This window comes from Caballeronia eucalypticola, assembly GCF_047608185.1.
Lineage (GTDB): Bacteria > Pseudomonadota > Gammaproteobacteria > Burkholderiales > Burkholderiaceae > Caballeronia.
Genome location: NZ_JBLKRU010000032.1, coordinates 1 through 92,212 on the forward strand (window position 1 = coordinate 1; position 92,212 = coordinate 92,212).

Below are 92,212 nucleotides of genomic sequence, written 5' to 3' on the forward strand. Positions count from 1 at the left end.
GGCGGTCTCAAGTCGAAGTGCAACAACTGGTCTAATGTTTAGATGACGTTGCGAGATCCGCTGCTTTTAGTGTCGCGGCAAATACCTCGAAGGGTGAATGAAACGCATGCGTAGCACGAGGGCGGTTGTTCAAGCTGTCTGCAATGACGTCGAGGTCGGCCTGACTATGGACGGAAAGGTCGGTGCCTTTGGGCAAGTACTCGCGCAACAGGCCGTTGGTATTTTCACAAGTTCCTCGCTGCCACGGGCTGTGTGGATCGCAAAAATAGACATTCACGCCTGTTTGAGCGGCAAGTTCTTGATGCCGTGAGAGTTCACGCCCCTGGTCGTAAGTGAAGCTGTGACGCAAGTGCTCGGGGATCGAGTTGAGCTTGGCGGAGAAGCCAGCCAGTGCAGATTCGGCTGTGGCATCGTCCATCTTAGCCAGCAGCACTAGACGGCTGGTTCTCTCCACCAACACGCCCACTGAAGAGCGATTGCCTTCGCCTTTAATGAAGTCGCCCTCCCAGTGCCCGGGCATCACGCGATCCTCTATTTCAGGTGGGCGCACGTGAATGCTGACCATATTTGGAATTTGCCAGCGGCGATCACTACCCCGTGTCCGCGACATACGGGCGCGATGAGCACGACGCAAACAAGCAATGAGTTGACGCCGTAGTTCGCCGCCTGGGTGGGCGTAGATAGTGGTGTAAATCGTTTCGTGCGAGACCTGCAAAGTCGGATCGTTTGGGAACATACGCTTGAGGACTCCAGAGATTTGCTGAGGCGACCAACGCCACTCCAGCAGCGTGAGGACGACCCTCCAGCAAGCGCTGTGAGGCCCGAGTTTGGGCGCGACCGCACTGTTGGATCGTCGGGCCGAACTGAGTGCGTGCGCCGCTGCTGGGACATAACCAAGCACAGAACTATTGCGCCTGAGTTCGCGGCTAAGGGTAGAGGCCGAGCGCCCGAGTATTCGGGCCATGGCCCGAATACTAGAACCCCGTTGACGTAGGCTCGCAATCTCCAAACGTTCCTCAGCTTGCAACTGCTCGTACTGATTTGCTTTATGCATTACAACACCTTATACGCTTTGGTGTTGCGCTTCAATTTTGAGCCCGCCCAGTATGAGGAAGTTGAGCAAATGGCGTTATGCCTTGCTGCCGGTCGCGTTGGCTTGTCAGCAAGCGCATGCGCAATCGAGCGTCACGTTGTATGGCGTCGTCGATGAAAGCGTGCGCTACATGACGAACGCTAACAAAGCCGGTGATTCAAGCGTAGCGCTGGGCAATGGCGGCATGACACAAAGCCGTTGGGGCCTGAAGGGCGTCGAGGATCTGGGCGGCGGTTGGTCGACCTTCTTCAAGCTCGAAAATCGGTTCGACATCAATAACGGCCAAAGTGATCCCACGTTGCCCTATTTCAACGAAGCACAGGTCGGAATACGCTCGAGTACCTATGGCCAGGTCATTATCGGTCGTCAGTACAACGTGATGATTGAAGGGATCACCATTGGCGGGTACGGCAGCAATCCCTGGATTCCGTACGACTTCAGCTTCCAGCCCGAGGTGACAATGACCGGCGGGATCTGGACCAGCAATCAGGTTCAGTATCAGTTTCATGCTCACGATCTCATGGTCTCGGCAGGCTATGCGTTCGGCGGTGTCGCCGGTCACACCTCGTATGGCAGCGAGATGGGTTTGGCCGCCGCCTACGCGCCGGCGGGCGGTCCGGTCTCGCTGGGTGGCGCGTATAAGGAATCAAAGGATTCAGTGAATGGCGCCGATTCAAAGTCGTGGACCTTTGGGGGATCGTACACATGGGACAAGACGCGATTTGCGCTGGGGTATATCGTTGATCAGAACGACGCCGGGTTCTCCAACTTTGCTAACGGACCCTTTACGGCGGCAGCGCTGACGGCGCTCAAGTACACCGACTTTTCAAAACGCCGCATGATCATGGGCGGCGTCACGCAGCAGGTGGGCAACGCGTGGCACTTTGCAGCGAACGTGTGGCGCACGCTTCAGGATGGCAAGACTCAGTCGAAGAACGGGTCAGCGTGGCAGTATCAGCTAGTGGGTGACTACAACTTGTCCAAGCGTACGGACGTTTATCTGGAAACAGATTACTCGCAATATCGGGGAGACCTGATCGGCGCGCAATTGCAGGGTGTCAATGGTATCGGGCTGGCTCAGAAGGGCACACAATTGGGCGTTATGGCCGGCTTGCGTCACCAGTTCTAACTTCACTGCCCGCTCGATAAAAAACTGCGGCTCCCGAATTTAACCGGGCGCCGCAGTTTTTTTTAGTCCTTGCATTTCGGAAGCCGGGTCCCCGGAATTGAACCGCTCTCAAACGGAAGGTTGTTGCAGCCGCCGATGCGAGCGTTGCGGATCGAGCAACAAGAATCCTGCTGCGCCCACCAGGATCAATAGCACGCCCGTGGCGCTAAAGCCCAACTCGTACCCTCGATTGTTCGCCACTGCGCCCAGCACCTTGCCCATCGCCGCAGGCGCAATCAAACCCGCCAACGTCGCAATAGAATTCGTGATTGCCAGCATCGCGCCGCGCCGTGAGTCAGGCGTGACCTCGGCCACCAGCAGAGGGCCGAACGTGAAGGCCTGGAGGGCCAGCGCGCTTGCCAGTGCCATCACTGCCACTTTCACGAACGGCGGAGCATCCAGGTAAAGCATGCAGTAAGCCATTCCACTCGCGACGCATGCGCTGCTAATCAGTGCGCCACGCGCGAGCCGCGACGGCACCCCGCGTGCGAGCATTCGATGGGACACCATGGCCAGCGCGAGCCCGATGGGAATTTGCGCCGCCACTTGCAGAGCGAAAAGCCAGCCGGCCTCCGTGGCGCTGAACCCGAGCGCTACCCTAAAATAGCTGGGTACCCAGGTCACGCCTATCGCTATCACCGAATAGCCGACAAGTCCCTGCAACAGCACGCCGATCACGGTCCGGTCAGTGAGGAGCCGCCAATAACTCACACTGGGGCGGACTGGAGCCCAGCCAGCGCGCAGCGCATTGTTGAGCGGCTGACGGCGATGCTTAACGCCCCACGTATCGCCGCACTTATCGCCGCTCTTTCCCACCCCCAGCCAGAGGAGTGTCCACATGACGCCGACCACGCCCAGCGATAGAAACGCTGCGTGCCAGTACCAGCGCTGAGCGATGAAAGTAAGCACCGGCCCGGCCAGGATGATGCCGGTTGTGGCGCCTTGCTGGACGATGGTGGTTGGCAGCGCGCGTTCATGATCCTCGAACCAGGTGTACACAACGTGCAGCGCGAGCGGTGACGCCGGCCCTTCTCCCGCGCCGAGCAGGATCCGGCACGCCAGCAGCACGGCGAAGCTGGTGGGCCACGCTAGCGGCAACTGCGCGACGGCCCACACGAGCGCCAGGCCCGCCATCAGCCACTTCACGTTGAGCCGGTCGGCAACCAGCCCGACGCTGATCCCCGATAACGCGAATAGCAGGAAAAACGCACTTCCGATGATTCCAAATTGCGTATGCGTCAACTGCATGTCGTGCATGAGCGGCAGCGCGACGAGACCCAACACGGCTTTGTCGGCGAAATTGATCGCCATGAAGAGAAAGAGCGTCGCCACGATCACCCAGCGTCGATGGCTTGTTGTTGCCGTGGGCGCAGAGCCGTCCAGCACGAATCTGGATTCTTTTACTTCAAACATCTCATGCTCCTGAAAATGTCCTGGCAGTGGGGGCAGCGAGCTTCGTACCCCGACGCGTTACCGATAGCAGAAAATGGAAACGATGGCGGACAAGGCGGGTTTTGGAGCGGTGCGCGATGATGGGGTTTTCAATAACGTCTCCTATGCAGCTCTAATGGTGGCCTGATTCAAGGGGGTCCTGGCCGCTGGTTTGCCGCCCATTTGAGGTGGTATAACGCAATAGTTCAAGTGCAATATCTTTATCGGAACGTTGCAGAAAATGCATGAAATCAATTCGCGTCGACTCGCTCACGTTGTTGCGCTGGCTGAGGAAGGAAGTTTCGCCCGCGCGGCTGGCCGGGTCCACTTGAGCCAGCCGGCGCTGAGCCGCAGCATTCAGGCGCTTGAGGACGAACTGGGCATGAAGCTGTTCGATCGGGCCGCGCGAGGGGTCGCGCTGACGGCTGCCGGCCGCCTCCTGGTCGAGCGCGCGAGGCGGGTTTTGTTCGAAACCCGGTGCATGTTTCGTGATGTCGAGTTGCTTAAGGCGCACGAACTCGGCGAGGTGAAAATTGGCCTCGGACCCTATGCGGCTGTTGTGCTGTTGCCGGACCTGCTGGTCGAGTTTTCACAGCGTTTTCCGAAGATCAAGGTATTGATCGAACTGAGCGAGGGCGAAGAATTGGTGCAAAAACTTCGCGCGGAACGGGTCGATTTCGTGGTGACTGACCGGCGCGTTCCGCCCGTCGCGCCGGATCTGGCGTTGCACCGGTTGCCGCGTCATGAAGGCGGCTGGTTTGCGCGGCCGGATCATCCACTGCTCGCGCGCGGCCCGGTGCCGCTCTCCGCGTTGCGGGAGTTTCCTCTCGTTTCCGTGTCGCTGCCCGGGTTCATGAAAGATGCGCTGCATCGCCTGCTCAAGTACCGCGCGCACGAGGAAATTCCGTTGCAAGTCGAGTGCAATGACGTCGCGGTGCTCAAGGAGGTAGTGGCCAGAACGGACGCGGTTTTGTTCGCAACCGCCTCGGCGGTCCGGCGCGACCTGGAGCTTCGGCGTCTCGCGCGCATCCCGCTTACGCATCCGCCGAAACTGAGCCTTGAGTTCGCACTGGTGTCGCTGGCTGAGCGAACGCATTCTCCAGCCGCCAGCGCGGCGCTGGCGTTGACCGAGGAAGTCATGAACGTTACCAATACGGCCGCGCGAGGCATGATGTAAATCGTGAAGTCGCCGGGCGGCAGGCATAGGGCTTTCCCTTGGCCGGGTTGACAAAGCCCGGGTGTTCGCCGAGGATCCGGAATCCCGATTCCGTTTTTATGCAGCATCGCTTACAAAACCCCATGTCCAGACCCGAACCACGAAGCCGCGCAGCAGTTGAATCGTCTCTCGCCGTACCACGGCAGGCGCGCAGTCAGATCGGGCTGGAAAAGATGCTTCAGGCCGGCCGCGAGTTGATCGAGGCGAGTGGCAATCTGGACGATCTGTCCATCACGGATATCGTTGAACGCTCGGGTACGTCTATTGGCGCGTTTTATCGGCGCTTCGATAGCAAAGACATGTTTTTCGACGTCGTGCTCGACCGCGCCATGACCGAAGGTCGCGACCGTATTCGCGACTTGGTCGCGAGCGGGTCCGAATGGCGCTCGGGTGACGCACTAGCAGTCGCGAATGCGATCATCGAAATGTACGTGCAGTCGTTTCGCCGCAACCGCGGGCTGTTCCATGCGTCCCTCTTACGCGTGGCGCGGCCGAGAGCGACGTGGGACGTCGTCAAGGAAGCGAACCGCGACGTGCTTGCGTTGATCGTGCCGCCGCTTGTCGCCGCGATCATTAAGGAACGTGGCGCGAAAAAAGTGGATGCAGGGCCGATTGAGTTCGAGGTGCAGGCAGCGCTTCAACTGATCCTGGGGATGCTCGTCAACATCGTCCTGAACAACCCGGGTCCGTTGACGCTGACGAGCCGCCGCCTCGCGCCTTGGCTCAAGACACAATTTTGCCGTTGCCTGATTTTGGCTACTCCATGATTTTTCGCAAAAAACGGAATAAGAATTCCGATTCCGATTTGATTAACAATCACCGCAAGGAGACATCCATGACCCCATGTTGCGCCGGCACATTGCGCCAGCCCGCTTTTGACGCGCCACACATTGGCGAGCCGCTTGATGTCGCGTTCGATGCCGGCGTGAACCTCGCCTTCGCGATTGCCGCGCCCACCGTCCCGCCGCGTTTGACGGAACATTCGAAGCGCATGGCGCAGCGCATCTACCGTGTGGCGGAGCGCGTGTACTGCGCGGTCGGTTATGCGATTGCGAACATCATCTTCGTGGTTGGCGACGACGGCATCGTGGTGATCGACACAACCGAGGCGGTATCGGCGGCAAAACGTATCTATGAGGACTTCTGCGCAATCGATCCGCGCCATGCGCAGTTGCCAGTGAAAGCGGTGGTGTACACCCACAACCACACGGACCACACGGGCGGCGTGCGTGCGTTTGCCAATGAGGCGCAACTGGCCGAGGGAAGTGTCGAGATCATCGCGCATAGTTCGTTGATGGAAACAGTCATCAACAACGCAAATCTTGTCGCGCCTATTCTCGCGGCGCGCTCGGCCTACAGCTTCGGCACCTTGCTGCCCGCTGGCGCGACCGGCAAGGTCAATGCAGGAATCGGGCCGGTGTTGATTGCCGAAGCGGCCAGTTTTCTCGCGCCGACGCATGTCTTCGACGATACGCTGGACATCGTGCTCGCAGGGGTGCGGTTCGAGTTCCGCTATGCGCCATCGGAAGCCGATGACGAGATCGTAATGTGGCTGCCTGAGCTTGGCGTCCTGCTGTCGGCGGAAGTGATCCAGGGCGAGTGTCTCGCGAACGTGCATACGCTGCGCGGCACGCGCTATCGCGATCCGGTGCGCTGGTATCGAACGATTGACATGATGCGTGGCTTCCATGCAATGCACATGGTGCCGGCGCACGGCCGGCCGGTGTCGGGCGAAGCGGCGGTGGCGGAGGTATTGTCCGTGTATCGCGACGCAATCCAGTTCATCCACGACCAGGCGATCCGCCATATGAATCTGGGCCTTACGCAGGACGAACTCGCCGACGCCATTCCGTCGCTGCCCCCACATCTGGCAGGGCACGCGTGGCTGGGCGAGTACTACGGCACGGTCAAGCATTCTGTGCGGCAGGTCTACACCGGACAACTCGGTTGGTTCGACGGCGACCCCGCTTCGCTCGATCCGTTGCCGCGTGGAGAGCGGGCCCGTCGCACGGTCGACATGATGAACGGTGCCGAAGCCGTGCGCGCGGCCGCCCGGGTGGCGCTCGGGGACGCGGACTGGCGCTGGGCCGCCGAGTTGGCCACCTTGCTCGTGCGACTCGATACAACGGATACCGACGCCCGCACGATCAAGGCGGAGGCGTTGCGAGGGTTGGGGTACCAAACCGAGAACACGAACTGGCGCAACTGGTACTTGAGCGCGGCGCGCGAGCTGGAACATGCCTATGACGAACTGCCGTTCGCGGGCGGCGGCGGATTGGCCTCCATGGACGTGATGCGCGCGCAACCGCTTGGCAACGTGTTGCAGCGCCTTTGCGTTGGCGTTGATCCCGTTCTGTCTGCCGATGTACACATGGTCCTCGCGCTGCGGCTGACAGACCGGGACGCCACGTTCGCGCTCGAATTGCGTAAGGGCGTGCTTCAGGTTCACGAGCGGCCCTGGCCAGACGCTCACCTCCAGCTTTCACTCAATACCGCTGCTTTGTACACGATGCTGCGCGACATCGCGGGCCAGGTGCCGGATCTGCTTCAGGACGGGACCGTTGTTCTGGAGCGCGGAACCAGTGATCAACTGCGTATGTATATAGCCTGTTTTGATCGGCCGTCGCGACGCTTGCCCGCGCTAGCGGCACGTTAGACATCGAGGAGCAAAAGAATGAAAAGCACAACGGCAAGAATCTGGTTGGAAGCTTATCCGCCCGGGGTTCCCGCTGATATCGACCCGGCCCGATACCGTTCCCTGCCGGACCTGCTCGACGAGAGCTTTGAGGCGTTTGCGTCACGGCAGGCGTTTGCCTGCATGGGCAGGACGCTGACGTATGCGGAACTCGATGTGCAATCGCGCAATCTAGGCGCGTGGCTGCAATCGAAGGCGCTCGCCCGCGGTGCGCGCGTCGCGATCATGATGCCGAATGTGCTGCAGTATCCGGTGGCAATGGCGGCTATCCTGCGCGCTGGTTATGTGATCGTGAACGTCAATCCGCTCTATACGCCACGCGAACTCGAACATCAACTGGTCGATAGCGGGGCCGAGGCAATTATCCTGCTCGACGCATTCGATCCCGTCCTCCAGGCTGTTCAACACAATACGCGGGTGGCGCATGTCGTGGTGACGTCGATGGGCGAGATGATGGGGGCGTCAGACTCGCTTACGTTGGACGCGCAGGCGCGTACTCCGCGTACCGGTTTCTGGGACGCGTTGGCGCAAGGTGCCCGCAGCCCGTTTGTGCGGGCCGACCTCAAGCCGGATGACCTGGCGGTGCTGCAATACACCGGTGGTACAACGGGCGTTTCCAAAGGGGCGATGCTGCTGCATCGGAACCTGATCGCCAACGTGCTTCAGAGCGAAGTGTGGCGCGAGCCGGTGACCCGGAACCGCCCCGATGCCCGTCCGATTGTCACTGTGGCCGCGTTGCCGCTGTATCACATCTTCGGACTGACGGTGTGCGCGTTCCTGACCATGCGCGCCGGCGGACTCGGTATCCTCATTCCGAACCCGCGCGACATTCCCGGCATGATAAAGGCGCTGCAGGGCTACGCGATCAACTCGTTCCCCGCCGTCAACACGCTATATAACGCGCTGTTGAACGACCCCGGTTTTGCGACGCTCGATCTGTCCGGCCTGATGCTTGCGAATGGCGGCGGCATGGCGATCCAGCAAGCAGTGGCCGCGCGCTGGTATGAGCGAACGGGCAAGCCGATCCTCGAGGGCTACGGGCTGTCGGAGACTTCGCCATGTGCGACAACCAACCCGTCCAACGGCACTGCGTTTAACGGAACGGTCGGGGTGCCGTTGCCGTCGACGTTCGTTTCAATTCGCGATGACGACGGCCGCGAGGTTCCGCATGGCGAGCCCGGCGAGATCTGCATTTTTGGTCCGCAGGTGATGGCGGGCTATTGGAACCGGCCCGATGACACCGCCAGCGCCATGACGCCGGATGGTTATTTTAAATCCGGCGACATCGGTATCATGGATGTCGCGGCTTCGTGAAAATTGTCGATCGTAAGAAGGACATGGTCATTGTGTCCGGCTTCAACGTTTACCCGAACGAAATCGAGGACGTGGTCGCCTCGCATCCTGGCGTGTTGGAGGTCGCGGCAATTGGCGTGCGCGATGAACATGCGGGTGAGGCGGTGAAGTTGTTTATCGTGCGTCGTGATCCGGAACTTACGGAAGGCGACATCCTGGCGTTTTGCCGGGAGCAACTGACTGGGTACAAGAGACCGAAGACCGTCGAGTTTTGCGACGAACTGCCCAAGAGCAATGTAGGGAAGATCCTGCGGCGTAAGCTTCGCGAGCGGGAAAGTTAGCAAGCGGGTGTTATCGGCTGAGTTTGAATCGGATCAGACTCAGCCGGAAGCGGCCTTCAGAGCCGCGCTCATTAAAGTGTTTGATCCCTTCCAGAATGTGCTCGCTAAGCGAACTCCCTAAGCGCGCTCCCTTCCTGTTTTATTTCACCGGGCAGCGCCATCCGTCCATCAAGCGAATTGGCCGCAATTCATCGCCCTCCCATTGAAGCGCTCGCATTCGCGTGACTTAAGGCACGTATAGAATAGCCGCTTATTCGGCTAAAGCGCTCGGGGGAGCGCTGGCCGTGACGAGCAATATGACACGGCAGTCGCGCATAAAATGAATCGATCCATGGATACGAAAATAGCGCCATTTAGCTTGCCTCGCTGGAGATTCACGACCTGGTTATGTTATTCCGGGTCCGATGTACCCGACGATATCCGGGTCGCGCTGATCGGAAGTCTGTTCGGCACGCTGCCTATTTTTGCGGGCGGCGTGCTTAACACCATCGCCGTCTCCGTGGCTATCGCGCTTCGCGAACCCTCGGCGGCATTCATTGCATGGGTGGTGATAGAAGTCGTTCTGTGCAGCGCGCGGCTGATCTTGCTCGTCGCGGCGCATCGGGCAGCGAGGCGCGGACAACCGACCTACACCGATATCTATCTGCTCCTGGGTGTGCTTTGGGGCGCCAGCGTGGGTTACGGTGCATTTATCAGCATCCTGAGCGCCGACTGGATTGCTGCCACGCTCTCGTGCTTGTCCGCTGCCGCGATGGTAGGGGGCATCTGCTTCCGGAATTTCGGCGCGCCCCGGCTGGTCGGGATCATGATTCTTCTGTCCCTTGGCCCGTGCTGTATTGCAGCGGCAATGTCCAAAGAGCTCATCCTGAGCCTGACGCTGATTCAGATTCCGTTCTACCTCGTCGCAATGAGCATTGCCGCGTTCCGCCTGAATGGACTGCTCGTCTCGACCATGAAAGCCGAACGGGAAAACGATCACCGTGCGCGCCATGACGCGCTGACCAGCCTGCCGAATCGCGCCGGGTTGATCCATGCGTCGCAGACCCGATACAAAACGGTGTCGGACGGCGCGGCGAAAACGGCTGTTCTTTATATCGACCTGGACGGCTTCAAACCCGTCAACGACCAGTACGGCCACGAAGCAGGGGACCTTTTGCTGGTGATGATCGGTGGCCGCCTCAACGCATTGAAAGGGCCGGAGGACATGGTGTTTCGCATTGGCGGCGACGAATTTGTCGTCACGGTTGGCGCGCAAAACTATGAGGAAGCGGCGGCGTTCGCGGATCGCCTGATCAGCGAAATGTCCGCATCGTTTCCATTGACCGCGCATGTCACGGTGAATGTCGGCGCGAGTATTGGCGTGGCGCTGATTCCCGATCACGGCAGCGACGTGCTGACGGCGCTCAATGCCGCCGACAAGGCGCTCAACGTCGCGAAAGCGATGGGCAAATCGCGCTGGAGTTTCGCCTCGTAGAGAGGGCGCTCAATCTTCGCATCTGGAATGTTCGAAGTAAGCTGATTAATACTTAGGCATCCTTGTTTAAGTATGTCCTGGTGCTGCTGCAGTCGATCCATGCTTGACACCCTGGATTTATATCCGGGCGCGACCTATAACACCGTTCAACGCGCTGGTTAAGACATTGCACTTAAGGTCGGCCACAACTGGAAGACGCCGAATCCTGCCCGTTCTTATGACGATTCCCCCTTTGTTATGACCTGTGAATCCTGACACAGGGGAAACTCTCGGCCATCCAAACAGAACCGCTTTAATGGACCGGTATGCGTGGTTATCAACGCTGCCGCTGCGTTAAGGCATTTGCGAAGCTGACCGTCTCACGTGGGACGGCGTGTCGAGCGCAGGCGAGGTCCCGCTTGGCAACGGCGCAGCCTTGATGAAAGTGCTCCGCCGGCCAGCATCGACTTCGCGATAACTCGATTCGTCCGGTCGACCGTCCCGCGCCACTTTTTTATCGCTGGGAGGATTTCATGGACACGCCCATGGAAGTTGTGAAGCGGGCTTATCAAGCGTTCGGGCGCAAGGACATCGAGGCAGTCCTCGAGTGCATCGCGCCGACGGTCGATTGGCGGGTCGTAGGTCCCGCCTCGTTGCCTTTTCCAACGCAGTGCCATACCCGGCAGGAGGTTGGCCAGTTCTTCAAGGAGCTGGATGCGGACGGCGAGATCACGGCGTTCGAACCCCGGGAGTTTATCGACGCGAAGGAGCATATTGTCGTTCTCGGGTTTGTCCGGGTGACGCTCAGCGAAACCGGCAAGCCATTCGAGTCGGAGTGGGTTCACATCTGCACCGTCAAGGACGGCTTGTTGACGCGCTGGATTGAGTTCTTCGATACGGCCGCGCGTTTGACCGCGTAGCGACCGCAAATGCCGCATGGCGCATGGCCCGATCTGGGTCGTGCGCGCTACTTGCTTCTTCGTGGCGGATTCCGCCGGACAATTGTCCGGCGCGTGATAAAAGGCAGCGAGTCGTCGATAAATCGCGCCGCCGCTAAACGATTGCATTCGCCCTATCGGACCTGCGTTCGCTTTCGCCAACCGGCTTCGACCCGCCGTTCAGCCACGCCATCTCCACATGCAGGAGTTCCGACAAGCGGCGGCAGTCCGCGGCTCGCGGCAGAGTGATACCCGCGCGCCACAGCGCCACATCCCCTTCGGTAACACCCAGCGATTTCGCTACGCGTCCGGACGAAAGCCCCGAGCGTTTGATGGTCATGTCGAGCCTGGCCGCGAATGCGCGGCCTAACCGTGTGCTATCGGGGGCGTCGCTGACGTGGTGGTCGGAAAGAGAAGGTGCGTTCATGGATGTCGCAAGACCTGATAAGCGGTGACGGTGGTCGAACGGTGCACTGTACGCGACGAAAGAGTCGTGACGGTGACATTACATACCGCTCACAAATGCTCATGTGTCTGCGACCGTACATAACGCGAAAGGCGCTGCGAGTGATCGCTCCCGGTACGCCTTTTTAATGACGTTTTGATGGCAACCGAACATTGAACGGATGTTTTTCGACACTCCTCTATTCGATGGCACTTCTTCGCAGACAGCCTGTCGAACCGCCCGGCGATGAACGCAATACTGAACGCAACGCGCATCTCGCCTCGCACACATCGATCGATTGCTGCAAGGAGGATGAATGCCGACGAAAGCAAAGACGAACACGAAGGGTGGCCGCGAGAAAGCAAGCCGCAAGTTGTCGGCCACACGCCGCGTAACTGCGCAAGGAAAGCACGGCGACAAAGCTCATTCGCCGGGTGTGGCCAGCAAGAAAAACCCGCTCGGCTCCCGGGTCCTCGCACAGCCGGTTTTTGCGCAGCCCCAGGCGACCGCCGACCCGACCGTGTTCCGCGTGCCCCATCCCTCCGATGACGCGGCCTACAAAGAAATCGACAAACTCAATGCCGAACACAAGCTGTTCCCGTTGCCGTTCCCTGCGCCACGAGGCGGAGTAGAGCCCACGCTGACGCTGGCCGATGTGATGGGCGGCAACGTGAACGCGGCCCATCGAATCAATGCGGGCGGCCAACTCGTTTTTCATGCAACGGGAGATTGCGGCAACACGAGCGGTCCGGCTTCGCAGAACCAGGTGGCGGATAAGATGACCGCCGACTTCGTGGAGACGGCCGCGAACGAAGTGCCGCAGTTCGCGTTGCTGCTCGGTGACGTGGTCTACGACTTCGGCGAGGGGAAGTACTACTACGACCAGTTCTACGAACCCTATCGGGACTATCCTGCGCCTATCCTCGCTTGCGCGGGCAATCACGACGGCATGGTTTCGCCGGAAGCTCACGCCAAGAGTCTGGCCGCATTCTTGCGCAATTTCTGCGCCGAAAAAATCGTGGTCACGCCGGAAGCGGGCGGTTTGTCGCGTACCGCGCAGATCCAGCCGGGCGTCTTTTTTACGTTCGAAGCACCGTTCGTTCGCGTGCTGGTCCTGTACAGCAATACGCTGGAAGATCCGGGCGTGATCGCGGATTCGCATGTAGGTAAAAGCCAGCTTCAGTTCCTCGATGCCGCGCTCAAGCGGGTCAGGTCGGAGAACTATCAGGGCGCGCTAATCGTTGCCGATCACCATCCGCCCTATACCGTCGCGGCGCACGGCTGGAGTGTCGAGTTGCTGGCCCAGATCGACAAGGTGTGCGCGGCGAACGGGATCTGGCCGCATGCCTTCTTGTCGGGGCACGCGCATAACTATCAGCGCTTCACCCGTACGCGCAGTGCCGACGGTACGCATATTCCGTATCTCGTCTGCGGCAACGGCGGCCACGCTCTCGCGAAGCTTGCGAAACACGGCGACACCCCGATGCGCGCGCCGCAGGTCATCCAGGCGGCAAGCAGTTCGACGGACCAGGTCGTGCTGGAAAGTTACGACGACACCCACTACGGTTATTTGCGTATTGTCGTAACGCAGGCGCAGCTTCGCATTGAGTATCACGCGACAACATCGGATGGGAGTTCCAGGAAATCGCCGAGCGATTACGTCACGGTCGATCTCGCGACTCGTCAGATCGCGCATTTTGAAGCACCCGACCTCGGGCGCCCGGCGGCCGCGGCAACGGCGCGTGCAATGTTCGAGCGAGGGCGCGCGCAGGAGTAAGGTGCAAGAAGGTGCAAGAAGGTGCAAGAAGCGGGAGGCAGCAGTTGCTGCCGGTCTTAACACGAGGAGGATGCATGGCAGTGAACTACGGGGTGCTCAAGGGCACCGTGACCGGTCATCTTCGCAATGCCGATGACGACCACTATCAAATCCTGGTCCACGCGGGAACAACGGTTTTCCGGATTGCATCGAACGTCAAGTCGTCGGCGCCGCACGCGCCGTCAACGGTATTGTTCGAAGAGCGGGATACGTTGCCCGATTCATTAACGAGCGGCCTGGGCGCGTTGACGCCCGGTTTCACCAAGCTGCCATCCACGCCCGGCGGTCTCGCCATCGACTACGTGCGCAGCGGTCTGGTCAATACCAAGGCGATGACGCCGGTTCCCGCCGACGCGCCCGGTTCGACCAATGACCTGAAAGACAAACTGGAAAGCGCGGTCGTTGCAGCGATGGCCATGGAAGGGTCGATCATTTACGCATTTGGATCGCGATGGGGTCCTGAAGAAAACAAGCCGGACCAGTATTTCAAGTTCGTCCCCGGCAATGGTGTTCACGACATCCATATGAACCAGGGGAACGCCGCCCCGTATGAGCAGGATAACGGCGTGTACCAGGACGGGGCGCTGATGATCGCGTATGCCGACAAGACGTGGCGCGCGTTTTTCTTTGCGTTCCAGTCGCAGACCTTCGATACCGACGACCACGGCAATCCGATATCGGGCGGCTAAGTGTGTTGGTGAAGTCTACGAAAAGTCATCCATGACGGATGGCTTTTCGTACTCCCGCCAGAGGTTAAACCTTCTTCAAATAGCAGGCTTTCAGCATGAAACTGCCGGCGTCCATCTTGCAATCGACTTCATGATCGCCGCCGACCAGCCGGATGCTTTTCACTTTCGAGCCGACCTTCAGGGTGATCGACGAGCCCTTCACTTTAAGGTCCTTGATCAACACCACGGAGTCGCCGTTGACCAGCACGTTGCCATTGGCATCTTTCACGACGGCATTTGCGTCGTCGTCAGCTGGAGCAGTTTCCGAAGTTGACCATTCATGACCGCAGTCTGCGCAAACGATTCGATCGGCGTCCGCGTAGGTATTTTCCATCGCGCATAGTGGGCAGGCTGGGAGTGTAGGCATGGTTTCTTCAAATAATCGTAACAGTCGGGGAGGCGTGACGCGCTCCGGCGGCCGGGATTATAAGGCAGCCTAATCGTCGTGTATAAACCGGGTCAGTTGCACGCGAACCATCGCGCCCGACACACGCCGGACCGGGATCACCGTTTCCCGAGGCTGGAATTCCATCGGCGCGAACGTGCTTCCCAACTGCCGTTCTTCCGGTTATGGACAAGGCCGGTGAAGCGCGCGCATGGTCTCTCGCCAAGTTGCAATCCGAAAAAATTACCTCACCAAGGCAAGGTGGACGAAAATCGTCAATCAATGAGCAAACGCATTAATCGGGGCCGGAATAGCGTGGCGTTTTTAAGCTCGATTAGCGGACTTCATCAGGCTCGCGCGGCCTTGATTCGGGCTAAATCGTCCGCAAATGAATGCTTGCCGGAGCTAAATGTTGTAGTTTTTCTGCATCCGGCTACTAAATACGCCCGATATTGGCGTTTACCGCACTGGCAGCAAGCAAATTGCTATAAACTGTACGACCCGCGCGAATACTGCGCTCCTTAGCGCGCCCGCCTCCAAACTGATTCAGTTTTGCTCGAATCAACGCATCGAATGGCTGAATAGCTGAATAGCTGAACCCGAGGTGATGATCCCGTCGGTCGTCACGGTAGTGCTCGTGTCTAACCGCTTGTGCACTGGTTTGTTATTACAGAGCAAAGCTGTCGAGGAAATGTATGACAAGTTTTGATCCAACCGAATCTACCGCCGGAAACGGCGTTCCTGCAAAAAAATCGAAAGCCCGCCGTGGGTCTGCCGACAAGTTGTCGCGGCCCATGGACGAAAGCGTTTGCTCGCCCGAGCAAGCCGATGAACGTCAACGCCAGATGCGGGCGTTGATTCAACTGGGCAAACAGCAAGGTTTCCTGACCCACGCAGAGATCAACGATCACCTGCCGGGTAACTTTGCTCAGACATCGGCTATCGAAACCATTGTCAGCACCTTCCGCGACATGGGCGTGGCCGTCTATGAAGAAGCGCCTGACTCGGAAACGCTGCTGCTGAACGATTCCGCCCCCACGGCGGTGTCGGACGAGCAGTCGGACGAAGAAGCGGAAGTCACGCTGGCGACCGTCGACTCGGAATTCGGCCGGACGACCGATCCCGTGCGTATGTATATGCGCGAAATGGGCAGCACTGAACTGCTGACCCGTGCGGGCGAAATCGAAATCGCGAAGCGCATTGAAGATGGCCTTGGCGAGATGATCAAGGCGGCATTTACGTGCCCGTCGACCGTGATCACGCTGCTCACGACGGTGGACAAGATTGTCGCGGGCGAGTTGCGCATCGACGAACTGGTCGATGGCTTCAAGGACACCACGCTCGACGAAGACGCGGTGGCGGCTGATGCCGATACCGACGCCGAACTCGACGAAGCTGAACTCGCGTCGGAAAGCGACGACGAAGACGGCGAGACCGAAGACGAGCAGGCAACGCGTGCAAACGCAACGCGCCTCAAGCATTTGCTGCGCGACTGCCTGCCTATCTTCTCGAACGTGCGCGACCATTTCGACGAGTTCCATAAGGCTTATATCGCCGACGATTCGCGTACCGGTGACTGGCCCAGCGTGCAGGAACACATCCAGCGCGAACTGGCGACGATCCGCTTTACCGCTCGTACCATCGACCGCTTGTGCGCCGAGGTTCATGAGCAGGTCGAACAGGTCCGCACCATCGAGCGCCGGATCCTGAAGATTGCTGTCGACCTGGCGGGCATGCCGCGTGAGAAGTTCGTGGAAGTATTCCCGGGCCACGAAACGGATCTCGAGTGGACAACGCGTCACGCGACGGCATCGAGCGCCTACGGCAAGGCACTTGAACGCAGTCTGCCGGCCATTCAGGCAGAGCAACAGAAGCTGATCCAGATCGAGTCGAACCTGATGTTGCCGCTGTTGCAGCTGAAGGCGCTGAACAAGCAGATGACGTCCGCCGAGCACAAGATGCGTCAGGCGAAGCGCGAAATGACGGAAGCGAATCTGCGTCTGGTGATCTCGATCGCGAAGAAGTACGTCAACCGCGGCATGCATTTCCTGGATCTGATCCAGGAAGGCAACATCGGCTTGATGAAGGCCGTGGACAAGTTCGAATACCGCCGTGGCTGGAAGTTTTCGACGTACGCCACGTGGTGGGTCCGTCAGGCTGTGACGCGTTCGCTCGCCGACCAAGGCCGGACGATCCGCGTGCCGGTGCACATGATCGAGACGATCAACAAGCTGAACCGCGTATCGCGCGAAATCCTGCAGCAAACGGGACAGGAAGCGCATCCGTCGGTGCTGGCGGTTCGCCTCGATTTGTCGGAAGAAAAGGTTCGCAGCATTCTGAAGATTGCACGTCAGCCGGTTTCGCTCGAAACGCCTTTGGGCGAAGACGGCGACACGACGCTGGGCGACATGGTGGAAGATTCGAATACCGAATCGCCTGCCGACGCCGCCATGCACGCCGACATGCGTCTGGCGATCAAGGACGCGCTGGATTCATTGTCGCCGCGTGAAGCGAAGGTGCTTCGCATGCGCTTTGGTATCGACACCGTGTCCGACCATACGCTGGAAGAAGTCGGCAAGCAGTTCGATGTGACGCGTGAGCGGATTCGCCAGATTGAAAGCAAGGCGATGCGCAAGCTCGTGCATCCGAGCCGGTCAGAGAAGCTGCGTTCGTTCCTGGCACATTAAGGTTTCGACGCAAGGCTTGTTGAAAAGTAGGTTGGCGCCGTTGGACTCGCAAAGGGTCCAGCGGCGTTTTTCTTTGGTGCGCCAGTTGTTCATCAAGGGGAAATCTGCAGCCGTGTTCCCAGCGCAAATCACGCTTAACTTCAAGGGCGCGAGCTTGCTCCGCTACCAACCTTGCTCTTATAGAACCCCGGTAACACTAACGCATCCGGGCTCTTGGCAAGATGCACCCCCTGCTGCACGGCGGCGCTGAATTGAAACGATGTACTCCACAAGCGGATGCGAGTCCTGAAGAAGTCCGCCCACTGGAATTCGGCAAACGGTTCAGGCGTCTTGATGTAACCCCCTGCATTGCGCACAAACGCTGCGAGGCTTCGGTACGGATCGTCTATCAGCCCCGAGACATTCGAGGGAATCGCGGCAACGCCATGCAGGATGCCGTGCTCGTCATAGGGATGCACCCAGTGCCGGTTCGCCATTTCCAGCCAGAAGGCATCGCCTTTCAGCTTCGACAGGTCGGCCATAACCTCAACGTAAGCATAATTAATCTGGGCATCGAATAAAGCCCGTGCAAGGTGATGATGATCAGTCACGAAGTGAGTACCATCGCGGCCCAACACGGCAGGAATAGGCACGGCCTTGAGCGCGCGCTTTAATTCTTCGGCAGGCAAGGAGGCGAAGTGTTTGCGTTTCTCATCGACTTCCAGCATGCCGGCGGTTATCTGCGTTGGATGGATCTGCTGCAATTCCAGCCTGACTAATTTTTTCATAGTGGGTACGCAGCGCCTTTAGTAAGTGGCAAGCGTACCCGACGCCATGCGCGCCAACAAGTCAGCGCAAGCAGCAGGCATGGCGCGTGCCGCTCCTCCTCTTGCTAGTACATGTGCGCGCTTTGCATTTTCTTTACATGAGTCTTCGTCATTTTTCGCGGTTATTGTATGGAATGTTATGAGATGTTCTGGGAATGTTTAAACGCGCTTGGTGTAAATGCTGAAGACCATGCCGATGAAACCGGTTAGCCTGTGGGCCATCCCGGTTAGCGGTGGTGATTAACAAATCGAGCGAAAGGCATATGTCAGCATCCGTCGCAAATTCTTCGACCAAAGTTGTACAAGCTGCGCCCGTTCTCATGCTTGGTGCTGTCGGTGTCGTATTTGGAGATATCGGGACAAGTCCGCTTTACACGCTGAGGGAATGCCTCAAGGCCGCGGGCGGAGTCAGTCAGGCCAACGTGTTCGGCATCGTCTCGCTGATCCTGTGGTCCATCCTGATCGTTGTCACGCTGAAGTACGTCAGCTTTGTCATGCGTGCCGGCAATGACGGCGAAGGCGGCATTCTTGCGCTGACCGCGCTGGCGTCGGGTGTGGCTCCCGAGCGCCTGCGTAATGTCTTGCTAACGCTGGGCGTATTTGGTGCGGCCATGTTCTATGGCGACTCCATGATTACACCAGCTATTTCCGTCATATCGGCGGTGGAGGGCGTGACGCTAATCGATGCTCAACTCACTGCCTGGATCGTGCCAATTTCATTGGTTATCCTGACGGGTTTGTTCGCGATCCAAAAGCATGGCACCAGCGCGGTAGGGAAAGTCTTCGGGCCGATCATGGTGGTGTGGTTCGTTACCTTGGCCGCGCTGGGCTTGTCGCATATCGTCCAGCATCCGGTCATTCTTGAAGCGGCTTCGCCAACCTTCGCGATATCGTTCCTGACGCATAGCCCGGGCACTGCGTTCATCGTGCTGGGCTCGGTTTTCCTGGCGCTCACTGGCGGCGAAGCTTTATATGCGGACATGGGACACTTCGGTAAGAAGCCGATTCGCCTCGCGTGGATGTTCCTCGTCTGGCCGAGCCTCGTCATGAACTATTTCGGTCAGGGCGCGCTTGTGATGATGCATCCCGAAACCCTCAAGCAACCGTTCTTCGAGTCGGCTCCCTCCTGGGGACTGGTGCCGCTCGTCATCCTGGCGACGGCCGCGACCATTATCGCGTCGCAAGCGGTGATCTCGGGTGCGTTTTCCATGACGAAGCAAGCCGTGCAGCTTGGATTCCTGCCACGCATTCCGATCGTCCATACGTCGACGCATGAGATTGGGCAGGTGTACGTACCGTTTATCAATCTCTCGTTGTTCGCGGCGGTCGTGTTCCTGGTGGTGTTCTTCAAATCATCCGATAACCTCGCGTCCGCCTACGGTATCGCTGTGGCTTCCACCATGCTGCTCACGACCCTGCTGATGTATTTCATCACGCATTGTCTCTGGCACTGGAAACCACTGGCGACGGCACTTGTCATAGGGCCTTTTGCGGTTGTCGATGCAGTGTTCGTATCGAGTAACGTCAGCAAGGTGCTCGACGGCGGCTGGTTTCCGCTGCTCGCGGGCGCTACGTTGTTCACGGTCATGACGACGTGGCACAAGGGGCGCGAAACGCTTATCGACCGGATGAAATCAGATAACCTGCCGCTCAAGGAAATCATTCATTCGCTATGCCGGGGCAGTCATCCGCCATCGCGCGTGGATGGGACTGCCGTATTCCCGGGCGGCGTGGCCGGCATGACCCCGACGGCGTTCATGCACAACCTCAAGCACAACCGCGTGCTGCACAAGACCAACATCTTTCTTGCGGGCACGACGGACAACGTTCCCCACGTTCGGGACGCCGATAAGGCCGTAGTGGAGGACCTTGGCGACGGTTGCTATGCGGTCAGGGTACGTCACGGTTTCATGGAGATTCCGGACGTGCCGGTGCTTCTGACGTTGATCCAGAAGCAGATTCCGGGCTGGACCTACGACGCCGCCGATACCTCGTTCTTCCTCGCCCGCGACACGATTCGTGCGACGGGTGAAAGCAAGGCGATGGCGCTTTGGCGCGAGAAGCTGTTCGCATTCCTCGGCCGCAATGCGGCGCAAGCGGCGGAGTACTACAGCTTGCCGCCCAATCGCGTGGTCGAATTGGGCGGCCAGATCAATATGTAAAGGGCTGTGCTGGCTACGAACGAAAAAAGCGCGATGGGGTTATTAACCCCATCGCGCTTTAATACATCACAGCTAGCAAGCGCTCAATTTCAGAACTGCAGCGCCGCCGTCAAATCGCCCATCGGCTTGCCGCCTGCAGCGACCATTGCTGCGTCGCGTGCCGTCAGACCCGGCAGCTTCGGCAATGAGTATCGCGTGGTGATCAAACGCAGGATCGACGTCGTATCGTATTGCGTGTGATCGACGAAACCCTTCTTGGCGTACGGCGAAATCACGAGCGCCGGAATGCGCGTACCCGGACCCCAGCGGTCGCCCTTCGGCGGCGAAACATGATCCCAGAACCCGCCGTTTTCGTCGTACGTCACGACCACGACCATGTTCTTCCACTGCGGGCTAGCCTGCAAATGCGCAATCACATTAGCGATGTGCGCATCGCCCGAAGCCACGTCCGTATAACCCGCGTGCTCGTTCAAGTTGCCCTGCGGTTTATAGAACGAAACAGACGGCAAGGTGCCTGCATCGATTGCCGCGATGAACCCCGCGCCGTCCGTGCCGCCATCCAGCAAGTGCTCCGTGCGGTTCGTCGTGCCCGGCGCCAGGTCGGCGAAATAGTTGAACGGCTGGTGATGCGTCTGGAAGTTCGGCACTGAATTTGTCGAGCCGCTGATCTTCGTGCGATCCGCTAACGCCGCGCCCCACGAGCCGCCGTACCAGGCCCACGAAACATTCGCGGTATTCAACAAGTCGCCTATATGCGTCTGCGTTTGCGGCGGCAGCGTGGTCGCGACAGCCGGATCGGCGAGTGCCGGATCGCCACCTGTCGGCGGCGTGTTGCCGCTCGGCTGATACGGGGGTTGCATTGTATTGATGGCAAAGAAGTCCGGCGTCAGGTTGCCTGAGTTGACGAACTTTGGAATGCCCGTAATGGCGGAAGTGGGCGATGCTGCGGTCAGTTTCAACGATACCCCGTCAGCATTCACCGATGAAATCGATCCCGATGCCACGCTCTTGTCCGCGTTCGGATAGATCGGCGTGCACGCGCAAACAAGCCACTGGTGGTTCAGGAACGAGCCGCCGAACGCACCCATGAAGAAGTTGTCGGCGAGCGTGAATTGCTGGGCGATCTTGTACAGCGGCAGTTTGTCGGCGTTGGTGTTGTAGTGACCCATGACGAAGCCGCCAGAGTCAGCCCACGCGGCGAACTTGTCGTTCTTGCCGCCATCAATCTGCATCTGGTTTTCATAGAAACGGTGATACAGGTCGCGCGTCGTCAAGGACAAAGGCGTGTTGAAACCTGCCGGGTCGTCGATAGCGAAAGGCGAGTTTGGCAAGTTTGCCGTCATTGCCTGGGTGACCACAGGCGTCACGCCTGTGCCAGTGAGACCACCCCAGATAGGCGGTAGCGTGGCCAGCACGCTGCCGTCGCGGTCAAGTTGCTGCGCGCTCGCGGCTGTTACGTTCTGCAAGCCGTTGGCGCCCGGGAAGTTGCCGTAGAGGTTGTCGAAGCTGCGGTTTTCCGCATAGATCACGACAATGTTCTTAACCGAGTTGAGGTCGGCGTGGTTGTCGTCATTGCCGCCGCACGCGTATAAGCCGAGTGCGATCGACGCCGTGAGTGGCACGGCGAGGACGAGTTTCTTATTCATCGATAGGTCTCTGTCGTTGGGGAACCGGCTAACGAATCGCTAAGTACCGCCTAAGCTTTGCTAAGGCCGTTAGCGATTCTTGCCGGTGCCGCAGTGTCCCAACGGTATTTGACAGGAACATTTAATATCGCTTTCATTAAGTAAGAATATGTCAGGTTTCATCAGATAAACGAAGGGCTTTTGTCATGTCATTGATGTGACACACAAACGTCATAGGCTTCGGCTTCCGTCCAATGCCTTACGCACATGCCATCCATCGTCTCCCTGTTGCTGCCGCTTGCCGCACTTTGTGTTTCATCCATCGTGCTGACCGGTTGCGATTCCCATGCTGCTTCAACGGCGCCGCAAGCCGGGTCTTACAACGCAGGCGAAGCGAAGACTCGCGCGCAGGTTTTCGCGCAGGTTAAGCAGATGACGTCGGTGGGAGAAAAGATGTTCCTTGACCCGTCGTTATCCGGGTCCGGCAAACTGGCTTGCGCGTCGTGCCATAGTCCGAATCATGCGTTCGGGCCGCCTAACGCGTTGTCGGTGCAGCTGGGTGGCAGCGACTTGCGGCGGCCGGGATTTCGCGCGGTGCCGTCATTGCGCTATTTGCAATCGGTGCCGCAATTCACGCAGCATTTCCACGATTCAGACGATGAAGGCGACGAAAGTGTCGACGCGGGTCCGACCGGTGGTTTGACCTGGGACGGCCGCGTCGATCATGGTGCGGATCAGGCGCGGATTCCCCTGACGTCGTCGTTTGAAATGGGCAGTACACCGGCTCAAGTGGTCGCGGCGGTGAAGGCCGCGCCGTATGCGGGAGAGTTGCGCGATGCGTTCGGCCCCGCGATTTTCGATAACGACGAAAAAGCCTTCGACGCCATCCTCCGTTCGCTTGAAGCGTTCGAGCAGACGCCGCAAAAGTTCTATCCGTACACCAGCAAGTTCGATGCATTTCTTGCAGGCAAGGCTAAGCTGAACGAAGCGGAAATGCGCGGGCTGGAACTATTCAACGATGAGAAGAAGGGCAATTGCGCGGCATGTCATATCAGCCAGCGCGCAAAGGATGGCTCGCCGCCGCAGTTCAGCGACTTTGGATTGATCGCGTTGGGCGTGCCGCGCAATCGGGCGCTGCCTATTAACAAGAACCCGAAGTATTTCGACCTTGGCGCGTGCGGTCCGGAGCGTCAAGACCTGAAGGGCGAGTCGGAGTATTGCGGCATCTTCAGGACGCCGTCATTACGCAATGTGGCTACACGTAAGGTGTTTTTCCATAATGGTATCTATCACTCGCTGGACGAAGCCGTGCGCTTCTATGTTCAACGCGATACGAACCCCGAGAAGTTTTATCCCACCGTTCACGGCAAGGTCCAGAAGTTCGACGACTTGCCGAAACGCTATTGGGCTAATGTGAATACCGAACCGCCATTTGATCTTAAGCCCGGTGAAAAGCCGGCTTTGGACGAGGCTGAAATCAAGGACGTGGTCGCGTTCTTGAATACGCTGACGGATGGGTATCAGGTGGCTAAATAAACTTGACGATGCCTAACCTTTAGCCCTTAGCCTTTGCTTTAGCTGAGCGCGCCGGCTTTAGCGCATCGATAAATGCCCTAAGCTTTGCTTGCGATTGCGTGCGGACCGGGAAATACAAATAGAGGCCGTCGCTAGGCGGAGTGAAGGGCAGCAACACTTGTTCGAGGTCGCCCGCGGCCAGCTCGCGCTTCGCTTCGAAATCCGCGACGTATGCGAGCCCAAGACCCATGCGGGCAAAGTTAAGCAAAGCGCCGCGATCGTTGACCGTCAAACGGCTGCCCATATCGATCATCACCTTGCGGCCCTCGACTTGAAAGTCCCATCGGTGAATGACGCCCGATTTGACGAAGCGATACTGAATGCCTTCGTGATTCATCAGGTCCTGCGGTGTTTGAGGACGTCCCGCCTTAGCGAAATACGCGGGGCTGCCGACGACCGACCACACGGCATCCGGCGTAAGCCGCAAAGCCACCATGTCTTTCGCAAGCGCTTCGCCCAAGCGAACGCCGGCATCGAAACCACTTTCCACTAAGTCCACGGCGCCCTCATCGAGTGTCAGGTCCAGATGCACGTCGGGATGAGCCACGCGAAACTGTTCGATCATCGGTTCGATCAGCACTGCGCAGGCAGAACGGGTCATCGTGATGCGTAGCGTGCCGGACGCGTTGTGGCGAAAGCTGTTGAGCGCTTCAAACGCACTGTCGATGTCTTCAACGGCCGGACGCAGGCGCTCGAACAGCGATACCCCTGCCTCGGTCAACGCGACTCTCCGGGTGGTGCGCTGAAACAGCGACACGCCATGACGCCGTTCCAGCAGCCGGATCGATTTACTGACCGCCGTGGGCGAAACCTGCAAACGAGCGGCCGCGGTCGTAAAGCTCTTATGCTCGGCCACCGCCAGGAACATGGCCACGCCGTCGAGAAGATCCTTGTCCATGCGCGGCTCCATTATGAACTTCCGGTTCATAGGGAATGTACCTCGATACGCTTTTTCAAGCTGAATCGAATGCGTAGGATTTGCGTCATGGCAACCGGATTTCCGGTGGCCGTTCCGACCAGAGAGGTTCGACATGACCCAGCAAACAGGCTTCAGGCGCGTATGGATGATCACCGGTGCATCGCGCGGAATGGGCGGCGAGATCACTGCGGCAGCGCTCGCTCAAGGTGACGCCGTGGTTGCCACCGCGCGCAAATCGAGCGCGATAATCGATGCACTCGGCTCGCAGCCCGGCCTGCTGGCAGTCGACCTCGATGTCACCAGCGAGTCGGCGGCGCTTCAAGCCGTCAAGCTGGCGATGGCGCATTTCGGCCGCATCGACGTGCTTGTCAACAACGCCGGTTACGGCTTGGCGGGCGCGGTTGAAGAGAGCAGCGCCGAAGAGGTCCGCAATATTTTCGATACCAACGTGATGGGTTTGCTCAACGTCACGCGCGCCGTGCTGCCGCACATGCGCAGCCAGCGTTCGGGGCATGTGATCAACATGTCGTCACTTGGCGGTTATTGGGTCGGTGCGGGTTTCGGTGTGTACGGAGCGACCAAGTTTTCAGTGGAAGGGCTGTCGGAAGCGCTTCACGCGGAACTTACGCCGCTCGGTATTCATGTCACGGTCGTCGAGCCAGGTTATTTCCGAACGGACTTTCTCGATTCATCGTCTGCGATGGAAGCGAAGAATGTGATCGCGGACTATGCGAAAACCGCCGGCAAGGTTCGCGTGTCGGCGAAAGCGTATAACCATCAACAACCAGGCGACCCTAAGCGGCTTGCACAAGCGCTGCTGACATTGGTGTCAGCCGAGAATCCGCCGCTGCGGCTTCAGTTGGGTACGGACGCCTTGACGCGGATTCGCGAGAAGCATGCGTTTGTCGAACAGGAACTTCAGACGTGGGAAGCGCTGTCTCGGTCGACCGACTTTCCGGTGTGAGGGAGTGTGGTCGCGCATAGGGTGCCGGGTGGCTTTATCATTGCTAAAACCCTCTCCTGTGCAGATGGAATGCGGCATGGGATGCAGGGCCGACTGCTTGCCTATGCGCGTCTCACAGCGCCGGAGAGAACGGAACATGACTGCATCGAATGAAGTTGGACATGCCGCTACAAGAGAAGTCATCGAGCGCTTTTATCGCGCCATCGAGAATGCGGATATAGAGCTCCTGCGCACCGCCGTGACGTCCGACTGGCAATACGTCCCGGGCACATCGGCGCCATCGATCGGCGTGGAGCAGATTGCACCCATGCTCGCAGATTTCGTGCGTGCGCTGCCCGATATGAAAATCATCCTGCTCGATGTCCTGATCCACGACGCCATGGTCGGCGTGCGTGCCAAGGTCACGGGCACGCAGTCGGGACCGCTCATGGGTATTCCGGCTACGTCCAAGGTGGTTGATTTCGCGATTCATACGTTCCATGAACTCCGCGATGACCGCATTGCCAAGACGTGGCACCTTGAGGATTGGCTGGGCTTGTTCCGGCAAATCGGCGAGTTGCCGCCGGGCTTGGCCAACCGTCCTGCTTAGGACGGTGTGCGTCGTTATTAATTAGATAATATCAACGCGTTAGGTATTTCTAGTCGCAGAACGCCAAGACTTAGCGGAATGCACTAACATTCTTATCCTCCATGGAGGATAAGAATGGAACATACGCAGCTCGACAAAATAGACACCTCAATCCTGATAGCGATCCAGGCCGATGGCCGCGCGACTAACGCGAGCCTCGCCGAAGCGGTCGGCCTTAGCGAAACGCCGTGCGCTCGACGCCTTAAACGGCTGGAAGCGGAAGGGTATATCGAGGGATATCGGGCGATCTTGTCCAGATCCGCATTAAAGCTGGGTCTGCTTGCATTTACGCTGGTGCGCTTTGGCGTGCACGATCGGCAACTGGCCGACCGGTTCGAGCGCGAAATCCAAGCCATACCGCGTATTGTTTCGTGCCACAACATTTCTGGCAGGGCTGACTATCTGCTGCAGGTTGTCGCGCGAGACCTGGAGGACTATGGCACGTTCCTCCGTGACGTATTGCGTACATTGCCCGGCGTTACGGCCGTCGAGTCCACGCTTTCGTTACGCGAGGTCAAGCGTGATGCGGGGTTGCCGTTGCTTTGAGCGGATCGGTCAGAAATTCATCAGGAATACGAACAAGCTTTTACTACCGATTCATTGCGAGCCAGCCTTGGGCATTTCCGCCGTGCCGGCACCATAGAAACGCACGAGGTCCCTCTTGAGCGAATGCAGGGCTGCATCGTCGAGATAGATCATGTGGCCCGTCGGATAATACGTGCGCTGTACGTTTGCTCGCAGCGACGGGTCCAGCTCCATATGGGCCAGATCGTATTCGGTCTGAAAGAAAGGCGTCGCCAGATCGAAGTAACCGTTAACCGACAGCACGCGAAGCTGGGGATTTTGCCGTATTGCTTCAGCGAGGTCGCCGGCCGCATAGGGCAACTGGAGTTGCTCTCCCCACCACGCGCGATGTTTCCAGTTCCACTGTCTCAACGCTTCATCGTTGAATACGCGATACGCGTCCTTCGCTTCGAAGTGAAGGTCTTGCGCAAGATGTTCGTGGAACGCGGCAACGAAGGCGCTCGACACGCTGGTGACCGAGGGATCATAGTCGGGGCGTCCGTCGGCGTCGTCGAGGTCGATGCCTTCGAATCGCGCGTCGTAGCGGCCCACCGTGCGCGATTCGCTTCGCAGCAGTTGCTTGCGAAACCGTGATGGCCAGATTTGCAGCCGCGTCTGTTTGACGTAGTTCACATCGAGCCCCGTGTAATGCGCCACACGTGCGGCAATTGCGTCGCGATCCGAATCAGAGAGCGAATCACCCGCTGCCAGCGCTTGCGCGTAGGGGCCGGAAGCGAACGCGCGGGCCTCGTCGAGGAACGCCGGCAAGCTTGGCGGCTTGGGGACAATCTTGTCGTGGTACCAGGCAATGGCCGCGTAGGTCGGCAAGTAGCTCTCGCTTTCCAGATCGGTCCCTTCCATATGCGCGCCCGAGTTAAGGATCGATGACATCAACACGACGCCGTTCAACGCAATGTTGTTCTGGCTCAAACGGTACGCAAGCATGGCGGCGCGCGCTGTTCCGTACGATTCACCGAGCAAGTACTTCGGTGAATTCCAGCGCTGGTTGATGCTCAGGTAGCGTTCGATGAAGTGTTGGAACGCGTCCAGATCTTCATCGACGCCCCAAAAGCGCTTGCCGGTTGCGTGGCCTACGATCCTTGAGAAGCCTGCGCCGGGTGCATCGATAAAGACCAGGTCGGTGGTATCGAGCAGGCTGTCCGGATTGTCCGCGAGCACATAAGGTGCCGGTGCCGTGATAGCGGGACTCGATGTATGTGCGCGCTTGGGTCCGAACGATCCCATCAGCAAGAAGACGCTGCCCGCACCCGGGCCGCCGTTAAAGAGAAACGTGATGGGACGCGCGGCCGTGCTTTTCGTATCCGCGATGTAGGCGACATAAAAGACGCTGGCTTCCGCCTGCCCCGCGTTGTTGCGCAGAAGCAGATTGCCGGCCGTTGCCGTGTAGTCGATCTTGCGGCCGTCAAGCCTGACTGAATGCTGCGTGACCGACGTGGTTTCCGGCGGGACCGGTATCACGGTGTCCGCTTTCGATTCGCTGGCGGTGTCGGTGGTGGCAGCTGTTCGCGCAGCGCTTGGGCGGTTGCGGTGAGCGGGGTTGATGTTTGCATCCGATGCGGCGCGGTCGTTGACTTGAGCGGAGGGCTTCGCCATGTCCGGGTGCGATAGCGTCCCGGCAGGCGACGAAGCGGCAGCGCTCGGCGGCGCTTGCGTATCTGCGGGGGCGGCCGATGGGTCGGCCGGTGCTGCGCCGCCTTCCTGAGCCATGGCAGAGGGCAAACCGCCGGCAAGGCTGAGCATGAACAGGCCGCTTATCAGACTGCTCATCAGGCCACTTACCGCTGAGTAGAAACTTGCGCGCATCTTGGTCCCGGCCATTTTTGTTTCTCTGGGTGCAGGCTGGATTCTCGATAAGCCTACCTGTTGCGTCAATAGCGTTGTTGTCATCGGAGGCAAGACGCAAGATCCGTAAGCGCACATGTAAGTATTTCGAAGTCGTAGTGTCAGCCAAGGCGCTTTCCGGTCACAAATACGACTCGAAGCAAGAGACAAGCTAATGATGTTTGAGTTAACCCTTAGCACTTTCCCCCGTTCACTCACTCGATGCCATCGACCACGAGATCGGTTCGCCTATCCGCTTACGCTTTCCTATACTTGGAACAACCAGAGATAACAAACTGTTTCTCGCCTGACAATTAAGCCAGCTTCGGATCGAACCAGAACAAACGATGGACGATCCGTACCCGAGGGTCAAAGGCTCCCGGAAGCGGCCATCTGGAGGAGACATGGGACGACATGCACTCGCTGCAACCGGCGCTGAGAACGTCGGTGAGCCCCAGCCACATCGGCCGGCCGTAGTGGGTCTCGCGCTGGCTGCCCTTGGCGTGGTTTATGGCGATATCGGCACCAGTCCGTTGTACACGCTGCAAACCGTCTTCGATCCCGCCAACGGCTTGAAGCTGGAAGCCGCGAATGTGATCGGCATTGTCTCGCTGATCTTCTGGTCGCTGACGGTGGTCGTCTCGCTTAAGTACGTGACGCTCATCCTGCGTGCGAACAACCACGGCGAGGGCGGGATCATGGCGCTGCTGGCGCTTGCCGCGTCTTCGGTGGCGGATCGTCCGCGGCTTCGGCGCGTGCTGCTGGGTGTCGGTGTGATGGGCGCAGCCCTGTTCTATGGCGATGGCGTCATTACGCCCGCTATCTCGGTGCTGAGCGCGGTTGAAGGACTACAGGTCGCGACACCGCTCCTCAAGCCCTATGTCATCCCCATCACGCTTGCCGCGCTGATCGCGTTGTTCATGATGCAAAAGCACGGGACGTCCGGCATTGGCGCGGTGTTCGGGCCGATCATGGTGGTGTGGTTCATCGTGCTGGCCGGCGCCGGGCTCGTCCAGATCATGAACGCGCCGCATATCCTGGTCGCGCTCAACCCGCTTGCGGGGCTGGCATTTTGCCTGCATCACCAGTGGCTGGCGTTCGTCGCATTGGGGGCCGTGGTGCTCTCGCTGACGGGCGCAGAGGCGCTCTATGCCGACATGGGGCACTTCGGCGCGCATCCGATCCGGCTTACATGGTTCGGCATGGTGTTCCCGGCACTTGCGTTGAATTACCTCGGGCAGGGCGCGTTGCTGCTGTCTGATCCGTCCGCTGTGCAAAACCCGTTCTATCGATTGTTCCCGGTATGGTCGCTTTACCCCATGGTCGTGTTGTCGACGATAGCCACGGTCATCGCCTCGCAAGCCGTGATCTCAGGCACCTATTCGATGACCAAGCAAGCGATGCAGCTCGGCTTCCTGCCGCGCATGAATGTGGTGTACACATCGGCGAAGGAGATAGGGCAGATCTATGTTCCGGGGATCAACTGGACCTTGCTGGTTGCCGTGGTGGCGGCTGTGATCGGGTTCGGTTCATCGACTGCGCTGGGGTCGGCTTACGGCATTGCCGTGACCGGCACCATGCTCATCACGACCGTGCTTACGTTCTTCGTGATTCGTTATGCGTGGCATTACAACTGGCTGCTTTGCCTGGGCGCGACGGCGTTTTTCTTTGTGATTGATGCTACGTTCTTCTCCGCCAACCTGCTCAAGATCACGCAAGGCGGGTGGTTCCCGCTTGCTATCGGGCTGCTCATGTTCGCCGTCATGACGACGTGGGGACGTGGATGGGAAATCATGCTGGGAGAAGCCAAGGTACGGGCGGGGACCACGCCGCTAAAGCCGTTCCTTGAGTCGTTGCTGGCTCGTTCGCCGGTGCGGGTTAACGGAACGGCGATTTTCCTTTCGCCAGATCCTCATGGCGTACCGCACGCACTGCTTAACAATCTGATGCATAACCAGGTATTGCATCGGAGAGTGGTTTTCCTGACGGTCTCGAACAAGGAGGTTCCGTGGATTGAGGAGCGCGAGCGCGTCACGGTGAAATTGCTGTGTGGCGATTGCTATCACATCACGATCGCTTATGGCTTCAAGGACGAGGTCAACTTGCCGCGGGCCCTCGAAGCATGCAAGGCGTATGGGCTTGCGTTCGAGCAATCGGAGACATCGTACTTCCTGAGCCGCGCTACGGTGATACCCAAGAAGGATAGGGAAAGGTGTATGGCATTGTGGCGCGAGCGATTGTTCGGCGTCATGTTGCACAACGTCGGCAATGTGTCCGCCTATCTCAAGTTGCCGACTAATCGTGTGGTTGAATTTGGATCGAAGGTGGAGATTTGAGGGCCGGGCTGGGGAGGGCAGTGCCGGGATGCTAGGTTCTGGCGTTAGCGGTCGGAGTTGGTGCCGGGGTGCTGCTTTCCAGGTCTTCGCGGGTTTTATTCTGATTGTTCTCTTTATCACTATTAGCCACTGTGCGTGGCGGCACGTCATTTCTTTGTCCAAAGCGACAAAGAAACGAAGCAAAGAAAACGCTTTCACCTCTCTAAAAATTAAGTGTCCACAGCGTGCAGTTTTATTTCATTGGTACCCCAAAAGCACGGTGCTCGCAAGAGCGAAGGATGTGTGAACCCCTCTTTCTCGCGAATCCTGACAGTAAAACGCTTCGCCCCGTACGCTCTCGGGCAAGCACCAGTGTTCCACGGTCCGCACGGCCTCACGCACTTGTATGGGTGAGGTTCTTCGCCCGTTAGCTGCTCGGTTTGCGCTGTCATTTTGGGGGTTAGGCCCTACGCATTCTGCAGCCTCGTTTCTTGGTGGGTTGGCGAAATGGTTCGGTATGCGTACAAATTCGGTGATTGGTTCTAGGCGGATAGCGCGGGGTGCTGTTCGGGCAGGTTCACTCACTGGTGGCGAAGCGTGGGGTATCCGTGTTCGGAGAAAGAGGGGTTCACACATCCGTGGCTCTTGCGAGCACCGTTCTTTTGGGGCACCCATGAAATGGAACTGCACGCTGTGGACACTTAGGGTAGAGCGGTGAAAGCGTTTTCTTTGCTTCGTTTCTTTGTCGCTTTGGACAAAGAAATGACGCGCCGCCACGCGCAGTGGCTAATAGTGATAAAGAGAACAATCAGAATAAAACCCGCGAAGGCCTGGAAAACAGCAACCCGGCAATGAACCCGACCGCTAACCTCGGAACCTGGCAACCCGGCACAAACCCCGACCATTAACACCAAACCCTAGCAACCCCCAACGTGCAAAAGCCCCCCATTCAAGCCATCACGCCGCTATGCTCCGACACCAGCGTCTCGATCAACGCGCTCAGATCGCGAGTCGCCTCATTCCGCATGGTCGGCGCGACATGAAGCTCCAACTCCGCGGGTGGTAGCCCCGGCAGACCATCCGATTCCCCAAACGTGCGCCAACACGCCGGCAGCGTCCGACGATCAATTATGGTCACCGCCGCACCATGATTCACGGCAATCCGAATGCCAGTCGGACTCTGGCTCGTGTACACAAGCTGATAATCCCGGCCGATAGCAGTCAGCGCCTGCAACCCGCGTTGCCGATACGTACAACTTTCATCGAAGAGAGCGAGCGGTACCGGCGCATCGGCGCATAACTCGAAGTCGCGATGCGCTGCCCACACCAGTTCCTGACGCGCTAGGGGTTTTCCCCCGGCGCGCTCGCCATGCCGCACAACTAGCGCCAGATCGAGTTCACCCGCACCTAGCCGCTCGAGCAATTCAAGCGATGTACGGCAATGAATATGCGGCCGCGCGCCGGGCCGTAACGCATAAAACGCCCGCAGCAATTCCGGCAGCCATAGCTCCGCATAATCTTCCGGCAGCCCAAAACGAATCACGTTGCCGCGGCTACCGCGCGTCAGTGATGCAATCGCTTCGTTCTGCACCTGCAATATCCGCCGCGCGTGGATCAGGAAATTCTCGCCATCGCTTGAGAGCGCGAAATGACGGCTATTGCGCAGGAACAGGTGCGCGCCGAGCCGCTCCTCCAGCGTGCGGATACGCAGGCTGATGGTCGATTGCGTGCGATGAAGCTGGCGCGCCGCCGCCGTAAAACCGCCGCTTTCGGCCACTACGACAAACGCACGCACGAGTTCCGCATCGAGTGAAGCGATCTTCGACCAATCGGGTTCGCTAATGGAATCCATCGGAAATACTCGCTTTCCAAAAGAAATTGGCCGCCAAAAGATCGGGCAGTCGTTTGCAGATTCTGTTCGCAGATTGTTGTTGAAGTCGCCCCGTAAATCCACTCGCCAAAATATCGATTTGGAGCCTGCCGTGGTTCTCTCCGCTTTACTTGCCGATGCCGAATGCCTTGATCTCGGCGATATCGTCAACACCGACCGCTATCCCCTGCATGACCCGGACAGCCCGCGCCTGAACGAACTGGTGGCGAATTGCCGTGCGGAGCTGGCCGCGAGCGGCAGCGCCGTGCTGCACGATTTCCTGCGCCCGGAGGCGCTGGAACGGGCACGCAACGAAGGCCGCGCGCTGGCCGCAAAAACCTACTTTTCAACCCGTAAGGTGAACGCCTATTTCACTGCCGATGACCCCACGTTGTCCGATGCCGATCCGCGCCGCATCTTCATGGACCGCACCAGCGGCTTCGTGACACGCGACCTGATTCCGGCAGACGCAATCGTGCATCGCATCTATGTCGCCCAGGCGATGAAACGTTTCGTGGCCGATTGCCTGGGAGAAACCCGGGTCTGGGAATACGCCGATCCGTATGCGGGTCTGGTGCAAAACGTGATGCCGCCCGGCACCGAGCAGCCGTGGCATTACGACACGAACGAATTCATTGTTTCGATGATGACGCAGCAACCCACCGTCGGCGGTGACTTCGAATACTGCCCGAATATTCGCACGCCGCAAGGTGAGAACTATGAAGCCGTCGGCCGCGTAGTACGAGGGGAAACCCGCGACGCCATCAACGTCATCACCTTGCGTCCGGGCGACCTGCAATTGTTCAAGGGCCGCTTTTCGCTGCACCGCGTCACGCAGGTGGCGGGCGATGTCGAGCGTCACACCGCCATTTTTGCGTACTCGCAAAAGCCTGGCGTGATCGGACGGCTTGAACGAACCCGCCAGTTGTATGGCCGCGTTTCGGAAGCGCATCTGGAAGCCGAGCAACGGCTCGTTCGCGCTGATAGCCTGGTTGATTAACCCCTACAAAAAGCCCACATGTCGATTATTCGCCCCACTCATCTTCCTGAAGATTGCGAACCCACGGCTGCCGAAATTGCGCAGATTCAACGTGACCGGCTGGCCGCCGTGCGCCGTGAATTGAAGAAGCGCGATCTCACCGCCGCAGTGCTGTTCGACCCGACTCACATGCGCTACGCCACCGGCTCGCGCAACATGCAGGTCTATTCAATGCGCAACCCGGCGCGCTATGTGTTCGTGCCGGCAGAAGGCAAGGTCGTGCTGTTCGAGTACGCAGGTTGCGACTTTCTGGCTGACGGTCTGGACACTGTCGATGAAGTCCGTCCCGCGACCGCGATCTCCTATTACTTCTGCGATGACATGCTCGGCCAGGTGACCGAGCGCTGGGCAGCAGAGATCGATGAGTTGATGAAACAAAGCGGCGGCGGCAAGCGCATCGCGATTGAAAGCGCGACATCTGCAGCAGCGTTCGCGTTGCAGGCCCGCGGTTATCAGGTCTTCGACGCACAGGAGCCGCTCGAACGCGCCCGCGCGATCAAGGTGTCCAACGAAATCAAGATGATCCGCGCTTCGCTGCGTGCCGCAGAAGATGGCGTGCGCAAACTGGAAGCGGCGCTCGTGCCGGGCATTAGCGAGAACGAGCTGTGGTCGCATCTGCATCAGCACATCATTGCAACCGATGGCGACTACATTGAAACGCGCCTGATCAGTTCGGGACCGCGCACCAATCCGTGGTTCCAGGAAAGCAGCCCGCGCAAGATCCAGTCGGGCGAACTCGTCGGACTTGATACCGACGTGGTCGGCCGTTTTGGCTACTACGCGGATTTTTCGCGCACGTTTCTTTGCGGCGATGTGCAAGCGACGGCTGCGCAAAAGAATCTCTACCAGCTTGCGTACGAGCAGATTCATTCGAACATGGAGAACGTGCGCGCCGGCACGACTTTCCAGGAGTTCATCGCGCGCGCGTGGAAGATTCCCGAGCCTTATCGCGCACGCCGATATTTCGCGCTTGCTCATGGCGTTGGCATGACGGGCGAGTATCCGTACATCGTGCATAGGGAAGACAACGAGGCCAAGGGTTATGACGGCGTGATCGAACCGGGCATGACTCTGTGTATCGAGAGTTATATCGGACACGAGGCGGGCGGCGAGGGTGTGAAGCTGGAAGAGCAACTCTACATTCGCGACGACGGCCGCGTGGAACTGCTCTCGGACTATCCGTTCGAGGCGCGACTGCTGGCCTGATCCTCGCAGCGCTATTGACCCCATTCATCTTTTGATCGACCGCCCGCGCTGCGCGCGGGCGTCATCCGTATCTGGAATCCGCCATGCAGAAGCTGTTTAGAAAAGTATTCGTGTACGCATGCCTGTTGTGCAGTTCGGCCGTGTGGGCCGCCTCAAGCCCGCAGGACAAACCGATCACGATCGGCGTGAATAACTGGGCAGAGAATATTGCGGTTGCCAACCTGTGGAAGGTGTTGCTGACGCAAAAGGGCTATACGGTCAGGTTGCAACCCGGCGACAAGGCGATCATCTATAGCGGCGTGGCACAGGGCAAGCTCGATCTCACGTTTGAAGTGTGGTTGCCGTCTGCCGACGGGGCGCCTTACGACAACGTCAAGGCGCATGTTGAAAAGATCGGCCCGTGGTTCGACAAGGCGCAACTCGGATTGGCGGTGCCGGACTACGTGCCGGTCCAGAGCGTCGACCAGTTGAACGCACAGGGCGCTCAATTTATCCACGATGGCAAACCGACCATCTTCGGCATTGAATCGGGCAGCGGCCTGATGAAGCTCACAGCGAAGGCCAAGGGCGACTATGCGCTGGACTACAGCGTGCTGCCGTCGTCGGAAGCGGCCATGCTGATCTCATTGCAACGCGCCGAGCAACGCAAGGAGCCCATTGTGGTGACCTTGTGGAATCCGCATTGGGTGTGGGCGAAATACAAGCTGCACTATCTCAAGGACCCGAAGGGCACCTTTGGGTCCCCCGACGCAATCTATGCAATAGCGGCATCGGACTTCACCGCCAGCCAGCCTGATGCGTCGCGCTGGCTGCATCAATGGAAGATGGATGACGAGACGCTTGGCGCGCTGATGAATGACATTCGCAGCGAAGGCGACACGCAGCCGGAGAAAGGCGTTTCGTTGTGGATCAGCAAGAACCCGGCGCTAGTGGCGCAGTGGCTGAAGTAGCCGGCTTTATCAGGTCATCCGACGCGTCATACCCATCGATAAAAAACCACTCCCCCGAACTCCCCATAGGTGCAAGACGATGCTCAAACGATTCTTCAAAGCAAGCATTTCAGCGCTGGTCGTGGTTGCCGCCAGCGCCGGTACTGCGCATGCCGCAGGGACTTTCTGCAGCTCGGGCAAGACCGTGCACTTCGCGGGCATTACGTGGGAAAGCGGCGCGTTTGCGACTGAAGTGTTGCGGCAAATCCTTGAAAAAGGCTACGGCTGCGCCACGGATGTCGTACCCGGCAGCACGGCCGCTACCGAGACTGCGTTGGCAAGCAACGACGTGCAGGTCTGGGCCGAGCAATGGACCGGCCGCAGTGAGATCACATCGAAAGCAGTCGCCGCCGGGAAGGTCAAGCTTATTGGCGACACGCTGCCGGGCGGCACGAAAGAGGGCTGGTTCGTGCCCGAATACGTGATCAAGGGCGACGCGTCCCGCAACATCAAAGCGAGCGCGCCTGGCCTGGTTGCCGTGACCGACCTGCCGAAATACAAGGAGCTGTTTGCCGATGATGAAGAACCGGAGAAGGGCCGTTTCCTGAACTGCCCGACGGGCTGGGATTGCGAACGGGTGAACACCCGTTTGCTCAAGGTGCTGGGACTCGATGCAACCTACACCAACTTCCACCCCGGCACGGGCGCGGCGCTGGATGCATCGATCGAATCGGCATATCAGCGCGGTAAGCCGATGGTGTTTTATTACTGGGGACCGGCTGCGTTGATGGCGAAATACAAGTTCGCCGAACTCAAGATGCCGCCGTATAACGACGCCTGCTGGAAGACGTTACGCGATGAAAGCAGTACGAAGCAATGTGCTTCGTCATACATGGTGTCGCATGTGACGGTAGGGGTTTCGACGCCTTTCAGCGAAGCCGAACCGCAAGCTATCGAGATGTTCTCGAAGGTCCATTTTCCGATGGACTTCCTGAACAGTACGATCCTTGAAATGACATCGAAGAAGATCGACGGCTCGGCTATGGCGACCACGTTCCTGCGCACGCATCCGGAGATGTGGAAGACCTGGGTGCCGGCCGATGTAGCGGCCAAGGTGCAGGCCAAGCTGGGCACTTGAACACGGGCCTTTCCACGCGACCCTTCTCTAAGCGAGAGAAATCATGACGTCCATCTTTCCGCATCTATCGCTTGCCGACCCGATTAACGACAAGGTTGCATTGCTGGTCCAGAACTATGGCGATGCCTTCCACTCGTTCAGTCTGGTCGTGCTGAAATACCTGCTGGTGCCGCTTGAAAGCGGCTTGCGCATCACACCGCCGTGGCTGCTTCTTATACTCGCGGGCCTGCTCGCCTGGCACGCCACACGCAAGCTCTCGCTGGCCGCGTTGTTCGTGTTGCTGCTCTATGCAATCGGCGCGTTCGGTCTGTGGGACAAGCTGATGCAGACGCTCGCGCTGATGCTGGTCGCAACCGTGCTGTCGATCGTGCTGGGGATTCCGCTTGGCATCCTGTGCTCGCAGAATCGATGGGTGCGCCGCGGATTGTTGCCCGTGCTCGATGTGATGCAGACGTTGCCCAGCTTCGTGTACCTGATCCCGGTGCTGATGCTCTTCGGGCTTGGCAAGGTGCCCGCCATCTTCGCCACGGTGATCTATTCGCTGCCGCCGCTGATCCGGCTGACGGACCTGGGCATCCGGCAAGTCGATGGTGACGTCGTGGAAGCGGCTCGCTCTTTTGGCACCACACGCGTCCAGATGCTGATAGGCGTGCAGTTGCCGCTGGCACGGCCGAGCATCATGGCGGGGATCAACCAGACCACCATGATGTCACTGTCCATGGTCGTGATTGCATCGATGATCGGCTCGCGCGGCCTGGGTGAAGACGTGCTCGCCGGCATCCAGACACTCGATGTCGGCAAGGGCATGCAGGCGGGCATCGCCATTGTGATTTTGGCGATAGTCATCGACCGGATCTCGCAGGGGTACGGGCAGGAACGGCGTGCACGCATGGCGCTTAGCGCGAACAGAAGGGCGCGCGTGCAGGCTCGCCAGAGCGCGCGCAGCGCCGGTCTAGGCGAGCCTGAAGCGGCGGGTGATGCCGCATCGCGTCACGTCTGACCCTCATCTATTCCTCTAGCGGAGCGCGAACATGACAGCTATCCGAGTCAGTAACGTCTACAAGATCTTCGGCCCGACGATGACCCACGCACGCGTGATCGACATGCTCAGGCACGGCGCGTCGAAGGCGGATGTCCTCGCCGACAACGGTTGCAACGTCGGCCTCAACAACATCAACCTGAATATCGAGGCCGGTCAGGTCTTCGTCATCATGGGCCTGTCCGGGTCCGGAAAGTCGACGCTCGTGCGCCATTTCAACCGGCTGATCGATCCCAGTGCGGGCGAGATCGTGATCGACGGCGAGAACATCCTGTCGCTCAACGCAGCGGGGCTGCGCGAGTTCCGGCGGCATCGCGTGAGCATGGTGTTCCAGAACTTCGGCCTGTTGCCTCATGCAACGGTGCTGGAGAACGCGGCCTACGCATTGCGTGTAAGAGGCGAACGCCACGATGTAGCGAACCAGAAGGCCCGTACGTGGCTCGGCAAGGTAGGCCTGGATACTTACGGCGATAAATTCCCCGACGAGCTCTCGGGCGGGATGCGTCAGCGCGTCGGGCTTGCCCGTGCGTTAGCGGCGGACACGGAAGTGCTGCTGATGGACGAAGCATTTTCGGCACTTGATCCGTTGATCCGGACCGAGATGCAGGATCAGTTGCTCGAACTGCAGAGGACGTTGAACAAGACCATCGTCTTCATCACGCACGACCTCGACGAAGCATTGCGCCTTGGCACACAGATCGCGATTCTCCGCGATGGCGAACTCGTGCAACAAGGCACGCCTGAAGACATTCTGCGTTTCCCGGCGAACGACTACGTCCGCCGGTTCGTCGAGCGACGGGCGGACCGCGTCGCTGGCTGACTGAGCGCCTATACCAGCCGTTCACATCCTGATGACATCCATCACGGTTTTCTTCTTGTCCTTGAACTGATAGATCGTGATGGCCGCATCCTTCAGATCGCCATGCGGATCGAACGCAATGCGGCCGATCACGCCGTCATATTGTGTCGATGGCATCGCCGCAAGCACCTTCGTGCGTTGCGTCGAGTCCGCGCGTTTTATCGCGTTGTAGATCACGTAGACGGCGTCATAGGTGAACGGCGCGTAAGCATCGATCGGCGTATTGAAACGGGCCGCATAGCGCTTTTCGAAGTCCTGTCCCTTGGGCATCTTCGAGAGCGCGAGACCCGCCTCTGAACAGGTCACGTTGCCGATCGCATCGCCGGCCAGATCGATCATCTTCTCCGTGCACGCGCCGTCGCCGCCCAGCACCTTCGCCGTGATCCCGAGATTGCCCGCCTGCTTGGCCAACGGCCCGGCGGTCGCATCCGAGCCGCCGTACATGATGACGTCGGGACGCAAGCCTTTTATCTTCGTCAGGATCGCGCGGAAGTCGGTCGCCTTGTCGTTGGTCGCTTCGCGCGTGACGATCATGCTGCCGTTCGCTTTTGCGGCCTTTTCGAATTCATCGGCGAGGCCCTGGCCGTAGGCAGTGGAGTCGTCGATGATCGCAATCCGCTTCGCATGCAGCGAGTCGAGCGCGTAGTGGGCGAGTGCAGGGCCCTGAAGCGCGTCGGTAGCGACTACGCGAAACGTGGTCTTGTATCCCTGCAGCGTGTAAGTGGGATTGGTCGACCCTTGCGAAATCTGCACGATGGCCGCTTCGCTATAGATCTTCGATGCAGGGATCGAGACGCCCGAATTAATGTCGCCCACAACCGCCACCACGCCGTCGTCCACCAGCTTCTGCGCGACCTGCGTGCCGGTACGCGGATCGGCGGCATCGTCCTGGGAATCGAGTTGGAACCTGACCGGCTTGCCGCCAATCGTCGGATGCTGGCCGTTGATTTCGTCGATCGCCAGCCGCGCAGCATTCTCGCTGTCCTTGCCCATATGGGAAAGCTGCCCGGTCAATGGGGCAGCGTGGCCGATCAGGACGACCCTCGGGTCGGCGGCATAGCTTTGTCCGCTAATGGTCAGGAGAACCGCGGCGGCGAGGGTGGAGCAAGCGGGACGCGCGAAACAAAGCGGGGCGGAAGAGGAAGTCACGGGCGGATCCTTGAGGCTTGGAGAGTGAGCGGGCTGGCCGCGTTCATCGAACACGGCCGGCGACACGGGAAGCGAATGAGGCTCAGTATTCAAAGGCCAATTTGCCACGTCCAGCGACTAATTCTGCTGGCCGGCAATAAACAAATCTAATGCCTCGCGAAAGTCGCGCGGTTTCATTCAACATGAGCGAGTGAGTCGACCGTGTAACGGTGCCGCAGGCTGCGTCCCAGTACCGGATCGTGTAGCTCAAGCTCATAGCCCGATCCTGCGCTTAGTTCGCCGAGCACGGCTTGCGTGCCGCAGAACATCGCCGATCCGGGCGGCATGGCGGCCGCGCCGAAACTTCGTTCGATCAGGTCTTGCGGATGCAGCAAGCGCGCGAGCGTGCCTTCCTGGTACAGCGCGGGATAGGCGTCATCGTCGATTCGCCAGCTCCGCGCGATCAGCGAATCCCAATGCGGGGCGACATCGGCATAACGCCAGAGCACCGTGCTTAACGGCTTCGCGCACATCTGCTTGGAGACCGCGACGTCGTAACTTTCCACACGGCGATCCGTGTGATCGGACCCTATGCCGACGAGCAAGCCGTCGGCGGCGGTCTGGATCAGCACGACTTCGACCTCGCCGGACGAGTGAACGCCAACCACATCGATGGCGTCCTCGGTCGTCAGCAAGGCGGGCGAGACCAGGTAAAACGTCGGCACTGACGCCGGACGTTTGACGCCGAGCGCTTCCAGTTCGCGGATATGGTGCTCGACATCGCGCGCGTCCCGCCCTGCCCAGCCGGCGATGACGAGGCGGTTCACCGTCACCTCTATACCCGCGCCGTCGTCTATCCTGCATTCAAGTGTCTTCATCAAAACCTTTCACCCGGTGGATTCAATGAATGACAGTCTTGAAGAAGGGCGCGGCGATGTCCAACAAGTAAATGTGGGCCCACGTGGTCACTTTTTCTTGTCACGCCGGAATTCTTCCAGCTATAAACTGAGAGGGAATGATTTGGTCGATGCTCGCCGCTTCGCCACTCAACGCATCAGCCGGAGTGCGCCATGAATGTCCGTTTTCTCGAAACGTTTGTATGGCTCGCCAAACTGCGCAACTTCCGGATGACGGCCGAGCATTTGCACGCGACCCAGGCCGCCATCTCCAGCCGGATATCGGCTCTGGAGCAGGAGTTTGGCGTGCGTCTGTTCGATCGCGGTCCACGCGATGTGACGCTCACGCAGGAAGGCACCAAGGCCCTCGCGTTCGCCGAGCAAATCCTGAAGCTGAACCGGGACATGCTCGCGAGCGTCAGCGACCGCTCCAAGGTATCGGGGCTGCTGCGGCTCGGCGTGATCGAGTCGGTCGTGCATACATGGTTGCCGAACTTGCTGAAGCGGGTGCGGGAGGAGTATCCGAACCTGACCATTGAACTGACGTCGGACACCACGGCCAATCTTTCCGGGCATCTGATCAATGGCAACGTTGACGTGGCGCTGCTGACCACGAACGTGACGGGCAGCGACGCCGTCAACATTCCGCTGGGGACGCTTCCCATGCGATGGGTGGCGAGCCCTTCGCTCAATCTATCGGCTGAAGCGCTTTCGGAGGCCGAGCTGGCTGCGTTTCCTATCGTTAGTTTTGCGCGGCACTCGGCGCCGCATGGTTTCCTCACTGACTTGTTCGGAGCCAGCGGAGAGACCACCGTCCAGATCAATTGTGTGTCGTCGGTGGCCGCGATCATCCGTCTTGTTATCGATGGCTTCGGCATAGCCGTGCTGCCGACTGCCTTCGTCATGCACGAGTTGCAATCGGGAGGGCTGCAATTGCTGCAGGTGACGCACCGCGTTCCGGCTCTCCCGCTCGTTGCCACGTTCAGGCGCAGCCCGGACAGCTTGTTGTGCGAATCCATTACGCGGCTTGCACTACAAGTGGTGCGCGATTTCAGTCTCGCCAACGGCCCCGATTTCGCGTTGCTTCCCAGCACGAACGACACGCCGGTTCCATCATCAGCTCTCCACGTCCCATCGAAAAATGCCGACTGATTTTTATCCTTCTTTAGCGATTCAACCGCTCAGCGCCGAGGCTTTCAGTGCCTATGGCTGGATGCTGGGCAAACCGCTTAAAACCGATGGTCACGTTCCCGCTTACACAAGTCCGGCATCGGATTTCTGGCGCGAACATCTCTTCGATACAGGCGTGGCCGGCGAGACCGAAGTGCTATGGGTGAAGTATCGGAACGCCGATGAAACAGTCGCAAGTCTCGAAGCCCATTGGCTCACGCAGCAAGCCATCGTGCCGCTGACCGCGCCTGTTATCCAGATCGTTGCAACGAGCATGGAGGGCGGCCAACCCGATATGGAATCACTGCGCGCGTTTTGGGTGCCACAAGGCGAGGGCATCTGCATGCGGCCGCATTGCTGGCATGCAACGCGCGTATCGCAAGGCGAGTCGACATGCTTGATGCTCACGCGGCGCTCGACGACCTACGACCTGGTGGTTCATCTGGAGACCGGAGCGCCCGCATGCGAGAGCGCGATCAAGTCGATTCCGGCACACAGGCTCGCGGGTCTGTAGTTGCCACAACCACGTCCCTTCAAGCCCGTTTCAACCGCCCAAGCTTATCCGCTGCCGCCATCCGATCGTCGTGTGTTTCTCGCAGTATGTCGACGAATTCCATGGTCAGGCGAGTCCGTGGCTGATGCGGGGGAAACAGCAAATAGATGGGAAACAGGACCGCTGGCATGAACGGACGGATCTCGATCCCAGGCCCTGCAAAATCTTGTGCAACGATAGGATGCGACAACGTCACGCCCATGCCGCTGCGAACCATCTCGCAGCAGATGGCCGAGTATTGAGCCTCGATTGCCATGACCCGTTCAACGCCTGCATGCGCGAAGACCTCGTCCATCTGCGCGCGTGTGCCGTCGCCATGACACAGCGATATATAGGGTTCTCCCTGAAAATCTTTCGGCTTGAGCGACGCTTTTTTTGCCAGCCGATGACCCGCGGGCAGCACGCCTACCGCCGCCACTTTCGACAGCAACTCGACCTCGCAATTGGACGCTTCACTTGGATAGATCGCGACCCCAAGGTCGCAGAACTGCGAACTCGTCCAGTGATTGACGGTGCCTGAAGTGTTCACATGCAGCGAGACGGTGACTTCCGGATGCAATGCCTGGAAGCGCTGGATCGCGTGCGGCACGAGCGTCATTCCCGCCGACGGCATTGCTGCAATGCGCAATCGACCGGTTCCCAGATTCTTGATCTGAGCCGCCGCATTCGTCAGCCCCTGAAGGCCCACATACGCCCGTTCCACCTCACGAAAAAACGCATTTCCTTCGCTAGTCGGAATCAGGCGGACGCCGCTACGCTGGAACAGCAGCAGTCCGGTTTCGCGTTCGAGTTGCGATATCAGGCGGCTGATATTGGGCTGCGACGTGAACAATTCCTTGGCCGCAGCAGTCATTGAACCCGCCAACATGACTGCCCGAAACGCCTCTATGTGCTTAAGATTCATTGAACGAAACCCATATCATCCTCGTATGGATAGTTATTTTATTCTTATTGGACGATATGCCTCGCGACGAACAAAATAAATTTGCCTGATCACATTCCGCAACCGTTCGCGCCGCATAGTCTGGAGAACCGCACATGAAACAACTGCAACAAATCCGTTGCCTGTCGTCTACTCATTTGTCTTCTCGTTCGTATCTGCGGCCGCTGCTGGCCGCGCTCGGCTGCGCCGGGGCATTGTCGGGATCGCTGCTGGCACACGCTGAAACCACGCTGTATGTGGCGAACGTCGGCGGCTCGAATGAGACCATGTATCGCGACAAGATCATCCCGCCGTTCGAGAAAGCGCACGACGTCAAGATCGTCTACGTCGCCGGTAACTCCAGCGACACGCTCGCGAAATTGCAGGCGCAAAAAGGGCATCAGCAGATCAACGTCGCGGTCATGGATGACGGTCCGATGTACCAGGCGATGCAGATGGGTTTGTGCGCGAAGGTCGAGGAAGCGCCGGTGATGAAGGACCTGTATCCGCTTGCGCGTCTTGGCCCGACCTCGGTGGGTGTCGGCATGGTCGCGACCGGCATTGGCTATAACGCGGACGCCTTCAAGAAGATGGGCCTGCCCGCGCCGAATTCCTGGAACGTGCTGTACGACAAGCGCCTGAAGGGCAAGCTCGGCATGCCGCCCATCACCAATACATACGGCCTGCATACGCTGGTGATGCTCGCGCGTTTGAACGGCGGCGGCGAGAAGAATATAGACCCGGGGTTCACCGCGATGACCAAGCAGGTCGCACCGGATGTCCTCTCGTGGGCGCCGACGCCCGGCGAGATGGACGGCCTCATGCAAAGCGGCGACGTGATCATCGCGCCGTATGGCAGCGGCCGCGCCGTTGCGCTGCAGAACACCGGTTTCCCGCTGAAGTTCTTCTATCCGAAAGAGGGCGGCGTTGCGCTGCAGGTTGGCGCTTGCGCCATGGCGGAGAACGCGCAGCCCGCGTTGTCGCAGCAGTTCATCCAGTACCTGTTGAGTCCGCAAGTGCAGACGATCCAGGCACAGGCAATTGGCCTCGGACCGGTCAACAAGACCGTGCAACTGACGCCGGACGTGGCGGCGCGCGTGCCGTATGGTCCTGAGCAGATATCGAAGCTGGTCGCAGTGGACTGGACGACGATCAATCAACATAGAACCGAGTGGACCGAACGCTGGAATCGCAGCGTGGAGCGGTGAGCTTTACCTTCGCCCGCGCACCACGACCGCCGACTTTAACTCACGGACGCACATGAGCTTTCTGACCCTCAAAGGCATCTCGAAGCACTACGGCGACTTCACCGCGATCGAGCATATTGACCTCGATGTCGAGCGTGGTGAGTTCCTGTCGCTGCTCGGTCCATCCGGTTGCGGCAAGACCACGACCTTGCAGATGATCGCGGGATTCGTCACGCCAAGCACCGGCAACATCCTGCTCGATGGCCGCGACATTACGCATGAGCGACCGGAGAAACGCGGCATGGGCGTGGTGTTCCAGAGCTATGCGTTGTTTCCGCATATGACGGTGAACGGTAACGTCGGTTTCGGCCTGGAAATGCGCAACATGAAACGCGCGGCGCGCGCCGAACGTGTGGCAGAAGCGCTCGACCTCGTGCGTCTGAACGGACTGGGCGGGCGATATCCGAAAGAGTTGTCGGGTGGTCAGCGACAACGTGTGGCCATCGCCCGTGCACTTGCGATGCGCCCCGAACTACTCCTGCTCGACGAACCGATGTCCAACCTCGACGCCAAGTTGCGCGAGGAAATGCACATCGAATTGCGATCGATTCAAAAGCGCCTTGGCATAACCACCATTCTTGTCACGCACGATCAGGTCGAAGCCATGACCATGAGCGATCGCATTGCGGTGATGCATCGTGGAAAGATTGCCCAATTGAGCACGCCGTTCGAAGCGTACGAGCGGCCGGAGACGCCGTTTGCATCGGCATTTCTGGGCAAGACTAATTTGCTGCCCGGCGCGGTATTGCGCCTCAACGCGCGTTGCGCTGAAGTCGATGTGGCGGGCACCACGCTCAAGGTTCCGCACGAAGGCCGAGATGTGCAAGGCGAGGTGAACGTCTATATCCGCCCGGAGAAGGTTCATCTCACGACGATGGGTACGCAAGGTGTGCGTGCCACCGGCCGCATCACCACGCGGGTGTTCACCGGCAACCAGTGGCTTCTCCTGATCGATACCGGTCTTGGGCAACTGAGCGTGGCGCAGTCGAACAACGGCGCTCCGCCGCCCGATGAAGGCGCGCAAGTCGGCGTGGCCTGGTCGGACGACGACCTGCGTGTGCTCCAGAAGGAGGGACACCATGGCCACGCTTGACAACGATCGCGCGGGCGCCGCGCCGTGGCTCCTCTCCGCACCCGCGTTGCTGTTATTCGGCAGCCTGCTGCTGGTGCCGCTGTTGTTGACGCTGGTACTGTCCTTCCACGTTTTCAGCGATAGCCAGGGCACGCTCCCGACCTACACGTTGCGCAACTACCTCGAAGTGGTCACCGATCCGTACTACGGTGCAATCTTCGCGCGCACTGCGGGCATGGCGTTCGCGGTGACCTTCCTCTGCGTAGTGCTGGGCGTACCGGAGACCATCGTGCTCGCACGGATGAAGCGGCCGTGGCAATCCATCTGTCTGCTTGTCGTGCTGGGTCCGCTGTTGATATCGGTAGTGGTGCGCACGCTCGGCTGGCAGATCCTGCTGGGTAACAACGGTGTACTGAACAATGCGCTGCAGGCGCTTCACATCACGGATGAACCTATTCGCTTGGTCTTCACCATGACAGGCGTTGTGATCGCGCTGACGCACGTGCTGGTGCCCTTCATGGTGATGTCGGTATGGGCGACGTTGCAGAAGCTGGACCCGCAAGTGGAATGGGCCGGCCGGTCGATGGGCGCGTCGCCTTTTCGCGTGTTCCGGCGTGTGGTGCTACCGCAAATCCTGCCGGGCATCTTGTCTGGATCGATCATTGTGTTCGCGCTGTCGGCATCGGCGTTTGCGACGCCCGCGCTGATCGGCGGCCGACGTCTAAAGGTGGTTGCAACCGCTGCGTACGACGAGTTTCTCGGCACACTGAACTGGCCTTTGGGCGCGACCATCGCGGTCCTGCTGCTGATCGCCAACGTGGCAATCGTGCTGGGTTGCAGTCGTCTTGCCGAACGCCGCTTCAAGCACATCTTCGATTGAACCGGGAGACGTCATGAAACAAAACGGATTCCTGGGGCTGCTGTTCAACGCGCTGTTTCTCGCGTTCATCGCCGCGCCGCTCGTTGTCGTGATCGCGGTCTCGTTCACCGACAAGGGCTTTATTTCTCTCCCATTCGATGGCGCGTCGCTGCGCTGGTTCAGGGCGCTCCTGCACAACGACCAGATCGTCGATGCCTTCTGGCTCTCGGTGCGCCTCGCGCTGGTGGCCGCGACAATAGGCGTAGCGCTCGCGTTGCCGGCGGCGCTTGCTATCGCCCGATATCGCTTTCCTGGGCGCGGCGCGCTGACCGGTTTTTTCCTGTCACCCATGATGATTCCCGCCGTGGTGCTCGGCATTGCGTTCCTGCGATTTCTTAGCTTGCTCGGACTCGGCGGGTCGTTCTGGGCGCTCTGCGCGACGCACGTGATCATCGTGTTGCCGTACGCGTTGCGGCTGGCGTTGTCATCGGCTATTGGCCTTGATCGCGATGCCGAACGGGCCGCGTTGTCATGTGGCGCGAGCCGCTTCACCGCCTTTCGCCGCGTCGTGCTGCCGATGATCCGCACGGGCGTGGCCGGCGGCTGGGTGCTGTCGTTCATCCAGAGCTTCGACGAACTCACCATGACCATTTTTGTCGCGACACCGGGCACGACTACGCTGCCCGTCGCGATGTACAACCAGATCGCGCAGACGATCGATCCGCTGGTGGCCTCCGTGTCGACCGTGTTGATCGTCGGCACGATAGTTCTGATGCTGGTGCTCGACCGGATGGTCGGTCTGGACCGCGTCCTGATTGGAGAAACACGATGAGAGGTCATTCAGTCGACAGTCCCGACGTGCTGGTGGTCGGGGGCGGGCTGGTAGGAACGGCAGTAGCCTATGGGCTCGCGCGCGAAGGGGCCAAGGTAACGGTGCTGGATCAGGGCGATGGCGGTTTTCGCGCGTCGCGCGGCAATTTCGGGCTGGTCTGGGTGCAGGGTAAGGGATACGGATTGACACCCTACGCACGCTGGTCGCGCAGTTCGTCAAGACTGTGGCCGGGGCTCGCAGCGGCGTTGCTGGAAGAGACCGGCATTGATGTATCGCTCAAGCAGCCCGGCGGTTTCCATCTATGTTTCTCTGATGAAGAACTGGCCGAGCGCGAAAAGCGGCTGTCTACGCTACAGACAGAACTTGGTGATGAGTATCCCTATCAATTGCTCGATGCGCGCGAGTTGCGTGAACGTATTCCGACCGTCGGACCTGAGGTGATCGGCGCAAGTTATACGCCGATGGACGGTCATGTGAATCCGCTCAAACTGCTGCGGGCGTTGCACGAAGCCATGCAGCAGCGCGGCGTGACGCTGGTCAATGGCGAAGATATCGGGCGCATTGTTCCCGAGACGAACGGCTTCGCCGTGCACGGCAAGAAAGCTGTGTGGCGCGCGCCGAAGGTTGTGCTGTCAGCAGGTCTCGGCAACCGCGCGCTCAGCGCCCAGGTAGGTCTGCATGCGCCGGTTGCACCGAATCGCGGACAGGTGCTGGTCAGTGAACGTGTCGCTCCGTTCCTGCATTACCCGACCATCAATGTGCGCCAGACGGATGAAGGCTCAGTGCAGTTCGGCGACTCAATGGAAGAGGTCGGCTACAACGACTTCACGACCGCCGACGTGCTCTCGACCATTGCGCGGCGCGGCGTGCGTGCGTTCCCCTTGTTGAAGAACGTGCGGCTGGTACGCACGTGGGCGGCGCTGCGTGTCTATAGCCCCGATGGCTTCCCGATCTACGAACAGTCGCTGCAGTATCCGGGCGCGTTCGTCGTGACCTGCCACAGCGGCGTGACGCTTGCGGCAGCACATGCCATGCGCATCGCTCCATGGATCAAGGGTGGTCCGATCCCCGATGAACTCGCCGCGTTTCGAGGTGGCCGCTTTCTCGCCGCCGAGCACGCGACCAGCCATGCTCACTAACCGCTTCAACGTCTCGCTTGCATCGGCCCTGAAGACGATGCACCCGGAACGCCGACATTCCGCTTTGCCTCGAGCTGTCCGACTATGACTTCAAAACCGCTATTCAAAGTGCTCACGCCGGCTACCGATGCTCAGGCCACAATTCATATCTGGTTCAACGACCAGCCGCTCAGCGTACCGGGCGGACGCTCGGTTGCTGCCGCACTGCTTGCTGCCGGAGTCCAGCGGTTTCGCGCGACGCCGGTGTCGCGCGCGCCACGTGCGCCCTATTGCATGATGGGCGCGTGCTTCGAATGCCTGGTGGAGATCGACGGCATGCCGAGCCGGCAGAGTTGTCTCGTGACGGTAAAGGACGGCATGCGTATCCACTCGCAAGAGGGCGCGCGCGACTTGCCGCCGTCTTCGGACATGAACCCGCTGGAGAACGCACATGGCCGCTGATACCGTCGATGTCGCCGTGATCGGCGCCGGGCCTGCCGGGCTCGCGGCCGCGACGCAGGCCGCGAGAGCCGGCCTGTCCGTGGTCCTGCTCGATGAACAGGAAGCGGTTGGCGGCCAGATCTATCGGGCGATTGAACGTAGCGACGCGCAGCGCCGCGAAATCCTCGGTCCGGACTATGCGGCGGGTGCGGCGCTGGCGAGCGAGTTTGCGCGTTCAGGTGCGCGTTATGTGCCGAACGCGTCGGTCTGGCAAGTCACGCGCGAGCGCTCGGTGCACTACCTCAAAGACGGCAAGGTGAGCAGCTTCGAGGCCCGGCGCGTAGTGCTCGCGACCGGCGCGCTTGAACGGCCCTTCCCGATTCCGGGCTGGACGCTGCCCGGCGTGATGACAGCCGGCGCTGCACAGATCCTGTTGAAAAGCGCGGGCGAAGTGCCGGCCGAACCGCCCATACTCGTGGGCTGCGGACCGCTGCTGTACTTGCTCGGATGGCAGTACGTTCGCGCGGGCGTGCCCATTCGCGCGCTGGTGGATACCACGCGTCACGAGGACCGCTGGCGCGCCAAGCGCCACATGTTGTCGGCTTTGCGTGCGTGGCCGTATCTGAGCAAGGGCCTGCAACTCATGAGGACCTTGCGCGACGCAGGCGTGGCAATGCACGAAGCCGCCGACGAACTTCGGGTGGAAAGCGGTATCGATGAAGACGGTTCCGAACGCGCACGCGCGCTGAATTTTTCGGTGCGGGGCGTCTCGCATCGGATTGAGGCGAACGTCATCCTGCTGCATCAGGGCGTGGTGCCCAATACGCAGTTCACGCATTCGCTCAGGGCGTCGCATAAGTGGGACGAAGCGCAATTATGCTTCGCACCCTTAACCGATCAATGGGGCGAGCTCGATGTCCCCGGCATCTTCGTCGCGGGCGATGGCGGCGGGATAGGCGGCGCGCAGGCGGCCGAGACGCAGGGAGAAGTGACCGCGCTGGCGATCGCTGCGCAGCTCGGCGCGATTGATACCGCCGCGCGTAACCGCAGCGCCGCGCCGCTGCTTCGACGCCTCGCTGAAGTCATGCGCATTCGTCCTTTTCTCGACAGTCTTTATCGTCCACGCGATGAAAACCGTATGCCCAAGGACGAGGTTATCGTGTGCCGATGTGAGGAAGTCACCGCCGGCGAACTGCGAAGCTTCGTGAAGCTCGGCTGTCTCGGACCGAACCAGGCGAAGTCCTTCGGCCGATGCGGCATGGGCCCATGTCAAGGCCGGCTGTGCGGATTGACCGTGACCGAAGTGATCGCCGATGCACGCAGCGTGCCTCCCGAGACTGTTGGCTACTATCGCATCCGTCCGCCGATCAAGCCGCTCACGCTCGGAGAACTGGCTGGTGAATAATCCCGTCGCCAAAGAGTCGGACGTGCTGGTAATCGGCGGTGGACTGCATGGATCGAGCAGTGCATTCCATCTCGCGCGCCGTGGTGTGAGCGTGACCGTGCTGGAAGCCGATTACGTCGGCCGCCACGCATCGGGTGTCAATGCAGGCGGCGTGCGCACGCTTGGCCGGCCAGTGCCCGAGATTCCTCTGGCGCTGATGTCGCGTGAGATCTGGCATGACATCGCTGATACCGTGGGCGACGACTGCGGTTTCGTGGCATCGGGTCAATTGAAGATTGCGGAGACCGGCGCCGAACTCGATGAATGCCGAGAACGTGTCGCGTTGCTCGAGTCGCATGGCTTCATGCATGAGAAAATCATCGATCGCGAGACCGTGCTTGAACTGGAGCCGGCACTCACGCCGCAGGTGACTGGCGGTATCTGGGTTGAACGCGATGGTTACGCGTTGCCGTTCCGGACAACGACCGCGTTCAGGCTGGCAGCGGAGCGTCATGGCGCTGTGTTTCATGAAGGCACGCCGGTCACGCGCATTGAACAGAAGGGCGAACGCTGGTTCGCGCATACACCGTCGGGCGTGTTTTCGGCCGCGAAACTGGTGGTCACGGCCGGGGCGTGGTCGGGCGAGCTTGCGGAGCAAGTGGGCGAGCCGGTGCCGGTTCATCCCGAAGGGCTGATGTTGATGGTCACGCATCGCGCCGCACCGTTTTGCCGAGCGACGCTGGGTGCAACGGGACGGCCGTTATCGTTCAAGCAATTCGATAACGGCACGGTTGTGATTGGCGGCAAGCTGATCGGAATAGCGGACCTGGCCGGACGTCACGGCGAAGTCGATTTCGCGCGGTTGGTCAAGAGCGCGAATACGGTCGTTGATCTGTTTCCGCACTTGCGCAATCTCGGCATCAATCGCGCATGGGCCGGCGTGGAAGCCTTCACCGACGACTCGTTGCCCGTGATCTCGCCTAGCCGGCGTGCGTCTAACCTGACCTATTCGTTCGGGTATTGCGGCAGCGGGTTTCAGCTGGGGCCGGCATGTGGGAAGCTGGTTTCAGAGCTGGTGCTGGACGGCGTGGCGTCCTTGCCGCTGGATGCGTTTGCCATCGACCGTTTCAAGGAAGTTGCGCCGGCATAGAGATGATTGATGGTTACTTTAATTAAACAAGGAATACTTATGAATGACATCGTCAGGATTGAAACCAATCAGCGGATGAGCCGTGTCGTGAAGGCTGCAGGGCTGGTGTTCGTCGGCGGGCAAACGTCGAATGATCGTACGCTCGATGTAAAAGGTCAGACGCAGCAGGTTCTTGCAAAGATTGATGGGTACCTCGCGCAAGCCGGTATCGATAAAACGCGGCTGGTGTCGGCGCAAGTCTGGCTGGCGGATATTGGCCGCGACTTCGCGAGCATGAACGAAGTGTGGGACGCATGGGTCGCGCCGGGTTGTGCGCCGACACGCGCGACGGTGGAGTCGAAGCTGGCCGCGCCGGATCTGCTGGTTGAGATTACGGTGACTGCGCTAGCGTGATTGTTGTGCCATCACGGAAGCGCCGGTGGTGGCATTACGCAAGTACTAAAAGCCGTTACTGGTCCCATGGCGGTTCGTCGCGATACGCATCGGTGAGGTAATCGATGAACCGGCGAACCTTCGATGGCACGTAGCGCGCAGTCGGATACACCGCGTTAATAGTCAGCTCGGTAGTCCTGTAGTCAGGCAGCAGCTTGATCAGGTTCCCTGCCTTGATATCCTGCCCAAAAACGAAGGTGGGGCCGTACGCAATGCCGACGCCCGCGAGCGCTGACGAGAGCAGCATCTGCATGTTGTTGGCCTGCATTCGAAGCGGCCCGTCGATCACATGCTCGCGATTCTGCTTGTCCGTCAGTGTCCACTCGGGAGCCGATACCGCCTCGCTGAACGCAAGACGAGGCGCGCGTCGCAAGTCATCTGGATTCTGAGGCGTGCCCTCCCGGCGCAGGTACGCCGGCGCCGCGCAGATCGTCATGCGGCAGGGCGCGAGACGCCGCGCAACGAGATCAGAGTCGGGCAGCTTGCCAATCCGGATAGCGACGTCAATGCCCGCGCTTTGCAGGTCGACATAACGATCATCGAGCGAAACTTCAATGCTGACGTGCGGGTGGTCGTCAAGGTATCGCGCGACCACCTCGCCCATATGCATCGACCCGAAGGTGACGGGCGCGGCGACCCGCAATGTGCCGCGCACCGTGCTGTGCGCGTCGCTGGCCTCCCGATTGGCATCGTCGAACTCTTCCAGGATGCGCTGGCACCGGACGTAATAAGTGCGCCCGGCGTCCGTCAGGCTCAGGCTGCGAGTGCTGCGATGGAGCAGGCGCACATTCAGCTCGGCTTCGAGCGCGCTGACATATTTGCCGGCCATGGATGCAGACAGGCCAAAACGTTTGCCGGCAGCCACGAGACTCCCCTCGTCGATAGCGGCAACAAACACGGCGATGCTTGCGAAGCGATCCATTTTATTCGATAGCTAGATGATGGAGTGATGATACTAAAGAGGGGATTATCGCTTAACACGCGTTAATCTAACATCGCCTTGTGAGTTTGGCCGACCGTGGTCAAGCCGTCGATATCAAGGAGCAACGCGATGAAAGTAGCAGCCAACGGAATAAACATTCACGTGGAAGACCAGGGCAACGGCGCGCTGCCAGTCGTTTTTCTACATTACTGGGGAGGATCGTCGCGCACGTGGGACGGCGTGATAGCGGCGCTCCCGACGGGATACAGGACCATCGCGCCGGACCTTCGGGGCTGGGGCGACTCGGACGCGCCGCCCGCGGGATACGCGCTCGCCGATTTCGCCGACGACGCGCAGCACATGATTGCTGCAATGGACCTGAAGCGCTTTGTATTGGTTGGTCACTCGATGGGCGGCAAGATCGCGCAGTTACTCGCGTCGCGCCGCCCGCAGGGATTGGCGGGGCTCGTGCTCGTTGCGCCGTCTCCGCCGGGTCCGCTGGCTTTGCCCGCTGAAGTGCGTGCGGCAATGGAAGGGGCTTACCTCACGCGGGAGTCGGTCGGCATGTCGATCGACCAGATGCTGACCGCCAAGCCGCTGAGCGCGAAGCATCGGGAACAGGTGATTGAAGACAGCCTGCGTGGCGCGTCACAGGCGAAGCTGGCATGGCCGCGATCGACGAGCCAGGAAGACATTACGCTCGATGCCGCCGCGATCGATGTACCGGTCATGGTCATTGCCGGCGAGCTTGATCGCATCGATGGCCCCGCGATCCTCGAAGCGCAATTGCTCACGCGCGTGCCCCATGCGGTCATGCATGTTCTGCCCGGTACCGGCCACTTGTCACCACTTGAATCGCCGGTGGAAGTGGCCGGGATCCTTCGCGGGTTTGTCGATGGGCTTGAGAGTGCCGTTTGAGATTGCCACGTATTCTCGGGCAAGGGCAGGGCGGATATCATAGTGCTCTTCACAAGGCTGGTTAAGCGCCTATAGAGGTCTATCGCCCGGCTCAACGCCCGGTCCGAATACACGTATCTGCACTCAGCGACGCCAAGCATGAACTCCACTCCCGATGCTCCCTCACGCCCACCCATGCGCACTTTGACGCCGCTCGAGGCGCGCGTGCTGGCCGTACTTGTCGAAAAGCAGCACACGGTCCCCGATGCATATCCGCTGTCGGTCAATGCGTTGACATCGGGCTGCAACCAGAAGACTGCGCGTTCCCCGGTGATGAACGTCACCGACGCCGATGTCCTCACCGCCGTCGATGACCTGAAACGCCTGAGCCTTGTGTTCGAAGGCAGCAGCAGCCGCGTGCCGCGCTTCGAGCACAACATGAACCGCGTGCTGGGCATCCCGAGCCAGGCCGCGGCGTTGCTTACCACGCTTATGCTGCGCGGACCACAGACCGCCGCCGAACTACGCTTGAACGCCGCGCGTCTGCATGGTTTCGCCGATGTATCGTCGGTCGAGGCGTTCCTCGATGAACTCGCCTCCAGCGAGCCGCCGCGTGTCGTGAAGCTGCCGCGTACGCCGGGCGAGCGCGAGAGCCGCTGGGCGCATTTGTTATGCGGCGAAGTGAGCGTGAGTGTGAGCGAAGCGTCGGCTAGCGGAGCGGTCGACGACTTCGTTTCATATACGGAGTTCGAGATTCTCAAAGCCGATCACAAGCGCCTCGGCGACGAGTTGGTCCGCCTTCGGACGATGGTCGAACAGATGGCTGCCGAGCTGGGCATCAACCTCGACAAAACGAGCGGCTAGCCTCAGGTTCTAGCATTTCGGCTCGCGCCTCAGTCACCGTCGATAAGACGCAGCGCCAGTTCCGGGCTGAATGCGCCGGCGGGTGACGTGGGAGCCGACCCACAGGGTCCATCGGAACTGCCTGGAATCTTGATCCATATCGGCAGCATGGCGCCCGAGGCGCCAGTCGTGCGCGCGCCGATCATCCTGCCGGGCGGATTGCACCACTGGCCATCCGAGCCTTTGCCGTTACGGCTTGTATCGACAACGAACGGTTTGCTATAGCCGAATTGCGCCGCTAAAGCGGCATTCACCGCGTATGCGTAAGCCGCCGATTCCTGCGTCGTGTAGAAATTGGATACGTTCAGTGCGAAGCCTTTCGCTTCGCTCAAACCGGCCGCATTGAGGCGAGCCGCCATGGCGGCTGCGGGAATCCAGCGTGCGTTGCCGCCGTCGAGATAGACATCCGCGGCCGGCGCGTTGAGATGAAAACGCGAGACCGCATCACGCAGCAAGCCAAGCCGCTCCTCGCGCTCGCCATCGGTCTTGAAGCAGTCCAGTTGCGCGGTCGAATCCGGCTCAATAATAACTATCGCTCGATGACTGCCCAAGCCGCGCGAGAACGCGTCTATCCAGGCTTCGTAAGCGGAGGCGTCGCCCACGCCGCCCGCCGATGCCCCTCCGCAATCGCGATGAGGAATGTTGTAGGCAACGAGGATAGGTTCGCGATGGTTGGCATCCGCCTTGTCGACGAAGCGCTTGACTGCCTTGTGCACGTCGCCACTCCAGTTACCGAACCAGCGGGCCATGGGTACGTTGGCGATCGCCTCGGCAATGCGTGGCGCGCGCGGGTCCGCTTGATGTGCTCGCACCCATAACGCAGGACTCGAATCGGGATCGACATAAAACCCACTGTCCGCATGCGCTTGCGTAACGCCCAGAAAAAGCATCGCCGCGATAACAAGAGAATATTTGATAAGCATGTCCGGTTCACTTCGAGGGCGGATGTTGCTGAGGATTTTTCGAGTCGTTGCGCTGAACTTGTCTATCGCGTTACGTAAAAAAGGCCGGTTCAAAATCGTTCGATCATGCCGACTTGCACACCGCGTACCGGCGCGCCCGGGTAGGCGACCGGCAAGCCCGTGACGTTGACGCCGCGCAGGGTGAACGTAGCGGCGCCGCGATTTTCCAGGTCGGCGGCGGTGAAATAGAGCAGGAGCGTGGGTGACATTGTGTATTCGAACGCCACGCTGAACTGATCTGCGTTGTTGCCTTGGCCGCTGCGATCGCGTGCGTGCGCGTAGCCTAGTGACGCGCGCGCGAGCGGGGAGATGGCCCAGGAAGCAGACAACGAAATGCCGTCGTCGTGATAGCGGGGGCTGCCGCCGTCGCCGTTGAACAGCGCGACGTAAGCGCGCACGGGACCGAACAGATAAGACGCGCCGGCCAAGTTCGCGCGCAATCCCGTGTCGCCGTGGGTTTGTTGCCGTGCATACGATAACTGGAGGGCATCGTGCGTGTAATTGGCTGTTGTGTAATACCCGCCGAACCCGTTGCCATCGCCTGGGTCGCGGAGCGCGGCCATGCCGGTGACGGTGAAGCCGCCGATTGTCGGCGAGATCCAGGTCAGCGCGTTGTCCGTGTAGGGCGTGATCTTCGACAAGTTGTTCAGCCCCGATCCAATGGTACCTGCGCCGAAAGCATCGAGTCCGCCCTTGAACGGGATGTAGAGCGGCGAATATTGCCGGCCGAAGCGGGTCTCGCCCCACGGTGCGTCGAGGCCGATCCATGCCTGCCGGTTGAAGAGCGTGCCGGGTGTATCGAGGGTGCCGTTTGCGGAGCCAAAGCCGTTCTCCAGGTCGAAGATCACGCTGGTGTCGCTGCTGAGGGCTTCACGGCCGCGCAAGCCGACGCGTGAGCCACGATACGCGCCGGAATCCATTCGCGTGGTCCAGCCATTGCCGGGGTTCGTTACTTCGATGCTGGTGTCTAGCGTGCCGTATAGCGTGACTGAGCCTTGCGCACGGACTGTGCCTGCAGTGGTAAGGAGCGGTAGCGCGCAGAGCAGGGCGTGTTTGCAAGTGCGACGGAGGAGCTTGGCATGGCGTCGGACTGGGGAATTCATCGCGATGGGTCTTGGCAAGGAGTTCCACGACTGTAGCAAGTTGAACTGTCGTTGCAATGAAATTTATATTCGTTCGCACGAGAAGGGGCGCTGGCGCTTGGTTTTCGGGGGGCGGGGCGGTAGTGGCGGTGTTGGGTTGCACGGGTTCTGCGTTAGCGGTCGGAGTCAATGCCGGGTTGCTGCTTTTTAGGTTTTTGCGCGTTTTATGTTGGCTGATTTATTTATCACTATTAGCCACTGCGCGTGGCGGCGCGTCATTTCTTTGTCCAAAGCGACAAAGAAACGAAGCAAAGAAAACGCTTTCACCGCTCTACCCTAAGTGTCCACAGCGTGCAGTTTTGATTCATGGGTGCCCCAAAAGAACGGTGCTCGCAAGAGCCACGGATGTGTGAACCCCTCTTTCTCCGAACACAGATACCCCACGCTTCGCCACCAGTGACTGAACCCGCCCGAAGAGCACCCCGCGCTATCCGCGGAAAACCATCCACCAAATTTGTACGCATACCGAACCACTTTGCAACCCGTCAATAAATGAGGGAGCAGATTGAGTGAGGCTTAACCCCGAAAATAGCGGCGCAACCTGAGCAGCTAACCCGCGAAGAACTATAGCGGAAGATACGTGTGAGGCCGTGCGGGTCCGTGGGGCAAGGGTGCTTGCCCGAGAGCGTACGGGGCGAAGCGTTTTACTGTCAGGATTCGCGAGAAGGAGGGTTTCAACCATCCGTGGCTCTGGCGAGCACCGTGCTTTTGGGGCACCCATGAATAGAAACTGCACGCTGTGGACACTTAGGGTAGAGCGGTGAAAGCGTTTTCTTTGCTTCGTTTCTTTTTCGCTTTGGAAAAAGAAATGACGCGCCGCCACGCGCAGTGGCTAATAGTGATAAAGAGAAAAGCCGACTCTCGCAGACCACTAACCTTGAAAGCAGCAACCCGGCAATGACGTAGACCACTAACACCACCCGCAAGGACTAGCCACGAACTGGCTCCTCAAAGCGCTAACCGCGCCCGGCACGACGGCCAAGTCGAAGTAAGCGCAGCTGAATCCACTCAAGCACCACTACCGTTCAATCGCTCGATCATAGCCATGCCCGCCGCCGGGTTGTGTGCCTTGAACCCGCTGATCACATACAAATAGACGTCTCGCGCCGCTGCCGCCGCGGCAGGTTTGCCCAGCGTTTCAAGCCCCTTCGGCCCACCCCCCGATGCCCATTCACGCGCTCGCTTAGTCCACAGATCCAGCATCTTTTTGTCATAACCCTGAGCGAACTGCTCAGTTGTCCCCATGATCCGCGCATAGACAAACTTTGCCGTGACGTCCGCGATCTGCGGATATTTCGAATCCCCCGCCATGACGATGGCAACACCATGTTTGCGCGCAAGGGCAACGAATGCCTCGTCGCGAAAACTCTCATGCCGCACTTCGAGCGCATGGCGGATCTCACGGCCATCGACTTTATGCGGCAGCAGATTCAAGAAAGCCTCGAAGTCGTCCGGATCGAACTGTTTGGTCGGGGCGAATTGCCAGTTGATCGGGCCAAGCTTGTTCTTCAATTCGAGCACGCCGCTCGCAAGGAAACGGTCAACGGAATCGCCGGCTTCCGCGAGCACTCGCCTGTTCGTCGCAAAACGCGGAGCCTTTAGCGAAAAGACAAAATCATCCGGGGTCTCGTCGTGCCACTTCACGAACGTGGCGGGTTTCTGCGAGCCGTAGAACGTGCCGTTGACCTCGATGGTGGTCAGCTTGCGGCTCGCGTACTCCAGTTCGCGTTTTTGCACGAGATCTTCCGGATAAAACGTGCCGCGCCACGGCTCGAAGGTCCAGCCGCCAATGCCGATCCTGATCTGCCCAGCTTTGCCCGCTTCACCAGCTTTGCTCGCCGTCTTCCGGGTTGCTGCCATGAATGAGACCCCTCCCAGTGCACTCGATGCGCTCAAGTGTAGCGAAATACCGTCGGGCGTGTGGTCAGCCATCGGACGATTGAAGGTCCGATGCGGGCCCATGCTGCGCCGCGGGAAAAAGCTTCCTGTCAGCGCGGTCGCTAGCCAAAGCCATTTGTCCGGTGCGCGTGAACGACACGAGTGCAAGCGAAATCAGCGCGGCAAAGACGACATAAAACGCCGGGACATAGTGGCTGCCCGTGAATTGAGTCAGCGTCGAAACGGTCAGCGGCGCAAGGCCGCCGAACACAGTGACTGCGAGGTTGTACGACAGCGCCACGCCAGTTGAACGCGCCTTCGCCGGGAAGATTGCCGCCAGCATGCCGGGATGTGGACCGGCGATGGCAGCCTGGAAGAGCGACGCAATAATTTGCGCGATCAAGAGGCGCGTGAGCGATGGCGCGGAGACAATGAACCAGAACAACGGGAACGTGCATAACAACCAACTGATCACCAGTGGATAAAAAAGGCGGTACGCACCGAATTTATCGGCGAGTTTGCCCGAGACCGGGAACAGCAGGAAGTTGATAACCCCGCCAATAAACGTCCCAAGCAAAGCCGACTTGAGCGGCAGATGCAATTGGCGTTCCACATACACGGGCAAATACGCGTTCCACAAATAATTCGAGGCCGTGCCAATGATCATCACGCCCATTGCACATAACGCCGCATCGCCTTGTTCGCGCACAAAGTCGCACAGCCGGAAAGCTCGTGTTGCGCCCGCGAACTTGCTTGCGCAGCGCCTCAAACTCCGGCGACTCGGCAATGTTATGGCGGATGTAAAAGCCCAGTGGTCCGATGAGTGCGCCAATCAGGAACGGCACGCGCCAGCCCCACGCCGACAGCGAATGTGCAGAGAGATTGTTGATCAGCAAATAGCTGCATCCTGAGGCCAGCAAGATGGCTAGCGCCTGCGAGGACATGTTGAAGCTGCCGTAGAACATCTTTTTGCCGGGCGGCGCACTTTCCACCACCACGACCGACGAAAGGCTGAACTGGCCGCCAATCGCCAGTCCCTGGACCAGCCGCGCCAGCAGAACGAGCAGGGGAGCGGCGACGCCCAGCGTCGTGTAGCCAGGCGCCAAGGCCAATATCAGCGTGCCGGCGCACATCATCAGCATAACCAACGAAAGGGCGCGAGCACGGCCAACGCGATCCGCATAGATGCCTAAGAGGACTCCGCCAAGCGGCCGGACGAGAAAGCCGAGAGCGAACGTGGCGAGCGCAAGCGACATCGACACCACGCTGCTTCCCACCGAGAAGAACACCTCGGCAATGGTCTTCGAGAAATAGACGTACGCCGTGAAGTCGAACCACTCGAAGCCGCTGCCGATCACCGACGCAATTAACGCGCGGCGGACTTGGCGCAGGTCGGGCGCAGCGGGCACTGATCCGCGTTCGTGTTCTGCTGGATTCATAAGCCGTCTCCTCCTGCACGTCGCCAGTAAAGCGAGTTTGTTTGGGGTATCGCTTGAATCAGCTGGACCGGCGCTCGCGCAGTACGGCTGCAAGGAAGTCCTGAACCGCGCTCACGGCCATCATGCCGTTGTGTGGCACGTTATCCAGTTCGTCCAGCACGACATGGACCCCTGCAACTTCAAACGACGCTTTGAGCGTCCTGATGCGCTCTGGACGCGTCTTACCGGCGTCGTTTGCTCCGGGCATGTTGTGACGGCCGCCTTCGCGGTGCGTAATCTCCCATGTTTCCAGATCCGCCTTGCCGACCACCATATGAACCGGCACGCGCTTCAAGGCGTCAAGGTTGAATGCCTTGCCGAACTGCTGTTCGAAACCACGCAAGCCGACCCACCAGTCGCGATCGATATCGAGCAATGTCACCGACCCCGGTGCACCGATCGACACGGCCCACAACTTTTCTGGATGCAGATAGGCAAACCGATTTGCAAACTGACCGCCGCCGGAGAAGCCGAATAACGCGAACTGGTCAAAGCGTTTGCCATAGCGGTCGCTGATTTCATCGACCATGTCGAGCAGCGCGCGGTCATAGCGGATGTCGCCTTCAACCAGATGTTTGAAGCCGTCCCGGTTGCCGTCACCGCGCACGCCGACTGGAAAGAGCGGACATAAGACGACGCAGTTGTTCCAGCGGCCGAACTCCGCAAACGCATCGCGGTAGTGCGCGAACTGGCGCCCCGTGCCGTGCATGACCACGACGAGCTCAACGTCATTGCCCGGTTCGAGGATCGTTTCCGGCACATACAACGTGTAAGCGAAACGTGGGTCGTGACGCGATGCAAACACGGTCGTCGATCCTAGTTCGTAATACGCTTGTCCACGTTCGACGGGTTCGTCTACGGGCGGAAATTCAGTTCCATGCATCATGTCTGCAGCCTTGTAAAGGAATGATTCACCGTACAATTGTGCAGTCGCTTATTCAAAAAAACTAACTGATTTATATTTACACAAACTAAACTAAATCTTTAGTCTCGCAATGTTGGAATGCCATTCCCATGAGCACCATCAGGTTTTTGCGCACCTTCCTTGCCGTCGAAAAATACGGCTCCTTCGCAGCGGCCGCAGGCCGTGTTGCGTTGACCCAGGCAGCGGTCGGACAGCAGATGCGTGCGCTTGAGGAAGAGTTCCGGAGACCGCTGTTCCTCCGGTCAGGGCGGGTCATTACGCTAACTCCCGCCGCACGTGCGTTGATTCCGCAAGCGCGCAAATTGGTCGCGGCGTATGAGGCAATGCTCGCTGACGCGGACACGGGTCACGAGATTGCCGGCAGCATTACCGTGGGTGCAATTGTTTCAGCGATGGGCTTTCTGTCGGAGAACCTGGTTGGCCTGAAGGCGCAGTATCCGGCGCTCGATGTCCGGCTCGTTCTTGGGCACACCGGAGAGCTCGCAGAGCAGGTCACGGCGTCCCAGATAGACGCCGCGCTTATCGTGCAAATACCTTACGAGACGCCCGCCAATCTCCAATGGACACCGCTTTACGAAGAGCCCTTGATGTTGATTGCAAGCACGCGGGTGGCAACGGCACAGGCCGATGTCGCGTCCTTGCTAAAGACTCAGCCATTCCTTCGCTTCGACCGGACTTCGCCAACGGGCGCCAAAGTCGAACAGACCTTGCGGCGCATGCGGATAAAACCCAAGGAGATTCTTGAGGTCAATTCGGTGGCAGCCATCATCGACCTGGTGCGGCAAAACGTAGGAGTTTCCATCGTGCCTTTGCTTAAGCATGTCGCCTGGACGCGCGACCATTCGCTGATTGCATTGCAACTTCCATACGGCCCGCTCAAGCGCGTAATCGGCATGCTTGAAAATGATCGACAGCTTGAGATTACGGGAATTGTGCGGCAGAAGTTGCTGCAGACATTGGCTTAAGCCGCCTCGCATTTCGTCAATGCAGTGCGCTGACCTTACCCATCCCTACCAACACTAAAGATCCGCCCGCTTGCGTCGATAAGCTGGAGAGGCCGACAAAGATGAGGGATTCGCTATGCAGATAGGCAATGTCGCGTCGTCGCCAATTTCAGAGCAGACGATATCGACTTCGAGTGCCGCGACTGACCAACGTTCTGTATCGGACGACAACGTCGACCCGACGCAAGCGGCGCAGAGCACCACGCCGGCCGATGCCGCGACACAGGATTCGGCCGTCACAATCTCGCCCGAAGGCGCTGCATTGGCTAATCAGGACGCAAGCAGTGACGACGGTGCAGCGTCGAACGTTTCGGCAATCAAGTCGCTTGCTTACGGCACGCTCGGACTCGAACGTCCCGACCAGCCGCAACAAAATCACAACGAGTTCTATACGGCCGGAAGATGGATCGCTGCGGGCCTCACCATTGGAGGAATTATTTCGATGCTGGTTTGACGTTCCCGTGCAAGCCGAGATGACCGGAGCACCTGTCGCGCACGCTCGCCGCGGTGATACTATCCGGACACTCACTTTGCGATTTCCGTCATGAAGCCAGCATACGAACATGTCGAGTTCGGCGGCAGCTGCTCCGTCCGGGTCTATCACCGGCGGCTTCCCCGCATTCCGTTCGAGTGGCATCATCACCCGGAATACGAACTGACGCTGACAATGAATAGCCACGGCAAGCGCTACATTGGCGATTCAGTGACCAGCTACGGGTCTGACGACCTCGTGCTGGTTCCACCGGACCTTCCCCATACCTGGGCGTCGAATCGCTCTATTGAACCATCGTTGCCGCAAGTGGCAATCGTGATCTGGTTCGATGGCGAGTGGGCCCGGCGGCTGGCGGATTGCTGCCCGGAATATGAACCGCTGCGCAAGTTGTTGCGCCGGGCGGCTTGTGGACTGGCGTTCGAACCCGAGGCGGGCACCATGATGCGCGAGCGTCTCGACGAACTGCTATCGAGCGCGACGCGCGAACGCCTCGCCGGTACGCTGGACATCTTGTGCGCGCTCGCCGATTCACCGGGCGAACCGCTTGCGTCACCCAGTGCGTTCAACGAGCGTGACGGCGGACCTTCCGGTCACGAGCCCGAACGCATCAACCGGGTGCTGTCGCTGATCGAAGCGCGTTTTGCCGAACCTTTGCGTCTGTCGGAATTGTGTGCGGCTGCGAGCCTGTCGGAGCGTTCACTCGCGCGCTACTTTGCACAACACATGGGCGAGAGCGTAGGCCAGTACATGACCCGCGTGAGGATTGGCCATGCTTGCCGGATGCTGAGCAATACATCGCTGCCGGTTTCCGTCATTGCGGCACGGTCAGGTTTTGCGAATGTGTCCAACTTCAACCGGCAGTTCAAGTCGGTGAGAGACACCACGCCCGCGGCATATCGCCGGGAGTTTGCTGAAGCCGGTGTTCCTGATGACGACAATGTCGTGCGGCTCACTGAGCGCTCGCCATCGCTTCAAGGAAAACGAGGGCGGGTTGCTTCGGAGGACGAAGAGACTGGATAAATGTGCGCTTAAGGTAGCGTGACGCGTCGCCCGGTCAGAGAGCGACGACGGAGCCTTACCAGGAATTCATCCTGAGTTTGCGTGCGGTACAGCGATTGCGTGTGCGGTTACCCGATCGCCAAACGGAGAGAACTCTGCATGCGAACTTCAGCCCGAAGCCGCCGTAGCATTGCGTCGATTCTTGTGGTCCGGTTCCTTGTCTTTCCGCTCGCCGTCACAACCTCGGCATCGGCGATTGCTCAGTCCAGCCGGGACTTCATCGGCGCCGCGCGTCTCGGTTCAGGGTATTCGCAGATTCTCAACTTGACCACAACCCCGGACATCAGCTCCGCACACCTCGACATCTCGGATGGTGCGGTTCCGCAATCCCTCACCGTCACCCGGATTCCCTACGAGGGTAGTTTGCTCACGTTTTCGGATCGAAACAGTATTGGCTGGCGGGTGTCAGGCGGCTATTTTCGCGAAAAGGACGAATTCACGATCAACGATCCTAACGGCGCGGCAGGCAGTATTGCAAGCAAGTGGTCGGCCTTCAGCGCGAGCGGTGGCCTGTTCCTGAAAAGCAAACTGGGTTATGGATTCACGTTCGAGCCTGGCCTGGACCTCAGCGTGGCTCGGTTGCTCAATGACGCTTCGTATTCGGGCGCGGCTACCAGCCTTAAACCTGCCACTGACGGGCCGCTATTCAACTGGCACGAAAATGCATGGCTCGTCACGCCGAACGCCGCGCTCGAATGGACGACGAGCATGGCGCCAGAACAGACGCTGACTATTCGTGGGCATATTGCGTGGTCCTGGGTCTCCAGTTTTGACGAATCGGATCCGTTACTGCGGTTCAGGGAAACAGCCGGTTCGTGGTCGATCCAGTCGGCGTACTCGGCGCCGACAGGTGCTCAGCTATTTGCGCGTCCGTTGAATTACGTTGTCAATGCGGGATACGGCGGGTTTTTCGGACCTAATCGCAACGCTCTCGGGTTTTCAACCTTGGCCAACATCGGCGGCGGGTTCGAACTTCCTCTTTCAAGAGACAACGCTCAATCGAAACGCCTTCAGGTAGGAGCAGCCTATCTATTTGGTCCCCACCTCAAGGGATGGACAGTGAGCCTTGGCCTGACTTATTGATAAGTCGGAAAGATTCTCACTAGTCTATTTCACGCGCTTTGGCTTTGCCTTAGCTTTTACATTCGACGTGTTAAGGGCAATAGCAGCACCGATCAGCGCCTTGAACGCCTTCGACTCGATCTCTTCACCCTCGTGGATGTCAATCGCGCGCCTTGTATTCCCGTCGAGGCTCGAGTTGAACAGCTTGGCCGGGTCTGCCAACGAAGCGCCCTTGGCGAAGGTCAATTTCACGACCGACTTGTACGACTCGCCGGTGCAGATGATTCCGTCATGCGACCACACGGGCGTGCCCATCCACTTCCACTCCTCCACGACGTCCGGGTCTGCGTCTTTGATGAGTTCGCGCATCCTGCTCAAAGTCTCACCGCGCCAGTCCCCAAGCTCAGTGATTTTTCTGTCGATCAACTCGGATGCCGACAGCCCTTCGGCTAAATCAGTTTTTTTCATTTTTGTGATCCTAAAGATTCAGATATCAAATTGCTTTCCGTACTCGATGTTCAAGCGCGGCCAACCAAATTTCATTGCTTCGCCACCCACAATACGGCCAATGGGGTCGCCGGCCACAAGCCGATCGAGTACATCGAGGCAAATGTGCCAGCCGGCGGCGCCCATCGATATAAACCCGCGATCGATGTTGTGCCACAGCGTAAGCCGCGTGCCGCCGTCGACCGGCTCAAGCTGCCATCGCATGTCATTTTCGCCCCAGCGATACTCAAGCAGCTTCGGCTCCTCGGCGCGCGTCACCTGCGACGCCGAGATCTGCGGCGTCGGTGTTCCGACAGTCGAAAGCTTGACGGGACCAACAGACGCGAGGTTCCGGTCGGCATCGAACGGCGCCCATTCACGCAGACTGGCCGGGTCGGTCAGCGCCTTCCACACTTTCTCCGGCGGATGGCGCAACTCGCGCACGAGAATAAGAGTCCACTTCTCACCATCCTTCCGGACTTCGGCGCCGGCGGCCGGCCCCGGCATGTATTGGTCGCGGTTGCTCATCGTTTCTTTCCCTTTTTTCGCGGTACAGGATCCATCTGATCGAGATGATGTTCCAGCGCGTCGACATGAACCGACCAGAACTGGCGGAACGGTGCGAGCCAGGCGTCGATCTCCATCAACGGCTCTGGTTTGATCCGATATAAACGCCGCTGCGCGTCAACGCGCGATTCCACGAACCCGGCCTCTCGAAGCACCCGTAGATGCTTGGAGACCGAGGGTTGCGAGAGGTTTAAATTTTCCTCGATGTCACCCACGGACCGCTCAGCTGTTGCTAGCAGACTCAGGATGGCGCGGCGGCTCGGCTCGGCGATGATTGCGAATGTTGATTCCATACCCAATATATACTCTGTTAGGTATATACGTGTCAAGCCATGCTTATGAAAACCGCGCGATTTAACTGAGCAATCGGGCGTCCTGTCTTTTGCGGCTGGATCGTGGAGAATGACTGCACGCCTTCAGAGGAGATGCCATGCATATCGAGCCATTTCAGATTTCCGTATCCGACGTCGAGATCGACGACTTACGCCGCCGCTTGCGCAATACCCGGTGGGCATCCATGACGCCGTCCGAGCCGTGGCAACAGGGCACAGAGCACGCATGGCTGCGCGAATGGGTGACGCACTGGGCCGAGAGTTTTGATTGGCGTGCTGCAGAACACGGTCTGAACCAGCAACCTCAATTCATGGCCGACGTGAACGGTCAGCGCGTGCATTTCGTTCATCGGCGGGGCGTTGGACCCAAGCCGTATCCGCTAATCATCACGCACGGCTGGCCGGGATCGTTCTTCGAATTTCACGCGTTGGCTGAGCGGTTGTGCAACCCTGCCGCATACGGCGGAGATCCAAAGGATGCCTTCGATGTCGTTATTCCTTCACTGCCGGGCTTTGCTTTTTCGCCGGCGCCAGCCGCACCCGGAACTTCGGCGTTCCAAGTGGCCGATTTGTGGGCATCGCTAATGAAAGGTTTGGGCTACGAACGATTTGGTGCTCAGGGTGGCGACTTGGGATCGGGGGTGTCGATCGCGCTCGCCTTGCAGCACCCCGAAGTAGTCGATGGCATTCATCTTAACTTTCTGCCGAGCTCGTACGAACCCACAATCGATGCCGCGAATTCGCCGCTTACCGTCGCCGAACAAACCTACGTTCAAGAGAAAGCTGAATGGGCCGCGCTCGAGGGTGGTTATGCGCATATGCACGGCACGAGGCCGCAGACGCTGGCTGCGTCGCTAAACGACTCGCCTGCCGGGTTGGCTGCGTGGATTGGGGAGAAATTTCGCGCATGGAGCGACTGCGATGGGGATATCGAACGTAAATTCTCGAAAGATGAACTGCTCACCAATTTGTCGCTCTACTGGTACACGCAAAGCATTGGTTCAGCAATTCAAATGTACTGGGAAAATCGGTTGCAGCCCATGCGTTTCGCTGCTGGGCAACGGGTAACGCCGCCAGTGGGATTTGCACACTTTCCGAAAGAGATTAACCATCCGCCGCGGGCATGGATGGAACGAGTTTTCGATGTCGCGCAGTGGACGGACATGCCACGTGGCGGCCATTTCGCGGCAATGGAAGAACCTGAACTCCTGGCGGCCGATATTCGTGACTTCTTCAGGCGCTTCCGGTAGCCGGTTCGTTGAAGAGAGGGCAGGTTTCCCGGCGCTTTGAGAGTTAAAATTGAAGGTACGCCGGGTTCCTTTGCGTGAAACCGATTGTCCTGGCTGACTCTATCAATGGCAGGCAACCATGAACGCTCGTTATGCGTGTTTCGTTCGCCCGGCGCTAGCCGCAGCTTGCATCGCTTCGCTTGTAACGCTCGTGGCGTGCGGCGGAAACTCTTGCATCGGCCTCGGCGAGTGTGGCGGCGGAAATGCGGTGCCAAACATCACCCTATCCGGCACGTCCGCGACCGGCAGCGCGCTCGCCAGCGCGACGGTCAACTTCAGTTGCGCGCAAGGTTCGGGCTCGGCTTTGTCGGACGGTGGTGGACACTACGCGATCACGCTCAACGCCATGCTTCCCTGCGTCATCACAGCGAACTCCGGTGCCGTAAGTTTGCATTCCCCGGCATTTGGCGGCGGCACCTTTAATACGACACCCGAGACCGAGTTGATGCTGGTCTATCTCGCCTCCCAACTTGGCACCGACGAAGCCGGTCTGATTGCGGGGTTTCCGAATAACCCGCAGTTTCAGCAAGCTCTGGCAAACCAGGCCGACGTGCTAGCCGCACAATCGGCGGTGGTTACGAATCTGCAAGCGCACTACGCTCTCACGTTGGCAACGCCGGCATTTCTGACGACGCCGTTTAATGTTGGGCAAGCGGGCGTTGACGGTGATCTCGATGCGCTGGCACGAGCAGGCGCTATCGATACCAACGGCATGCCCGATCAGACCGCTGTCTCGCTACTCTCATCGGCCGGTCTTGCCCATCCGCTAGCTACAACACCCGCTTCGTCGTCATCGGGCGCCGGCACCGGCAGCAAAAGCGGCGCCACCGGCGGAATGATGTGATGTTTGGCGAGGGCCACAATCGCTTGTTATCGCCAGCAAAAATAAACTTGACATCGAACGTTGTATCTACAACAATGGGTTCATCAACAAACCTGGTTCGATTCATGACAACACGTAGCTCCACTCGCGAAATCATTAATAACTGCCTGGCCATGCGTGTTCGTGTCGTCGCGCGGTCGGTTTCGGCCATCTACGAGCAAGCGATGGCAAGCCACGACGTGACCATTGCCCAAGTGAATATGCTTACCGCATTGGGCGAAATTGGTGTTTGCCCGCCGGGGAAGGTTGGAGAGGTTCTTCAACTGGAACGGTCAACCGTCTCGCGCAACCTGGATCTATTGATACAGAAGGGATTGGTCGAAGCGGTGTCATCGGACGCAAAGGGAATTCGTGAAGTCGCGCTAACAGCAGCGGGCGAAGAAAAGATTGAAGCCGTGCTCCCTGATTGGCGTGCCGCACAAAGACAGGCCGGCAAGTTGCTGGGGCCGGAGGGAGTTGGGGCAGTCCATAAGGCATCGGCATCGGTCTGGACTTCGCCTGTCTGATTTGTCATCCGCCTGCGATTGTCGCCGTCGTTTCGATGGCATTTTTTTTACCGTCTATGTTGTATATACATCAAAAACTTACCTTTAAGGAGATGTCATGACATTCGAGAAAAGCATCGACGAAACTACGGAGGGTTCTGTTTCGATCCTTCCCAAGCGGTTAGTGACCGCCGCGCTGGCGGTCACGCTGGCGCTTGCCGCACCCGCGTTCAGCTTCGCACAGGCGCCATTGGAGCCCGCGCAAGCGTCCGTTGCGCTCGGATTACCTAACGTACCCACCACCCGAATACTCGCGATCGGCCGGTTGACGTCCAAGTCAACTCCTGATGCGGTCGGCGCGGTGCTTCCACAGGAAGTACGCGACACCGTCAAACTTTACCTGGAGGGAAAGATTGACCAGTGGTATGTGCGCAAGGACCAGGCGAGCGTGGTCTTTATTCTCAATATGACCGATGTAAATGAGGCGCGCAACACACTGGCACAGCTGCCGCTCGGCAGGGCGGATCTCATGGAATTCGACCTTATTCCACTGGGCCCGTTATCTCCGCTGGCGGCTTTGGGCGGTTCGGCAAGCCGGTAGAAAAGAGAACTAAGTCAGGAGCGCAGGGAACGAAGGATGCCGGGATGGTGTTCCATTCCATATATGTAGGATTACAAATCGTATTTAAACTATCTGGAGAATGAGATGAGTGATGAACTGTATCTGGTAACTGGCGCCACCGGCGCCACCGGTCGGAGCGCTATCGACCATCTGTTGTCGAAGGGAGCAAAGGTTCGGGCTTTCGTGCATAACGAGGACGACCGTGCCGCGGCATTGCGCGCCAAAGGAGTCGAGATTGTCCCAGGCGATCTTCTCGATAACGGGGCCGTTCAAAAAGCAGTGCAGGGCGTGACCGGCGCGTACTTTGTGTATCCCGTCACGCAGCCGCAACTTGTCGATGCAAGCGCCTATTTCGCACATGCCGCAATAGACGCAGGGGTGCGATCCATTGTGAACATGTCGCAGATCTCCGCAAAGATGGACGCCGTGAGCCAAGCCGCACGTTCGCATTGGTACGGAGAGCGCGTATTCGACTGGGCCGGCGTTCCCGTTACGCATCTTCGTCCCACCTTTTTTATGGAATGGCTGACGTACGGGTTTCAATTGCCGCTCATTGCTAACCACGATCTCATCAAGGTGCCGGCAGGAGAGGGGCGTCACGCGCCCATCTCAGCGGAGGACCAGGGACGCGCGATCGCCAATATCCTCCTCGACCCAACGCCGCACGCCGGCAAGATCTACCCGCTCTATGGCGCGGTGGAGATGAATCACGAAGAGCTCGCGAGCGCCGTTGGCGAGGCATTGGGCCGAAAGATTCGCTATGAACCGGAAAGCTTCGACGCATTTCGCGCACGGCTGAATGCAATCGGAATGCCGGAGCATTTCATCCAGCATATTGTCGCGGTGTATCACGACTATCAAAACGGGGTTTTCGCCGGAAGCAACGATGTGATTGAGACTTTAACGGGCAAAAAGCCCATGACGGTCGGCGAATACGTCAAAGCCAACATCAAGCTTTTTCAGCCTAAATAAAAGTAGTCCGAATTGTAGTGATGCCGGTATCTCCCACCGTTTTATGAACTGGAGTTTGATCATGTCCCAAGCAAAAAATCCGCGTGTCCATGCGGACATTCTGCCTGCGCTAGCCGCCGTCGTCGCGCCAACGAACAAGATCCTTGCGATAGGTTCGGTGACGACGAAGGGAACACCCGACGCGATAGCACCTATCCTGCCATTCGAAGTGCGAGCCACCGTTCGTAACTATCTAGCCGGCAAAATAGATCACTGGTACTTCCAGGCCGAAGGGTACGGGGTCGTCTTCATCATGAACGCGTCGAGTACCGCCGAAGCTTACGAGATTCTGGAAAAGCTGCCGCTGGGCGTGGCGGGCATGATGGAGTTTGAGCTCATCGCCCTTTCACCGTTAAAGCCGCTTGCGTTGCTGATCGGTGATCCTTCTGCAGCTTGAGGAACGTTTCGCTCAAACCCAGCATGTAAAACGGACCATGATTCATCCGCGCTAATCCTCCCTCCGGGAATTCTTCGAATGTTGCCGCAAGAAACGGGGAGTATCCGGCCGCTTACGTCGATATTGTTCCGGCAGAGAGAGGCGATCGTGCCGCTCTTCTACAACCTGTCAATGAGGAATTCACCATGTCCAGAGAAGACGACAACAAGGCGATCGTAGGCCGCTGGTTCACCGATTTCTGGGGCAAGACCTGCAACCTCGGCATTGTCGACGAACTCGCTGCACCCGACATGCTTCTACGTTACTCGCTGCATGAACCGCGCCGTGGCCGCGAGGATATCAAGGCATTCATGAACGGCTTTCGCGAAGCGTTTCCCGACCTTAACTTCTGGGGCGCTGCTGATCTTATCGCCGAGGGGGACTATGTAGTCGGACGTTGGGAGGGTGGCGGCACGCACACGGGCCCGGCATTCAGCGATTTTCTGGTTGGATCGTTGCCGGCTGCGACGGGCAGAAAAATGCGCTTCACCGGCACGACCGTGCTTCGTCTCAAAGATGGGAGGATTGTTGAGGAAATTGGCCTGGACGATGGCGTGACCGCTCTGCAACAACTCGGGCTCCTTAAGGCAGCGTGACCGAGGGCGCGGCGTTGCCGGAAACGTTTGGCGACGCCGCGTACTTCTAACCTTCTTCACTTGAACGAGCGGTCATGCTGCCTGTAGCGCAATAAGGGAAGCCTGATTATTCAGGAAAGCAAACTATTGGCTGAATCGGTTTCTACTCCTTGCATCGCCGTCGTATCCTTGCTTAGTACCTCGGTAAGTGCGAATCGCAACAGGTCGATAGCCCGCATCAGCCTCGCGGGGACGGAGCCGTGGATGAACCACACATCGACTCCCGTTCGAAAATCTGTCGTCTCTATGACCTGGAGCGCCGGGCGGTGCGCCGTGCGTTCCAGCATGTCCGGGGTGACAAGCCCAATGCCGAGTCCACGCGCGACCAGCGACAATTGCAGCTCGGAACCAAATGCTTCAACGGCGACATTGAATGGCATTCCCGCTGCTTCCAACGCGCGTCTTAACACCGAGCGCATCCCGCAGCCATCCTGATTCAGCACCCATTCGTAACGCGCGAGATCCGCCAGTGTCACCGGCGTATCAGGCAGACCCAGGGTGCGCGCCGCGACGATCACAGTCGGCAGGAAAGCGAGGCGCGTCCCATTCAACGTCTCGGGTGGGGCGAAGCCGGACGGCATCAATACGATCGATGCATCGAGCATCGCCCGTTCCACACTCTGTATCAAAGCCGGCGACCACCCCGCTGTTACGCGCAGCGTAAGCCGGGGAAAGGCGCCGCGCAGAAGATCGACTGGCTTTTCGAGCCCGACTTCCGCCAGAAACGGCGGCATGCCGATTCTCAACTCACCGGACGGCTCGCTTTCGGGAGAGGCCACTACGAGCAGATCGTCCACTGCGCGTAACACGGTGCGCGCGAGCGCGTACACCTCGTTGCCGGCAGCGGTCGGCTTGAGCGGCTTGCTCTGGCGATCGAGTAATTCCACACCCAGCATGGTTTCAAGGTTTTGCACGCGCCGCGTCAGTCCCGGCTGCGTGAGATGGAGTTTTTCGGCCGCACGCACCATCGACCCGCTGTCGACGACTGCCACGAACGCCTGTAGATCGCGTGTATTCAAGCAAGTGCTCCGACTGGGTCGAGTTCTAACGTGCGAAATTTATTCCGCATAATCATTATCAACATATTTCAATTGTCGCATATTAGATGCATCACTAGGATGGCTTCTCAGCCCTATCTTGAGAATCCGTTCGATGATCCCATCCGCAGAAAGTCCCGCCCGTGCTATCGCCACGCAGGACGCCGACAGTCCGCGCAGACTCACTGGGCCGCTGACGGTGTTCTTCGCGACGGCAGTCGGTGTGATTGTGATGAACCTGTTTGCCGCGCAAACGCTGACCGGTGCGATCAGCCGCAGCTTGCATCTCGCCCCCGAGTTCGCCGGCCTCGCCGCGATGCTGCCGCAGCTCGGCTATGCGGTCGGCCTGGTGCTGCTCGTGCCGTTGTGTGACCTGCTGGAGAACCGTCGGCTAATCGTGCGCACACTGGTACTCGGCGCAGGTTTTCTCGCGATAGCGATGCTCACCGAGTCGCGCGTTTTGTTTTTGATCGCTGTATTCCTGGCCGGTGCGGCATCGAGCGTGATCCAGATGCTCGTGCCCATGGCCGCTTCGATGGCGCCCGAAAGTCATCGTGGACGTGCAGTCGGCAACGTGATGAGCGGATTGATGCTCGGCATTTTGTTGTCGCGTCCGGCGGCGAGCCTGATTGCCGGGTCGGTGGGCTGGCGTGCCTTCTACGGTCTTGCCGCGGTGATTAATGCGCTGCTTGCGATCGTCCTGTACGTGAAGTTGCCTGTGCGCATGCCGCTGAACCCGACGCGTTATCCGGCGCTTTTGTACTCGCTCTGGACGCTGTTGCGCACCGAGCCTGTGTTGCAACGCAATGCTGCATCGGCGGCGTTGGTGATGGGCGGGTTCAGCGCGTTCTGGACTGCGATCAGCCTGCGTCTCGTGCAGCCGCCGTTCAGCTTCGATATGAAGGGCATCGCGCTCTTCGCGCTCGCCGGCGCCGCCGGTGCAGTCGTGACGCCGCTTGCCGGCCGCGCGGGCGACCGCGGATGGGATCGCAAGAGTTTGCTTGCCGGCCACCTGACGATGCTTATTGCGCTCGTAGCAATCGGTGTGGCAGGCGCGGGCTGGGGAGGCTTTTCAGCGAGCGCCCATCCTGTCCTGGCGGTTGCGATGCTCGTCGCGGGGGCGGCTGCGCTCGACGCAGGTGTCGTCACTGACCAGACCTTGGGGCGAAGGGCGATCAACCTGATGGACGCCGCCGCGCGCGGGAGGCTGAACGGTTTGTTCGTCGGCGTGTTTTTTGTCGGCGGCGCATTGGGTGCCGCAATGTCCGGCGCTGCATGGGCGATCGCGGGGTGGTCTGGTGTCTGCGTGGTGGGATTCGTTTTCACCGCCCTCGCTTTTGTTCTCCGGTTGATTAGGTAAGCTGAGCATGGTCCAAACGAGGGCGCTTGACAGGCCAATGAACGTTGGTTGAAATGGGATGTGCGGTCCAAACCTCGTTGAGTCCGCTAAATAATAAAAGACGTCCCAAGATGACGAAGCTTTCAATCCTGCAAAGCAGGACCGCAATGCTGTCGCTCGTGCTGGCGTTCAGCGCCGCCCTATCAGCTTCCGTATTCGCGCAAGTCCAAACCTCACTGCAAGCCGACGCATCCTTAGTGAAAGTATTCGCGCCGAGCGGTACGCTGCGCGCATCGATCAACCTAGGGAATCCGGTGCTGGCGAGCATCGATCCAGCGAGCGGCAAGGCGGTCGGTGTATCGGTCGATCTCGCCACCGAACTCGCCCGGCGTCTCGATGTGCCAATACAACTGGTGGTGGTTAAATCGGCCGGTGCATCCGTGGATAACGTCAATCAGGACAAGGCCGACGTCGGTTTCTTTGCTGTCGATCCCAAGCGCGGACAAGAAATCAGTTTCACGAAACCGTATGTGCTGATCGAAGGCTTTTACCTGGTGCGCGACACGTCGCCGATCACCACCAACGATCAAGTCGATCAACCGGGCGTGACGGTCGCCGTCGGCAAGGACAGTGCATACGATCTGTTCCTCACACGCGCATTGCATCGCGCGAAGATCGTGCGAATCCCGACGTCCCCCGCCGTGGTGCAAGATTTTCTGGGTCAGCATCTTGACGTTGCCGCAGGCGTCAAGCAACAGCTTGAAAGAGATGCCGCGAAGGCCGGCGGGTTGCGGATTCTCGATCAACGTTTCATGGTGATCCGACAAGCGATGGGAGTGCCCAAAGCGAAGGGCGATGAAGCGGCTGCGTATCTGTCTGCGTTTGTCGAGAACATGAAAGCATCGGGCTTTGTCGCAGCATCCCTGGCGCGCCATCGAATTTCGGGCGCGATCGTTGCGAAAGACAACGACTAGCCGGTGGCGTATGCGCACTTATAGCGTTGCCGGGTGCGGTGAAACAGTCATGTGGACTGGAGGCCGAATTCCATCCCATGCATGCAAGGAATTCAAAGAATCATTCACCGATAGAACCATCACGCCTTAAGGCTGGGCAACACGAAATGGCGCAGCACTTCGTCGGGCGCTTGCCAGTCTTTCGGATCGTTGTAATTTCCGGCTGTGACAACCACCACGAGTTCGCGCGCCGGAATGATGGCCAGCAACTGGCCGCCGTTGCCGAAAGCCATCACATAGTGCTCGCCCCGAATTCCGCCCTTGCTCGGATACGCGATCTGACCGACCCGCCACAGGTAACCATATGACTGTCCGTCACGCACGGTAGCAGCGGGCGTGAAGCTCGCATCCAGCCAAGCCGCGGGCACGATCGTCCTGCTTTCCCATTGGCCGCGTGAAAGCACCAGTTGTCCGATACGTGCAAGTTCACGCGGCGTCAGACGTAACCCGGACGCGGCAATCGCTTCGCCATGCGTACCTTTCGCCCATGAGAATTTGTCGATGCCAAGTGGCTCGAACAGCGCCGAGCGCGCGTAGTCCGCGAGCGCTTGCCCAGTGCCCTTCTCGATCAGGCGGCCGATCAGCGCGACAGCTCCGCCGCTATAGGTCCAGACTTCGCCCGGTGCGGCGACAATCGGCCGTTCGAGCACGTAGCGGTAACGATCGGGCGCCGCGTCCATCGCCGACTCACTGTTAGCCGGATCTTTATACGAAAGTTGTTCGTTCCATTGCATGCCGAGCGTCATGGTCAGCGCGTTGGCGATCGTGAGATTTGCCCGTTGCGGATCGCGTGCGAGATCCGGGTATTCCGGGAACTGCGCGAGAAGCGGTGCATCGATTGGCGGAACGCGCTTGTCAGCCAGCGCGATGCCGTAGAGCAACGACACAAGGCTCTTGGTGACCGATCGCAGATCGTGCTGTGTGTCGGGTCCGAAAACGATCTCCCCGGCCGCTTCTCCGCGGGTTTCATCGAGACCAGAGAAATAGCGTTCGAAGGCTATGTGCCCTTGATAAAGCACCAGGACGCTGTGCAGGTTGGGCAGCGAAGCCGTGGCGCGAAATGCATCGAAGCGGGCGTCGAGATCGGGTGCGAAACCGGAAGTCATGGGAGTTGGGGTTCCCGTTGCCAACGAAGCGGCTTGGGCGAATAGCGGCATCTGGCTCGCTATGAATGCAGCGCCGGCGAGTTTGAAGATATCGCGCCGGCTGAAAGAGTTGATCATGAACATCTCCTTGAAGGCCCTGGCGTGCGATGCCGCTAAGGCGTGTTCTCGATACGGCCACTACCCGATATGTTCGAATGCAACTGCGCTGGACGGCCGTGCAACTTCACGACACCGCTGCCGCGCATCTCGATGTCAGCGTTGTCCTGCGCCGTGACCTGCACTTCACCGCTGCCATGAACCACGATCTTCGCTGACCTGGCTGTGAGGCCTTGCAGTTCCGCTTCGCCCGAACCTGCAACATTGAGCGCAACAACCTGCACGGCACCGCTCGCGACAACATGGCCGCTCCCCATGATGCGCAGTTGCAGCTTCTGCTGGTCGATACCCGACAGAGCAAGGTCGCTACTCCCTATGATTCCCCACGTTTCGATGGGCGGTCCCTTCAGCCGAACCGAGAGTGGCGTGACTTGCGAGCCTTGGGAACAACCGAGTTCGTTGTCGAAACCGAGCTTGCCATCGGCAATGTGAACGTGGCTGACGACGGCGGGATCGCCCGTCACGGTCGCCTCTGCTTTGGGGCCGGGCTGATAGCTGACGGAGGCCGGCAGATCGATATCGATACGGTTGTTTGCCTCGAACGGGAACGTAACGGAGGCCGGCGAAGTGCCCGCCGCGTTCGCCGCGTTGACGCTGCTTGCTCCGCGTCCGCTTGCGGACGACCCGTCGAACCGGTTCATCCATGTTGGACCACAACGCCATCCGCCATTGCTCCACCAGGACGCACTGCCGGCCCGATGCGATCCTGCGAGCGAACTGCCGAGCGTGAGGACAGCACCGAGAGCAATGACGACGATCAATCCCGTGACTACAAGCACGGCCGATTTTTTAGCCGGCTTCCGCTCCTGCGCTGCACCGTCTTCGCCTGGAACTCGCGTGCGGTCCTGTTCGGGCTCGAGCAAGTGGTAATGCATCCGCATGTAGCGTCCGAGCATTCGCACGCCGGCGCCAAGTCCCATCAACAGCAGTGAGCCGCCGACGACAAGGCAGGCAATCAGCCCGATGCCGACCACGAAGCGCACCACTCCGCCAACGAACGAGCCGCCGTGAGCCAGGAATACGACCGTGAAGATCATGTGCGCGCCGACAGCGCCGAGCGCCACGAGGCCGATGCCAATGCCGAGGGCGACGGCTGCCACGATGAGCAGCAGCGGCATCAGGAAAAAGATATCGACCGCCGCGAGGCCCGCGAGCGCAAGCATGGCCGTGATGAGATTGGCAACGCTGCGATGGGCCTCGTATCGACGCAAGCCGGTTTCGGCGCGAAGCTCGCGGGCTAGCCGAGACGGATCGCCGAGCGCTTCGGCGACTTCTGCCTCACTGCGACCCGACGCGCGCGCCTCGGCGAAATGCGCTTCGTAGTCGGCGATGATCTCGTCGACCTCTTCCTTTGACAGGCCGGCGAGCCCGGCGCGCAGCGTGCGCAAGAATGCTTCACTGTTCACGGCTGAGCTCCAAGAAGTTGATCGACTGCCGCCACGAAAGACCGCCAGTCACGCCGATGCGCCTCGAGCGCGTCCTGACCCAATGGCGTGAGCCGATAATATTTGCGCGAAGGTCCGCTACTCGATTCGACCAGACGCGTGGCGACCAGCCCGTCGTTCTGCATGCGGCGCATCAGCGGATAGATCGTGCCTTCGCCCATGCCGACGGCGCTGGCGAGCGTGCTGGCGATCTCGTAGCCATAGCTCTCTCCCCGCGCCAGCAACGCCAGCACGCAGAGATCGAGCGCGCCTTTCTTCAGTTGAACCTGGATCGATTCGGTCATGTGCGAACTCAGTGATTAGGATAAACATATAACACGCTACCTGTTTATGCAAGGTAGATGGGTCCATATTTTTCGGAGAGGGGATCACGTGTTTCGGTAAGCGTAAACTGGCGTGGAAGGTAGCCGTAATGAAGTCGCGAAGTCGCGAAGTCGCGAACTCGCGAGGCCGCGCGCTATGTCCGGAGTGGATTTATCCGTGCGCGAGCACGGTTCGATGGGTCCGCGAAATCTAAGGTCGCGCTAATGCAACGCTAACGTGCATTGCATCACGACGGCCGTTCAACGCACCTTGCCGAACCGGCGAGATTGTCGGAGCGCGGTCCGGAAGTAGGCGGCGTCGCCACGAGTTGCCGATGGCACGGCAATCTCGCGCGCGAGCGTAGGAAGGGCCGTCCACGGCAACGTGGGGTGCCGATGATGCAACTGATGCAGATGGTGATTCATCAGCACTGCGTGCCAGATCCGGGGCGCGCGGAAGTTGCGTGCGCGCTCAGGCTCGTCGAGCGCAACATCGTAATGCGGCAGGTTGTCCGCTATCGATAGCCACACGCCGCGCAGATGCATCGTCATGGCAAGAGTTGGCCACCATGCGCCGTATAGATAAAACGCGCCCACGTGCAGCGCGAGCGACAGCAGCCAGTCGCGCCGGATGCGGCTACGCCGTGCCGGATCGCCGGCAAATCCGACGAACAGGCGCTGGACATTAGCGCGGCTATCGATAGCGGAATGCCTGGGTGTTCGCTGAGTTCGCGCTGCCGCGAATGCTTTCGTTTCTGTCTTGGCGGATACCTCTGGGTCCATCTTTTCTCCGTCGACACACCATGTCGCCGCAGAACTTAACAACACCTCGTGACAGTCTGAAGAATCGTTCGTGCGCCGGTAATCTCCGGTAAGCAATGCAGACAAAGACATCGCAAGATCGGCTAATCGCCTCCTACCGCCGCGCTGCATCCTTCCGCAACTCTTCACTGCTGCCCGGTAATTCATTTGCTAAACTGGATCGAGACCCGGACCTGTTTGGCGTTTGGTTTAACAGCTTCACTTCCCCGCATTCAACACCGGTCCGTGCTTGAGAAAGAACGGCTTTCCGGGCACTGTTCTGCAAGCACGCGTTGTCGCCAAAACGCCAAGTCACGCCTGCTAATGAAGCGGTACTTTAGATTTCCTTAATGACTTTGCTTTTCGCGACTTAACGGGCCGCAGTGTAAGCAGTTCATGAAACAGCGGGGGCATTCCGCCATCAAATCTGCTCACCGATTTAACGACTCGAGTACGTCGATGCTTTTTCTGTTCATGGACCTCGCTCACGACTGCACGCGTGAGGCGCGGGTCCCCCATCGCAGGGCTTGAAATTGCGGAGGTGTGACCATGCTTGAGTCTTCCGGTTTCCGGAGCAAAAAGATTGCACTTAGTCACGGACGCGGCCATATGCCCGCGCTCGGATTCGGCACGCTGATTCCCGATCCGGCGACAACCATCAGTGCGACCAAGGACGCGCTGGAAGCGGGTTATCGACACTTTGATTGCGCCGAGCGATACCGCAACGAGCGCGAGGTGGGTGAAGCGCTGCGGATAGGGCTTGCTGCGGGCGGGATCGCGCGCGAAGACATCTTCGTGACCACGAAATTATGGAACTCCAATCATCGGCCGGAACGTGTTGGACCGGCGTTCGATGCAAGTCTTGAAAGGCTCAGGCTCGACTATCTTGATCTCTATCTGATACACACTCCGTTTGCATTTCAACCCGGCGATGAGCAGGACCCGCGCGATGAAAACGGCGATGTCATCTACGACAAAGGCGTGACATTGCAAGACACGTGGCGGGCGATGGAAGATCTCGTCGACCAGGGAAGATGCGGGGCGATTGGCCTGTCCGATATTGGCCTGGACGAATTGCGGCCTCTCTATGAATCGGCACGCATCAAGCCGGCGGCGGTGCAAGTAGAAGCCCATCCGTATCTTCCAGAAACGGAACTTCTGGAATTCTGCAAAGAGCACGAAATAGTGTTCCTGGCCTTTGCGCCATTGGGTCACGGAATCAGGCCGGGACCGCTTGAGGAACCGGTCGTCACGCGTGTCGCTGCGCGACTTGGTAAGACGCCAGCACAGGTATTGCTTGCCTGGGCAATTCAGCGGGGCGGGGCTTTGCTCACAACGCCTAAAACCGCAGCCCGCGCACGGGAGAATTTCGATACCTCCGCGCTTCCGGCAGACGCGTTCGACGAGGTCAACCGGATTGAGACACGGCAGCGTTACAACGAAGTGGTCAAGACGGGCAGCCCCGGTTTTATTCCGCAACCTGCTCAATAGAGGTACCTCGAGATAGACCTGAACGGTATCCGGAGACGCTCATGCAGGAAGAGAAAATACGTGAAGCGCTGAATGCGCATTGGCAAGCGTCGGCGGACGGCGATCTCGACGCGGAACATGATATCTACGATGACGACGCCATCTGTGACTATCCCCAATCTGGTGAGCGAATCATTGGGCGAAAAAATTTGCAGGCACTGCGCGGTCATCATCCTGACAAGCCTTCAGGTTTCAACGTCAGGCGAATCCAAGGCGAAGGCCGCCTCTGGATCACGGAATACACGATCACCTATGCGGGGCAAGCAACTTTCACGGTAAGCATCATGGAGTTCTGCAACGGCAAGGTCATTCACGAGACTCAGTATTTTTCGGATCCTTTTGAAGCACCGGGCTGGCGGAGTCAATGGGTTGAGCAGATCGCCTGACGTGACTCGACATTGCTTTAGATAACCAATGCTCGACAGCAGTCATTGGTCATAGTCTGCTGAATAATAAGGATCACGAACTGATGCGTTTGAGAACGCGACAAAGCCACTTTCGTCGCGAGTATCGACTGCTATTCGCCGTTGCATCCGTACTGACGTATTCGGGCGCGGCTTCGGCAGAAGGTCCTGGCGCGAATCTGCCCAACACCGATACGAGCGGCTTTGCGATCCTGAGCAACGCCACGAACGTTACACACTGGGGACTTGGCGGCGGGGCGGCTTTTGAGCAGTCACCTTACAAAGGTTATGGCACGCACATAACGCCGGTTCCGTTTTTCTTCTTCGACGATAAATGGATACATGCAATTGGTACAACGCTTGATCTGAAGGTCGGAAATTGGGGCGGTGTGGCGTTCACACTGCGTGGAAATTACGCGATCGCAGATGGCTACAAGGGCTCTGACGCACCCATACTCAACGGGATGCAGACCCGGCGCGCCGCATTCTGGCTAGGCCCCGCGTTCAAATGGACGACGCCATACGGCGACCTGTCGGGTGACTACCTGACAGGCGGAAACAAAGGACAGAAGGCGGATATCGCGTTCGGCAAGACCTTGAATTATGGTAACTTCTCCATAGAACCGCACGTTGGCACCACTTGGCTCAACGGCAATTATGTTGACTATTACTATGGCGTAAGGACGTCCGAGGCGCGAGCCGGACGACCTGCCTACACCGGCACATCCGCCTACACAGAAACAGTCGGCGCCAAGTTCGACTATCGCGTAACGCGCAACCAGCTCTTAAGCTTTGATCTGGGCGTCGCCTACCTGAGCAGCGGAATTACTGACAGCCCTATCGTTGGCAGGCGATTCATTCCTGAAGCCAAGGTGGCTTATCTCTATCAATTCAAATAAACCGGCCATATGTCGCGAATTGCCCTGATCGAGGATCATGCCCGACTGGCGGACATGATCCGGCAATCGTTGTTGGCTGCCGGAATCGAAACCGATATCTTCAGCAATCTTTCTGAAGCAGCCTATGGCTTAAGCCATGGCGACTATTCGGTAATGATCTTTGACCGCGGGCTGCCTGATGGCGACGGGTTGCATTTTCTGCGCACCCTGCGTGCTGCCGGAACCATGACTCCGTGCTTGATGTTGACCGCGCGCGATGCGTTGCACGACCGGATAGAAGGGCTCGAGACCGGCGCGGACGACTACGTCACGAAGCCATTTGAAATGAGTGAGCTGGTAGCACGCGTTCGAACGCTGATGCGCAGGCCGGCCGAAATGACAACGCTGATTCTGAGCTTTGCAGATATCGCCATTGATCCGCAGCAACATGCCATGCGATGCGGCGAGGAGTCCATCCCGCTTGCGCCCGCTGAATTGCAGATCATGTCTGTTTTATTGAAAGCCGGCGGCCGGACAGTGCGCCATGCGTCGCTTGAGCATGCGGGATGGGGTATGGGCGACGCAGTCACCCCCAACGCGCTTGAAGTGACTATTCACCGGCTGCGAAAGAAGCTGCTTGCGGTGGGCGCGACTGCACGGCTCGGGAACATCAGGGGCGCAGGTTTCGCCGTCCAGCCGCTTGAGTGTCCGCCTTTGCAGACTGACGAAGGGCAACGCGATGAAGGGCAGCAATGAAGCGGCTTATCCTCGTCGTAGACAATGACCCTGGATGTCGCGATGTTTTGCGCAACGCCTTGCAGGCCGATGGTTACGAAGCCGCGGTTCTATATGACGCAAGCAAGGTGGCTCGCCGGATCAAAGAGGAGCGGCCCGCGCTGATCCTGATGGCCAGCGGTTCGTCCGGACGCGGCGGTTTGCCTGCGCTTCGAGCACTTCAGGCGTTGAGAATCGATCAGGATGACATGCCAATTATCATGCTTGGTGAACGCGACGACGCGATCGAACGTATTGTCGCGCTCGAGTGTGGTGCTGACGATTTTATTTCCAAGCCGTTCAACGTGCACGAAGTGTTACTGAGAATTCGTACCGTGCTGCGACGAGTTGGGGAGCATCATTTTCAGGACCCTACGTACCGGACGCCTTTTTCGTTTGGCGGGTTCAAGCTGGATTACGGGCTGCGATCGCTCACTTATCTTGATGATCCAGTTTCGCTGACCCAGCATGAATACGCCATACTCGCGCTGTTTTCAACAGCGCCGGGCAGGATATTCTCGAAAGCCGCCATTGCTCAAAGCATGCATTCCGACTCGGCGAGCGCTTGCACCAACGTCGGCGTCTGGGTGCATCGGCTGCGTGAGCGGATCAGGCAGATAGTGGGTGCATGTGAGTTCATAGAAACCTTTCGCGGTCATGGGTACGTCTTTCGTCCCGAGCTTCATACTGCGTCGCAACGCCCGCGAATAGAGGCTGATCTGTTAGCCGCAAGCGGTCACGGCGCGGGATGACTTACGAAGACCGGTAGCGTCACACGGACGGAGCGCGAAGGGTGCATCCCCTGGTGGGCGCTCATATCGCGCAACTCTATCCTTGATCGCGGTCGATCAAGTTACACGGATAGCATCATCATGTTCAGCTATTGGATCAGAAGCCTCTCGGCGCGTTTATGGATCACCAGCGTAGCGGCGTTGGCGATGTGTCTTGCCGTCATCGCTGCAATCGTGCTCTATGCATTTAATCACTTGCCACCCGACAGGTTCCGGATGGGCGAGAGCGTAAGAAGCGCCCACATGTTAGCTTCCAAGTTGCGCTTTGACGAGTCGGGGCGACCGGTCTCGGTAGTCCTTGATGAGCGGGCGACGTGGCTCTTCGACTTCGCACCGACGGAGTTGTGGTACCGGGCGCTCGATGCTTCGGGACACGTGCTTTTTGCATCCGGCGGCGCGCTGAACGTTCCGTCCCCGGATGCTGGTGATTTGACACGATCTCTCGGTGTCATGAAACGCGTGACTATCAAGGACAAGCCCTTTGACGTTGTGACTCTGGAGATTACGCGCGGCCAGACACCCTATTTCTTGCAGAGCGCGGCGAGCGTGGCGTTCAATAAAGCTGTGCTTGGCGAACGGATCGAGCCGATTCCGGAGGTCGTGAGCTATACCTTGCTGATCACCACCATCATCTTCGGCCTGACCTTGACGTTCACGGTTCGGCGTGTGCTGCGGCCTTTGCGCGTGGCATCGGATTCCGCCGCTTCAATCACGCCGCAGAACCTTCGCATGCGGCTTTCCATCAAGGGCGTTCCCAGTGAAATTAAGCCCATTCTTATCGCGTTCAATGACGCCTTGGCGCGCCTCGAAAATGGGTTCGCTGTACAACAACAATTTCTTGCCTCGGCCGCTCATGAACTTCAAACGCCGCTCACGTTGATAAGAGGACAGATCGAGTTGCAACCCGAGGTTGAGAACAAGGAGTTGTTATTTCGAGAAATCGATTTGATGGCGCGGCAGGTCCGGCAACTTCTGCACCTTGCTGAAGTAAGCGAATCTCAGAACTTTGAGTTTGGTGAGGTCGACAAGGTCGATGTTGCCGAGGATGTTGTGGAATATCTGGCGCGCAAGGCAGACAAGAAGCAGGTGAAGTTGCATGTTGACGCGCCTGTCATTCCCCCGACAATCCGGGCTGACAGGAGTGCGCTTTTCATCTTGCTGAAAAACATAGTTGAAAACGCAATCAATGCTACGCCTTCGAATGGTTCCGTCATTGTTTCAGTCGATGAAACGACCATCTGCGTTCAGGATGAGGGGGCTGGCGTTAGTCCTGAACATCTGCCGTTTTTGTTTGAGCGCTTTTGGCGCGCGCCCGATGCGCAACACGACGGCGCCGGGTTGGGTCTTTCGATCTGCAAAGAGATTGCGCTGGCGCATAATTGGCAGTTGTCTGTCAGGACGTTGGCGTCGGGCACGCAGTTTATTGTTTCTTTTTAAGGTTGTTTCTGTTTGGTGTGCGGGTTTTGGGTGGGGGTTGGGTTGGGGCTAGGTTCTGGCGTTAGCGGTCTGGTTCTTTGCTGGGTTGCATGGGTTCTGCGTTAGCGGTCGGATTCATTGCCGGGTTGCTGCTCTTTAGGTCTTCGCGGGTTTTATGTTGGCTGATTTCTTTATCACTATTAGCCACTGTGCGTGGCGGCACGTCATTTCTTTGTCCAAAGCGACAAAGAAACGAAGCAAAGAAAACGCTTTCACCGCTCTACCCTAAGTGTCCACAGCGTGCGGTTTCTATTCATGGGTGCCCCAAAAGCACGGTGCTCGCCAGAGCCACGGATGGTTGAAACCCTCTTTCTCGCGAATCCTGACAGTAAAACGCTTCGCCCCGTACGCTCTCGGGCTAGCACCAGTGCCAAGGAAACCCGCACGGCCTCACGCGTATTTGCCGCCGTGCTGCTTCGTGGGTTAGCTATGAGTTTGCATTGTTATTTGCCGGGTTAGGCTTTATGCATTCTGCAAATCCATTTCTTGGTGGCTTAAAGGATGGTTCGGTATGCGTACAAATTCGGTGACAGGTTTTCCGCGGATAACGCGGGGCGCTCCTTTGGGCAGGTTCAGTCGCTAGTGCTTGCCCGAGAGCGTACGGGGCGAAGCGTTTTACTGTCAGGATTCGCGAGAAGGAGGGGTTCACACATCCGTGGCTCTGGCGAGCACCGTGCTTTTGGGGTACCAATGAATAGAAACTGCACGCTGTGGACACTTAATTTTTAGAGAGGTGAAAGCGTTTTCTTTGCTTCGTTTCTTTGTCGCTTTGGACAAAGAAATGACGTGCCGCCACGCACAGTGGCTAATAGTGATAAAGAAAATAGCCAACATAAAACCCGCGAAGACCTAAAAAGCAGCAACCCGGCATTGACCCAAAACCACTAATCCCAGAACCCGTGCAACCCAGCACGGCCCCCGACCACTGACCCAAAACCCTCCCCCCAAGTGCGAACGAAAACCAACCGCCCATACAAAAAAGCCGCGCTCGTTTCCGAGGGCGGCTTTTCCAACATGGGCTTAACTGAACAACAAATCCAAACTTAGCGCTTACCAGCTATATCGATACCCAACCTGACCAAACACCCCCTGGCGATAATCGCCGCCAATATTACGCGAGTACTTTACGTTAGCGTACATCTCCGACGACTTGCTCATGCTCGTCGTGACACCCACGCCGACTTCATACCAGGTCTTCGACAGACCGCTGTTGAACGCGGCGCCATCCACTGCCGTATTCCCCGGGTTCAGGAAATCATGCAGCACGTCGGCGGTGAAGTAGGGCGTTGCTGCTCCCGTCTTCGTATCGTTCGACAAATTCGCCTTGAAGATCCGGAAGCCGGCCCGGCCACGCAACGCATTGCTCGACGTACCCGACACCGGCGAGATGCCATCGTCGAAACCGTTCAGATGCAAATACTGGTACATCAACTGAGCTTGCGGCTCAATGGCAATCGTCGTCGACCCGATCAGGAACGGCTTGCCCACTTCACCGGACAGACCCGTGCCAACGCCATTCTGCGAAGCGCCACCACCGTACACATCGCCGAACTTGTTGCGATAGTGGGTGAGTTGCGCCACGGCGTCGAAGTAGCTGCCGTCCTTCAGATACTTGGTCCAGTAACCACCAAGCGATTGCGCCTGCGTTTCGACTGAGCCGGTAGCATTCGTCAGCGTCGGATTAAGGCTACGCGCACTGTCTTCGAAGGTTGCCGACGACGAGCCGATAGTGACCGTGACACCTGCATGCGTGCTGCCGCCGGCCGGGTTCGTCGAGAGCGTCCAGTCCTTGCCGAACTGCGCGAAGAACGTGCGTTCATCGGCGGAGAAACGATCACCCGAGTCGGCGTTCAAGCTCTGTCCGCCGATACGTCCCCACACGCCGTTGCCATGTGTTCCCTGTGCATTCTCGAGGCTCGCGACATCGCCGACACGCTCATGCAGCCGGCTCATGATCGAGAAACCATAGTCCAGGTTGAGCGATGGCGTCATCGTGTAGCCGACCACGCCGGGACGGTATGCAATGACCGACGGCTGGGAAGCGGGCGTTGAACCCGGCGAACCCGCGGATACGATCGGCGTCACCGGCGTAATGACCGCGCCGGGGTCACTCGGCGTGGTGGCCGGAGGTGTTGTAGCCGGCGGCGTTGTAACCGGCGGCGTTGTAACAGGCGGTGTAGTAACCGGCGGTGTTGTGACAGGAGGCACGGTCTCAAGCGATGAACGCAAGTAGAAGTCCTCGGGACGGTTTGAGCCGCCTTGATACAACAGATACTGGTACGCCCCGGCCTGAACCGGCGCAGCCGTATGGAAGGCCGTGGCGGCAGCAGTGCCGTTCACCTGGACGATCTTGATGCCGTCACCTACGGTCAGCGCGCCCAGGCCGCTAGGACGCACCGTCACAAGCGTGCTGCCGGTCGCGTTGCCGCCAATGACGAGTTGATCGGTGAACTGGTTGGACGCTGGGCCGCCCGCGTTCATCACAGTGTTCACAATCAACTGCGCGTTGGTCCCACCCGCGTAGTTGCCGCTCACATTCAATATGTTGCCCGTCACGCCGGATGCAGCCGCCAAGTTGATCGTGGCAGTGTTGGTGAGGTCGCCGTGGATCGCGAACGTGCCGGTCGACGATGCCGAGAAAGCCGGCAATGCGTTGGCCGCGACGATCGTTCCCGAGTTGACGACGGAGCCCATTACGGTGCCGTAACCGCCGAGCGTGGCGCCTTGCGCAACGGTCGTTGTGCCCGTACCGATGCTGGCCAGGTTGTGTTGTGCATCGCCGACCGCAAGGGTGCCCGCCAGCACGTTCGTGTCGCCGTAGGTGCTGACGCCGTTCATCGTGAGGAAGCCGCTACCGAGCTTTGTCAACGAGCCGGTTCCCGTTACCCCTTGTGAGAGCGTCGATGAATACTGCTGCGTGTCGATCGTGCCGCCGTTGTCGCCGATCGAGATCGCACGCGTTGCGGCGAGGTCGAGGCTGTTGTTCAGTTGCAGCGTGCCGCCGTTGAACGTGAGACCACCCGTGGCCGCGCCCAATGCGTTATCGGCTGCAATGTTCAGCGTGCCTTGCGTGATCAGCGTGCCGCCCGAATACGTGTTGCCGCCGGTCGAAGCGGGTGCAAGGAACAATGTGCCCGCACCTGTTTTCTCGATCGCGCCCGTGCCGCTCAACAAGCCCGTGTAGGTGCCGTCGTCGGTCTGTGCAAAGCGGACCAGCCCGTTGTCGGTGATCGCGTTGGGCAGGCTCTGCGCGCGGCCTTGGAGCGTGCCGGCGGCATCGACGAGCATCTGGCCCGTGTAGGTGCTGTTATCGCCCGTCAGGATCAACGTACCGCCTGCCACTTCAGCACTTTGCACATCGACCGGGATGCCGTTGACGGTCCATGTACCCGCGTCGGTCTTCGTGAGCGTCTGGAAGTTGGCGATGTTGCCAGTCAGCGTGTCGACGCCGAGGCCGCTCAGGAACAACTTGTTATTGCCTGCGCCGCCGTCGATCGCACCCGACACCGACGAGCCGGTGTAGATGCGCATGACGTCGTCGCCGCCCGCGAAGTCGATATCGCCGAGAACTGTGCCCTTGTTGGTGAAATGGACCGGCGCGTCGGCGGTCGAACCGATCACGCTGCCGGGTGACTCGATCACACCGGTTTTGTTATTGATGACCGTGTTTGTGCCGGTAACGTTTTGGAACCAGATGGCGCGGGCATTGAGCGCCTGGATCAAACCGCTGTTGGTGATGACGTTGCCATGGCCTTGCAAGTTGACGGCCTCGGCGGTGTTCTCCGTGCCAGTGGACAGCACCTTGCCGCCGGCTTGAACGGTCAGCGAACCGTTGTCACGGAATTCGATGGTGTTCACGCCGGTGCGATAGTTGCCCCACTCTCCAACGGCGAAAGTGCTGACCGTGCCGCCCGAGCGAACCGTGATTTTGGCGTGGTCAGCGAGGCTGATCGCCGAGATTTCTTGCGTGTCAATCGTCGCGCCGTTCAGGACAGTGACTGTTCGATTGTTATTGCCCCGCGCAGGGCCTGTACCGATGGTCGTCGTCCATGGGTTCGGCGATTTTGAATTGCAAACCGTATCGAGGCCGTTCACGGCGCATGCTGCTGCCGCCGCAATGGGACTCAGGAGAAAGGGAATCAGCAGCAGTGATGGAGCAAGCGAGATCGCTCGCGAACGAACTGGATTAGACATGGACCGCCCCGTGTTTGTTTTTGTAAGCGGGCGGAATTTAACAAGCAGGCTATCTGGTGAATGTGGCTGGCCGAACAAACGAACCCGGAAACCTTACCGAGTGCTACCTGCTTTGTGCAGCATCGCGCTTTCAATAGCAGAAAGGATCTGGGTATATGTCAATTGTTGTTAAGTCGACGAAGGGCAACTGGTGAGGCAGCACGGGTTCGTCAAGGGAGAGCGCCAGCGGTTTAGTGTCGCTAACTAGCTGGCTCGCGTGCTTGTGGGCGTGCGGGACATAGCAAAAACCGCTCTTGAGTTATGAGCGCTGGCGAACACGCAGCGCGGAAACGAACGGGCAGAATCGCTTGCGCGTGCTTAAGCCGCGCGTTGAATCTTACTTGCCTGTCTGCATTTGCTTGAGGAAATCGTGCTGAAAAATGCACATGCGATACGCATTGTGATAGCGTCCGTTGCCGAAAAACTCTTCGATCAGTTCCGCTTCCTGTTTGAAGCCGCACTTCTCGTAGACGTGAATGGCTGACTGATTCGACACATCGACGATCAGATAAAGCTTGCGCAGATTGAGCACGGAAAACGCGTAGTCCGTTGCGAGCAAGGTTGCGTTGGTTGCGTACCCTTGGCCTTGAGCGCCGGGCGCAATGATGATCTGGAACTCGCCGCGCCTATGGATGTAATCAAGCTCGATCAATTCTGCGAGCCCCACCGTTTCGCCCGCCTTGTCGACAGCGACGAAGCGGCGCTCGCGCAAATCGTGGACGTGGCGATCGTATAGCTGAGACAACTCAGAGAACGTTTCGTAGGGTTCTTCGAACCAGTAACGCATGATCTTTGCGTTGTTGTTCAGGCTGTGGACGAAGTGGAGATCGGTACGTTCGAGTGGCCGCAGCATCAGCTGATTATTCTCTTCGATGATCATGGGTAACACTCCGTGAATGATGAAATCGACCTGCAATATAACTTAAGGGTCGCGCGTCGCTCGTGACGTGTCGGCCTCAAGCAGTCCCTTAACCAATGACATCTTGCCGTGCGCCATACACTTCGAGTGCGGCGTCGTGCAGTGCTCGAAGCACGACGGTTGCCGCGGGCGACAATAGTTGCGTTTGCCGCGTGATGATGCCAAATGCGTCCATGCGGCACGGCAATTCAATCGCCAGCCGCTTGAGCGTACCGAATTCCTCGTATTGCCGCGCGACCTCTTCAGGCATGACCGCGAGCATGTCGCTTTGCAGCAAGATGCCTGAGATGGCGACAATGTTATTGGTGTTCACCACATTCTGCGGCGAACTAAGGCCGATCTGCGAAAACACCATGTCGAACCTGTGGCGCAGCACGCTGCCAGGGGGATGCAGAACCCAGCCGGCATTGACAATGTCGTGCATGGTCAGCCCGGCCGCGTGTTCGAGCGGATGCCCGGGGCGCACGACCACGCATAGCGGCTCCTCTGCAATGGGCTCGTAACGCACGGCATCCTTGAACTGGCCTTGCCGCTCGAGTACGCGGCCGATCATGATGTCGAGATGGCCTTCGGCAACCAGCGGCAGCATGACGTCTGAAGTCTCCACTTGCAGCCAGATCTGCAATTGCGGATACAACGCTTTCACGCGTGCGATAGCAAGCGGCACCATGGTCGCGGCGGCTGCGGCAATGGCGCCAATCTGTACTTGGCCCACGAGCCCGGCGCGCAACGCGGAGATTTCGTCGTGCGCCTGGTTCAGATTCGACAGCACCATGCGCGCATGCCGGATCATCACTTCACCGTACAGCGTGGCGTGCATTCCATGCGGTGTGCGGTCAAAGAGCCGCACTTCCAGCACGTCCTCCAGTTCCTTCAACAGACGCGATGCCGCGGGCTGGGTCATGCCGAGGACATCGGCGGCGCGACGGACATTGCCTTCTTCTTCCATGGCCGCGAGCAGCATCAATTGCCGCGTTTTGAGGCGCGCACGCACGAACCAGTTCGAGTAGCTTTGAGCCATCGGGTGGGCCTATGCGTGAATTGAAACGACAGTGAAAGGTTCTTTGCGTACTAGATATGCCGGCGAGTTTTTCATTGTCGGTTTGGTTTGGTGGCGAAGAAGGTTGTTGTTCTTGGGGGCGCGTGGATTCGCTATTGGAATCGGGTGAAACCCTCGCGGAGGGGGCGGCTCTGTGCGCCATGCAAGTCACATTATCGCCGCTTAGGGATAGTCGCGGGATTGGTTTCGTTCGCACTCGGGTTTGGGTGGGTTGGTTTCGGCGTTAGCGGTCAGGGTTAATGCCGGGTTGCACGGGTTTTAGGGTTAGCGGTCGGGTTCATTGCCGGGTCGCTGCTTTTCAGGTCTTCGCGGGTTTTATGTTGGCTATTTTCTTTATCACTATTAGCCACTGTGCGTGGCGGCACGTCATTTCTTTGTCCAAAGCGACAAAGAAACGAAGCAAAGAAAACGCTTTCACCTCTCTAAAAATTAAGTGTCCACAGCGTGCAGTTTCTATTCATTGGTACCCGAAAAGCACGGTGCTCGCAAGAGCCACGGATGTGTGAAACCCTCTTTCTCGCGAATCCTGACAGTAAAACGCTTCGCCCCGTACGCTCTCGGGCAAGCACCCTCGCCATAGAAACCCGCACCGCCCCACCCTTATTTGCCGCTGTGGTGCTTCGCGGGTTAGCTATCGGTTTGCAATGTTATTTGCCGGGTTATGCTTTATGCATTCTGCAGATCCATTTTTCGGTGGTTTAAAAGATGATTCGGCATGCATATAAGTTTGGAGGTTGGTTTTCCGCGGATAGCGCGGGGTGCTTCTTGGGCAGGTTCAGTCGCTAGTGCTTGCCCGAGAGCGTACGGGGCGCAGCGTTTTACTGTCAGGATTCGCGAGAAGGAGGGGTTCACACATCCGTGGCTCTGGCGAGCACCGTGCTTTTGGGGCACCCATGAATAGAAACTGCACGCTGTGGACACTTAGGGTAGAGCGGTGAAAGCGTTTTCTTTGCTTCGTTTCTTTGTCGCTTTGGACAAAGTCAGTATGACTTCCGTGGAAGTAAGGGCTGGCCCCACAGGAAGAGTTGAACCGCGCGGGTTAGCATAAAGCCAGAGCCGTAAAAGTGAGGGCGAACCGCTCACTCGAAGTGTTCATTTACAACC

General features: G+C 59.0%; 83 protein-coding genes and 1 pseudogene. 54 read left to right on the top strand and 30 right to left on the bottom strand.

Translation table 11 applies throughout. From position 1 onward, the window contains the following. Positions 1 to 31 precede the first annotated feature (31 nt). Entirely contained in the window at positions 32 to 1,054 is a 1,023-nt protein-coding gene (locus ACMX25_RS28430; protein WP_414948293.1) for an IS30 family transposase, read from the bottom strand. 52 nt (positions 1,055 to 1,106) lie between these two features. Here ACMX25_RS28430 and ACMX25_RS28435 point away from each other — a divergent pair, with 52 nt between their 5' ends. Further along, complete coding sequence (locus ACMX25_RS28435) at positions 1,107 to 2,222, top strand: porin (protein WP_414953328.1); 1,116 nt, start codon at positions 1,107 to 1,109, stop codon at positions 2,220 to 2,222. Positions 2,223 to 2,330: 108 nt separating this feature from the next. Here ACMX25_RS28435 and ACMX25_RS28440 read toward each other — a convergent pair whose 3' ends face one another. After that, complete coding sequence (locus ACMX25_RS28440) at positions 2,331 to 3,674, bottom strand: MFS transporter (protein ID WP_414953329.1); 1,344 nt, start codon at positions 3,672 to 3,674, stop codon at positions 2,331 to 2,333. Positions 3,675 to 3,933: 259 nt separating this feature from the next. Between ACMX25_RS28440 and ACMX25_RS28445 the strand changes: the two genes are divergently transcribed. The 6 genes and pseudogenes from ACMX25_RS28445 (at position 3,934) to ACMX25_RS28470 (ending at position 11,610) form a co-directional block, all read left to right on the top strand. Further along, positions 3,934 to 4,869 (top strand): LysR family transcriptional regulator, encoded by a 936-nt coding sequence (locus ACMX25_RS28445; RefSeq protein WP_414953330.1) that lies wholly within the window; start codon positions 3,934 to 3,936, stop codon positions 4,867 to 4,869. A 122-nt stretch (positions 4,870 to 4,991) separates the two neighbouring features. After that, the gene (locus ACMX25_RS28450) at positions 4,992 to 5,675 is read left to right on the top strand and encodes a TetR/AcrR family transcriptional regulator (protein WP_414953331.1); all 684 of its coding nucleotides are present in this window, start codon (positions 4,992 to 4,994) and stop codon (positions 5,673 to 5,675) included. A 68-nt stretch (positions 5,676 to 5,743) separates the two neighbouring features. Then, on the top strand, positions 5,744 to 7,564 hold the full coding sequence (locus ACMX25_RS28455) for an alkyl sulfatase dimerization domain-containing protein (RefSeq protein WP_414953332.1): 1,821 nt from the start codon (positions 5,744 to 5,746) through the stop codon (positions 7,562 to 7,564). Between the two features lie 18 nt (positions 7,565 to 7,582). Continuing rightward, positions 7,583 to 9,237 (top strand): annotated as a pseudogene (locus tag ACMX25_RS28460) (long-chain-fatty-acid--CoA ligase). A gap of 331 nt (positions 9,238 to 9,568) precedes the next feature. Further along, complete coding sequence (locus tag ACMX25_RS28465; protein ID WP_414953333.1) at positions 9,569 to 10,711, top strand: diguanylate cyclase; 1,143 nt, start codon at positions 9,569 to 9,571, stop codon at positions 10,709 to 10,711. 512 nt (positions 10,712 to 11,223) lie between these two features. Then, complete coding sequence (locus ACMX25_RS28470; protein ID WP_414953334.1) at positions 11,224 to 11,610, top strand: nuclear transport factor 2 family protein; 387 nt, start codon at positions 11,224 to 11,226, stop codon at positions 11,608 to 11,610. A gap of 133 nt (positions 11,611 to 11,743) precedes the next feature. Here the strand turns inward: ACMX25_RS28470 and ACMX25_RS28475 are convergent, their stop codons facing one another. Then, positions 11,744 to 12,055 carry a hypothetical protein gene (locus ACMX25_RS28475; RefSeq protein ID WP_414953335.1) on the bottom strand — a complete coding sequence of 104 codons (312 nt, stop codon included), beginning with the start codon at positions 12,053 to 12,055 and terminating at the stop codon, positions 11,744 to 11,746. A gap of 334 nt (positions 12,056 to 12,389) precedes the next feature. Here ACMX25_RS28475 and ACMX25_RS28480 point away from each other — a divergent pair, with 334 nt between their 5' ends. Then, entirely contained in the window at positions 12,390 to 13,850 is a 1,461-nt protein-coding gene (locus ACMX25_RS28480; protein ID WP_414953336.1) for a metallophosphoesterase family protein, read from the top strand. Positions 13,851 to 13,924: 74 nt separating this feature from the next. Continuing rightward, the gene (locus ACMX25_RS28485) at positions 13,925 to 14,578 is read left to right on the top strand and encodes a DUF2278 family protein (protein ID WP_414953337.1); all 654 of its coding nucleotides are present in this window, start codon (positions 13,925 to 13,927) and stop codon (positions 14,576 to 14,578) included. 64 nt (positions 14,579 to 14,642) lie between these two features. Here the strand turns inward: ACMX25_RS28485 and ACMX25_RS28490 are convergent, their stop codons facing one another. Then, entirely contained in the window at positions 14,643 to 14,984 is a 342-nt protein-coding gene (locus tag ACMX25_RS28490) for a zinc ribbon domain-containing protein YjdM (RefSeq protein WP_414953338.1), read from the bottom strand. Between the two features lie 812 nt (positions 14,985 to 15,796). Between ACMX25_RS28490 and rpoD the strand changes: the two genes are divergently transcribed. Then, on the top strand, positions 15,797 to 17,689 hold the full coding sequence (gene rpoD, locus ACMX25_RS28495) for an RNA polymerase sigma factor RpoD (protein WP_414953403.1): 1,893 nt from the start codon (positions 15,797 to 15,799) through the stop codon (positions 17,687 to 17,689). Positions 17,690 to 17,829: 140 nt separating this feature from the next. Here rpoD and ACMX25_RS28500 read toward each other — a convergent pair whose 3' ends face one another. Beyond that, positions 17,830 to 18,432 (bottom strand): ParB-like protein, encoded by a 603-nt coding sequence (locus ACMX25_RS28500; protein ID WP_414953339.1) that lies wholly within the window; start codon positions 18,430 to 18,432, stop codon positions 17,830 to 17,832. A gap of 326 nt (positions 18,433 to 18,758) precedes the next feature. Between ACMX25_RS28500 and ACMX25_RS28505 the strand changes: the two genes are divergently transcribed. Next, on the top strand, positions 18,759 to 20,657 hold the full coding sequence (locus ACMX25_RS28505; protein WP_414953340.1) for a potassium transporter Kup: 1,899 nt from the start codon (positions 18,759 to 18,761) through the stop codon (positions 20,655 to 20,657). Positions 20,658 to 20,746: 89 nt separating this feature from the next. Here ACMX25_RS28505 and ACMX25_RS28510 read toward each other — a convergent pair whose 3' ends face one another. Next, positions 20,747 to 22,303 carry an acid phosphatase gene (locus ACMX25_RS28510; RefSeq protein ID WP_414953341.1) on the bottom strand — a complete coding sequence of 519 codons (1,557 nt, stop codon included), beginning with the start codon at positions 22,301 to 22,303 and terminating at the stop codon, positions 20,747 to 20,749. A gap of 246 nt (positions 22,304 to 22,549) precedes the next feature. On the opposite strand from ACMX25_RS28510, the gene ACMX25_RS28515 reads away from it, so the two are divergent. Next, entirely contained in the window at positions 22,550 to 23,818 is a 1,269-nt protein-coding gene (locus ACMX25_RS28515) for a cytochrome-c peroxidase (RefSeq protein WP_414953342.1), read from the top strand. A 19-nt stretch (positions 23,819 to 23,837) separates the two neighbouring features. Here the strand turns inward: ACMX25_RS28515 and ACMX25_RS28520 are convergent, their stop codons facing one another. Next, complete coding sequence (locus ACMX25_RS28520) at positions 23,838 to 24,755, bottom strand: LysR family transcriptional regulator (RefSeq protein ID WP_414953343.1); 918 nt, start codon at positions 24,753 to 24,755, stop codon at positions 23,838 to 23,840. 133 nt (positions 24,756 to 24,888) lie between these two features. On the opposite strand from ACMX25_RS28520, the gene ACMX25_RS28525 reads away from it, so the two are divergent. The 3 genes from ACMX25_RS28525 to ACMX25_RS28535 all read left to right on the top strand — a co-directional run bounded on the left by ACMX25_RS28525 (position 24,889) and on the right by ACMX25_RS28535 (position 26,914). Continuing rightward, positions 24,889 to 25,740, top strand: a complete 852-nt coding sequence (locus ACMX25_RS28525; protein WP_414953344.1) for an oxidoreductase — start codon at positions 24,889 to 24,891, stop codon at positions 25,738 to 25,740. Between the two features lie 136 nt (positions 25,741 to 25,876). Next, positions 25,877 to 26,329: an ester cyclase gene (locus ACMX25_RS28530; RefSeq protein WP_414953345.1), complete on the top strand. Its 453-nt coding sequence runs from the start codon at positions 25,877 to 25,879 to the stop codon at positions 26,327 to 26,329. Positions 26,330 to 26,443: 114 nt separating this feature from the next. Next, the gene (locus tag ACMX25_RS28535) at positions 26,444 to 26,914 is read left to right on the top strand and encodes an Lrp/AsnC family transcriptional regulator (protein ID WP_414953346.1); all 471 of its coding nucleotides are present in this window, start codon (positions 26,444 to 26,446) and stop codon (positions 26,912 to 26,914) included. 51 nt (positions 26,915 to 26,965) lie between these two features. Here the strand turns inward: ACMX25_RS28535 and ACMX25_RS28540 are convergent, their stop codons facing one another. Beyond that, entirely contained in the window at positions 26,966 to 28,720 is a 1,755-nt protein-coding gene (locus ACMX25_RS28540) for a S10 family peptidase (protein WP_414953347.1), read from the bottom strand. Positions 28,721 to 29,178: 458 nt separating this feature from the next. On the opposite strand from ACMX25_RS28540, the gene ACMX25_RS28545 reads away from it, so the two are divergent. Beyond that, on the top strand, positions 29,179 to 31,110 hold the full coding sequence (locus ACMX25_RS28545; protein ID WP_414953348.1) for a potassium transporter Kup: 1,932 nt from the start codon (positions 29,179 to 29,181) through the stop codon (positions 31,108 to 31,110). Positions 31,111 to 32,038: 928 nt separating this feature from the next. Here ACMX25_RS28545 and ACMX25_RS28550 read toward each other — a convergent pair. After that, the gene (locus ACMX25_RS28550; protein ID WP_414953349.1) at positions 32,039 to 32,941 is read right to left on the bottom strand and encodes a LysR substrate-binding domain-containing protein; all 903 of its coding nucleotides are present in this window, start codon (positions 32,939 to 32,941) and stop codon (positions 32,039 to 32,041) included. Positions 32,942 to 33,071: 130 nt separating this feature from the next. Here ACMX25_RS28550 and ACMX25_RS28555 point away from each other — a divergent pair, with 130 nt between their 5' ends. The 6 genes from ACMX25_RS28555 to ACMX25_RS28580 all read left to right on the top strand — a co-directional run bounded on the left by ACMX25_RS28555 (position 33,072) and on the right by ACMX25_RS28580 (position 39,130). Next, a complete protein-coding gene (locus ACMX25_RS28555; RefSeq protein WP_414953350.1) occupies positions 33,072 to 33,959 on the top strand; it encodes a HalD/BesD family halogenase in 888 nt (295 codons plus the stop codon). Positions 33,960 to 33,977: 18 nt separating this feature from the next. Next, on the top strand, positions 33,978 to 35,204 hold the full coding sequence (locus ACMX25_RS28560; protein WP_414953351.1) for a M24 family metallopeptidase: 1,227 nt from the start codon (positions 33,978 to 33,980) through the stop codon (positions 35,202 to 35,204). 83 nt (positions 35,205 to 35,287) lie between these two features. Continuing rightward, a complete protein-coding gene (locus ACMX25_RS28565) occupies positions 35,288 to 36,154 on the top strand; it encodes a glycine betaine ABC transporter substrate-binding protein (RefSeq protein ID WP_414953352.1) in 867 nt (288 codons plus the stop codon). Positions 36,155 to 36,233: 79 nt separating this feature from the next. After that, a complete protein-coding gene (locus ACMX25_RS28570) occupies positions 36,234 to 37,271 on the top strand; it encodes an ABC transporter substrate-binding protein (protein ID WP_414953353.1) in 1,038 nt (345 codons plus the stop codon). 43 nt (positions 37,272 to 37,314) lie between these two features. After that, complete coding sequence (locus tag ACMX25_RS28575; RefSeq protein ID WP_462686301.1) at positions 37,315 to 38,271, top strand: ABC transporter permease; 957 nt, start codon at positions 37,315 to 37,317, stop codon at positions 38,269 to 38,271. Between the two features lie 31 nt (positions 38,272 to 38,302). Beyond that, positions 38,303 to 39,130, top strand: a complete 828-nt coding sequence (locus tag ACMX25_RS28580; protein WP_414953354.1) for a quaternary amine ABC transporter ATP-binding protein — start codon at positions 38,303 to 38,305, stop codon at positions 39,128 to 39,130. 21 nt (positions 39,131 to 39,151) lie between these two features. Here ACMX25_RS28580 and ACMX25_RS28585 read toward each other — a convergent pair whose 3' ends face one another. Both ACMX25_RS28585 and ACMX25_RS28590 read right to left on the bottom strand, forming a co-directional pair. Further along, the gene (locus tag ACMX25_RS28585) at positions 39,152 to 40,249 is read right to left on the bottom strand and encodes a branched-chain amino acid ABC transporter substrate-binding protein (protein WP_414953405.1); all 1,098 of its coding nucleotides are present in this window, start codon (positions 40,247 to 40,249) and stop codon (positions 39,152 to 39,154) included. A 242-nt stretch (positions 40,250 to 40,491) separates the two neighbouring features. Continuing rightward, positions 40,492 to 41,175: a DUF2848 domain-containing protein gene (locus ACMX25_RS28590; RefSeq protein ID WP_414953355.1), complete on the bottom strand. Its 684-nt coding sequence runs from the start codon at positions 41,173 to 41,175 to the stop codon at positions 40,492 to 40,494. Positions 41,176 to 41,367: 192 nt separating this feature from the next. Here ACMX25_RS28590 and ACMX25_RS28595 point away from each other — a divergent pair, with 192 nt between their 5' ends. Beyond that, on the top strand, positions 41,368 to 42,345 hold the full coding sequence (locus ACMX25_RS28595) for a LysR family transcriptional regulator (RefSeq protein WP_414953356.1): 978 nt from the start codon (positions 41,368 to 41,370) through the stop codon (positions 42,343 to 42,345). After that, entirely contained in the window at positions 42,335 to 42,877 is a 543-nt protein-coding gene (locus ACMX25_RS28600) for an ureidoglycolate lyase (RefSeq protein ID WP_414953357.1), read from the top strand. Before ACMX25_RS28595 ends, ACMX25_RS28600 begins: the two co-directional genes overlap by 11 nt. A 19-nt stretch (positions 42,878 to 42,896) precedes the next feature. Here the strand turns inward: ACMX25_RS28600 and ACMX25_RS28605 are convergent, their stop codons facing one another. Next, positions 42,897 to 43,820 (bottom strand): LysR substrate-binding domain-containing protein, encoded by a 924-nt coding sequence (locus ACMX25_RS28605; RefSeq protein WP_414953358.1) that lies wholly within the window; start codon positions 43,818 to 43,820, stop codon positions 42,897 to 42,899. Positions 43,821 to 43,954: 134 nt separating this feature from the next. Between ACMX25_RS28605 and ACMX25_RS28610 the strand changes: the two genes are divergently transcribed. The 9 genes from ACMX25_RS28610 (at position 43,955) to ACMX25_RS28650 (ending at position 52,334) form a co-directional block, all read left to right on the top strand. Beyond that, positions 43,955 to 45,046, top strand: coding sequence for an ABC transporter substrate-binding protein (locus tag ACMX25_RS28610; protein ID WP_414953359.1), 1,092 nt, complete (start codon positions 43,955 to 43,957; stop codon positions 45,044 to 45,046). A 52-nt stretch (positions 45,047 to 45,098) separates the two neighbouring features. Further along, positions 45,099 to 46,178, top strand: a complete 1,080-nt coding sequence (locus ACMX25_RS28615; protein ID WP_414953360.1) for an ABC transporter ATP-binding protein — start codon at positions 45,099 to 45,101, stop codon at positions 46,176 to 46,178. Continuing rightward, positions 46,165 to 47,037: an ABC transporter permease gene (locus ACMX25_RS28620; protein ID WP_414953361.1), complete on the top strand. Its 873-nt coding sequence runs from the start codon at positions 46,165 to 46,167 to the stop codon at positions 47,035 to 47,037. The genes ACMX25_RS28615 and ACMX25_RS28620 overlap by 14 nt, the downstream gene beginning before the upstream one ends. 13 nt (positions 47,038 to 47,050) lie before the next feature. Next, positions 47,051 to 47,848: an ABC transporter permease gene (locus ACMX25_RS28625; protein ID WP_299701158.1), complete on the top strand. Its 798-nt coding sequence runs from the start codon at positions 47,051 to 47,053 to the stop codon at positions 47,846 to 47,848. Then, the gene (locus tag ACMX25_RS28630) at positions 47,845 to 48,987 is read left to right on the top strand and encodes an NAD(P)/FAD-dependent oxidoreductase (protein ID WP_414953362.1); all 1,143 of its coding nucleotides are present in this window, start codon (positions 47,845 to 47,847) and stop codon (positions 48,985 to 48,987) included. Before ACMX25_RS28625 ends, ACMX25_RS28630 begins: the two co-directional genes overlap by 4 nt. Positions 48,988 to 49,071: 84 nt before the next feature. Beyond that, entirely contained in the window at positions 49,072 to 49,428 is a 357-nt protein-coding gene (locus tag ACMX25_RS28635; RefSeq protein ID WP_414953363.1) for a (2Fe-2S)-binding protein, read from the top strand. Next, entirely contained in the window at positions 49,418 to 50,812 is a 1,395-nt protein-coding gene (locus tag ACMX25_RS28640; RefSeq protein WP_414953364.1) for an FAD/NAD(P)-dependent oxidoreductase, read from the top strand. Before ACMX25_RS28635 ends, ACMX25_RS28640 begins: the two co-directional genes overlap by 11 nt. Beyond that, positions 50,805 to 51,941 (top strand): NAD(P)/FAD-dependent oxidoreductase, encoded by a 1,137-nt coding sequence (locus ACMX25_RS28645; protein ID WP_414953365.1) that lies wholly within the window; start codon positions 50,805 to 50,807, stop codon positions 51,939 to 51,941. Before ACMX25_RS28640 ends, ACMX25_RS28645 begins: the two co-directional genes overlap by 8 nt. Positions 51,942 to 51,980: 39 nt before the next feature. After that, a complete protein-coding gene (locus ACMX25_RS28650) occupies positions 51,981 to 52,334 on the top strand; it encodes a RidA family protein (RefSeq protein WP_414953366.1) in 354 nt (117 codons plus the stop codon). 55 nt (positions 52,335 to 52,389) lie between these two features. Here ACMX25_RS28650 and ACMX25_RS28655 read toward each other — a convergent pair whose 3' ends face one another. Further along, on the bottom strand, positions 52,390 to 53,295 hold the full coding sequence (locus ACMX25_RS28655) for a LysR family transcriptional regulator (protein WP_414953367.1): 906 nt from the start codon (positions 53,293 to 53,295) through the stop codon (positions 52,390 to 52,392). A gap of 129 nt (positions 53,296 to 53,424) precedes the next feature. Here ACMX25_RS28655 and ACMX25_RS28660 point away from each other — a divergent pair, with 129 nt between their 5' ends. Further along, complete coding sequence (locus ACMX25_RS28660) at positions 53,425 to 54,213, top strand: alpha/beta fold hydrolase (RefSeq protein ID WP_414953368.1); 789 nt, start codon at positions 53,425 to 53,427, stop codon at positions 54,211 to 54,213. Positions 54,214 to 54,351: 138 nt separating this feature from the next. Continuing rightward, entirely contained in the window at positions 54,352 to 55,056 is a 705-nt protein-coding gene (locus ACMX25_RS28665) for a YceH family protein (protein ID WP_414953369.1), read from the top strand. 29 nt (positions 55,057 to 55,085) lie between these two features. Here the strand turns inward: ACMX25_RS28665 and ACMX25_RS28670 are convergent, their stop codons facing one another. From ACMX25_RS28670 to ACMX25_RS28695, 6 genes are all read right to left on the bottom strand, one after another. Continuing rightward, a complete protein-coding gene (locus tag ACMX25_RS28670; RefSeq protein WP_414953370.1) occupies positions 55,086 to 56,018 on the bottom strand; it encodes a glycoside hydrolase family 6 protein in 933 nt (310 codons plus the stop codon). Positions 56,019 to 56,107: 89 nt separating this feature from the next. Next, positions 56,108 to 57,160, bottom strand: a complete 1,053-nt coding sequence (locus ACMX25_RS28675; RefSeq protein ID WP_414953371.1) for a porin — start codon at positions 57,158 to 57,160, stop codon at positions 56,108 to 56,110. A gap of 1,047 nt (positions 57,161 to 58,207) precedes the next feature. Then, positions 58,208 to 59,059 carry a DUF72 domain-containing protein gene (locus tag ACMX25_RS28680; RefSeq protein WP_414953372.1) on the bottom strand — a complete coding sequence of 284 codons (852 nt, stop codon included), beginning with the start codon at positions 59,057 to 59,059 and terminating at the stop codon, positions 58,208 to 58,210. Between the two features lie 64 nt (positions 59,060 to 59,123). Further along, positions 59,124 to 59,696 carry an MFS transporter gene (locus ACMX25_RS28685; protein WP_414953373.1) on the bottom strand — a complete coding sequence of 191 codons (573 nt, stop codon included), beginning with the start codon at positions 59,694 to 59,696 and terminating at the stop codon, positions 59,124 to 59,126. Continuing rightward, positions 59,584 to 60,516 (bottom strand): MFS transporter, encoded by a 933-nt coding sequence (locus ACMX25_RS28690; protein WP_414953374.1) that lies wholly within the window; start codon positions 60,514 to 60,516, stop codon positions 59,584 to 59,586. Before ACMX25_RS28690 ends, ACMX25_RS28685 begins: the two co-directional genes overlap by 113 nt. Positions 60,517 to 60,574: 58 nt before the next feature. Further along, the gene (locus ACMX25_RS28695) at positions 60,575 to 61,438 is read right to left on the bottom strand and encodes an alpha/beta hydrolase family protein (RefSeq protein WP_414953406.1); all 864 of its coding nucleotides are present in this window, start codon (positions 61,436 to 61,438) and stop codon (positions 60,575 to 60,577) included. A gap of 131 nt (positions 61,439 to 61,569) precedes the next feature. On the opposite strand from ACMX25_RS28695, the gene ACMX25_RS28700 reads away from it, so the two are divergent. The 4 genes from ACMX25_RS28700 to ACMX25_RS28715 all read left to right on the top strand — a co-directional run bounded on the left by ACMX25_RS28700 (position 61,570) and on the right by ACMX25_RS28715 (position 65,119). Continuing rightward, complete coding sequence (locus tag ACMX25_RS28700) at positions 61,570 to 62,445, top strand: LysR family transcriptional regulator (protein WP_414953375.1); 876 nt, start codon at positions 61,570 to 61,572, stop codon at positions 62,443 to 62,445. A gap of 115 nt (positions 62,446 to 62,560) precedes the next feature. Next, positions 62,561 to 62,938: a hypothetical protein gene (locus ACMX25_RS28705; protein ID WP_414953376.1), complete on the top strand. Its 378-nt coding sequence runs from the start codon at positions 62,561 to 62,563 to the stop codon at positions 62,936 to 62,938. Positions 62,939 to 63,028: 90 nt separating this feature from the next. Next, the gene (locus ACMX25_RS28710; protein WP_414953377.1) at positions 63,029 to 63,997 is read left to right on the top strand and encodes a helix-turn-helix domain-containing protein; all 969 of its coding nucleotides are present in this window, start codon (positions 63,029 to 63,031) and stop codon (positions 63,995 to 63,997) included. Between the two features lie 138 nt (positions 63,998 to 64,135). Next, positions 64,136 to 65,119, top strand: coding sequence for a hypothetical protein (locus ACMX25_RS28715; protein ID WP_414953378.1), 984 nt, complete (start codon positions 64,136 to 64,138; stop codon positions 65,117 to 65,119). Between the two features lie 24 nt (positions 65,120 to 65,143). Here the strand turns inward: ACMX25_RS28715 and ACMX25_RS28720 are convergent, their stop codons facing one another. The 3 genes from ACMX25_RS28720 to ACMX25_RS28730 are packed head-to-tail and all read right to left on the bottom strand — an operon-like array spanning position 65,144 to position 66,444. Next, entirely contained in the window at positions 65,144 to 65,566 is a 423-nt protein-coding gene (locus ACMX25_RS28720; protein ID WP_414953379.1) for a DUF1801 domain-containing protein, read from the bottom strand. Between the two features lie 18 nt (positions 65,567 to 65,584). Then, positions 65,585 to 66,112: an SRPBCC family protein gene (locus tag ACMX25_RS28725; RefSeq protein ID WP_414953380.1), complete on the bottom strand. Its 528-nt coding sequence runs from the start codon at positions 66,110 to 66,112 to the stop codon at positions 65,585 to 65,587. Beyond that, positions 66,109 to 66,444 carry an ArsR/SmtB family transcription factor gene (locus ACMX25_RS28730; protein ID WP_414953381.1) on the bottom strand — a complete coding sequence of 112 codons (336 nt, stop codon included), beginning with the start codon at positions 66,442 to 66,444 and terminating at the stop codon, positions 66,109 to 66,111. The genes ACMX25_RS28725 and ACMX25_RS28730 overlap by 4 nt, the downstream gene beginning before the upstream one ends. A gap of 137 nt (positions 66,445 to 66,581) precedes the next feature. Here ACMX25_RS28730 and ACMX25_RS28735 point away from each other — a divergent pair, with 137 nt between their 5' ends. The 7 genes from ACMX25_RS28735 to ACMX25_RS28765 all read left to right on the top strand — a co-directional run bounded on the left by ACMX25_RS28735 (position 66,582) and on the right by ACMX25_RS28765 (position 71,805). After that, positions 66,582 to 67,733, top strand: coding sequence for an epoxide hydrolase family protein (locus tag ACMX25_RS28735; RefSeq protein WP_414953382.1), 1,152 nt, complete (start codon positions 66,582 to 66,584; stop codon positions 67,731 to 67,733). 118 nt (positions 67,734 to 67,851) lie between these two features. Further along, the gene (locus tag ACMX25_RS28740; protein WP_414953383.1) at positions 67,852 to 68,616 is read left to right on the top strand and encodes a hypothetical protein; all 765 of its coding nucleotides are present in this window, start codon (positions 67,852 to 67,854) and stop codon (positions 68,614 to 68,616) included. Beyond that, entirely contained in the window at positions 68,616 to 69,161 is a 546-nt protein-coding gene (locus ACMX25_RS28745) for a MarR family winged helix-turn-helix transcriptional regulator (protein WP_414953384.1), read from the top strand. Before ACMX25_RS28740 ends, ACMX25_RS28745 begins: the two co-directional genes overlap by 1 nt. Before the next feature lie 97 nt (positions 69,162 to 69,258). Next, positions 69,259 to 69,741, top strand: a complete 483-nt coding sequence (locus tag ACMX25_RS28750; RefSeq protein WP_414953385.1) for a hypothetical protein — start codon at positions 69,259 to 69,261, stop codon at positions 69,739 to 69,741. Between the two features lie 105 nt (positions 69,742 to 69,846). After that, positions 69,847 to 70,734 (top strand): NmrA family NAD(P)-binding protein, encoded by an 888-nt coding sequence (locus ACMX25_RS28755; RefSeq protein WP_414953386.1) that lies wholly within the window; start codon positions 69,847 to 69,849, stop codon positions 70,732 to 70,734. A gap of 61 nt (positions 70,735 to 70,795) precedes the next feature. Continuing rightward, a complete protein-coding gene (locus ACMX25_RS28760; protein ID WP_414953387.1) occupies positions 70,796 to 71,170 on the top strand; it encodes a hypothetical protein in 375 nt (124 codons plus the stop codon). A 185-nt stretch (positions 71,171 to 71,355) separates the two neighbouring features. After that, positions 71,356 to 71,805 carry an ester cyclase gene (locus ACMX25_RS28765; protein WP_414953388.1) on the top strand — a complete coding sequence of 150 codons (450 nt, stop codon included), beginning with the start codon at positions 71,356 to 71,358 and terminating at the stop codon, positions 71,803 to 71,805. Between the two features lie 110 nt (positions 71,806 to 71,915). Here ACMX25_RS28765 and ACMX25_RS28770 read toward each other — a convergent pair whose 3' ends face one another. Continuing rightward, entirely contained in the window at positions 71,916 to 72,863 is a 948-nt protein-coding gene (locus ACMX25_RS28770; protein WP_414953389.1) for a LysR family transcriptional regulator, read from the bottom strand. 133 nt (positions 72,864 to 72,996) lie between these two features. Between ACMX25_RS28770 and ACMX25_RS28775 the strand changes: the two genes are divergently transcribed. Together ACMX25_RS28775 and ACMX25_RS28780 are read left to right on the top strand one after the other, a co-directional pair. Beyond that, a complete protein-coding gene (locus ACMX25_RS28775) occupies positions 72,997 to 74,241 on the top strand; it encodes an MFS transporter (RefSeq protein WP_414953390.1) in 1,245 nt (414 codons plus the stop codon). A 215-nt stretch (positions 74,242 to 74,456) separates the two neighbouring features. Beyond that, a complete protein-coding gene (locus tag ACMX25_RS28780; protein WP_414953407.1) occupies positions 74,457 to 75,194 on the top strand; it encodes an ABC transporter substrate-binding protein in 738 nt (245 codons plus the stop codon). A 119-nt stretch (positions 75,195 to 75,313) separates the two neighbouring features. On the opposite strand, the gene ACMX25_RS28785 is transcribed toward ACMX25_RS28780, so the two are convergent. The 4 genes from ACMX25_RS28785 to ACMX25_RS28800 all read right to left on the bottom strand — a co-directional run bounded on the left by ACMX25_RS28785 (position 75,314) and on the right by ACMX25_RS28800 (position 79,025). After that, on the bottom strand, positions 75,314 to 76,456 hold the full coding sequence (locus ACMX25_RS28785; protein ID WP_414953391.1) for a serine hydrolase domain-containing protein: 1,143 nt from the start codon (positions 76,454 to 76,456) through the stop codon (positions 75,314 to 75,316). Positions 76,457 to 76,491: 35 nt separating this feature from the next. After that, on the bottom strand, positions 76,492 to 77,901 hold the full coding sequence (locus tag ACMX25_RS28790) for a GIN domain-containing protein (protein ID WP_414953392.1): 1,410 nt from the start codon (positions 77,899 to 77,901) through the stop codon (positions 76,492 to 76,494). After that, on the bottom strand, positions 77,898 to 78,212 hold the full coding sequence (locus ACMX25_RS28795; RefSeq protein ID WP_414953408.1) for a PadR family transcriptional regulator: 315 nt from the start codon (positions 78,210 to 78,212) through the stop codon (positions 77,898 to 77,900). Before ACMX25_RS28795 ends, ACMX25_RS28790 begins: the two co-directional genes overlap by 4 nt. 291 nt (positions 78,213 to 78,503) lie before the next feature. Continuing rightward, complete coding sequence (locus ACMX25_RS28800) at positions 78,504 to 79,025, bottom strand: fatty acid desaturase (protein ID WP_414953393.1); 522 nt, start codon at positions 79,023 to 79,025, stop codon at positions 78,504 to 78,506. 567 nt (positions 79,026 to 79,592) lie between these two features. Here ACMX25_RS28800 and ACMX25_RS28805 point away from each other — a divergent pair. The 6 genes from ACMX25_RS28805 to ACMX25_RS28830 all read left to right on the top strand — a co-directional run bounded on the left by ACMX25_RS28805 (position 79,593) and on the right by ACMX25_RS28830 (position 84,857). After that, positions 79,593 to 80,534 (top strand): aldo/keto reductase, encoded by a 942-nt coding sequence (locus ACMX25_RS28805; protein WP_414953394.1) that lies wholly within the window; start codon positions 79,593 to 79,595, stop codon positions 80,532 to 80,534. A 41-nt stretch (positions 80,535 to 80,575) separates the two neighbouring features. Beyond that, a complete protein-coding gene (locus ACMX25_RS28810) occupies positions 80,576 to 80,959 on the top strand; it encodes a nuclear transport factor 2-like protein (RefSeq protein ID WP_414953395.1) in 384 nt (127 codons plus the stop codon). Between the two features lie 83 nt (positions 80,960 to 81,042). Further along, on the top strand, positions 81,043 to 81,876 hold the full coding sequence (locus ACMX25_RS28815; protein ID WP_414953396.1) for a MipA/OmpV family protein: 834 nt from the start codon (positions 81,043 to 81,045) through the stop codon (positions 81,874 to 81,876). Positions 81,877 to 81,885: 9 nt separating this feature from the next. After that, the gene (locus ACMX25_RS28820; protein WP_414953397.1) at positions 81,886 to 82,611 is read left to right on the top strand and encodes a response regulator transcription factor; all 726 of its coding nucleotides are present in this window, start codon (positions 81,886 to 81,888) and stop codon (positions 82,609 to 82,611) included. Then, the gene (locus tag ACMX25_RS28825; RefSeq protein WP_414953398.1) at positions 82,608 to 83,381 is read left to right on the top strand and encodes a response regulator transcription factor; all 774 of its coding nucleotides are present in this window, start codon (positions 82,608 to 82,610) and stop codon (positions 83,379 to 83,381) included. The genes ACMX25_RS28820 and ACMX25_RS28825 overlap by 4 nt, the downstream gene beginning before the upstream one ends. Before the next feature lie 120 nt (positions 83,382 to 83,501). Beyond that, complete coding sequence (locus ACMX25_RS28830) at positions 83,502 to 84,857, top strand: sensor histidine kinase (protein ID WP_414953399.1); 1,356 nt, start codon at positions 83,502 to 83,504, stop codon at positions 84,855 to 84,857. A gap of 1,089 nt (positions 84,858 to 85,946) precedes the next feature. Here ACMX25_RS28830 and ACMX25_RS28835 read toward each other — a convergent pair. From ACMX25_RS28835 to ACMX25_RS28845, 3 genes are all read right to left on the bottom strand, one after another. Further along, positions 85,947 to 89,090: an autotransporter family protein gene (locus tag ACMX25_RS28835; protein WP_414953400.1), complete on the bottom strand. Its 3,144-nt coding sequence runs from the start codon at positions 89,088 to 89,090 to the stop codon at positions 85,947 to 85,949. Positions 89,091 to 89,466: 376 nt separating this feature from the next. Next, on the bottom strand, positions 89,467 to 90,009 hold the full coding sequence (gene speG / locus ACMX25_RS28840; RefSeq protein WP_414953401.1) for a spermidine N1-acetyltransferase: 543 nt from the start codon (positions 90,007 to 90,009) through the stop codon (positions 89,467 to 89,469). An 88-nt stretch (positions 90,010 to 90,097) separates the two neighbouring features. Continuing rightward, the gene (locus tag ACMX25_RS28845) at positions 90,098 to 91,069 is read right to left on the bottom strand and encodes a LysR family transcriptional regulator (RefSeq protein WP_414953402.1); all 972 of its coding nucleotides are present in this window, start codon (positions 91,067 to 91,069) and stop codon (positions 90,098 to 90,100) included. Positions 91,070 to 92,212 lie beyond the last annotated feature (1,143 nt).

Coding starts and splice junctions, on each gene's coding strand:
- ACMX25_RS28660 (WP_414953368.1), top strand. CDS start 53,425: ATGAAAGTAGCAGCCAACGGAATAAACATTCACGTGGAAGACCAGGGC.
- ACMX25_RS28705 (WP_414953376.1), top strand. CDS start 62,561: ATGCAGATAGGCAATGTCGCGTCGTCGCCAATTTCAGAGCAGACGATA.
- ACMX25_RS28615 (WP_414953360.1), top strand. CDS start 45,099: ATGAGCTTTCTGACCCTCAAAGGCATCTCGAAGCACTACGGCGACTTC.
- ACMX25_RS28700 (WP_414953375.1), top strand. CDS start 61,570: ATGAGCACCATCAGGTTTTTGCGCACCTTCCTTGCCGTCGAAAAATAC.
- ACMX25_RS28620 (WP_414953361.1), top strand. CDS start 46,165: ATGGCCACGCTTGACAACGATCGCGCGGGCGCCGCGCCGTGGCTCCTC.
- ACMX25_RS28820 (WP_414953397.1), top strand. CDS start 81,886: ATGTCGCGAATTGCCCTGATCGAGGATCATGCCCGACTGGCGGACATG.
- ACMX25_RS28475 (WP_414953335.1), bottom strand. CDS start 12,055: ATGAACGCACCTTCTCTTTCCGACCACCACGTCAGCGACGCCCCCGAT.
- ACMX25_RS28535 (WP_414953346.1), top strand. CDS start 26,444: ATGGAACATACGCAGCTCGACAAAATAGACACCTCAATCCTGATAGCG.
- ACMX25_RS28580 (WP_414953354.1), top strand. CDS start 38,303: ATGACAGCTATCCGAGTCAGTAACGTCTACAAGATCTTCGGCCCGACG.
- ACMX25_RS28725 (WP_414953380.1), bottom strand. CDS start 66,112: ATGAGCAACCGCGACCAATACATGCCGGGGCCGGCCGCCGGCGCCGAA.
- ACMX25_RS28450 (WP_414953331.1), top strand. CDS start 4,992: ATGTCCAGACCCGAACCACGAAGCCGCGCAGCAGTTGAATCGTCTCTC.
- ACMX25_RS28465 (WP_414953333.1), top strand. CDS start 9,569: ATGGATACGAAAATAGCGCCATTTAGCTTGCCTCGCTGGAGATTCACG.
- ACMX25_RS28455 (WP_414953332.1), top strand. CDS start 5,744: ATGACCCCATGTTGCGCCGGCACATTGCGCCAGCCCGCTTTTGACGCG.
- ACMX25_RS28730 (WP_414953381.1), bottom strand. CDS start 66,444: ATGGAATCAACATTCGCAATCATCGCCGAGCCGAGCCGCCGCGCCATC.
- ACMX25_RS28630 (WP_414953362.1), top strand. CDS start 47,845: ATGAGAGGTCATTCAGTCGACAGTCCCGACGTGCTGGTGGTCGGGGGC.
- ACMX25_RS28560 (WP_414953351.1), top strand. CDS start 33,978: ATGTCGATTATTCGCCCCACTCATCTTCCTGAAGATTGCGAACCCACG.
- ACMX25_RS28485 (WP_414953337.1), top strand. CDS start 13,925: ATGGCAGTGAACTACGGGGTGCTCAAGGGCACCGTGACCGGTCATCTT.
- ACMX25_RS28595 (WP_414953356.1), top strand. CDS start 41,368: ATGAATGTCCGTTTTCTCGAAACGTTTGTATGGCTCGCCAAACTGCGC.
- ACMX25_RS28810 (WP_414953395.1), top strand. CDS start 80,576: ATGCAGGAAGAGAAAATACGTGAAGCGCTGAATGCGCATTGGCAAGCG.
- ACMX25_RS28785 (WP_414953391.1), bottom strand. CDS start 76,456: ATGATCAACTCTTTCAGCCGGCGCGATATCTTCAAACTCGCCGGCGCT.
- ACMX25_RS28520 (WP_414953343.1), bottom strand. CDS start 24,755: ATGGACAAGGATCTTCTCGACGGCGTGGCCATGTTCCTGGCGGTGGCC.
- ACMX25_RS28605 (WP_414953358.1), bottom strand. CDS start 43,820: ATGAATCTTAAGCACATAGAGGCGTTTCGGGCAGTCATGTTGGCGGGT.
- ACMX25_RS28470 (WP_414953334.1), top strand. CDS start 11,224: ATGGACACGCCCATGGAAGTTGTGAAGCGGGCTTATCAAGCGTTCGGG.
- ACMX25_RS28650 (WP_414953366.1), top strand. CDS start 51,981: ATGAATGACATCGTCAGGATTGAAACCAATCAGCGGATGAGCCGTGTC.
- ACMX25_RS28830 (WP_414953399.1), top strand. CDS start 83,502: ATGTTCAGCTATTGGATCAGAAGCCTCTCGGCGCGTTTATGGATCACC.
- ACMX25_RS28750 (WP_414953385.1), top strand. CDS start 69,259: ATGACATTCGAGAAAAGCATCGACGAAACTACGGAGGGTTCTGTTTCG.
- ACMX25_RS28740 (WP_414953383.1), top strand. CDS start 67,852: ATGAACGCTCGTTATGCGTGTTTCGTTCGCCCGGCGCTAGCCGCAGCT.
- ACMX25_RS28525 (WP_414953344.1), top strand. CDS start 24,889: ATGACCCAGCAAACAGGCTTCAGGCGCGTATGGATGATCACCGGTGCA.
- ACMX25_RS28445 (WP_414953330.1), top strand. CDS start 3,934: ATGCATGAAATCAATTCGCGTCGACTCGCTCACGTTGTTGCGCTGGCT.
- ACMX25_RS28715 (WP_414953378.1), top strand. CDS start 64,136: ATGCGAACTTCAGCCCGAAGCCGCCGTAGCATTGCGTCGATTCTTGTG.
- ACMX25_RS28825 (WP_414953398.1), top strand. CDS start 82,608: ATGAAGCGGCTTATCCTCGTCGTAGACAATGACCCTGGATGTCGCGAT.
- ACMX25_RS28760 (WP_414953387.1), top strand. CDS start 70,796: ATGTCCCAAGCAAAAAATCCGCGTGTCCATGCGGACATTCTGCCTGCG.
- ACMX25_RS28765 (WP_414953388.1), top strand. CDS start 71,356: ATGTCCAGAGAAGACGACAACAAGGCGATCGTAGGCCGCTGGTTCACC.
- ACMX25_RS28540 (WP_414953347.1), bottom strand. CDS start 28,720: ATGAGCAGTCTGATAAGCGGCCTGTTCATGCTCAGCCTTGCCGGCGGT.
- ACMX25_RS28490 (WP_414953338.1), bottom strand. CDS start 14,984: ATGCCTACACTCCCAGCCTGCCCACTATGCGCGATGGAAAATACCTAC.
- ACMX25_RS28510 (WP_414953341.1), bottom strand. CDS start 22,303: ATGAATAAGAAACTCGTCCTCGCCGTGCCACTCACGGCGTCGATCGCA.
- ACMX25_RS28435 (WP_414953328.1), top strand. CDS start 1,107: ATGAGGAAGTTGAGCAAATGGCGTTATGCCTTGCTGCCGGTCGCGTTG.
- ACMX25_RS28640 (WP_414953364.1), top strand. CDS start 49,418: ATGGCCGCTGATACCGTCGATGTCGCCGTGATCGGCGCCGGGCCTGCC.
- ACMX25_RS28590 (WP_414953355.1), bottom strand. CDS start 41,175: ATGAAGACACTTGAATGCAGGATAGACGACGGCGCGGGTATAGAGGTG.
- ACMX25_RS28665 (WP_414953369.1), top strand. CDS start 54,352: ATGAACTCCACTCCCGATGCTCCCTCACGCCCACCCATGCGCACTTTG.
- ACMX25_RS28480 (WP_414953336.1), top strand. CDS start 12,390: ATGCCGACGAAAGCAAAGACGAACACGAAGGGTGGCCGCGAGAAAGCA.
- ACMX25_RS28835 (WP_414953400.1), bottom strand. CDS start 89,090: ATGTCTAATCCAGTTCGTTCGCGAGCGATCTCGCTTGCTCCATCACTG.
- ACMX25_RS28430 (WP_414948293.1), bottom strand. CDS start 1,054: ATGCATAAAGCAAATCAGTACGAGCAGTTGCAAGCTGAGGAACGTTTG.
- rpoD (WP_414953403.1), top strand. CDS start 15,797: ATGGACGAAAGCGTTTGCTCGCCCGAGCAAGCCGATGAACGTCAACGC.
- ACMX25_RS28625 (WP_299701158.1), top strand. CDS start 47,051: ATGAAACAAAACGGATTCCTGGGGCTGCTGTTCAACGCGCTGTTTCTC.
- ACMX25_RS28570 (WP_414953353.1), top strand. CDS start 36,234: ATGCTCAAACGATTCTTCAAAGCAAGCATTTCAGCGCTGGTCGTGGTT.
- ACMX25_RS28575 (WP_462686301.1), top strand. CDS start 37,315: ATGACGTCCATCTTTCCGCATCTATCGCTTGCCGACCCGATTAACGAC.
- ACMX25_RS28600 (WP_414953357.1), top strand. CDS start 42,335: ATGCCGACTGATTTTTATCCTTCTTTAGCGATTCAACCGCTCAGCGCC.
- ACMX25_RS28545 (WP_414953348.1), top strand. CDS start 29,179: ATGGGACGACATGCACTCGCTGCAACCGGCGCTGAGAACGTCGGTGAG.
- ACMX25_RS28515 (WP_414953342.1), top strand. CDS start 22,550: ATGCCATCCATCGTCTCCCTGTTGCTGCCGCTTGCCGCACTTTGTGTT.
- ACMX25_RS28815 (WP_414953396.1), top strand. CDS start 81,043: ATGCGTTTGAGAACGCGACAAAGCCACTTTCGTCGCGAGTATCGACTG.
- ACMX25_RS28690 (WP_414953374.1), bottom strand. CDS start 60,516: ATGAATCCAGCAGAACACGAACGCGGATCAGTGCCCGCTGCGCCCGAC.
- ACMX25_RS28565 (WP_414953352.1), top strand. CDS start 35,288: ATGCAGAAGCTGTTTAGAAAAGTATTCGTGTACGCATGCCTGTTGTGC.
- ACMX25_RS28845 (WP_414953402.1), bottom strand. CDS start 91,069: ATGGCTCAAAGCTACTCGAACTGGTTCGTGCGTGCGCGCCTCAAAACG.
- ACMX25_RS28675 (WP_414953371.1), bottom strand. CDS start 57,160: ATGAATTCCCCAGTCCGACGCCATGCCAAGCTCCTCCGTCGCACTTGC.
- ACMX25_RS28745 (WP_414953384.1), top strand. CDS start 68,616: ATGTTTGGCGAGGGCCACAATCGCTTGTTATCGCCAGCAAAAATAAAC.
- ACMX25_RS28735 (WP_414953382.1), top strand. CDS start 66,582: ATGCATATCGAGCCATTTCAGATTTCCGTATCCGACGTCGAGATCGAC.
- ACMX25_RS28805 (WP_414953394.1), top strand. CDS start 79,593: ATGCTTGAGTCTTCCGGTTTCCGGAGCAAAAAGATTGCACTTAGTCAC.
- ACMX25_RS28775 (WP_414953390.1), top strand. CDS start 72,997: ATGATCCCATCCGCAGAAAGTCCCGCCCGTGCTATCGCCACGCAGGAC.
- ACMX25_RS28550 (WP_414953349.1), bottom strand. CDS start 32,941: ATGGATTCCATTAGCGAACCCGATTGGTCGAAGATCGCTTCACTCGAT.
- ACMX25_RS28680 (WP_414953372.1), bottom strand. CDS start 59,059: ATGGCAGCAACCCGGAAGACGGCGAGCAAAGCTGGTGAAGCGGGCAAA.
- ACMX25_RS28530 (WP_414953345.1), top strand. CDS start 25,877: ATGACTGCATCGAATGAAGTTGGACATGCCGCTACAAGAGAAGTCATC.
- ACMX25_RS28610 (WP_414953359.1), top strand. CDS start 43,955: ATGAAACAACTGCAACAAATCCGTTGCCTGTCGTCTACTCATTTGTCT.
- speG (WP_414953401.1), bottom strand. CDS start 90,009: ATGATCATCGAAGAGAATAATCAGCTGATGCTGCGGCCACTCGAACGT.
- ACMX25_RS28505 (WP_414953340.1), top strand. CDS start 18,759: ATGTCAGCATCCGTCGCAAATTCTTCGACCAAAGTTGTACAAGCTGCG.
- ACMX25_RS28720 (WP_414953379.1), bottom strand. CDS start 65,566: ATGAAAAAAACTGATTTAGCCGAAGGGCTGTCGGCATCCGAGTTGATC.
- ACMX25_RS28695 (WP_414953406.1), bottom strand. CDS start 61,438: ATGCATGGAACTGAATTTCCGCCCGTAGACGAACCCGTCGAACGTGGA.
- ACMX25_RS28440 (WP_414953329.1), bottom strand. CDS start 3,674: ATGTTTGAAGTAAAAGAATCCAGATTCGTGCTGGACGGCTCTGCGCCC.
- ACMX25_RS28670 (WP_414953370.1), bottom strand. CDS start 56,018: ATGCTTATCAAATATTCTCTTGTTATCGCGGCGATGCTTTTTCTGGGC.
- ACMX25_RS28655 (WP_414953367.1), bottom strand. CDS start 53,295: ATGGATCGCTTCGCAAGCATCGCCGTGTTTGTTGCCGCTATCGACGAG.
- ACMX25_RS28800 (WP_414953393.1), bottom strand. CDS start 79,025: ATGGACCCAGAGGTATCCGCCAAGACAGAAACGAAAGCATTCGCGGCA.
- ACMX25_RS28755 (WP_414953386.1), top strand. CDS start 69,847: ATGAGTGATGAACTGTATCTGGTAACTGGCGCCACCGGCGCCACCGGT.
- ACMX25_RS28635 (WP_414953363.1), top strand. CDS start 49,072: ATGACTTCAAAACCGCTATTCAAAGTGCTCACGCCGGCTACCGATGCT.
- ACMX25_RS28710 (WP_414953377.1), top strand. CDS start 63,029: ATGAAGCCAGCATACGAACATGTCGAGTTCGGCGGCAGCTGCTCCGTC.